Raw genomic sequence first — 113,257 nt, forward strand, 5'->3', positions numbered from 1 at the left:
GCGTCGGGCCGGGAACGTTCCGCGGGCGGCGCGGCGATCTCCGGCGCGTACAGGGTCGCCAGCGGTTCCGGGCCGGCGTACCGCCGGCACGGACACCGCCGGTCCTCGGCCTCGTCCTTGTCGCCGGCCTCGTCCTTGCGGCCGGACGGTGCCGGGACGGAGGCGTAGCACAGGCCCTCGCGCGCGTCGTGGTAGGCGAGGTGGTGCCCGCAACCGCACACCGGCTGCGGTCCGTTCAGCTCCTGCTGCCGGGCCTCGCGCCGCTCGGTCGCGGCTTTCCTCAGCCGGTCGTAGGCACCTCCGGTGACATAACCGCCCGCGAGGATGACCAGCGCGATCTCGAACCCCGTCACGGCTCCCCCTGCCCCTCACCCGGCGGTCCGTACAGGGCGATGTTCGCACGCCCGTCAAGCACGCGTCCGCGGCCGCGCGCTCGACGGCCGGCGGAGGCTCAGCGCCCCGTGCCGTCCACCTCGTCGGTCCTGCGGGTCACGTCCCCGGGGGCCGCCCGGATGACGCGCGGGGCGGGTCCGTCGGCGGACGGGTCGTCGTCCGCTTTCATGGCCGCGGCCTCGCTCTTGAGGATGCGGGTGGCCTTCCCGGCGGAGCGCACGAGGCCGGGGAGCTTCCTGATGCCGATCAGGACGATGACCACGATGAGCAGCAGGGCGAGCTCGCTGAGGCCGAACATCGTGCCGGTTCCCTCCGATGGGACGGGGCGCGGGACGCCCGTGGTGACGACCCTGTGGAAACTACAGGACTGTGGGGACGAGCGGGGGCGCGAGCCTTCCCGCGGGGCGCCTTCAGCCGGGAGCGCCGGCCACGGCGCCGCGCAGCTCCCGGGCCGGGTTGCCGCCCCAGTGGGCCCGCTCCGGGACCTCCTCGCCCTTCATCAGGAAGGAGTCGGGCGCGAGGACGGCCCCGTCGCCCATCGTGACGCCGTAGTGGACGAGGGCGCCCACGCCGACGGTGCAACGGCTGCCCAGCGTGGTGCGGTCCGACTTGAAGGTGCCGTCCTCCTGCGAGTGGCACTGGATCCGGGTGCCCTCGTTGAGGACGCACTCGTCGCCGATGGCCACGAGGGACCGTTCCGGCACGTAGCAGCCGTCGTCGAAGACCCGGCTGCCGATCCGGACGCCGAGCAGCCGCCAGACGACGGTCTTGAAGGGCGTGCCGTTGAGGACCGCGATCGCCTCGGTCGGGTTGGTGATCTTCCAGTAGCGTTCGTGCCGCCAGAAGGGACGTTCGTAGATCGAGCAGTACAGCGGCCGCAGACCGCCCGGGCCCGCGGTGGCGCGCTCGGTCAGCATCATGTCGGCGACGGCGAACAGCACCGTGAGGACGTTGGCGAGCGCGATCACCGCCGGGCCGAGCGTGCCGTAGAGGTCCGCGGCGACCGACACCACCAGCGCGACCGAGAAGAAGAACAGCCACCGCGACATCAGGTGCAGGGCCATGGTGGCGGCGTTGTGCTTGTTCTTCGCCGCCAGGCGGCGCCGGAAGGTCGCGCCGTCCTTGAGATGGTCGAACCTGCTGTCCCGCAGGACGGACCGGGGGATCTCGAAGCTCGGCGAGCCGAGCAGCCCCACGCCTTCGCGGACCTCCCCGTCGAGCGGGACCATCACCTTCGTGGCCAGGAGGCAGTTGTCACCGGTCCTGCCGCGGGCGGGGAAGGCGATGTGGTTGCCCAGGAAGTTGTGCGGGCCGATCGTCACCCGTGACGTCCGGAAGGACGTGCCGGTGTAGTCGGTGTTGATGACCGACAGCCCGTCGGCGACCATCGTCCCCCTGCCGACGCTGGTCAGACCGGGGGTGTCCTGCCGCACCGTGAGGCCGAAGTTGGAGCCGGTCTGCTCGGCGTCGCCCAGGTCGTAGCCGAGGCGGCTCAGGTAGGGGACGATCGCCGAGCTGTCGCCGAACAGCACCTTGTGGAAGCGCCGGTTGGTGAGGAAGCCGACGGCCCGGTGCACCCCGTAGCGGAAGCCGAACAGGGGGTAGTCCGTGTCCGGCCGGACGAGGAGGCCCAGCACGCGCGGGACGCTCACGGACAGCAGGGCCCCGACGACGACGGCGCCGAAGAAGAAGATCGCGGACGCGGCCAGGGCGTCGACGTAGAACGTCCAGCTCGTCAGCGCCGTCGGCCCGGGTCGCAGCAGCGCCTCGAACTGCGGGACCGCGGCGACCACCAGGACGGCGCCGCCGACGGCCAGGGGGACGTACACGATCAGGGCCGTCAGCACCTGGGTCGCCCCGTAGGCGGCCCTGCGGACGGCACCGCAGCGGACGGCGCCGGCGGCGCGGCGGTGGTCCACCCCGGCCGGCTGGGCCGGGGACCCGTGCCAGCGTTCGCCATCGGGCACGGACTGGCCGGTGTGCAGCGAGGAGGCGTGCCCGAGCTGGGTGCCGTCGCCCATGGCGGTCCCGATGTCGAGCACCGTCGCCTCGCCGATCAGCACGTCCCTGCCGAGGGTGACCGTCCCGGTGCGGATCACCCCGGACTGCGCCCGGTAGCAGTTGAGGAAGACGTCCTTGCGGATCACCGTGCCGTCGCCGACGGTGAGCAGGTCGGTGCAGACCGGTACGTGACGGGTGAGGATCGTGACGCGGCGTCCGATCCTCGCGCCGAGCGCCCGCAGGTACAGGGAGTAGACCGGGGACCCGGCGAACAGCGCCAGCGGGTTCGACCGGATGAGCGTCTTGGCGCACCAGAAGCGGACGTACGCCAGGCTCCACAGGCGGATCTCCCGCGGGCGCCACCGGCCGACGAGCACCCACTTGGCCACGATGGGCAGCACGCACACCCCGAGGAAGACGACGGCCCCGAACACGACCGCCCGCAGGTAGGTGCCGAGCAGCCCGGAACCGTCCGCGATCCACTTCACGCCGCCCGCGAAGACGAGGGCCGCGGCATAGGAGTAGGCGAGGAAGAACAGCAGTTGCAGCGTCGCGCACAGCACGTAACGCGACGTACCGGACGGGCTCCCCGGCGTGCCCGGGCCGTACGGCGCCGCCACCGGGGAGGCGGCGGCCGGCACGGCAGCCGGGGGCGGGGCCTGCGCGAGGGCCGCCGCCAGGCTCCTGACGGTCGGATGGCGGTAGACGTCCTTGATCGAGACGGACGGCACGTCCTGGCGCTTCCTGAGCCGCGCGCAGAAGCGGGCCATGACCATGGAGTCCGCGCCGAGGTCGGTGAAGAAGTTGCCGTCGAGCGGGACGTGCTCGGCCTGCACGACCGGCGCCAGCACCTCGGCGAGGATCCGTTCGCGGTCGGTGGCAGAGGACTCGTCGGGATCGGGGGTCAGGACGTCGACCGGGATGTCCGCCATGGCGGCTCCATGAGAGGTGCGGACCACGTCCGGTCGAGCTGAGCACCGAGGCGACACCGCCTCGGCATACGTCCGGGCGCGCGATCCGGAAGCGGTAGGTGTGCCCTGTGTCCGGCATCGGATGTGTGTGTCGTACTCGCAGTCTCGGCCCCGGGGGCCGCGGACGCCACTCGGCCGGGCCGTCACCTTCGGCAACTCCACGTCGCCGGAACGTGATACCCCCTGGTGGTTGGCGGTGCGGCGGCGGCGGTGGGCGGTGCGGTGGCCGGCCCGCGGCTGCGCCGAGGGCGGGCGGTCAGCGGGCGGCGGCGCCGAACCACCGCGGGAGGACGCGGAGCAGTTCCCGCTGGTCCTCGCCGGCCCAGGCGACGTGGCCGTCCGGGCGCAGCAGCACCGCGGGGACGTCCAGTTCCTCGGCGACGTCGACGACGTGGTCGACCCGGTCCTCCCAAGCGGCCACCGACAGTCCGCCCGTCCGGTCCAGCAGCAGGCCGCGGCCGCCGTGCGTCAGGCCGTACAGCCGCCCCCGCTTCAGCTCCACGTCCCGCAGCCGCCGGCCGAGCAGGGCGTGGCCCTCGCCGAAGTCGTACCGGATCCCGATCGCGGTGATCTTCTCGATCAGGTGCCGGTTCACCTCCTCGAAGTCCATCAGCTCGGCCAGCAGCCGGCGCACGGCCTGCGGACCCGGCTCGGTGGACAGCAGGTGCATCTGCGCGCGGGTGTTGTCCAGCACGGCGGCGGCCACCGGGTGCCGTTCGGCGTGGTAGCTGTCCAGCAGGGCCTCCGGCGCCCAGCCGTTGACCGCGGCGGCGAGCTTCCAGCCGAGGTTGAACGCGTCCTGGATGCCCAGGTTCAGCCCCTGCCCGCCGGTCGGCGGGTGGACGTGCGCCGCGTCGCCGGCGAGCAGCGCCCGGCCCACCCGGTAGCGCTCCGCCTGCCGGGTGGCGTCGCCGAAGCGGGAGAGCCAGCGCGGCGAGTGCACACCGAAGTCGGTGCCGGCGACCGCCCGCAGCCGCTCCTTGAACTCCTCGAAGGTCGGCGCCGCACGGTCCTCGGCCACCCCGTCGGCGGGCACGATGAGACAGTGCCGCCCGCTGCGCTCGGGGATGACGCCGAACCGCCCCTGCGTCCTGCGGACCTCGGCCACCACGGCAGCCACCGTCTCCGGGGGCGCGGCCACCTCCATCTCGCCCAGCAGCGTCTCGACCCGGGAGGGCTCGCCGGGGAAGCCGACGCCCAGCAGCTTGCGCACGGTGCTGCGCCCTCCGTCGCAGCCGACGAGGTAGCGCGAGCGCAACCTCGTCCCGTCGGCCAGCTCGGCGGTCACCCCGCCGTCGTCCTGGTTCAGCCCGGTCAGTTCGCAGCCGCGCCGGATCTCCACGCCGAGCTCGCCCGCGTGCTCGGCGAGCAGGCGCTCGGTGACCGGCTGCGGGATGGCGAGGACGTAAGAGTGGGCGGTGTCCAGCCCGTCGGGCCACCGCTTCCCGAGGCCGCCGAAGAACCCGCCGACCGTGAACTTCTCGCCCTGCGCCAGGAACCGCTCCAGCAGACCGCGCTGGTCCAACACCTCCACGCTGCGTACGTGCAGCCCGCGCGAGCGGGTCTGCACGCCCGGCTCGGCCTCCTTCTCCAGCACGAGCGCGTGCACACCTTGCAGCCGCAGCTCGGCGGCGAGCATCAGGCCGGTCGGCCCGCCGCCGACGACGATGACGTCGATCATCAACACACCCATCCCCGCAGGTTCCGAATCAGGGCGGTGATTCTGCGGCACGACGGGGGCCTTGCCGCAAGGCCCCCCGTGCGCTATAGGTTGACAGTGGCGAGGAGCGGTGCTCCTCGCTTTCGTCGTTGCGGCCCTTGGTCAGCGTGCCGTCGATCAGGCGCGCTCGCGCCACAGCCGCCGGTGCTCCCGCGTCGGCAGCGTTCCACCCCACGAGGACGAGACCCACTACGACGCTCAACACCAGCCCCAGCCGGCGCCTGGAATCAACCCCTAGTCCTCCACGGAGTCGTGCTTCTCGGTGTCGGCTTCGAAGTAGACGTCGAGGACGGCGTCGAGCTCATCGCTCCAGGCCCGCAGCCGGCGTCGGCTGGGCGCGTCGACCCACGTCTCGAACCAGCGGCGCGGGGACAGGTAGACCGTGACGCCGAACCGATGCCCCCACTTGGGGACGTCGACCTCGAGCGCGCCGATCTCTTTCCAACCGAACTCGGCCTCGGTGTCGTCCAACCGGAAGGTGAGGCCGTCCCGGTCCACCCGGATCGCCCCCCTGCGGTCCGCGGCCTCGAACACCGGGCCCCCACCGGAGCCTTCGGTGACTTCGGCGTCGTCAACGTCGTCGTCGGTGCCGGCGGTGGACTCTTCCGCGGCCACGGCGGGGGACGGCCCGGTATCGGTCGTCACGTCAGCCGCGGCGTCGGACGCGCGGTCGGTCTCGGAGGCCGCGGCCTCGGTTCTGTCGTCTCCATCCGGTTCCGGCCCCAGGATGCCGGGGACGTGTGCCGGATCGATGCCGGCGGCCTGTACGAGCGGGATGTTCGAACCTCTGCTCTGCTCCACGGCGGGCAGTATGGCTGATCCGCCTGTGCACGCGACATCCGCCCCGGCCTTCGGGTCCGGCCGCTGTACCGAGCGCGGTGCTCACCCGAGGAAGTGACCTGCGCCGTCGAGGTCGTCCTACCGGAGTCCGCTCACTGCGACCTTGGCTTGTGGCCTCGGACCCGGTCAGGGCCTGCGCCCCTTCCGGGACCCGGCGGCTGTCGAGGACGACGAGGATCGACGGCGGCGTACCCGGCCCGCCGGCCCACTCGTTGCATCCCGTGGAGGCCGGGCGCCCCACGCTCCGGGCCCGAGGCGGGGAACGCCGGGCCGGGCTCAGCACTGGCTTCACGACCTCGCGGAGCCTTCGACGGCAAGCACCTGAGCGGGGTGCCGGGCTTCCGGGTGATCTGGATCCTCGGCCGGGGCGGCGGCACGCAGCGCCGCCTCGACCCGGCGGTTGCTGGTCATGGTCGCGGTGATGGCGGTCATGGTGAGGAGGAGGCCGGCGGCCGTGTAGAGCGGGGTGCGTACGTCGTAGGTGGTGGCCAGCCAGCCGCCGAGGAAGGCGCCGAACGGGGCGGCGCACATGGCGAGCATGCGGGAGGTGGAGGCGACCCGGCCCATCAGGTGGGCGGGGACGATCGCCTGTCGGAGGGAGGGCGCGAGCACCATCGTGGCGCCCATGCCCGCTCCGCAGACGGTCAGCGCGAGGCCGGCGACGTACGGGTTCGGGGCCGCGGCGAGGCCCGCAATGGCGAGTCCCTCCACTGCGGCCGTGCAGGTCAGGGCGGCGCCGGTGCCGAGTCGCCGGCCGAGGAAGGAGGCGATGCCTGCGCCGAGCAGACCGCCGGTGGCCTCCGCCGTGAGGAGCAGGCCGAAGCCGTAGGTGTCGATGCCGAGGCGATCGTGCGCGAAGAGGGCGAGCACGGTCTCCACGGCGAGGAAGGCGATGTTCCCGACCGCCGGACGCAGCGCGAGCCCGAGCAGCAGCTGATCCCGGAATACGTACGAGGCGCCGGCCCGCGCCTGCCGCAGCAGCGACTCACGGGCCTGCGGTGCGGGCCGGGGTGCGGCGGGCAGTGACCGTACGAGCAGTGCGGAGAGCGCGAACGAGACCGCGTCGGCGAGCAGCGGGACCGCCCGCCCGAGCGCGAGCAGGGCACTGCCCGCGGGTGGCCCGGCGAAGCCGGACGCGGCGGTCTGGGTGCCGCGCAGGCGGGAGTTGGCGCGCTCCAGGGACGCGGGGTCGCGGCCGAGCAGATCCGGCAGATAGGCCGTGGCGGCCGTGTCGAAGAAGAGCCCGCCGAGGCCGAGGAGGAAGGCGACGGCCGAGAGCAGCGGAATGCTCAAGCGGTCGAGCGCGGCCGCTGCCGCCGGTATCGCGAGCAGCACCGCACGTGCCGCGTCCGTGATCCACATCGTGCGCCGACGGTCCCAGCGGTCCACCAGCGCGCCGCCGAGCACCCCGAAGAGCAGCCACGGTAACGTTCCGGCGGCCGTGACGACGGCGAGCGCCATCGGATCCCGCGTCAACGTCAACGCGAGCAGCGGCAGTGCGGCATGCGTGACCCCGTCACCGAGCGAGGACACCGTCTGTGCGGTCCACAGCCGTCCGAACCCGGTCGGCAACTTCCGGATGTCCGAGGTCACTTGGCGCCCCCTTCGGCCTGCTCGCGCGACGCCGGGTGGAACAGTGCGAAGACGAGTGACGCATCGGGCAGCGACGGATCGGACAGCTCCCGGTACTCGTCCGCCAGTGCCTGCAGCCGCGCCCCCAGCTCCGCGAACTGCTCCTCGGTGAGCCGCAGATGCGCCATCCGCACATGCCGCTCGGCATCCGCCGGCGCTGCCTCCAGGTCCGCCACCGCGTGCCGCATCAGCACGTCCGGCCCTCCCTCGCCCGGGTCCGGCAGTTCGATCGACCGTGCGGCCATCGCGTAGTACCGCTCGGTGACCCCCCGGACCTTCCGCGTCCGCACCACCTTCACCAGGCCGGCCCGCTCCAGCAGCCGTACGTGGTAGCTGGAACTCCCCTTCGCAAGACCCACGCGCTCGGCGATCTGCGTGATCGTCGCTGGCTCGAAGCGGAGCACGGCCATGATCCGGTGACGCGTGAGGCTGGAGACGGCGCGCAGTTGCTCGTCAGTGGTGACGTGGAACGTCTCGGGCAGATCGTCGGTAGGCATGCGAGCAATGGTCAACGATTCTTGACCATTGCGCAAGGGGATTCGCGCGGACTTCCGGATCCGCCGTCCGGCGCGCGGGATCTCCTGCCAACGCCTCCCACCCGCTGCCGATCCGGGGCCGGACCTCATGGGGCGGGACAACAGCCGCAGGTGGGAGGTCCTTGCCTTGCGACTGTTACCGATATATCGTTGAGGTATCGCGACCGTACGATGATGGAAGGAGCGTCACCATGCGTTCCCATGGACATGGACACTTTGGGCCCGGCCATCACGGCCGCGGCGACCACGAGGAGGAGGGGCGGCGCGCGGCGTTCGGCCCGTTCGGGCCGCCGTTCGGCGGTGGGCCCTGGGGGCCCGGCCCGTGGCACGGCGGGCGGGGCGGCAGGGGAGGCCCGCGAGGCCGGGCGCGGCGCGGCGACGTGCGCGCCTCGATCCTGGCGCTGCTGGCCGACCGGCCCATGCACGGCTACGAGATGATCCAGGAGATCGCCGAGCGCAGCGGCGGCGCGTGGAAGCCGAGCCCCGGCTCGGTCTACCCGACGTTGCAACTGCTGGAGGACGAGGGTCTGATCAGCAGTGCGTCGGAGGGCGGCAAGAAGCTCTTCACGCTCACCGAGGCCGGCCGCACCGAGGCCGAAGCGGGGCCCGACGCCCCCTGGGAGGAGGCCGGGCGCGGCATCGACTGGGAGGCCATGAACGAGATCCGCAAGGCGGGCGCCGGCCTGGTCGACGCCTTCCGGCAGGTCTGGGCGACCGGTACGCCCGAGCAGCGGGACAAGGCGCTGACCGTGGTCAACGAGGCCCGCAAGAAGCTCTATCTGATCCTCGCCGACGAGGACTGACCCTCTCGGCGCCGCCGGCCCGGGACGTACGCGTCCCGGGCCGGCGGCGCGTCCCGTCCGGTGCCGGCGGCGCGTCCCGTGCCGCGCCTGCGGGTCACGGGCAGGCCTCGCCGAACTTGACGGCCTTGAAGACCACCGGCTGCCCCGTGAGCCCGGTGCCGGCGGCGGGCGCCTGCGAGCACACCTTCCAGTTGGTCTCCATGAGGATGAAGCGGTCCTGCCCGGAGGCGTCCTCCGCCGTGATGCCGGTCGAGGGGGTGAGCGTCGTGCGGGCCACCTTCAGGGACGTGCCGGTGAGGTCGGGCATCGTGGGGCCCGCCGAGGCGGGCGGGGGAGCGTCCCGGGCGGGGCAGGACTCCTCGAGCTTCACGGCGCCGAACTCGACGGTGACGGTGGTGGTCCGGCTTCCCGGGGCCGGGCGCTGGAAGCACACCTTCCAGTCGCGGTCCCAGATCTGCTCGCGGCCGCGGCCCAGCGCGTCGTGCGAGTCCAGGCGGTAGAAGCCCAGCGTCTGGGCCTTGTCCTGGGCTGCCTGCAGGCCCATGCCGGCGAACGAGGGCAGGTTGGCCGGTCCGGACGTGGCCGGAGCGCTCGCTGGGGGCCGGCCGTCGCCTGTGGTGCCGCCGTCGGCGGGACCGCAGGCCGTCGCGGTGGCGGCGGCGAGGAAGGCGAGCGCGAGGGCGGCGGCGGTGCGGGCGGCGGCGGTGCGGGCGATCTGCATGGGCGGGACTCCCCTGTCGGTCCGTCGGCCCGGCCCGGCCCGGCCGGGGCAAGCGGTACCGTACCCGGGCACAACGGATCAATGCCGCACCGTTCACTTACGAGTGACGCCCGGTCAGGAGCCCGGGCCCGCGGCCGGGCCGGGCCGGGCGCCGCAGGTGCCGCGGACGACCAGCCGCGTCGGCAGTACGCGCGGCGGGAGCGGGCGGACGGCCTGCGGGTCGAGCAGCTCGCACAGGGCCGCGACGGCCGCGGTGCCGAGGGCGCGGTGGTCCTGGGCGACCGTGGTGAGCGCTGGGCGCACGAGGGTGGCCGCCTCGATGTCGTCGAAGCCGACGACCGCCAGGTCCCCGGGGACGGACAGCCCCGCGTCGGCGACGGCGTGCAGGGCGCCGATCGCCATCATGTCGCCCGCGGCGAACAGGGCCGTCGGCGGCTGGGGCAGGGCGAGCAGCCGCCGGACCGCCTGGCGCCCGCTGTCCAGGAAGAAGTCCCCCGGGACGACGTACTCCTCCGGCACCGCCAGCCCGAGGCGTGCGCAGGCGGTGCGGAAACCGGCCAGCCGCTCGGCGGCGGGGGTGAGTTCCGGCGGGCCGGTGACGGTGGCGATCCGGCGGTGCCCGAGGGAGTGCAGGTGGGCGACGGCCGCCTCCGCCCCGCCGGGGTTGTCGGAGGCGACGCCGACCGTGCGCGGGCCGTCCAGGGCGACGTCGAGACCGGCGCAAGGGATGCCCGAGGCCGCGAGGGCGCGCAGGGCGCGGTCGTCGGCGGGCCGGCCCATCGCGATCACGCCCTCCAGGCTGTGCCGCCGCACGGCCTGGACGTACGTCGTCTGCGGGTCCTCGGGCCCTGCCGTGGTGAGCAGCATGAGGTGGTAGCCCGCGTCGGACAGGGCGGTGCGCACCGAGCTCAGCAGGCCCTGCAGGAAGGGGTGGTGGAGGCCGCGCGACTCGTGCCCGGTGTCCCACAGCAGGCCGATGGTGTCGGAACGGCGCCGCACCAGGGTGCGGGCGGGCTCGTTGGGCGCGTAGCCCAGTTCGCCGGCCAGCCGCCGGATGCGCTCGCGGGTGGCCTGGCTGACCTCGGCCCGGCCGTTGAGCGCGCGCGAGACGGTCGCGGTGGACACCCCGCTGCGCCGGGCGAGCTCGCGGAGGGTGATCGCGGGGCCGGTTCCGGGCGGGGGCGCGGACGAGGGGTCCTCATGGGTTCGCAGCACGGTCACAGTCTTGACGATATGTCATGTCAGCGTCAGTCTGTCGGGTGCGACAGCAGCCGGAAACGTTTACGGCCAGTGCCCTGAAGGGCCCGGACAGGAACGGGATGCCTGCTATGCCAGCGAACGAACCGCGTGCACGCCTCGTCCGCGACCGGCGGAGAAACCGGAACCGGTGGCGGAACCTCCTCGTCCTCTCGACCGCGGCCGCCTGCGCCGCCGCGGTCGCCTCCGTCCCCGCCCGCGCCGACGGGCCCGTCTACGCCCGGGCCGGCGCGCCCGTCGAACTGCGCGTCAAGGACCTGCTGGGGCGCATGACCCTGCAGGAGAAGATCGGTCAGATGGACCAGGTCGCGGTCGCCCGCATCCAGGGCGACTGCGAGTGGAGCGGCGGTGAGCTCAACGAGAGCTGCATGAAGACCGTGCTCGCCGACTACCCCGTCGGCTCGGTGATCTCCGGCGGCGGCATGACCCCGGCCAGGAACACGCCCCAGGACTGGGCGAAGATGGTCAACGCCGTCCAGAAGTACGCGGTCACCAACACGCGCCTGCACATCCCCGTCCTGTACGGCGTGGACGCGGTCCACGGGCACAACAACGTGCTCGGCGCCACCGTCTTCCCGCACCAGATCGGCCTCGGCGCCACCTGGGACCCGGGCACGGTGGAGGACTCCGCCGCGGCCACCGCCCGCGCCGTCGCCGCCACCGGCATCGACTGGAACTTCGCCCCCGTCGCCGACCTCGCCCGCGACCAGCGGTGGGGCCGCTACTACGAGACCTACGGCGAGGACCCGCTGCTCGCCGGCACCCTGGCCGCCTCCGCCGTGACGGGCATCGAGCACGCCGGCGGGTCCAAGCGCGTCGCCGCCAGCGTCAAGCACTACGGCGGCTACTCCGAGCCCTCCAACGGCCACGACCGCGTCCCCGCCGACGTCTCCGTCCGCTACCTCCAGGACACCCTGCTGCCCTCCTACCGGCAGGCGGTCCAGGCCGGAGCCAAGACCGTGATGGTCAACTCCGGTGCCGTCAACGGCGTACCGGCCACCGCGTCGAAGTACCTGCTCACGAAGGTGCTCCGCCAGCAGTGGGGCTTCAAGGGCGTCACCGTCAGCGACTGGGAGGACGTGCGCGCCCTCCAGACCCGGTACAAGATCGCCGCGGACTACCCGGAGGCGATCGCCCTCGCCGTCAACGCGGGCCTCGACATGGCGATGGAGCCGTACTTCGCCAAGGAGTGGAGCACAGGCCTGAAGACGGCCGTCGACCGCGGACTGGTCCCGACGCGGCGCATCGACGAGGCCGTCGGGCGCATCCTGCGGCTGAAGTTCGAGCTCGGTCTCTTCGAGCACCCCTACGTCGACCCCGCCAAGGCCGACAAGGCGGTGCTCGGCGCGGACGCCGCCCTCGCGCGGCGGGCCGCGGCCGAGTCGCAGGTGCTGCTCCGCAACGAGGGCGGCGTGCTGCCGGTGCGCGCGGACGCGGGGCGCATCGTGGTGGCGGGCTCGTACGCGGACGACATCAACGACCAGGCCGGCGGATGGACGATCGGCTGGCAGGGCGTGCCCGAGGGCGTCGAACTGCCCGGGACGACCATCTTGGAGGGTATCCGCGCGGCGGCTCCCGCCGGCACCGAGGTCGTACGGGCCGCGACCGCGGACGACGCGGTGGCACAGGCGAAGGGCGCGGACCTGACCGTCGTCGTGGTCGGCGAGAAGGCCGCCGCCGAGGGTGCCGCGGACAGCCCGCGGCCCGAACTGTCGGCCGACCAGCAGGCGCTGGTCAAGGCGCTGAAGGCGAGCGGCAAGCCGGTCGTCACCGTGGTCGTCGCGGGCCGTCCGCTGGTCCTGGGCGACGCGGCCGGCACCGACGGCCTGGTGATGTCCTGGCTGCCCGGCACCGAGGGCGGCGGCGCCGTCGCCGACGTGCTGTTCGGCAAGGTCAACCCGGGCGGGCGGCTGCCGGTCTCGTGGCCGAAGGACATCGGCAACGAGCCCATGTACTACCAGCAGCTGCCGGGCACGAACGGCGGCCTTGAGTCGTCGTACGACGCGCTCTACCCCTTCGGGTCGGGCCTGTCGTACACGACGTACGCCTACGACGCCCTCACCGCCGACGCCAAGGGCGTCAAGGTGACCGTCTCCAACACCGGCGCCCGGGACGGCGACCTGGTGGTCCCGGTCTACGCGTCACGGGCGGTCAGCGAGGTGCTGTGGCCGGCGCGCAAGCTGGTCGCCTTCACCAAGGTGCACCTGAAGGCGGGCGAGAAGCGGACCGTGCGACTTGACTTCGCCCGCGGCGCGCTCGCCGTGACGCCGGGCGACATCGACGGCGCGGGGACACGGCGGGTCGAGCGCGGGACGTACACCTTCACGGTGGGGGACAAGAGCGCCGACGCGGTGCTGCGTTAGGCGGCGGGCGCCGGGGACCGCGGCGACCACGCCGCCCGCGGTCCCCGGCCTCCGGGGCGTCCCGGGCTACTCGACGAGACCGGCGAGCTTGCGCAGCGACTCGTTGAGCGCGGCGGTGGCGGTGTCCTTGAGCTTGCCCGCCATGAGGGCGACGGCCGCGCCGTTGAAGGCGCCGTCGATGCGGACGTCGGTCTGGTCGCCGTCCGGCGTGAGGCTGTAGCGGGTCAGCAGGTCCACGGCCATCGGGCCCTTGCCGGCGATCTCGAACCCCCGCCCGGGGTCCACGGACGTGACCTCCCAGTTCACCTCGGCCGGGAAGCCCATCAGCTTCATGTTCTCCCGGTAGGTCGCGCCCGTCTCCAACGGCTCCGGACCGCCGTCGGGGAAGCCGGTGTGCGTGGTGCTCCACTGCGTGTGCGAGCTGAAGTCGGTGAGGGTGCGCCAGACCTTCTCGGCCGGAGCTGCGATGCGGGCCTGTGCGGAGACCTCGGCCATACGACCACACTCCCTTGTGTCGGCGAGTGAGCGGAACGTAACCGCCTCGACCGGAAGTTTCAATACTGATGAACCGTCAGGACTGCTGTGGGGTGCCGGCCGTTCCTCAGGGCATCGGGCCGTCGTACGCCGCGCGCGCCTGTTCCACCTCGTCCAGGTGGGCGTCCGACCAGCGTGCGAGCGTCGCGAACAGGGGCGCCAGGCTGCGCCCCAGCTCGCTGATCTCGTACTCGACCCGTGGTGGGACCTCCGGGTGATAGGTGCGGACCACCAGTCCGTCGCGCTCCAGTTGGCGCAGGCGCTGCGTCAGCACCTTCGGGGTGATCCCGCCGATCCGGCGCTGCAGTTCGACGAACCGCTGCCGGCCGTGGGCGTGCAGGCTCCACAGCACCGGTGTCGTCCAGCGGCTGAAGACGAGGTCCACGACCGGGCCGATGGGGCAGGCGAGTGCCGGGTCGGCGGTGCGGGAGGGGCCTTCGCGAGGGGTCGGAACGGGGGCGGCGTCGCGGTGCGCGGTCTCGGCGTTCATGGCGGCTCCCTGGGGCTTCCTGGGGGCTTGGGGGATAGTCACTATCCTGTAGGTACCTACTATATCCACGGTGTTAGCTTCGCCGGGTCGTTGACCAACGGACCGGAACGGAGCCGGAGATGATCGCAGTGACAGGGGCCACCGGGAACGTCGGACGCCCTCTCGTACGGGCACTGGCGGCGGCGGGCGAGCCCGTGACGGCCCTCTCGCGCCGGGCCCCCGCGGGCGACCGGCTGCCCGCCGGCGTACCTCACGTAACCGTCGACCTCGCGTCGCCGGAGGGGCTGCGGCCCGCCCTCGCCGGCGCGAAGGCGCTGTTCCTGCTGGTGGCGGGGGAGCTGCTGGGGCCGCGGGCGCGGCCGCACGACCTGGTGGCGGCCGCCCGGGACAGCGGGGTGCGACGCATCGTCCTGCTCTCCTCTCAGGCGGCGGGGACCCGGCCGGACGCGGTCTCCCACGAGCCGCTGCGGGCCTTCGAGGCCGCGGTCCGCGGCTCCGGCGTGGACTGGACGGTCCTGCGCTCGGGCGGCCTCGCCTCCAACGCCCTGGCGTGGGCGGACTCGGTGCGCACCGCGCGCACGGTGGCCGCGCCCTTCGCGGACGTGGCGCTGCCGGTCGTCGATCCCGCCGACGTCGCCGACGCCGCCGCGGTCGTCCTCCGTGAGGGGTCCCACGCGGGCCGGACCTACGTGCTGACCGGGCCCGAAGCGGTCTCCCCGCGCCGGCAGGCGGAGGTGCTCGGCGGGGAACTCGCAGTCCCGCTGCGCTTCGTCGAACTCAGCCGCGAGCAGGCCCGTGAGGGGATGCTGCGCTTCATGCCGGAGCCCGTGGCGGACGGCACGCTGGACATCCTGGGTGAGCCGCTGCCCGCCGAACAGAGGGTCGGCCCCGACGCCGAGGCGTTGCTCGGGCGTCCGGCGCGGCCCTTCGCCGCCTGGGCCGCCCGCCACGCGGCGGCCTTCCGCTGACGCGGAGGTGCCGCCCCGGCCCTCGTGGGGGCGGGGCGGCACCGTGATCCCGTCGCCCGGGTCAGGGACGGACGACGAGCTGGAAGGACTGCGCGGCGGAGCCGTCGCAGGGGCGCTGGACCAGCTGGGTGCCGCTCGGGTCGCCGGTGGGGGCGGTGAGGCACTTGCCGCTGTGCCGGGCGGTGAAGTGGTAGCGGCCGCCGGACTCGGCGACGGGCTTCCACTGCTGGTTGGCGCCGCCGCCGTACGTCCACAGCTGGAGCGCGGCGTTGTCGGCGGTGGAGACGTCCGTGACGTCCACGGCCTTCGTGGTGTCGTTGCGGGCGGCCAGGCGCGTGTAGCCGCTGTCGGTGGACAGCACGCGGAAGTCCTGCGCGGTGGTGGAGTTGCAGGTGTACTGCTGGATCGCGGTGCCGTTGGCCGTGGCGGCGGCGCGTGCGTCCACGCAGCGGCCGCTGCCGGCGTTGACCAGGGAGTACCAGGAGGTCTCGGAGATCGGGTCGGTGGGGGCGGGGTCGCCCGTGGAGCCGGTGCCCAGCCACTTGAGGCCGTCGAGGAGGAAGGTGTTCTGGGTGGCGCTGGCGAAGGTCGACGACAGGGGGGTGTTGGTGTCGTAGTTCATCGCGTTGTGCCCGAAGTTGGCGTACAGCATGCGGTACTTGGTGTTGGTCCACAGGATCGGGTAGTAGCCGCTGTACCACGACTGGTTCGGGTCGGTGCCCAAGGGGAAGCTGACCGGGTCGACGGACGCCAGGACGTCGATGTCCGGGTTGTTGCGCAGGTCGTTGCTCCAGCTGTACCACTCGCTCACCGACGAGGTGAACGTCGCGGGCAGGTGCGTGGTGGAGGGGTGGGTGCGGTCCTCGACGCGCAGCACGGCGGTGGTGGGGCCCCAGGTATTGGAGCGGAAGTTCCCGCTGCCGAGGAACTGGTTGTAGTACCAGGGCCAGCTCTGTGCGTTGTCGGTCCAGGCCGAGACGTGGAAGCCCATCCAGGCGCCGCCGCCGCGCATGTAGGTCTCGAAGCCGGAGCGCTGAGCGGCGCTCTGCGGGGCGTCGTCGAGGAAGAGGACGACCTGGTACTGCTTCAGCGCGTTCGCGTCGGTCAGCAGGTTCCAGTTGGTCGTCGAGGTGTACGTGAAGCCGTTGGCGGCGCCCGCCTGCGGGAACCACTGGTTGGCTTCCTTGACGAAGTTGATGTGGGCGGCGTCCCAGGTGCCGTTGTAGAACGCCAGCACCTTGAAGGGGGCGGCGGCGGGGGCGGACGTGGCCGGTGCGGCGACGGCGCCCAGGAGGACGGCGAGCAGCAGTAACAGGCGGGCGGCGGCGCGCCTCGCGGCGCTCGTGGCACGGGTCATGGGGGGAGGTCCTTCCCGGTCGGCGGGCGCGTGTGGGGGGCGCCGGTGGGGGAGCGGGGTGGGGGGAGGCGGTGGGGAGGCCTTGTTCAACTCGTGATTTAAGGAGTGAAGGAAGGGTGCAGTCAAGACTTTGGTACAGACCAGTACGGTCCGCCCAGGTGGCGGTCGTTGATCAGCAGGTCCGGGCGGGGGGTCCGGCGGGGCGGTTCCCGAAGGGTGGCCCGGCCGGAGGGGCGCCTTCAAGTGTTGTCCGGCCGGGATGTGGCGGCGCCTGCCGGCCGCACCGCGCCGCACCGTGTCGCATCGGCTGCCAACTGCGCAAATGCCGTGTCCGGACATCGAGTTGAGGCACCACCGCGCATCCGGCGGCATTCGAAATCCGTAGCGCGACCTCTTGACGTGTCCGCTGCGGAAGCCTAACTTCACGCCGTGAAGAAAGGTCGATCCGACCTTTGAGCTGCTGTCGCATGGCCGGGCGCGTGCGCCCGGCCACCCCCCACCTCCGTCATGCCACGTCATGCCGTCGCCCGCTTCGGCATGCCCGCTCACCCCCCCACGGCGCCGCGCCCCGCGCGGCACAGGAGTCCTCCATGAGAACCCTCGGAGCGCCGTCCCGCGGCGTCCCCGGACGCGGCCGGGTCCGGCGCCGCGTCGCACCGCTCGCGCTCGGCGCGCTGTTCGCCTCGGGCCTGTCGGCCGTCGTGCTGACCGCCCCGCAGGCCCAGGCCGCCTCCCTCCCCACCGGCTGGGTGACCGTCGCCGCCAAGCACAGCGGCAAGTGCGTCGACGCCGCCGCCGCGGGCACCGCCGACGGCACCGCGGTCCAGCAGTACGCGTGCAACGGCACCACCGCGCAGCAGTGGCAGTTCCAGGCGACGAGCGACGGCTACGTCCGGGTCAACAACCGCAACGACGCGGCCAAGTCCTGGGACGTCACCGACGTCTCCACGGCGGACGGCGCACCGGTCCAGCTCTGGTCGTACTCGGGCGGGGCCAACCAGCAGTGGCTGCCGGTCGAGGAGACCGGCGGGACGTACCACTTCGTGAACCGCAACAGCGGCAAGTGCCTGGACGTGCCCGCCGCCTCCACCGCCGACAGCGCGCGCATCCAGCAGTACACCTGCAACGGCACCGCCGCGCAGTCCTTCAGCCTCGGCTCCACCGACACCCCGCAGAACCCGCCGGGCACCCCCGACCTCGGGCCCAACGTCTCGGTCTTCGACCCGTCGATGTCCTCGGCCGCCATCCAGAGCCAGCTCAGCCAGGTCTTCGGCCAGCAGGAGTCCAACCAGTTCGGCTCCCAGCGCTACGCCCTGCTCTTCAAGCCCGGCAGCTACAGCGTCGACGCCAACGTCGGCTTCTACACCCAGGTCGCGGGCCTGGGCCTGTCGCCGGACGACGTGACGATCAACGGCGCGGTCCACGCCGAGGCCGACTGGTTCCAGGGCAACGCCACCCAGAACTTCTGGCGCTCCGCGGAGAACCTCTCCGTCAACCCGACCGGCGGCACCGACCGCTGGGCGGTCTCGCAGGCGGCCCCGTACCGGCGCATGCACGTCCGCGGCAACCTGCAGCTGGACGACGGCGGCTGGTCCAGCGGCGGCCTGATCGCCGACTCCAAGATCGACGGCCAGGTGCGTTCCGGTTCCCAGCAGCAGTGGCTGTCGCGGAACAGCCAGTGGGGCAGCTGGACGGGCTCCAACTGGAACATGGTCTTCGTCGGTGACGTCAACGCCCCCGCGAACACCTTCCCGAGCCCGCCGTACACCACGGTCGCGCAGTCGCCGGTGACGCGTGAGAAGCCGTTCCTGTACGTGGACTCCGCCGGCGCGTACAAGGTCTTCGTCCCGGCGCTGCGCACCAACACCCAGGGCACGACCTGGGCGGGCGGCAGCCCGGCCGGCAGTTCGCTGCCGATCGACCAGTTCTTCGTCGTCAAGCCCGGCGCCACCGCCACCGACATCAACGGCGCGCTCGCCCAGGGCAAGAACCTGCTGTTCACGCCCGGCGTCTACCACCTCAACCAGACGCTCAACATCAACCGTGCCGACACCGTCGTCCTGGGCCTGGGCCTGGCCACCGTCATCCCGGACAACGGCATCACCGCGGTGAACGTCGCCGACGTCGACGGGGTCAAGATCGCCGGACTGCTCATCGACGCGGGCACGACCAACTCGCAGACGCTGATGCAGGTCGGCCCGGCCGGCTCGTCCGCGCGGCACACCGCCGACCCGACCTCGCTGCACGACGTCTTCTTCCGCATCGGCGGCGCGGGCGTCGGCAAGGCCACCCAGAGCCTGGTGGTCAACAGCTCGGACGTCATCGGCGACCACATGTGGCTGTGGCGCGCCGACCACGGCAGCGGGGTGGGCTGGACGAGCAACACCGCCGCCAACGGCCTGATCGTCAACGGCACGAACGTGACGATGTACGGCCTGTTCGTCGAGCACTACCAGCAGCACCAGGTGATCTGGAACGGCAACGGCGGCCGCACGTACTTCTTCCAGAACGAGATGCCGTACGACCCGCCCAACCAGGCCGCCTGGATGAACGGCTCCACCCGCGGCTACGACGCCTACAAGGTCAGCCCCTCGGTGACCAGCCACGAGGCCTGGGGCCTGGGCAGTTACTGCTACTTCAACGTCAACCCGTCCGTCGTCGCCGACCGGGCCTTCGAGGTCCCCGCGGTGTCCGGGGTCCGCTTCCACGACATGGTGACGGTCTCCCTCGGCGGGACGGGCACGATCAGCCACGTCATCAACAACAGCGGAGGCCCGTCCAACTCCGCGAACAACGTGGCCAACCTCGTCTCCGGCCCCTGACCCCGGCCGGACGACGACCGGCGGGGCCGCCGCCGTCCGCACGGCGGGCGGCGGCGACCCCGCCCCCCGGCACGCCCGCGAGCCCTCCCGCTGTCATCGCGGCGCCCAACGAACCGTTGGTGCGGGGCGCTTGACGCAGGGCTGGTCTAGTCCATACCGTCATCGGCCATCAGCTGTTCATGTAGTGAAGCGATGTTCACCTACATGAACAGCTGTCCAGATCCCCCCACCCCGCTGTCCCACCCCCCTCAACGGCTTGCCCCCCACGACGTGCACCCCGGGTGCGCACACGAAGGAGCCGTCCCGTGCTGAAATCCGCCGTCAGAGCCCTCGCCGCGGCCCCCGCCGTCCTCGCGATGGCTGCCACCGCCGTCGTCGCCACCGGCGGCTCCGCGAGCGCCGCCGCCAACCCCGGCCCCGGCTTCCCCGCCCACTATGCCGCGCCCTACGTCGAGACCTGGAACTCGCCCTCGGCGATGACGAACGCCCGTAACGCGACGGGCCTGAAGTACTTCACCCTCGCCTTCGTCATCGACGGCGGCGGCTGCAACGCCATGTTCAACGGCGACACGCCCGTCACCGACGCCGGCTGGACCTCCGCGGTCAACTCCCTGCGGGCCGCCGGCGGCGACGTCATCGTCTCCTTCGGCGGTGCCTCCGGCACCGAGGTCGGCCTCTCCTGTACGACCGTGTCCGCGCTCAAGGCCCAGTACAAGAAGGTCGTCGACGCCCTCAACCTCACCCGCGTCGACCTGGACGTCGAGGGCAGCGCGATCGCCAACACCGCGGCGAACGACCGCCGCAACAAGGCGCTCGCCCAGCTCCAGCAGGATTACGCGGCCGCCGGGCGCAAGCTCGACGTCCAGTACACCCTGCCGTCCATGCCGAACGGCCTGGACGACAACGGGACGAAGCTGCTCTCCAACGCCAAGAGCAACGGGCTGAACGTCAACCTCGTCAACATCATGACGATGGACTACTACGACGGGACCCGCGACATGGGCAAGGCGGCCACCGACGCCGCCACCGCCCTGCGCGGCCAGCTCGGCGCCATCTGGCCGGAGAAGTCCGACGCCCAGCTGTGGGCGATGGAGGGCAACACCCCGATGATCGGGGTCAACGACGACACCAGCGAGATCTTCACCACCGGCAACGCCGCCACGCTCGCCAACTTCGCCCAGTCCAAGGGCATCCAGGAGCTCGCCTTCTGGGCGCTCGGCCGCGACAAGGCCTGCGCCACCAACGGGCAGCTCTCCGACAGCTGCAGCGGGACCCCGCAGAGCGCCTGGCAGTTCTCCTCCGTCTTCAACACCGTGACCGGCGGCGGCACGACCCCGCCGCCCACCGGATCCACCGGCCAGATCACCGGCCTCGGCGGCAAGTGCGTCGACATCGCCGCCGCGAGCAGCGCCAACGGCACCGCCGTCCAGATGTACGACTGCAACGGCACCACCGCGCAGCAGTGGACGGTGGGCAGTGACGGCACGCTGCGCGCCCTCGGCAAGTGCATGGACCTCACCGCCGCCGGCACCGCCAACGGCACCAAGGTCCAGCTGTACGACTGCAACGGCACCGGCGCCCAGGTCTGGCAGCGCGGCAGCGGGGACACCCTGGTCAACCCCGCCTCCGGCAAGTGCCTGGACGTCACCGACAAGTCCACCGCCAACGGCGCCCGGCTGCAGATCTGGACCTGCGCGGGCGGCACCAACCAGCAGTTCCACCTCCCGGCCTGACGGCCCCACCGCCGCCGCCCGGCGCACCGCGCGACCGCGGTGCGCCGGGCGGCCGCATGCCAGGATCGGTGCGTGACCGACGACCAGGCACCCGTGACCGCCGACGCCCTCCGGGAGCGCATGCGCTCCGCGCCCGTCCTCGGCGGACCCCTCCCGTCCTTCGACCCCGCGACCGCCGGACCCGAACCCGGGCCGCTGTTCGCCCGCTGGCTGGCGTACGCCCTCGACGACGGCGTCCCGGAACCGCACGTCATGACCCTCAGCACGGCGGACGCCGCCGGCCGGCCCTCGGCACGGGTGCTCATGCTGCGCGGCGTCGACCTCGACCGTCCCGCTTTCGACTTCGCCTCGGACGCGGCCAGCCGCAAGGGCCGCGACCTGGCGGACCGCCCCCACGCCGCGCTCACCTGGTACTGGCCGCGGCACGGCCGGCAGATCCGGGTGACCGGGCCGGTCGAGACCCTGGACCGCGCCACCGCCCGCCGCGACTTCCTCGGCCGCCGCGAGGCCTCCCGGATCGCCGGCTTCACGGGCGTGATGAGCGCCCCGATGCAGGGGCGCGCCGCCTACGAGGAGGCCCGGCGCCGGGCCACCGGGCACGTCGCCGCCCACCCCGACGAAGTGCCCGAGGGCCACACCGTCTACCGGCTCGTCGCCGACGAGGCCGAGTTCTGGCAGGCCGCCCCCGCCCAGGGCCACGTCCGCCTCCGCTACACCCGCGACCCCGCCGCCCCCGGCGGCTGGACACGAGGACTGCTCTGGCCCTGAGGCCTCACGGCAGGTGCCGCACCCCCGGCGGGCCGGAAGCGGTGCGGACGCGGGCGGCGTCCCGGCCCGGCGGGGCGCCGAACAGTCGGCGGTACTCGCGGTTGAACTGGGTGGGGCTGGCGTAGCCGACGACATGGCCGACGCCCGCGACGTCCTCGGGCCGGGCCACGAGGAGCGAGCGGGCCTCCTGGAGGCGGATGCGTTTCTGGAACTGCAGGGGGCTCATGGTCGTCACGGCGCGGAAGTGCCGGTGGAAGGCGGAGGGGCTCATGCCGGCGAGACGGGCGAGGTCCTCGATCCGCAGGGGCTCGGCGTAGTGGTCACGGATCCAGTGGATGGACCGGCTGACCTGGGACAGGCCGCTGTCGGCCAGGCCGATCTGACGGACCATGGCGCCGTGGGGGCCGGTGAGCAGCCGCCAGAGGATCTCCCGTTCGATCATCGGGGCGAGCACGGGGGCGTCCGCGGGGTGGTCGAGCAGCCGCAGCAGCCGCACGACGGCGTCGAGGAGGTCGGGTCCGGCCTCACCGGTCGCGATCGCGGGCGGGGCGGACGCGGCTCGGGCCCGGCGCCCGGGCGGTGCCTCCAGCAGCAGCGGGGCGATGGCGGCCGCGCGCAGGACCAGCCCCATGCCCAGCGCGGGGTGCCGCGGGCTCATGTCCACGTAGTGGCCGGTGACCGGCAGGACCGCGGTGACCACGAGGTACTGCCCCGCCCGGTAGTCGTGCACCTCGTCGCCGAGCAGCAGGCGCTTGCCGCCCCGGGCCATGACGACCAGCAGCGGTTCGGTCAGCGAGTAGTCGGGCGGGGCGGTCGCCACCCGCGAGAGCAGCAGCCCGTCGATGGGCGTCCGCAGGTCGGGCCGGGCGTGGGTCGAGATGAGGCCGCGGACCTCGTCCAGGAGGTCGGAAGGGGTGCGCACACCTCACCGAACCATCCCCTCCAGAGGCCCGGCAAGCCCGATCGGGGCGAAGTCGGCAGGATCGGGCAAGAGCCCGCGAGGATCGGTCTACCCCGCCGGAGCCGTCTCCCGTTGCATGGAGTGGACAGATTCCGACGCACAAGGGAGCACGTCCATGCCGCTCGACCACTATGTCACCCTCGGCCGATCGGGGCTGCGGGTCAGCCCGTTCGCGCTCGGCGCGATGACCTTCGGCGAGGACCCCGGCGGCGCCGGGTGCAGCGTCGAGGAGTCGGAGAAGATCCTGGCGACCTACCTGGACCGCGGCGGGAACTTCATCGACACCGCGAACTTCTACACCAACGGCCACTCGGAGCGGATCCTCGGCGACTGGTTCGCCGCCCACCCCGGGCGGCGCGAGCACGTGGTGCTGGCGTCGAAGTTCTTCACCAACCTCTTCCCCGGCGACCCCAACGGCGGCGGCGCGGGCCGCGGTTCGATCGTCGCCCAGCTCGACGAGACCCTGCGCCGCCTGCGTACCGACCACCTGGACCTGTACTGGCTGCACAACTGGGACCGGCACACCCCGATCGAGGAGACGATGCGCACCCTCGACGACCTGGTGCGCGCGGGCAAGATCCGCTACATCGGCTTCTCCAACACCCCCGCCTGGCTGACCGCGCAGGCCCAGACCACCGCGCTGCTGAAGGGCTGGACCCCGCTGATCGCGCTGCAGGTCGAGTACTCGCTGCTGGCCCGCACCGTGGAGGGCGAACTCGCCCCGCTCGCCCTCGACCAGGGCATGGCGCTCGTGCCGTGGAGCCCGCTGAAGAACGGCTTCCTGTCCGGCAAGTACCGGCGCGGCGGCGCGGTCGCCGACTCCGCCCGCACCTCGTTCGTGGGCGGTCCCGGGGAGGACGAGTACCCCGTGATCGAGGAGGTCGCCGCCGTCGCCGACGAGCTGGGGACCACCTCGGCGGCGGTGTCCCTGGCGTGGCTGCGCGCCCGCGAGGGCACCGTCGTGCCGATCGTCGGCGCGCGGCGACTGGAGCACCTCGAGGACAACCTCGCGGGCCTCGAGACGGTCCTCGCCCCGGAGCACCTGCGGCGGCTGGACGAGGTGTCGGCCCCGGTGCTGGGCTATCCGGCGCCCCTGCACGGCGAGTTGCAGGCGATGCTGCAGTTCGCGGGCACCACGGTCGACGGCCGGGCGTCCTCGGTGTACCCGCCGCTGCTGCAGAGCGACGTCCGCTACTGAACCGCCCGCGGCGCCCGGCCCGGGGCCGGTCCTGGGGACGGCGTCATCCCTGAGGAGGACGCGGCGCACGGGGGTGCCCGTCCAGCGCAGGACGGCGGAATGGGACCGTGCGGCGATGCCGCCCGGGCGTGCCGTCTGATGGGGTGGACCGCGTGCACTGGAACGATTCGCGGCTCGGCGCCGAGCTGCGCACCGTGACCGCCGCCGCCCGGCGGCGCGCCACGAGGGACGGGGACCGGCAGGTCGACACCGCGCACCTCCTGCACTCCCTCCTCGAGGCCGACCCGCGGGCGCGGGAAGCCGTGGACGGTGCGGCGGGCGCGGCCGGTACGACGGGTGCCGCCGCCGGTGGCGGGCGGGTGGCGCGCGTCCTCGGCTACCTCGCGCAGCGCAGCATCGGCTACGGCATCGCCTGGCGGGACGCGGTCGAGGACCCGGGCGCCGGAAGCGTGCTCACCGCCGTGGACGCACCCGGCTGGAGCCCGGCCGCCGCCGCGGCCCTGCGCGCGGCCGCCGTCCGCGCCGGGGAGCGGGACGCGCCGCGGGCCGACGGCACCGACCTGCTCGCCGCGCTCGTCGCCGACCGGGGGAGCCGGGCGGCGCAGGTGCTGAGGTCGGCGGGGGTTGAACCGGAGGTCCTGGCCGGGCGCCCGCACCTGCCACGTACCGAGGGCGACAGTCGCCACAGGGATGACGGTCCTGTCGCGAGCTGACATCATGGCCCGATGCATGTGTCTCAGGGGAGGAACGCCGGGCTCTGGCTCGCGCTGGTGTCCGCGTTCGCGTTCGGCGGTTCGGGGGTGGCGGCCAAGCCGCTGATCGAGGCGGGGCTCGACCCGCTGCACGTGGTGTGGTTGCGCGTCACCGGCGCCACACTCGTCATGCTCCCCGTGGTGCTGCGGCACCGGGCGCTCCTGCTGCGCCGCCCCGGTCTGCTGCTCGGCTTCGGCCTGCTCGGCGTCGCCGGCGTCCAGACGCTCTACTTCGCGGCGATCTCCCGCATCCCGGTCGGCGTCGCGATCCTCGTGGAGTTCCTCGGTCCCGCGCTGCTGCTCGGCTGGGTGCGCTTCGTCCAGCGCAAGGCGGTCAGCAAGGCCGCGGCGATCGGTGTCGTGCTCGCCGTCGGCGGCATGGCCGCGGTGGTCGAGGTGTGGTCCGGGCTCGCCTTCGACCCGCTGGGCCTGGCGCTCGCCTTCGGCGCCGCCTGCTGCCAGGTCAGCTACTTCGTCCTGGCCGACCACGGCAGCGAAGGCGACGACGCGCCGGACCCGGTCGCCGTCATCGCCTACGGCCTGGCCATCGGCGCCGTCGTGCTCACAGCGGTCTCCCGCCCCTGGTCGATGGACTGGTCGGTGCTCACCCGGCAGGCGGCGCTCGGCGAGACCGACGTGCCCGCGGTCCTGCTCGTCGGCTGGGTCGTGCTGGTGGCCACCGTGCTGGCCTACCTGACCGGCGTGGTCGCCGTACGACGGCTGTCGCCGCAGGTGGCCGGAGTCGTGGCCTGCCTGGAGGCGGTGGTCGGCACCGTCTTCGCGTGGGTGCTGCTGGGCGAGCACCTCGCCCTGCCGCAGGTCATCGGCGGAACGCTCGTACTGGCGGGCGCCTTCGTCGCCCAGACCGCCAAGAAGCAGGGCACGACCACGGTCGTCGCCTCCGGCACCCCGGCCGACACGGAGGCCGCCGCGTCCGCGACGCAACCCGCGTAACGCTCCCGCCGGCTGCGGCGCCGCCCTGCGGGGGTCTCGGGTAGGTGGTCGTCGCGGCGACGCGCCGCTGCTGAGGACCAGCACGACCGTCCGGGACACCTGCGCGGCCTGTGTCGCCCCCGTCCGGGTCGCTAGGCGCGCCGGCCCCTTGGCCCGGCCACGTCCCGTGGGGTCCGGGGGTGTTCCAGCCGCCGGGCCGCCGGGGCCGTCACCAGTGTGGCGCTGGTCCGCGTGCCGCGGACAGCGTTGGCGCGGCGTGGTCCGCCGGAGTCACCGGTAGGTGGTTGTCGCTCGTCGTCGCGGCCACGCGCCGCGGGCGGCCGGGGCGTTCTGCCCGCGGGGGTCCGGCACCGGCGGTCGCGTTGGTCCGCGTGCCGCACGCTGGTGTCGGGGGCGCGGCCCCGCTGGCGCGGCGGCCGGGTCCGCCCCCGGCACAGCGTGATCGTCCCCGACCGGATCGTCAGGCGCGCTGCCCCACCGGGCCGGCACGCCAGGTCGGTCCGCCCGGTCCGGTAGCGGCGGTCGCGCTCGTCGGTTCGTCCCAGGCTGTGGCCCGCGGGCCGTGGAGAGCGTCCGACCCGCCAGGCCGGGAGGCCGCGGCGGTCGTGGTGCCCGCGGTGCCGTGCGCCGACGGCGCTCCTCCGTCCATGCTTCCGCAATCACCCCTACAACCATTCCTCCCCACGGCGTGTCAAAGACCGTGCCGGAGAAGGAAACGGGCTCTTTCCGGACACCCCCGCACCGCCCGGTCGTTCTTGAGCGAAGGAGCCGTTCATGCGCAAGAACCGCTCGGCTGCGGTCACCGCGGCGTCGTTTCTCCTCATCACGGGCGCGGCCATCGCCACCGCGCCCGCCTCCGTCGCCGGGACCCCCGGCGGCACCCATGCAAGTGACCGCAACCGGGACTTCAACGGCGACGGGTACGAGGACGTGCTGACCGGCGCGCCCGGCGCCACCGTGGGCGGGCGTTCCGGCGCCGGTGCCGTCACCGTGCAGTACGGCGGGCCCAAGGGGGTCACCACCAGCGCCAAGGTCTTCAGCCAGAACACCTCCGGCGTGCCCGGCGCCGCCGAGACCGGCGACGCCTTCGGCCAGGCCGTGGCCAGCGGGGACCTCGACGGGGACGGGTACGACGACGCCGTCGTCGGCATCCCCGGCGAGGACCTGGGCGGCGTCGGCGCCGACGCGGGCGGCGTCGTGGTCCTGTGGGGCTCGGCGAAGGGGCTGTCCGGCGCCGCGAGCGACTGGCTGCAGTCCGTCAGCGCCATGAAGGGTGACCGGTTCGGCAGCGCCCTGGCCGCCGGGCACTTCACCACCTACGTCCCGGGTGACCTGCTCGCCGTGATCGACAAGGTGGGGCTGTCGATCTTCCAGTACGAGTCCGTGCCGCAGGCCGCCGCCCGCAAGGGCGGGGACGCGGGGACCTTCACGCCCTTCAAGGACCGGCGGCGCACGCCGCTCGCCCGGCAGGCGGAAGGGCCCGGCATCGCACCCACCTCGCTGACGACCGGCGACTACGACGACAACGGCCTGGCCGACCTCGTGGTCTCCGGCCTCAGCCTGGGCGACGAGCCGGGCTACGGCTGGTCGTACGTCCTCCTCAGCGACGACATCGATCCGCTGCCCGTCACCGCCCTGCGCGGCGGCCCCGTCGTCGCCTCCGGCGACGTCAACGGCGACGGCTTCGACGACCTGGTGACCGGGGAGCCGCACAGCCCCGACGACGGCGGCGCGTCGATGACCGGCGGCATGGTCGGCGTCTACTACGGCAGCCCGGACGGGCCGGTCGGGCAGGAGGGTCCGGGGAGCCCGCCCGTGTGGTGGACCCAGGACGACGCCGGCGTGCCGGGTGTCTCGGAGCGCGGTGACGGCTTCGGCTCGGACCTCTCCGTCGGGGACGTCAACCGCGACGGGTACGCGGACGTCGCGATCGGCGCCTCAGGCGAGGACATCGGCAGCGTCGCCGACGCCGGAGCCGTGTGGGTGCTGCGCGGTTCGGCCGGGGGCCTGACCACCGCCGGTGTCCTGGACGTCAGCCAGAACACGGCGGGCGTCCCGGGCGCCGCCGAGAAGGCCGACAAGTTCGGTGCCCAGGTCTCCTTCACCGACCCCAACCGCGACGGCTACTTCGGTCTGCTCGTCGCGGCCCCGGGCGAGAACACCAACGACGGTGTGGTGTGGGTGTTCTCGGCGGGCGCCGGCGGCCTGAAGCTGCCGGGGAGCTGGACGTACGGCGGCGGCTCGCTCGGCGCCCCGTCCCAGAACGCCCGGTTCGGCGCGGCGATCGACGACTAGCCGCGCTGCCCGAGGCGGCGCAACTGCTGGGTCCGGGCGGCGTCGTCGCCCGGACCGTTGCGCTCGGCCAGCAGCCCGCTGACCCGCCACTGGGTCTCGCGCGGGCGGTTCCCGCCGAACTTGAACTTGGCGCGCACGTCGGTGACCTCCAGCCGCAGCCCGCGGATCCCGGGCAGCATCCGGCCGAACGGCGCCTGGCCGGGGACGACGGGGGCGTGGTCGCCGCGCGGCTGGAAGTGGGCGAGCTGCCGGTGGAGCAGGTCCGCCTTCTCCTGCGGGTCGTCCACGAGGTGGGCCACGCACAGCAGTTGCACGGCAGCGTAGTAGCTGGTGGGCGTCCCGTGCTCGGGCGGGGTGCCCTCGGGGGCGTGCCAGGGGCCGGGGATGAAGGTGTAGTCGTCGACGACGCTGAGCGTCACCTGGGGGTGGGCCTCGATCGCGGCCCACAGCGGGTTCGGCCGGGCGAGGTGGGTGACCGCCTCGCGCCGTACGGCGTCGTAGGCGAAGTGCAGCGGCTGGACGAACGGGGGCGCGCCGTCGAGTCCGTTGACCGCGAGCTGGCCGAAGTCGCGCGCGGCCAGCCAGTCCTGCCACTCGGCCTCGTCGAGGGCGGCGTCCCAGGGGTGGACGAGCATGCGCGGGGCTCCTTTCAGCGCGCGGTGAGGTAGCCGGGGACGGTGATCGACGGGTCGAGGTCGTCGGCGGGTTCGGGCGTCCCGTAGGAGCGGGTCACCGGCAGCACGCCCGTCCAGTGGGGGAGCGCCAGGTCCTCGGGGTCGTCGCCGGGGCCGCCGGTGCGCACCTTGGCCGAGACCTCGTGCAGGTCGAGGGCGATGACGGCGGTGGCGGCCAGTTCCCTGGCGTTGGCGGGGCGGGAGTCGGCGGCGCGGCCGGGCACGATGTGGTCGACGAGGGCGTCCAGGGCCGCGGAGCGCTCGGCGGGGTCGGTGACCTGGCGGGCCACGCCGTGCACCACCACGGAGCGGTAGTTGATCGAGTGGTGGAAGGCGGACCGGGCCAGCACGAGCCCGTCCAGGTGCGTCACGGTCAGGCAGACCGGGAGCCCGGTGTCCTCGCCGGCGCCGCGCAGCGGACGGGAGCCGGTGGAGCCGTGCACGTAGAGTCGCTCGCCGACGCGCGCGTAGAGGGTCGGCAGCACGACCGGTGCCCCGTCGCGGACGAAGCCGAGGTGGCAGAGGTAGTCCGCGTCGAGGATCGCGTGCACCAGGTCGCGGTCGTACGAGGCGCGCTCGCGGCTGCGGGTCGGGACCGTGAGGTCGGTGGGAGCGTACGCATCGGCAGCGGAGGGCGTGGCGGACATGGCGCGATCCTTTGCACTAGTGCATAATGCTTTTTGTGCTAGGAGAGTACACGTTCACCGGTCGGGGCGCAGCGGACATCGCGGCGAGCGTCGAACGGGCCATCGGGGAGGGCGCGCTCGCGCCCGGCGCCGCGCTGCCGCCGCTGCGGGAGCTCGCCGCCGGACTCGGCGTCAACCCCAACACCGTCGCGGCCGCCTACCGCCTGCTGCGCGACCGCGGCGTCATCGAGACGGCGGGCCGGCGCGGCAGCCGGGTGCGCCGGCGTCCGGCGACCACCGCGCGGGACGAGATCCGCCTGGAGGTGCCGCCCGGGGTGCGGGACCTGTCCACGGGCAACCCGGACTCCGCCCTGCTGCCCCCGCTCGGGGAGGCGCTGGCCGAGGCGGCCGCCCGCAACGCGCGGCAGCCCACGCTGTACGGGCGGTCCCCGGTCGAGGAGGAGCTCGCCGCGCTCGCGCGTGCCGCCTTCGACGCCGACGGGGTGCCGGCCGGCCCGGTCGGCCTCACCTCCGGTTCGCTCGACGCCATGGAGCGCGCGCTCACCGCCCACCTGCGGCCGGGGGACGCGGTGGCGGTGGAGGACCCCGGCTGGGGCAGCGTCTTCGACCTCGTCCCCGCCCTGGGGCTGCGCGCGGTCCCGGTCGGCGTGGACGACGACGGCCCGCTGCCGCACGACGTGGACGCCGCCCTGCGGCAGGGCGCGCGGGCGCTGATCGTCACCGACCGCGGCCAGAACCCGACCGGGGCCACGCTCTCCGCGGCGCGCGCCGGCGAACTGCGCGCCGTCCTGAGCGGCCACCCGCAGGTGCTCGTCATCGACGACGACCATGTGAACGGCCTGACCGAGCTGCCGCTGCACCCGCTCGCCGGGAGCACCCCGCACTGGATGCTGGTCCGCTCGACCGCCAAGGCCTACGGCCCCGACCTGCGCCTGGCCGTCCTCACCGGCGACCCGGTCACGCTCGACCGGGTCCGCGGCCGCTACCGGCTCGGGCCCGGCTGGGTCAGCCATCTGCTGCAGCACACCGTCGCCCACCTCTGGCGCACCGGAGCGGTCGACGTCCCGGCCGTCTCCGCCGCGTACGCCGCGCGCCGCGACGCGCTGGTGCGGGCGCTGGCCGACCGCGGCGTCCCCGCGCACGGCCGCAGCGGCATGAACGTCTGGGTCCCGGTGCCCGACGAGACCGGGGCGGTCGCCCGGCTCCTGCAGGCGGGCTGGGCGGTCGCGCCCGGCGCCCGCTTCCGCCTGGACTCCCCGCCGGGCATCCGCATCACCGTCTCCCCGGTCGCGGCGGACGAGGTCCCGGCCCTGGCCGACGCCGTCGCCGCCGCCGTCCGGCCGCACCGCGCCGGGCGCTTCGGCTGACGGGGGCGCGGGCCGGAGGGGGTCAGGCCGCCGGACGGCGCTGGGTCAGCGCCGCGCCGGCGAGCACGACGAGGGCGCCGACCGGCTCGTTCCACGTCAGGTGCTCGTCCAGCAGGGCGACACCGGCCGCGGTCGCGATGACCGGGATCAGGTAGGTGACCATCGTGGCGATGGTCGGGCCCTTCTCCGCGACGATCCCGTACTGCAGGAGGAAGGCGATCCCGGTGCCCAGCGCGCCCAGCGCCACGACCGACAGTGTCGGCCAGAGCGGGAACGAGCCCGGCGTGGAGGTGAACAGCGGGGCCAGCACGGCCAGTTGGACGGTGCCGAGCAGCAGCTGTGCGGAGGACATCGACAGCGCCGAGTTGCCGCTGCCGCTCAGGGTGCGGCGCACGTAGATCCACCCCACCGCGTAGCTCGCGGAGGCGCCCAGCGCCATCGCGGTGCCCGCCGGATCCGTCCCGGAGAAGCCCTGCCAGGCGCCGAGGACGGTCAGCACGCCGACGAAGCCGATGCCGACCCCCGCGACCCGCTGCCGGGTCGGCTTGTCGTCCGAGAGCGCCACCACCGACAGCACCATGCTCCACAGCGGGGTCGTGGCGTTGCAGATCCCCGCGAGCGTGGAGGGGATGGTGAGCTCCGCGTACGCGAAGAGTGTGAACGGCAGCGTGTTCAGCAGCAGCGCGGCGACCGCCATGTGCCCCCAGGTGCGGGCGCCGCGCGGCATCCGTTCCCGCTTCACGGCGAAGGCGGCGGCCAGCACGGCGGTGCCGAAGACCATGCGGCCGAGCGCGACCTGCAGCGGGGCGTACGCCTCGGTGCCCACCTTGATGAACAGGAAGCTGAAGCCCCAGATGAGCGCGAGCACGGCCCAGCTGACGCGCCAGTCCACGACGGGGCGGCGGCGCGCGGTGACCGATGGGGCGGCGGGGGCGGGTGAGGTGCCGGCGGGGGAGGGGGCGGCCACGGCGGCAGGGTGGCGGGTGCTGGGTGCGCTCATGGCCATCACCATGACGGATTGAACCTCTTAGGACAAGCGAGAAAACCTGCCGGTGATCACGTAGTGTTGCTTACATGTTGAACCTCGAGCGCCTGCGCATCCTGCATGCGATCTCCACCTACGGCTCGGTGAGCGCCGCGGCGGACGTCCTGCACGTGACCACCTCGGCCGTCTCCCAGCAGATGGGCAAGCTCGAACGCGAGACCGGGCAGACGCTGCTGGCCAGGAACGGCCGCGGGGTCCGCCTCACCGACGCCGGCCGGCTGCTGTCCGGGCACGCCGACCGCATCCTCTCCCTCGTCGAGCTCGCCCACTCCGACCTGGAGGCGCACCGCGGCGCCGCGGTCGGCGAGCTGCGCATGGGGGCCTTCCCCACCGCGGTGCGCGGCCTGTTCCCGCAGGCGCTCGCGGCGACGCGGCACGACCACCCCAAGCTGCGCGCGATGGTCCACGAGATGGAGCCCCAGGACGCGCTGGCCCGGCTCGTGCGCGGCGACATCGACCTCGCGGTCGTCCTCGACTGGTACAACAAGCCGCTGTCGCTGCCCGGCGGCCTGGCCAAGGAGCCGCTGCTCGACGACCTCGCCGACGTGGTCGTCCCCGAGGGCCACCCCCTGGCGGGCTGCGACGAGGTCGACCTGGGCGACCTCGCCGACGATGACTGGATCGCCTGGCCGGACGGCGGCTTCTGCCACGAGTGGCTGCTGTTCACCCTGCGCGGCAAGGGCGTGGAACCGCGCATCGCCCACCACGCCGAGGAGCACCCCACCGTGCTCGCCCTGGTCGCCGCCGGCCTGGGCGTCGCCGTCGTCCCGCGCCTCGGCCGCGGCTCCCTCCCGGCCGGGGTCCGCGCGATCCGCGTGCGCCACACCATGAAGCGCCACATCTACGCCGTCTGGCGCTCCGACGCCGACCGCCGCCCCGCCATCCGCGCCGCCGTCGAGGCCCTGCGCCGGGCAGGGGAGGACGTGGCGGCAGCCGAGGGCTGATCGCCCTCGGGGATGCCGGTGCGCGCGTGGTCCAGGACGACATGGGCTAGCCGAGGCCGGGCATCTTGCGGAAGTCCCAGGAGACGACGGAGTCCGGGGTCAGGCGCAGCCACGCGTGGCGGCCGTCGTGGGGCATGGACTCCAGGCCGAAGTTCTTGGCCGCGAACAGCCGCTCGACGACCTCCAGGTCCGGGTGGGGCCCGCCGGTGCGGGGCGCCTCGCCGACGAACTCGACGGTGCCGGAGAGCTCGACGCCGCGCAGTTCGCCGTACTCCGTGCCGTCGTCGACGACGACCGCGACCCGCGGGTCACGCCGCAGGTCGGCCCAGCGGCGGCTGCGGACGATCGAGTACAGCCACAGGGACGTACCGTCCCAGACGAACCACAGCGCGCCCACGTGCGGGCGGCCGTCGGGCGAGACGGTCGCGACGCGGCAGGTGCGCTGCGCGCCGAGGAAGGTGTCGATCTCCTGCGGGGTCATCATGATCCGGCGTCCGCGCCGCTGTGCGACGGCCATGTGCGCCCCCACTTCCCTGCCTGACGGTTCGTCAGATACGGTCACCTGGGACGACGGTAGGGCAGCCGCGCGCGAGGGGGCAAGCATGACGGACGGCAACCGGGACCGCAGGCTCGACGCGCTCCTGACCCCCCGGTCCACCGCCGTGCTCACCGTCGAGTGCCAGCGCGGGGTGGTCGGCCCGGACGGCGCGCTGCCGGAACTCGCGGCCGCCGTACGGGCCTCGGGGGCGCTGGACGCCACCGCGCGGCTGGTCACCGCGGCCCACGCGGCGGGCGCCACCGTGGTGCACGCCGTCGCCGAACGCCGCGCCGACGGCCGCGGGTCCAGCCGCAACGCGCGGATCTTCCGCGCCGCCGAGCGGCTGCCCGTCCTGCAGGTCGCCGGCACACCGGCGGTCGAGGTCGCCGAGGAGATAGCGGTCGGTGCCGGCGACTTCGTCGTGCGACGGCTGCACGGGCTGTCGCCGGTCGCCGGCACCGGCCTCGACGCCGTGCTGCGCAACCTGGGCGTGCGCACGGTCGTCGTCACCGGGGTGTCGGCCAACGTGGCCGTTCCCAACGCCGTCTTCGACGCGGTCAACCTCGGCTACCAGGCGGTCGTGCCCGCGGACGCCATCGCCGGGGTGCCGCAGTCGTACACCGCGGACATGGTCCGGCACACCCTCGCGCTCGTCGCCACGGTCACCACCGCCGACGAGGTCATCGGCAGCTGGAAACGGTCCGGGCCGGGCCCGGGGGGCTCAGGCCAGGGCCACTGAGTCCCCCTCCACCTTGATGTTCGCCGCCGGCAGCGGCTGGGTCGCAGGGCCGTTGGCCACGCTGCCGTCCTTGATGCTGAACTTGCTGCCGTGACAGGGGCAGTTGATCGTGCCGCCTGCGATCTCGTTGACGGCGCAGCCCTGATGAGTGCAGATCGCCGAGAACGCCTTGAACGAGCCCGCCTCGGGCTGGCAGACGACGACCTTCTTGTCCGCGAAGATCTTGCCGCCGCCGACCGGGATGTCCGAGGTCTTGGCCAGCGCCGCCTCGGCCCCGCCGCCGGCGGGCGCCGACCCTCCGGTCCCCTGGTCGCCGCCCTGCGGGGGCGCGGCAGGGCTGTAGGCGCCTGCGGAGTCGTTGGAGTCACCGCACGCGGCCAGCGCGGCCGCGAGCCCCGCCGCACCCACCCCGGCGACCACGGCGCGGCGGGTCGGAGCTCCTGCGGTGCCAGTCGTCTCGGCCATGCGTCACACATCCTGTTGCCTCGTCCGTTCCGGACCGCCAGCCGGGGCCCGGGAGCGTCGTTCACGCCCTGCCCTGTCGTACGGACGAGATGGGTGAGCCGTTCAACCATCCCCCGGAAAATCACAGGGCACGGCCGCTCGCGCCGGCGACTGCCCGTGCCGGCGGCCACTGCCACCGTCCGGCCGGTTCAGCCGTCGAAGTCGACGTACCACTTGGGCGCGCACTCCAGGACGCCGTAGACCCGCAGGCAAGGCCGCACCGCGTGGTACCGCCCCTGGACCGTCGGGGAAGGCGTCCACCCCGTGGTGCCTGAGTGATACCGCTGACAGTAGTCGTAGCCTCCATTGGCCGTGACCTGTGCGTTGGTGCGGTAGCCGTGGCCGGCCTTCTCTTCGGCGGCCGTCGGTGAGAAGGCGTTGATGGAACGGTCGATCGAGACGTACGAGCCGTCGGGCACGTAGGCGCCGCCGTAGGCGCCCGCCGACTGGATGCCGGTGTAGAGACGTGTGATGATGCCGCGCAGCGTCACCGGATAGTTGGGGGCCCCGACTTCGGAGTACGCCACGTACTCGGTCGGTGGGGCCACGCACCGCTCGGCGGCTTGCGCCGGTGATGTCGTGCCCAGCACGGACAGCGGGGCGATCAGCAGCCATGCTGCCACCCAGGCGCGTACGCGCCCGCGTCCGAGTTCCAAGGTTGCCCCCCGGTGTGTATCCGCCCTTATCGGGCGTCATCGGAGTGCGCAGGCTAGCACCGGACTTCACCGTCCTGCCATGAACATGGCGAAGTTGCCTCCCGTGGCCGAACGCCGGCGTCGTGTGCTCCGCCTAGGATGCGCCCATGGAGGAAGTGACCGGGATCCGCTACGTCACGCCGTTGCGTGAGGGCGGATCGGTTCCCGGGGTCGTCGAGGCCGACGACCTGGGGACCTACGTGGTGAAGTTCGTGGGCGCCGCACAGGGGCGCAAAGCACTGGTCGCGGAGGTGATCGCGGGGGAGCTGGCCCGGCGGCTGGGCATGCGGGTGCCGGTGCTGGTGCGGTTCCAGTTCGACCCGGTGATCGGGCTCGGCGAGCCGGACCAGGAGATCCAGGACCTGCTGAAGGCCAGCGGCGGCCTCAACCTCGGCATGGACTTCCTCCCCGGTGCGCTCGGCTTCGACCCGCTGGTCTTCGAGGTGGAGCCCGGTGAGGCGGGCCGGATCGTGTGGTTCGACGCCCTCGTGGGCAACGTCGACCGCTCGTGGCGCAACCCGAACATGCTGGTCTGGCACCAGGACCTCTGGCTGATCGACCACGGCGCCTCGCTGATCTTCCACCACAACTGGAAGGGCGCCGACCAGGCCGCGGACAAGCCGTACGACGCCGCGGACCACGCCCTCGCCCGCTTCGCCCCGGACGTCGAGGCCGCCGCCCGCGACCTCGCCCCGCGGGTGGACGAGGCGCTGCTGCGCGAGGTCACCGCACAGGTCCCCGACGAGTGGCTGGTGGACGAGCCCGGTTTCGCGGGCCCGGACGAGGTGCGGCGCGCGTACGAGCGGGTGCTGCTGGCGCGCGCCGGCTCCGTGGGGGAGCGGATCACCCTCGCCCCGAAGCAGCAGGAGAAGCAGGCGCCGCCGGAGTGGCTGCGCACCTGGGTCGAGGGGAAGGCCGCCAAGTGAGCACGGCGAGCGGGCGCGATGTGTTCGAGTACGCCCTGGTGCGCGTGATGCCGCGGATCGAGCGCGGCGAGCTGATCAACGCGGGTGTGCTGGTCTACTGCCGTGCCAAGTCCTTCGTGGGCGCCCGGGTCCACCTGGACGAGACGCGGCTGCGCTGCCTCGACCCCGACGTGGACGTCGCCGGCGTGCGGGCGGCGCTGCGCGGCTACGAGGGCATCTGCGCGGGCGGTGAGCGGGCCGGGCAGGCGGCGGAGGACGATCCTGGGCGGCGCTTCCGGTGGCTGACGGCGCCGCGCAGCACCATCGTGCAGCCGGGCCCGATCCACACCGGGCTGACCGAGGACCCGCAGGCCGAGGTGGACCGTCTGCTGGATCTTCTGGTGCGCTGAGCCACATCGGCGCGGTGGGCGTTGACACAGGGTCACTGCGCTCCTACGGTTTCGGCTACGGGACGTACTAAGCGGTCGCTCACCTGCGCGACCGCTCCCACAGGGCTGAGGAGAGCAGATGTCGACCACCGAGCAGCGCGTAGCGATCGTGACAGGGGCGGCGCGCGGCATCGGCGCCGCCACCGCCGTGCGCCTGGCCGCGGAGGGCCGCGCCGTGGCCGTGCTGGACCTCGACGAGACCGCGTGCAAGGACACCGTCGAGCAGATCACCAAGGCGGGCGGCCGGGCCGTCGCCATCGGCGCCGACGTCTCCGACGAGGAGCAGGTCGCGGCCGCGGTCGCGCGCGTCGCCGCGGAGCTCGGGGCGCCGACGATCCTCGTCAACAACGCGGGAGTGCTCCGCGACAACCTGCTGTTCAAGATGAGCGCGTCCGACTGGGACACGGTCATGAACGTGCACCTGCGCGGCGCCTTCCTGATGACCCGCGCCGTCCAGAAGCACATGGTGGACGCCAACTTCGGCCGCGTGGTCAACCTGTCCTCGTCCTCCGCCCTCGGCAACCGCGGCCAGGCCAACTACTCCGCCGCCAAGGCGGGCCTGCAGGGCTTCACCAAGACCCTCGCGCACGAGCTCGGCAAGTTCGGCGTCACGGCCAACGCGGTCGCCCCCGGCTTCATCGCCACCGACATGACGGCCGCCACCGCCTCCCGCATCGGCATGGGCTTCGAGGAGTTCCAGGCCGCGGCCGCCACCCAGATCCCCGTCCAGCGCGTCGGCAACCCGGACGACGTCGCCAACGCCATCGCCTTCTTCACCGGCGACAACGCGGGCTTCGTCTCCGGCCAGGTGCTGTACGTGGCCGGCGGACCGCTCGACTGAACCGCGACAGGAGACCCGCATCATGAGCAACCAGCCCGACAGCGGACGCGTCGCGATCGTCACCGGCGCCAGCCGCGGCATCGGCTACGGCATCGCCGAGGCGCTCGTCGCCCGCGGCGACCGCGTCGTCATCACCGGCCGCAACGAGGAGGCGCTGAAGGAGGCCGTCGAACGGCTCGGCGCCGACCGGGCCCTCGGCGTGGCCGGCAAGGCCCACGACGAGGCGCACCAGGCCGAGGTCGTCGAGCGGACGATGGAGGCCTTCGGCCGCGTCGACTACCTCGCCAACAACGCCGGTACGAACCCGGTCTTCGGCCCGCTCGCCGAGCTCGACCTCGGCGTCGCCCGCAAGGTCTTCGAGACCAACGTCATCTCCGCGCTCGGCTTCGCCCAGCAGACGTACAAGGCGTGGATGAAGGAGAACGGCGGCGCGATCGTCAACATCGCCTCCGTGGCGGGCATCAGCGCCTCCCCCTTCATCGGCGCGTACGGCATGAGCAAGGCCGCGATGGTCAACCTCACGCTGCAGCTCGCCTCCGAGATGGCGCCCGGTGTCCGCGCCAACGCCATCGCCCCCGCGGTGGTCAAGACCAGGTTCGCCTCCGCCCTCTACGAGGGCCGCGAGGAGCAGGCCGCGTCCGCCTACCCGCTGGGGCGGCTCGGCGTGCCCGAGGACATCGGCGGCGCCGCCGCCTTCCTGCTCTCGGACGCGGCTGCCTGGATCACCGGCCAGACCCTGGTCGTGGACGGCGGCATCTTCCTCAACGCCAGCGTCGGCGCCTGAGGCTTGCGTTCGTCCGCACTCCAACGTGCACAGTCCCTGGTGCCGGCCGCCGTAGCGGCGGCCGGCACCAGGGACCCGCCCGTATCCGAGGAGTGCGCACCATGCGATACCGCACACTGTCCGGCGGCGCCGGACCGAAGGTCAGCACCCTGTGCCTGGGAGCCCTGCCCTTCGGCACCACGGTCGACGAGGAGACCTCCTTCGCGATCCTCGACCGCTTCACCGAGGCCGGCGGCACCTTCGTCGACACCGCGAACAACTACGCCTGCTGGGTGGACGGCGCCACCGGCGACGAGAGCGAACTGCTGCTCGGCCGCTGGCTGCGCAGCCGACGGGCGAGGGAGCACGTCGTGCTCGCCACCAAGGTCGGCGCCCGTCCCGACCTCACGCGCGGTACGCGGTGGATCGACGACGAGGGCGGGCTCGGCAACGCCGAGGGCCTGGCCGGGCACGTCGTCCGGGCGGGCCTGAGGGAGAGCCTGCGCAGGCTGGGCACCGACCGCGTCGACCTCCACTACGCCCACGTCGAGGACCCGCGCGTCCCGCTGGAGGAGACCGTGGGTGCCTTCGCCGGCCTCGTCGCGGACGGCACGGTCGGTACGCCCGGCGTCAGCAACCACGCGACGCGGCGCATCGCCGAGGCCCGCCGGATCGCCGCGGAACGGGGCCTGCCGGGGTACCAGGTCGTCCAGCAGCGGCACACCTACCTCCGGCCGCGGCCGCAGGCGCGCTTCGGCATCCAGCGGCACGCCGACGCCGAACTCCTCGACCACGTCCGCACCCAGCCCGACCTGACGCTGCTGGGGTACTCCACGCTCGTCCACGGCGCCTACACCCGGGACGACAAGGCGGTGCCCGGGCAGTACCGGCACGGGGGGACGGAGCGGCGGCTGCGCGTCCTGCGGGAGGTGGCGCGGCAGGCCGGGGCGACCCCCAACCAGGTCGTGCTGGCCTGGCTGCTGGGCGGGGACGTGCCCGTCCTGCCGGTGCTCGGGGTGAGCAGCGTCGCGCAGCTCGACGAACTCCTGGCGGCGGCCGACCTGGACCTCGAACCGGAGTTGCGGGCCCGGCTGGACGCGGCCTGACCCCCGGCCGGGCGGATTGTCGGTGCGGAACGGTACGTTCGTCCCCAGTAACGGATCGCGTACCGGAGGTTCCCGACGTGCCCATCACGCTGCCCGAGTCCTGGCAGGCCGTCCTCGGTGAGGAGCTGGAGAAGCCCTACTTCACCCAGCTCACCGAGTTCGTGGAGGAGGAGCGCGGGAAGCACAAGGTCTTCCCGCCGCGCGAGCAGGTCTTCGCGGCCCTGGAGGCCACGCCCTACGACAAGGTGAAGGTGCTGGTCCTCGGCCAGGACCCGTACCACGGCGAGGGCCAGGGGCACGGGCTGTGCTTCTCGGTGCAGCCGGGTGTCAAGACCCCGCCCTCCCTGCGGAACATCTTCAAGGAGATGAAGGAGGAGTACGGCTACCCGATCCCGGACAACGGCTACCTGATGCCGTGGGCGGAGCAGGGCGTGCTGCTGCTCAACGCGGTGCTGACGGTGCGCGAGGCCGAGGCCAACTCGCACAAGGGCAAGGGCTGGGAGAAGTTCACCGACGCGGTCATCAGGGCCGTTGCGTCCCGGCCCGACCCGGCGGTCTTCGTCCTGTGGGGCAACTACGCCAAGAAGAAGCTGCCGCTGATCGACACCGAGCGGCACGCGGTCGTCCAGGGCGCCCACCCGTCGCCGCTGTCGGCCAAGCTCTTCCTCGGCAGCCGTCCCTTCACCCAGATCGACGAGGCGCTCAAGGCACAGGGCCACGACCCGGTGGACTGGCGCATCCCGGACCTGGGCCGCTGAGTCCGTGCCCGGGCCGGGCGACGCACGGGGGTCGTCGCCGGGCCCGGGCCGAGGGGGGGAGATGCCGATGGAATGGACGGGATGGACGGGGCCGCGCACGGGCAGGGCGCGCCGCCGGGCCGAAGCGGCGGCATGGACGGCCGGACTCGTGCTCGGCGCGTTTGTCGACGTCCGGGTGATCCAGCACCTTCTGACGGCGGACGTGGCGCCGGCCTCCGTCGCGTCGCGCGGCGCGGTGCTCGGCACCTGGGCGACGGACGACGGGGACGGTTCCATCAGGTTCGACCCGGACGGCCACTTCTCCGCCTCCCGGATGCCCGCCCAGGTCTTCATCCCCGGCCGGTGGGTCGACGGGGTGAAGACCACGGGCGGTACCTGGACGTTCCACCACCGCTACGTGGAGCTCGACGGGTTCTCGGGGCTGGGCATCGTCGAGGACTGGCGCGACGACACCCGCCTGTGCGTGGAGTCCGGCGACCCGGGCGTGCTCTGCGACGAGTTGCTGCACCGGGTGCCGGACTGAGGCGTCAGTCGCCCGTCACCCCGTCGATGCGTTCGCGGATCAGGTCGGCGTGGCCGTTGTGGCGGGCGTACTCCTCGATCATGTGGACGTAGATCCAGCGCAGGGAGATTTCGTGCTTGCCGCGGCGCAGCCCGATGTCGTCGAGCGACCGGTGGCGGGTCAGCTCGCGGGCGTGCGCGATCTCGGCGCGCCAGGTGGCGAACGCCTCGGCGGTGTCGGCCTGGGCGAGGTCGTGGAACTCGCCGTCGGGGTCATCCTCGGTGAGGTAGAGCGGGGGCACGTCCTCTCCGGCGAGCACGGTGCGGAACCAGCCCCGTTCGACCCCGGCCATGTGCCGGACCAGGCCGAGCAGGGTGAGGTCGGAGGGGGGCGCGCTGGGGGTGCGCAGCTGTTCGTCGTCCAGGCCGGCGCACTTCATCGCGAGGGTGTCGCGGTGGAAGTCCAGCCAGCTCTCCAGCATGGTGCGCTCGTCGGCGATGTAGGGCGGGTCGGTGCGCTCCGGCGTCGTCGTCATGGCCGCCATGATGGCGGGGGCCTCTGACGGCGTCGACGCATTAACCGGCCGAGCCGCCGGAGCCGCCACCGAGCATCCCGCGCAACAGGTCGGCCGCGCCCGCCCGCAACTCGGCCTCGGGCGGGGGCGAGGTGGACCCGGCGCCCGCGACGGAATGGAAGAGGACGCCGTCGCACCACGCGATGAGCGACCGTGCGTGACGCTCCGGCTCGGCGGAGCCCACGGCGCGCAGCATCGCCTCCAGTTGCTCGCGGAAGGCGCGACCCGCGGTGTCGTAGACCGTGCGCAACTCGGGGCGCCGGGTGGCCTCCAGGGCGAGTTCCAGGCGGGCGCGCGTGAGGTCACGGGCCTCGGTGACGGAGCGGTGCAGGAAGTGTGCGAGCAGCGCGGCCAGCCCCTCGGGCCCGGGCGCGGACGCGGGGGCGTGGGCCGTCTGCGACTCGCGGAAGGCCAGCCTGCGGACCGCCGCCTCCAGGAGGGCCGCGCGGGTCCGGGCGTGGTTGGACGTCGAGCCCTGCGGCAGACCGGCCGCCTCGTCGACCGCACGGTGGGTCAGCCCGCGCATGCCCCGCTCGGCGAGCAGGGCGAGTGCGGTGTCTGCGATCAGCTCGGGGCGGGACGTCTGCGCGGTGCTCATGACGGCAACCTACCGGCCCCGGCTCCGGCCCCGCCCTGCTCGTGTACCGGCGAGCGGCATCGTCGTCACCTGGGTTCGGCGTGACGGAAGGCCCCGACGCCGGCCGGTTCACCCGGGCCGAGGCGGCGGGACGCCGCCCGGGCCCCCGCCCCGCCGTCCTTCCCTCACCCGGTGCCCGGGCAGCCCGTCGCCTGCCGGGCCTGACGAGCCAGGGTGGGGGTCTCGGGCGGCACCGTCACCGGGATCCGGCGTGGCCGGACCCCACCCCCGTCGGCCGGGGCGAAGGGCGCCTTTGCAGGACGGGGTTGGCCCGGGTGGGCCGTCACCCGGCTCGGTGTCACCGCGCGCCTTGACGAGGGCCTGGGCGACCGTCGTCCCCGCTTGTTCCCTCGCCGGTCGGTGGACCGCCGTAGGGGTTCCGGAACCGCGCCGAGGCCCTGGGCGGCACCGTCTCCGGGTCCGGTGCCGCCGGACGTCGCCGTCCCCAGGTTCGCGTGCGGCTCCGGCGCCCTCCCCGGGATACTACAGATGTAGTACGCTCCACTACACCTGTAGCCTGCGGAGGGGAGCCGAAGCCATGGGCCGCACATCGCGTCAGCCGTACGCCGTCGTCGTCGGAGCCGGCATCGGAGGGCTGGCCGCCGCCGTGGCCTTGCGCCGGCGCGGATGGCGGGTGACCGTCCTGGAGCGGGCCGCGGCGCTCGAACCCGTCGGAGCCGGGATCGGCATCGCGCCCAACGGCCTGCGTGCGCTGGACGCGCTCGGGGTCGGCGGGGCCGTGCGCGCCATGGCCGCCTTCCAGGGCGAGGGCGGGCTGCGCCGCCCCGACGGGCGCTGGCTCTCCCGGACCAGCGGCGAGGCCGCCGCCGAGCGGTTCGGCGGACCCGTGGTGATCGCCCACCGGGCGGAGTTGGTGGCCGTGCTGTCGGGCCTCCTGCCGGACGGCGCGCTGCGCACCGGGACCCGGGTCCTGTCCGCCTCCCCCGGGGGGAAGGTCACCACCGGGGACGGGACGATCGACGCCGATCTGGTGGTCGCCGCCGACGGGATCAACTCAGCCGTGCGCGCCGCGCTGTTCCCGGCGCACCCGGGGCCGGTCTACAGCGGGTTCACCAGCTGGCGCACGGTCGTGCCGGCACCCTCCGCGTACCTCCCGCACGAGACCTGGGGGCGCGGCCGGCTGTGGGGCACCGTCCCGCTCACCGGCGGCCGCGTCTACTGCTACGCGACCGCCGTGACCCCGCCGGGCGGCCGCGCCCCCGGCGGGGACGAACGCACCGAGCTGCGGCGGCTGTTCGGCGACTGGCACCAGCCGGTGCCCGAGCTGATCGACTGCGCCGCCCCCGGCGCAGTGCTCCGCAACGACGTCCACCACCTCGCGCGAGGGCTGCCCGCCTTCCACCAGGGGCGCATCGCCCTGCTCGGCGACGCGGCGCACGCCATGACGCCCAACCTCGGCCAGGGCGGCTGCCAGGCCCTGGAGGACGCCGTCGTCCTCGCCCACCTCGCCGCCCCCGACGCCGCGGACGAGGCCGTGGCGCGCGCCCTGGCCGCCTACACCGCGCAGCGGCTGCCCCGCACGACGGGCGTCGTACGCCGCTCCTGGAGCATCGGGAGGCTCACCACCTGGTCCTCGCCGCCCGCCGTCGCGCTGCGCGACGCCCTGTTCGCCACCGTCAACCGGGTCGGCCCGCGCCTGGCCCTGCGCAGCCTCGACGGGATCGCCGACTGGCGGCCGCCGGCCGGCCCGTATGCTGCCGACGGCACAGGTCAGGCACAGCAGGCGTAGGCGGGAGCGGCACATGGAACCCCTCAGGATCGGGGTCATCGGACTCGGCGACATCGCGCGCAAGGCGTACCTGCCGGTGCTGACCGCGCAGCCGGGGGTGGAACTCCACCTGCACACCCGCACCCGCGCCACCCTCGACGCCGTCGGCGACACCCACCGGGTCCCGGTCCCGCACCGCCACGAGACCCTCGACGCCCTGCTCGACCAGGGGCTCGACGGGGCGTTCGTGCACGCCCCCACCGAGACGCACGTGGAGATCACCGAACGCCTCATCGCCGCGGGCGTCCCCGTCTACGTCGACAAACCGCTCGCCTACGACCTGGCCGGGGCCGAGCACCTGGTGCGCCTCGCCGAGGAGCGCGGGGTCGGGCTGACGGTCGGCTTCAACCGCCGCCACGCGCCGGGCTACGTGCAGTGCGCCGACCACCCGCGCGACCTGATCCTCCTGCAGAAGAACCGCATCGGACACCCGGAGACCGCGCGCACCGTCGTCTTCGACGACTTCATCCACGTCGTCGACACCCTGCGCTTCCTCCTCCCCGGCCCCGTCGAGCACACCGACGTCCGGGCACGGGTCCGCGGCGGGCTGCTCCACCACGTCACGCTCCAGCTGTCCGGCGACGGCTTCACCGCGATCGGCGTGATGAACCGCATGAGCGGCTCCAACGAGGAGGTCCTGGAGGTCATGGGCCAGGACAGCAAGCGCCAGGTGTTCAACCTGGCCGAGGTCGTGGACCACAAGGGTCAGCCCACCGTCCGCCGCCGCGGCGACTGGGTCCCCGTCGCCCGCCAGCGCGGCATAGAGGGCATCGCCCTCGCGTTCCTCGACGCCGTACGGCACGGCAAGCCCCTCGACGCCCGCGACGCGCTGCAGACCCATGAACTGTGCGAGCGCGTCGTCACCGCCGTGACCGGGCAGACCTCCTGAGCGCCGCCTCGTACGCGCCCGCCCCGGCCAGCAGCAGCACCGCCAGCCGGGGCACCCAGTCGCCGAGCCGGTCGTACGGGCTGCGCCCGGAACCCAGCGGCACGTCGTAGACCTGCGCCGCGCTGCGCGACGTGCCCAGCGACGGGCCGATCCGCTCGCCGCGGGCGTCGTGGACCGCACTGATCCCGGTCAGCGTCGCGTGCACCATCGGCCGCCAGGACTCGGCCGAGCGCAGTGCCGCCAGCGAGGCGTGCTGCGCGGGCGCCCAGCTCCCCTGGAACGAGGACGTGGAGGACTGCGCCACCAGCAGCTGCGCCCCGTCGTCCGTGAGGTGCCGGCTCATGTCGGGGAACGCCGACTCGAAGCACACCAGGGGCCCCAGCCGCACCGTGCCCGCGTCCATGACCACCTGGTGGTCCCCCCGGATCCGGTCCTCACCCGCCGCCCTGCCCACCGACGTGGCCCAGCCCAGCACCGTACGGGCCGGGACGTACTCGCCGAACGGCACCAGCCGCATCTTGTCGTAGCTCGGGCCGACCGGCCCGTCGGGGCCCATCAGGACCGAGGTCTTGGATATCCCGAGGCCGTCCGCCCGCCGGGCGTCGACGTTGACCAGGATGTCGGCGCCGACGTCCCGGGACAGCGCGGCCAGCCGGTTCGCCAGGCCGGGGCGGGCGGACAGGTCGAAGCCGACGCTGCTCTCCCCCCACACCACCAGGTCCACGCCCTTGCCCGCGAGCGTACGGGTCAGCCGCTCCCCCTGGTCGAAGCGCGGTTGCGGCCCGCTGATGACCCCCGGCTGCACGACCGCCACCCGCACGGACTCCCCGCTGCGGCCCGGGACCGGCGCCCAGGCCCACACCGCCGTCGTGCCCACCGCCGCGGCGGCCAGCACGGACCCCGCGGCCGCCCGGCAGGAGGGCACCACGAGCAGCGCGGCCAGGGCCGTGTTGACCGCCACCACCAGGAAGCTGACCAGCCACACGCCCCCGATCGAGGCCAGCCGCAGCGCCGGCGTCACCTGCCACTGGCTCGCCCCCAGCAGCCCCCACGGCCCGCCCAGGTACTCCCACGACCGCACCAGCTCGACCAGCAGCCAGGCGGACGGCACCAGCACCGTCGCCGCCAGGACCGTACGGCGGCCCGGCGTGCCCCCGAGCAGCCGCCGCACCAGCCACCCCCACGGCGCCCACAGGGCCCCCAGCAGCAGGGCGATGAGCACGATGAAGACGTGCAGGCTCGGGATCAGCCAGTGGTGCACGGCCACCATGAAGCCGGCCCCGCCCAGCCAGCCGTCCACGGCGGCCCGCCGCCCCGTCGGTGCGGCGCGCGCCAGCAGCATCCACGGCACGAGGGCGACGTACGCCAGCCACCACAGCGACGGCGCGGGGAACGCCAGCGCCGGCAGCGCCCCCGCCGCCGCGGCCGCCGCACCGCGCGTCCAGGGTGAGGCGAGACGGGGGGAGACCGTCCGCGGCCCGTCGACCTTCACCGTCACCTGCGCCACTCCTCACACTCGCCTGGCCTTAGTCTCGTTCGTCCGGACGGCCTTGCCCAGAGGGCCACGGCGCGTGAACCGGCGGCCCCGTGCCGTGCGCGCCGCGCCCCCGCCGCGCACGCCGGTTGAGAGTGCCCCGGCGGGGGACCATGCTGAGGGGGAACGGCCGTGAGGACGAGGACGTACCCATGGGAAGGCGCACCGGCCACGGGGAGCACGGGGGAGGGAAGGAGCGCCACGGGCTGACGCCGCCCGCGGCCGCTGCCGTCGCTGCCGGTGACACGGGGGTGCTGACCGCCTGGGGCGAGGACGCCTGCCGGCTGCTCGGCTGGTCGTCCGCCGAGGTGCTCGGCCGGCCCGCCGGCACCCTGCTCGCCGCGCCGCTGCCCTTCGCCGCACTGCGCCGCATCGCCGCCGGACGCGCCTGGGCGGGCCCCGTCGTCCTGCGCCACCGCGACGGCGGGGACGTGCCGGTCCGGCTGGGGCTGCGCCTCCTCAGCGACGCGTCGGGCACCGCGCACTGGGCCGTCACCGCGGCCGCGACCGCCCCCGGGCGACCGGAACCGGACGCCGGGGTCCTCGCCCAGCTCCCGGTCGCCGTCGCCGTCTACGACCGCGAGGTACGGCTCAGCACCGCCAACGCGGCGATGGAGCGCCTGGTCGGCAGGAGCGTGGAGGAGGTCCGCGGGCAGCGGCTGCGCGAGTTCATGCCCGGCGCGGCCTTCGAGGAGTTCGACCGCGTCCAGGAGGAGGTGATGCAGACCGGCGCGACCGCGCGCCTGGAGAGCCTCGGCCGCCCGCCCGGCGACGACCGCGACCACGCGTACGCGATGCTGGTCTTCCCGCTCAAGGACGGGTCGGGACAGGTCACCGGGGTGTCCGCCGCGGTCTACGAGACGACCGAGCAGTTCCACGCCCGGCGCCGGCTGGACATCGTCAACGAGGCGAGCACCTGCATCGGCACCACCCTGGACATCACCCGCACCGCGCAGGAACTCGCCGACGTCTCCGTACGGCGGTTCGCCGACATGGTCAGCGTCGACCTGCTGGACTCCGTCGTCCGCGGTGAGGAACCCGGCCCGCTGCCGGCCGCGGGCGCCCTCGCCTTCCGCCGCGTCGCCCAGCAGTCCGTGCTGCCCGGCTGCCCCGAGGCCGCCGCCCAGGTCGGGGAGCTGGACATGGTGCCCGAGCACTCGCCGGCCGCCTGCGCCCTGGTCACCGGGCGGGGGTCGCTGCACCGCACCCATGAGCCGGAGATCCGGCGCTGGACGGAGTACGACCGCGCCCGCGGCAGGAGCGTCGTCGACTACGGCGTGCACTCGCTGATGGTCGTGCCGCTGCGCGCCCGGGGCGCGACCCTCGGACTGGCGATCTTCATCCGGCACCGCACCCTCGACCCCTTCCACGCCGACGACCTGCTGCTCGCCGAGGAGATCGCCGCCCGGGCCGCCGTCTGCGTGGACAACGCCCGCCGCTACTCCAGGGAACGGGCCACCGCCCTCACCCTGCAGCGCAGCATGCTCCCCCAGCACTCCCCGCGGCAGGCCGCCGTCGAGGTCGCCTCCCGCTACCTGCCGGCCGGCTCCCGGGCGGGCGTGGGCGGCGACTGGTTCGACGTGATCCCGCTCAGCGGCGCCCGGGTGGCGCTCGTGGTGGGCGACGTCGTCGGCCACGGGGTGCACGCCTCGGCGACGATGGGACGGCTGCGCACCGCCGTGCGGACCCTCGCCGACGTCGACCTGGCGCCCGACGAACTCCTCACCCAGCTCGACGACCTGGTGGTACGCCTCGACATGGAGCAGGGGCAGGGCATCGAGGGCGGCTCGGACCAGTTCTACGGGGAGGTCGGCGCCACCTGCCTGTACGCGGTCTACGACCCCGTCACCCGGCGCTGCACCATGGCACGCGCCGGCCACCCGCTGCCCGCCGTGGTCCTGCCCGGCGGCCGGGCCGACTTCCCCGACCTGCCGGCGGGGCCGCCGCTGGGGCTGGGCGGGCTGCCCTTCGAGTCGGCGGAGCTGGACCTGCCCGAGGGCAGCCTGCTGGCCCTGTACACGGACGGCCTGATCGAATCGGCCGGGCACGACGTCGACGCGGGGCTCGCGCTGCTCGCCCGGACGCTCACCCGGCCGGCCGGGAGCCTGGACGAACTCTGCGACAACGTGCTGTACGGGCTGCTGCCGGACCGGCCCTGCGACGACATCGCCCTGCTGGTCGCCCGGACCCGCGCCCTCGACGCCCACCAGGTCGCCACCTGGGAGCTGCCCGACGACCCGGCCGTCGTCGGGCAGGCGCGCAGGACGGCCGCGGAGCAACTCCGCGAGTGGGGGCTGGGGGAGGCCGTGTTCATCACCGAACTGGTCGTCAGCGAACTGGTCACCAACGCGATCCGCTACGCCGGCGGCGGCCCGATCCAGGTCCGGCTGATCCGCGACGCCACCTTGATCTGCGAGGTCTCCGACACCAGCAGCACCGCCCCGCACCTGCGCCGTGCCCGGATCTTCGACGAGGGCGGCCGCGGGCTGCTGCTCGTCGCCCAGTTCACCCAGCGCTGGGGATCCCGGCAGACGCCCACCGGCAAGACGATCTGGGCCGAGCAGGAATTGGTCTGACTCCCTGACGCAGCGTCATCCCCGTCGGCCGAACCGCCCCTGAAGCGACGTCAGCCGCCGCGGGACCAGTCGCCCTGCCGGCCGCCGTTCCACTGGCCGCCGTGCCAGTCGGTGCCGCCGCCGGTGCGGTGCCGGCCGCCGAGGTGACCCTGCTCGCCCGAGCGGTGCGCGGCGATGGTGCGGGCCACGGCCTCCTGCCAGTCCTCGCTGTCCCAGGTGCCGCTGACGCGGGCGTGGCGGCCCGGGGCCGGGGCGTCGCCCGGAGCGTCCGGCCGCGCGGTGTCGTGCGTACCGGTGCTCGCCGCGGTGCCCGTACCCGCACCCGTACCCGTGCCCGTCGACGCGGCCTTCGTGACCGCCGTGTCGGCCTTCGTGGTCTCGGCGGAGACGGCCGCGCCCGCGGCGGTCGGCACCATGGCGTCCTCGACGGACCCGTCCGGTACGGCCCTGGCCGGCCCCTGGGCGGCTTCCGCGACGTCGCCGGAGCCGCCGTGCGGCATGAGCATGGACAGTCCCGCGATGGCGCCGGTCGCCGTCAGCACGGCGGTGCCCAGCGAGCCGCGGCCGGGACCGCCGCGCTGCCCACGGTGGCGGCCCCCGACGACCTCTCCGCTGATGACCTTGACCTCCGCGGCCTCACCCGCCTCCACCGGCTGCGGCCGGGGTATCACCTCGGTGGGGTCCAGCGCACCCGGGTCGGGGTGGCTCGGTGCCTCGGCGGGCAGGGGGAGAGAATCGGCCATGGCTGCGATCATTCACATCCGGCGGCCCGATGTCCAGTTCTCCCGAAGATCCAACTGTCTGTTCATCGTGCGGTATTGGCGCCGAAACCGGGCGGAACCGCTCCGTCGCCGCTCGCACCCCGCCGCCCCGGGGCGCACACTGGTCGCATGCCGGAGCTGCCCGAAGTCGAAGCCCTGGCCGGTTTCCTCACCGGCCGCATGGCCGGCCACGCCATCGCCCGGGTGCTGCCGGTGGCGGTGAGCGTCCTGAAGACCTACGACCCCCCGCTGGACGCGCTGCACGGGCGCACCGTGACCTCCGTCGGGCGCCGCGGCAAGTTCCTGGTCTTCACCACCGACGAGGGCGCGGCCCCGTACCTCGCCGTCCACCTGGCCCGGGGCGGCTGGCTGCGCTGGAAGGACGACCTGCCCACGACCCCGCCCCGCCCCGGCAAGGGCCCGCTGGCACTGCGGCTGCTGATGGCGGAACCGGAGGGCGCCGGCTTCGACCTGACGGAGGCGGGGACGCAGAAGCGGCTCGCCGTCCACTGCGTCCGGGACCTCGCGGACGTCCCCGGCATCGCCCGCCTCGGCCCCGAACCGCTCGATGCCGCCTTCACCCTCGAGGTCTTCGCGGCCCTGCTCTCCGGTGAACGCCGCCGCATCAAGGGCGTCCTGCGCGACCAGGGCGTCATCGCCGGTGTCGGCAACGCCTATTCGGACGAGGTGCTGCACGCCGCCAGGATGTCGCCGTACGCGCTCGCCGCGAACCTCTCCGCGGAGGAGGTCAGCCGGTTGTACGAAGCGCTGCTCACCACCCTCCGGGACGCCGTCGAACGCTCCCGCGGCCTGGCAGCGGGAGACCTGAAGGGCGAGAAGAAGACCGGGCTGCGGGTGCACGGGCGCACCGGCGAACCGTGCCCCGTCTGCGGCGACACGATCCGCGAGGTCTCCTTCAGCGACTCCTCCCTGCAGTACTGCCCCACCTGCCAGACCGGCGGGAAGCCGCTCGCCGACCGGAGGATGTCGCGGCTGCTGAAGTAGCCGCCCGGCGGACGGTGACCCAGGATGACTGGTGACCGAAAGGGTGCGCCATGTCCGATTCCACCGGGTACCGCTATGACGACCTGGGTGCGCTGTTCCTCAACTGCACGCTGAAACGCTGCCCCGAGGTCAGCAACACCGGGGGGCTCATCGACCGAAGCCGCGCCCTGATGGAGGCGCAGGGGGTCCGCACCGAGGTCGTCCGCGCCGTCGACGAGGACATCGCCACCGGCGTCTGGCCCGACATGACCGAGCACGGCTGGCGGACCGACGCCTGGCCCGCCCTGTACGAGAAGGTGCTGGCCGCCGACATCCTCGTCCTGTGCGGCCCGATCTGGCTCGGCGACAACTCCTCCGTCACCAAGCGTGTCGTCGAACGGCTTTACGCCTGCTCCAGCCTGCTCAACGACCGCGGCCAGTACGCCTACTACGGCCGGGTCGGCGGCTGCCTCATCACGGGCAACGAGGACGGCGTCAAGCACTGCGCCATGAACCTGCTCTACAGCCTCCAGCACCTCGGCTACACCATCCCGCCGCAGGCCGACGCCGGCTGGATCGGCGAGGCCGGCCCCGGGCCCTCCTACCTCGACCCGGGCTCCGGCGGCCCGGAGAACGACTTCACCAACCGGAACCTCGCCTTCATGACCTGGAACCTGATGCACCTGGCCGCCCTGCTCAAGCGCTCCGGCGGCATCCCGGGCCACGGCAACCAGCGGAGCGCCTGGGACGCCGGCTGCCGCCCCGACTTCGCGAACCCGGAGCACCGCTGACATGCGCATCGCGATCTTCGGAGCCACCGGCCACGTGGGACGCGAACTCGTGGCGCAGGCGCTCGACGCGGGCCACCACGTGACCGCCCTGGCCCGCGACCCCGCCGGGCTCCCTCCGCACGAACGGCTGACGGTCGTACCCGGCGACGTCCGGGACCCCGAGGCCGTCGGCCGTGTGATCGCGGGCGCCGACGGGGTGCTCAGCGCCCTCGGCACCCGCTCCCCACGCGGCGAGACGGTCTGCGCCGACGGGATGCGGCGCATCCTCCCCGCCATGCGGGCGCTCGGCGTACGGCGGCTGGTGGCCGTCGGCGCGTACGGGTCGGGACCCGGCCGGCGCGGTGTGTACCGGGCCGCGACCTCGCTGGTCATCCCGGCCATCATGCGGGACAAGGACCGTCAGGAGGAGCTGATCCGCGCCGAGGGCGACCTGTGGACGATCGTGCGGCCCGCCGTCGTCACCGGCGGCCGCTACTCCGGCGTCTACCGCACCGGATCCGACCTGCGGCTCGGTCTCGCCTCCCGGGTCAGCCGGGCCGACGTCGCCGACTTCATGCTCCGCGCCCTGGGCTCCGAGGACTGCGTACGGCGGGCCGTGGCCATCAGCTCCTGACCGCCCGGACGGCCCACCGCGGGCGGCGCCCCCCGCGGCGGGCGCCGAGACTGGCCGTACGCGCCCGCACCGCCCCGGAAGGACCCCGCCATGCCCACCAACCGCCGCAAGGACCTCGGACTGCTCGCGCTGCGCCTCGGGACCGGCTCGGTGCTCTTCGCGCACGGCGCCCAGAAGCTCTTCGGCTGGTTCGGCGGCCACGGCCTGGAGGGCACGGGCGAGGCGATGGAGTCCATGGGCTTCCGGCCCGGCCGGCGCAGCGCGCTCGCCTCGGGCCTCGCCGAGGCCGGCGGCGGCGCCCTGCTGGCGCTCGGCCTGGCCACCCCGGCCGCGGGCGCGGCCGCCGCCGGGGGGATGGCCGGAGCCGTCTCCGTGCACCTGCCGGCCGGTTTCTTCTCCGCCTCGGGCGGCTTCGAGCACCCGGCCTTCCTCGGCTTCACGGCCGCCGCGATCGGGATCGCCGGGCCCGGCCGCTACTCCCTGGACCATCTGACCGGCGACGTGCTGGACTGCCCCTGGACGGTCGTGGCCTGCTTCGCGGCCAGTGCCGTCGCCGCGGCGGTGGTGATCTCCCGCCGCAACGCCGCCGTACGCGCCGACATGGCGGCCGAACTGCCGCAGCCCTGACCGGACGGTGGACGCGGCGGTCCGGTCCTGACACAGTCCTGCTCTCGGCACCGAGAGACGGGACAGGGATGGGCGACCGGGCGGACCACCAGTACGAGATCTACCTCAACGGGCTCGCGGGCGTGCTGCCCGCGCTCCCCACCGACCTGACGCGGCTGGAGGAACTGGCCGCCGAGCGCCTGGCGCCCGGCCCCTTCGGCTACGTCGCCGGCAGCGCGGGCAGCGGACGCACGGAACGTGCCAACCGGGAGGCCCTGGACCGGCTGCGGATCGTGCCGCGCATGCTGCGCGACGTGTCCGCGCGCGACCTGACGGTGGAGGTCCTCGGCCGCACGCTGAGCGCCCCGCTCGCGCTGGGCCCGGTCGGCGTGCTGTCGATCGTGCACCCCGACGCCGAGCGCGCGGCCGCCCGTGCCGCCGCCGTGCAAGGGGTGCCCTTCGTGCTCTCCTCGGCGTCCAGTACGCCCATGGAGGAGGTCGCCGAGGCGATGGGCGACGCGGAACGCTGGTTCCAGCTGTACTGGGCCAAGGACCGCGAGGTCACGCGGAGCTTCCTGGGCCGTGCCAGGGCCGCCGGCTACACCGCGCTGCTGGTCACCCTCGATACCCCGTTGCTCGCCTGGCGCCCCCGCGACCTGGACCAGGCGTACCTGCCCTTCCTCAAGGGCATCGGCACCGCCAACTACTTCACCGACCCGGCCTTCCTCGCGGGCCTCGCCAAGCCCGTCGAGGAGGACCTGAACGCGGCCGTCCTGCACTTCGTCGGCATGTTCGCCGACCCCGGCAAGACCTGGCCCGACCTCGCCTTCCTGCGCGAGAACTGGGACGGGCCCATCGTCCTCAAGGGCGTGCAGCACCCCGACGACGCCCGTCTGGCCGCCGACGCCGGCATGGACGGCGTCGTCGTCTCCAACCACGGCGGCCGCCAGGTGGGCGGCGCGATCGGCGCCGCCGAGACCCTGCCGGGCGTGGCCCGTGCCGTCGGCGACCGCCTCGCCGTCCTCTTCGACAGCGGCATCCGCACCGGCGACGACGTCCTCAAGGCGCTCGCCCTCGGTGCCGACGCCGTCCTCGTCGGCCGCCCCTACGCCTACGGCCTCGGCCTCGACGGCCAGGCGGGCGTCGAGCACGTCATCCGCTGCCTGCTCGCCGAGTTCGACCTCACCCTCGCCCTGTCGGGCCACTCCCGTCCGGGGGACCTGGGTCCGCAGGCGCTCTCCCCGGGGTCGTGACCGGGCGTCAGGCGGGGGCGCCGGCCGGCTTGCGGACGCGGAAGGCGAACTGCCCGCAGTAGGTGAGCTTGCGGAGGTTCGCCAGGGCGGCGCCGCGCTTCGTCCGCTGCGCCCAGGTGTCGATCTCGGCGTTCAGCGGCGACGCCTCGTCCCAGTACCGGCCGTACTCGGGCGGCCGGCCGTGGTACGAGCGCATGATGAGGGTGACCCCGTCCAGGGAGGGCCGGATCTCCTCCAGGGCGAGCCCGGCCTCCTCGACCAGCACCCGGAAACCGTAGGGCGTGTAGTTCCAGAGGCTGAAGGAGTGGTACGGCTCGAACTGCGAGGTGCTGCCGATGAAGACCGCGCCCGGTCGCAGCACGCGGCCGATCTCGGCCAGCAGCTCCCGCGGACGGGAGACGTGCTCGAACACCTGGTGCGAGTAGATCAGCGGGACGGCGCCGGTGCGGAAGGGCAGCCGGACGCCGTCGTAGTGGACGACCGGGTCCCCGCCGGCGGTGCGCTGCCGCGCCTCGGGGGAGTCGCCGATGTCGACGCCCACCCAGCGCACCTTCGGGTTGTGCCGGCGGAAGCGCGCGGCCGAGGTGCCGCGGCCGCAGCCGAGGTCCACCACCTGGTCCGGTGCCTGGGCGGAGGTCATGGCCTCGTCGAGGTAGAAGCGCGACGTGACCTGGCGGGCGTGGTCGTCGGGGATGCAGTCGCGCATGAGCTCCCACAGGGTTGCCATGGACCCGATGCTACGGACGGCCCGCGGGCCGGGACCAGCGGCGCGCGGCCGGGGCGGTGCCCGCACCGCCGTCCGGGCCCCGTCCCGCGCCATGCGGACCGGAACTGACCGCAAGGCAGGCGAGCATGACGGTATGACGACGACGTTCCGTGGCCTGGCCACCATCCGCTACCACGCACAGGACCTCGCGGCCGCCAAGGCGTGGTACACCGAACTGCTGGGCATCGAGCCCTACTTCGACACCCCGGACTACATCGAGTTCCGCCTCGGCGACCACAGCCAGGAGCTGGGCGTCTCCCGCACGCCCTCCGCGCCCGCCGGCGTCGTCGCCTACTGGCACGTCGACGACCTCGAGACGGTCTGGGAGCGCCTGATCGCCCTGGGCGCCCGCCCGCACGAGGCACCGCGCGACCACGGCCACGGCTTCGTCGCCGGCGCGGCCCTCGATCCCTTCGGCAACCTGCTCGGCGTGATGTACAACCCCCACTTCGTGGAGACGGCCGGGCCGACCGGAGGCGCCGGCCGCAGCGTCACCGGTGCACCAGCAGGAGGGTGAACCAGACCGTCTTGCCGTCGCTGGACGGCCGGGTGCCCCAGCCCGTGGCCAGGGCCTCCACCAGCAGCAGACCGCGCCCCGACTCGTCGCGGAGTTCGGCCGGACGGCGCTGCGGGATGTGCGTGCTGTGGTCGGTGACCTCGACGGTGATCTCCCGGTCGGTACGGTGCAGCCGCAGCCGCAACGGCCCCTGGGCGTGCCGCACGGCGTTGGTGAGGACTTCCGAGGCCAGCAGGCAGGCGGCGTCCGCGATCTCCTCGCAGCCCCACTGCGCCAGGGTCTCGCGGACGAAGCCGCGCCCCTCGGCGACCGCCGAGGGGACGGCCGTCACCTCCATGGTGGTCGCGGCGAGCGGAGCCTCGGGCAGCCGGGCGAGCAGCAGGGTGACGTCGTCGGCGTGGCCGTCGGCGTCGGGGCGGAGCGAGGCGAGCACCATGTCGGCGGCCTCCTCCAGCCCGGGGGAGCGGGCGAAGGCGGTGCGCAGTTCCGTGCCGAGCCGGCGCAGCTGTGCGTCGATGTCGGAGCGCGGCGTCTCGACCAGCCCGTCGGTGTACAGCACGAGCGTCGACCCGGCGGGGACGGGCAGGCACACCTGCTGGTGCGGCACGTCGCCGACGCCGAGCGGCACGCTGATCGGCGCGGGCAGCTCGCGCACGGCGGCCCCGGGGCCGGGATCCACCAGCAGCACCGGCAGATGGCCCGCCGAGCAGACCGTCACCTCGCCCGCGTCCGGGTCCACCACCAGGTAGCAGCAGGTGACGAGCTGGTCGGGCAGGTCGGTGACGAAGGCGTCGAGCGCCTGCATCAACTGCCGCGGGGGTATCCCGGTCTTGGCCAGCGCGCGGGCCGCCGAACGCAACTGCCCCATCACCGCGGCGGCCTCCAGGCCACGCCCCATCACATCGCCGATGAGCACGCCCACCTGACCGCCGCCCAGCGGGATGAGGTCGAACCAGTCACCGCCGACGCCCGCGCCCTGGGTGGCCGGGAAGTAGCGGCTGGCGGTGCGCATGCCGGGCGGCTCGGCCGGTGACCCCATGAGGCTGCGCTGCAGGGTCAGCGCGATGTGCCGCTGCTGCCGGTACAGCTCCGTCAGCTCCTCCTCGGCACGCTTGAGGTCGGCGATGTCGCGCACGATGGAGCAGGCGCCCACGATGGCCCCGTCGCGGTCGCGGATCGGCCAGAGGGTCACGTCCACGTCCAGCAGCCGCCCGGTGCTCGTCACCCGCAGCGTCTCGAAGTGCTCCACCCGCTCGCCCCGGCCGAGCCGCTGCAGCAGGGTCGCGATCTCCTCCTTCAGGTGCGCCGGGGCCAGCATGGACACGTGCCGGCCGATGGCCTCCTCCGCCGCGTAGCCGTACAGCCGCTGTGCCGCGGCGTTCCAGTAGGTGATGCGGCCGTCGAGGGTCTTGGCGAGGATCGCGTCCTGGGACGACTCGACGAGCACCGCCAGCTCGTTGATGCGCTCCTCGGCGGCCTTGCGCTCGCTGACGTCGCGCACCGCCGCGGAGATCAGCAGGCCGTCGGCGGTCTGCAGCGGACTCAGGCTGATCTCGACGGGGAACTCCCGGCCATCCTTGCGCAGCCCGTACAGCTCCAGCCCGGCGCCCATCGGCCGTACCTGCTGGTTGTCCGCGTAGCCGTGCCGGTAGGCGGGGTGGTGGCCGCGGAAGCGATCGGGGACCAGCACCTCGACGGGACGGCCCAGCAGTTCCTGCCGGGTGTGGCCGAACAGGGACTCGGTCTGGGCGTTGACCAGTCTGATGACACCGGTGCCGTCCACGATGACCATCGCGTCCGGGGCCGCCTCCAGCAGCGCGCGGAACATCTCCTCGGCGGCCGGGTCGCCGACCGCCGGGGCCGGCATGTCGGTCCTGGTCTCGTGCATCGTGGTCCCCCTGTCCATCCGGGCGTCCGTTCGGGGCCGATTCCGGGACCGTAGGGCCTGGCGGCGGGCCGTGCCGGGGATGCGCCGAAACCGGTCCGGTTCGCCCGAATCCGCTCAATCCGCGATCTTCCCTGCCCCCTCCTGCGGCACGCGCACTCCAGATCACGGCCCGTGTCGGACATCCCGTCGGCGTCCGGACCACCGCAAGAGGCCCCATCCGGCCCTAGCGGACCGTCATCGGGAGTGCCGAGTCTGGGAAGGAGAGGTCTCCCGTACCCGACGTTTCGGAGGAAGCCATGCACGACGAGGAGCTCCGTGCCCTCGACGCCCATTGGCGCGCCGCGAACTACCTGGCCGTCGGCCAGATCTACCTGATGGGCAATCCGTTCCTGGCCGAACCGCTCCGCCCCGAACACGTGAAACCACGGCTGCTCGGCCACTGGGGCACCTCGCCCGGCCTGAACCTCGTGTACACCCACCTCAACCGGGTGATCAAGGCCCGCGGGCAGCGGGAGCTCGCCGTCTGGGGCCCGGGGCACGGCGGCCCGGCCGTCCTGGCGAACGCGTGGCTGGAGGGTACCTACTCGCAGACCTACCCGGACGTCCCCCGTGACGCCGCGGGCATGGACCGGCTGTTCCGGCAGTTCTCCTTCCCCGGGGGCGTGCCGAGCCACGTCGCGCCGGAGACCCCCGGCTCGATCCACGAGGGCGGTGAGCTGGGCTACTCGCTCTCGCACGCCTACGGTGCCGCCTTCGACCACCCCGAACTCGTCGTCACCTGCGTCATCGGCGACGGCGAGGCCGAGACGGGGCCGCTCGCCGCGTCCTGGCACTCCAACAAGTTCCTCGACCCCGTCCACGACGGCGCCGTCCTGCCCGTGCTGCACCTGAACGGTTACAAGATCGCCAACCCGACCGTGCTGGCCCGCATCCCGGAGGGCGAGCTCGACGAACTGCTGCGCGGCTACGGACACGAGCCGCTGCACGTCACCGGGGACGACCCGATGGCCGTCCACGCCGCGATGGCCGAGGCGATGGACACCGCCCTGGACCGCATCGCGCAGATCCAGGCCGCCGCCCGCGAGGGCGGGGAGAGCGGGCGCCCGCGCTGGCCCGTGATCGTGCTGCGCACGCCCAAGGGGTGGACCGGCCCGGCCGAGGTCGACGGCCTGCCCGTGGAGGGCACGTGGCGCGCCCACCAGGTGCCGATGGCCGCGGTCCGCGACAACCCCCAGCACCTGCGCCAGCTCGAGCAGTGGATGCGCTCGTACCGCCCGCAGGAGCTGTTCGACGAGCACGGCGCGCCCACCTCCCAGGTGCTGGCCTGCGTCCCCGAGGGCGACCTGCGGCTCGGCGCCACCCCGTACGCCAACGGCGGGCTGCTGCTGCGCGACCTGCCCGTGCCGCCCCTGGAGCGGTTCGCTGTCGAGGTCGACAAGCCGGGCGTGACCCTGCACGAGCCCACGCGGGTCCTCGGCGACCTGCTGGAACGCGTCATGGCCGACACCACCGAGCGCCGCGACTTCCGGCTCGTCGGCCCCGACGAGACCGCCTCCAACCGGCTCCAGGCGGTCTACGAGGCCAGCGGCAAGGCCTGGCAGGCCGAGGTCCTCCCCGTCGACGAACACCTGGACCGGCACGGCCGCGTCATGGAGATCCTGTCCGAGCACACCTGCCAGGGCTGGCTGGAGGGCTACCTCCTCACCGGCAGGCACGGGCTGTTCTCCTGCTACGAGGCCTTCGTCCACATCGTCGACTCGATGGTGAACCAGCACGTCAAGTGGCTGCGCACCACGCGGGCGCTGCCCTGGCGCCGCCCCATCGCCTCCCTGAACTACCTGCTGACCTCGCACGTGTGGCGGCAGGACCACAACGGCTTCTCACACCAGGACCCCGGCTTCATCGACCACATCCTCAACAAGGCGCCCGAGGTCGTGCGGGTCTACCTGCCGCCGGACGCCAACACCCTGCTGTCGACCGCCGAGCACGTGCTGCACAGCCGCGACTACGTCAACGTGGTCGTCGCCGGCAAGCAGCCCTGCTTCGACTGGCTCGACCTCGACGCCGCCCGCGCCCACTGCGCCCGCGGCGCCGGGGTCTGGCAGTGGGCGGGCACCGAGGACGGCACCCGTGAACCGGACGTCGTCCTCGCCTGCGCGGGGGATGTCCCCACCCAGGAGGTGCTGGCCGCCGCCTCGCTGATCCGCCGTCATCTGCCCGAGCTGGCCGTACGGGTGGTCAACGTGGTCGACCTCGCGCGGCTGGTGCCCAAGGACGAGCATCCGCACGGCATGGCGGACCCGGAGTACGACGCGCTCTTCACCCGCGACAAGCCGGTGATCTTCGCCTACCACGGCTACCCGTGGCTCATCCACCGGCTCGCCTACCGCCGCACCGGCCACGCCCACCTGCACGTGCGCGGCTACAAGGAGATCGGCACCACGACCACGCCCTTCGACATGGTCGTCCGCAACGACCTCGACCGCTTCCGGCTGGTCATGGACGTCATCGACCGCGTGCCGGGGCTCGCGGTGCGGGCCGCGCCGGTACGCCAGCTGATGGAGGACGCCCGGCTGCGGCACCACGCGTGGATCCGCGAGCACGGCGTGGACCTGCCCGAGGTCACCGACTGGACCTGGCCGGGGCGGTGAGCGGCTGACCGGCAGGCGACCGTCAGCCGTCCTTCACGGCGCGCCGCCCGCGGCCGACGCGGGCGGCGCCTCCTGCTCCGCCTCCCCGAACCGTGCCAGGGCCAGTGCCCCCGCGATCGAGAGCACGAAGCCGAGCACGGCGAGCGGGGCCCGGTCGTGCCGCGTGGAGTCCCCCAGCCACACCACCCCGAACAGCGCGGGCCACAGGGACTCGGTGATGACCATCGCCGCCGTCGCGGCGGTCACCGAGCCCGCCTGGAGGGCGTCCACGAGGAAGACGAAGCCGGTGATCCCCGAGATGACGACGGCGTACGTCGCCGGGTCCGCGAGCAGTTCGCCCACTTCGAACCCGACCAGCATCCGCACCGCGACCGCCACGACGCCGAAGCCGAGCCCCGCCACGGCGCCGAGCACCGCCGCCCTGCTCCGCGTCGCACGGCGGTCCACGATCCGGCCGGCGACCGCCAGCACGACCGCCGTGACGAGGATCGCCAGCCGCAGCCGCAGGTCCCCCTCGCCCCCGCCGTCCCGGCCCGCGGAGACCGCCAGCACCGCGAGCCCGACGCACACCGCGCCGACCGCTGTCCACTCCGCCGCACGCAACCGCACCTTCAGCAGCACCGCCGCCACGACCGCGGTGACCGCGAGGGAGGACGCCAGCGCCGCCTCGACCACGAACAGCGCCAGGGACCGCAGCGCGACCAGCTCCGCCGCGAAGCCCAGTGCGTCCATCCCGACACCCGCGACGAACGGCCAGCACCGCAGTGCCGCCAGCAGCGTCCGCGCGCCCGAGCACGGCGCCCCGGGCGAGCCCGCGGCGGCCCGGCGCGCGCCCATGGCCTGTATCACCGTCGCCGTCCCCATCAGGACGGCGGCACACAGAGCGAAGGCGATACCCGGTCCCATGCACGGACCGTAACGGCCGGAGGCGGGCGGCCGGTGCGACCGCCACGCGTCATCCCCCGCCTGCCTGCGCGCCGAAGGCGACGAGCAGCACGGCGACGCCGACCGTCAGCCAGGCGACGGAGTCCCCGGGCAGCCCCGAGTGCAGCCGGCGCAGCGGCACCACGGCCGTCCGGGTCACCGCGCCGGCGGCGGTACGGGTACGCCGCGCGAGGGCGCCGGAGGCACCGGGGCCCCACACGGCGGCCGCGGCCAGGGCCGCGGCGGCGGCCGAGGAGAGCAGGCCCAGCAGCACGCCCTCCGGCGTCCACCCGGCCGCGGGCGGCACGTGCGCAGGACCGGCCGCCCGCGACGGGCCGAGCGTCGCGGCGGCGTACCCCGCGTGGTCGGTGAACACCGTGGCGGAACGGGCGAGGGAGGCGCCCACGGCGGGGACCGTGCCGACCGCCAGGCAGCCGAGCAGCAGCAGCGCCGGGACGGTGACCATCATCACCGGCAGCACACGGCGCGGCCCGCGGATCTCGGGCTCCTCGCCCTCCCCACTGGTCTCCGGCTCCCAGGGGTGGGACGCAGGACGGGGACCTGCGCCGTGGAAGACCCGCAGCGCGGCGCGCAGTACGGCGCCGCCGGTCACCGCGGAGGCCACGAGGTACGCGGCGGGCAGCCACCCCAGCCAGTGCGCAGCGGCGTCCTCCGCCAGCGCCTTGCCCAGCCCGGTGCCGAAGGGCGGCAGCCCCGCGAGCACCAGTCCGGCCAGCAGGAACAGCGCGCCGGGCAGCACCAGTTCCCGGGCCCTGCCGTGCAGCCCGTGCTCGTCGACCGAGCCGTACCGGTCCAGTAGCACCCCGGTCAGGCCGAACAGGGCGGCCTTGGCCCCGGCGTGCCCCGCGACGTACACGGCGGTGCCCGCGGTGCCCAGCGGCGTGAGCGTGGCCACGCCCACCAGGAACAGCCCCACGTGCGAGATGGTGGAGAAGGCCAGCAGACGTTTCAGGTGCCGCTGTTGCCAGCACATCACCGCCCCCACCAGAGCGGTCAGCACCCCGAACGCCGTCAGGGTGTCCCGCAGCGCCTGCGGGGGGATGCCGCCGGGACCGGAGAAGACCGCCCAGTAGACGCGCGTGACCCCGTAGACGCCCAGCTCGACCATCACCCCCGACAGCAGCATGCACACCGGCGTCGGGGCGACGGCGTGCGCGTCGGGCAACCACAGGTGGAAGGGGACCGTCGCGGCCTTCACCAGCAGCCCCGTCACGACCAGCACGAAGCCGCACACCACGACGGCGTCCGGCCCGCCGTGCCGCGCCAGTTCACGTCCGATCGCGGCGAAGCCCAGCTCGCCGGTGCGCGCGTACAGCAGGCCGATGCCCATCAGGGAGGCGTACGCGCCCAGCGAGTTGACCAGGCCGAAGGTCAGCGCGCCCTGCAGCGGGCGGGGATCCTCGATGCGGTACCCGGTGAGGGCGTACGCGACCACGCCCATCAGCTCGAAGAAGACGAAGGCGTCGAAGAGGTCGCCGGTCAGGGCGAAGCCGCACATGCCCGCCTCGAAGAGCAGCAGAAGGGCGGGGAAGTTCCCCGCGTGGTCGCCGCCCGGCTCGGCGTAGTAGCGCCACGAGTAGACCACCACCGCCAGCACCAGCACCGCGGCGAGCAGCGCCATCCCGCCGCCGACCCGGTCCGCGGCCAGGACGACGCCGACGCCGTGGCCGCTCGGGGCCTGCGGCCGCCAGCCGCCGAGCCACGCCACGGACAGCCCGTCGCCCGTGCCCGCCCACAGCGCCGCCACGACCACGACCTCCGCCGCCGCGCAGACCGTGGCCAGCACGTCGCAGCCCAGCCTCGGCAGCCATCTGCCGCACACGGCCAGCAGCACCGCGCCGAGCAGCGGAACGGCGACGGCCAGCGGCAGCAGGGCGTCCGGCCCCACGGTCGGCGCCCTCAGCCCTTCAGTCCGGTCAGCGACTCCGGGTCCAGGGTGCCGTGCCGCTTGCGCAGCTGGATGACCAGGCTGAGCAGCAGCGCGGTCACCACCGCCCCCACCACGACGTCGGTCAGGGTCATCGCCTGCACGACCGGGTCGACGACCGGGGTGCGCACGGAGGTGTCGGAGTAGACGGGGGCGGTGCCGCCGCGCCGGTAGCCGACGGCCAGCAGCAGCACGTACGTCCCCGACTGGGTGACGCTCAGGCAGCCCACGGCCTGGATCAGGTCACGGCTGGTCACCAGCCCGTACATCCCGGCCAGGAAGACCCAGCCGGCCACGAGGTAGGGCAGCACGCTCACTTGTCGGTCACCTCCACGGCCTGGTCGAGGAAGGCGGCGAGCAGGACGACGACGCCCGAGCCCACCTCCACCCCGACGGCGGCGTTGATCAGCGGTACGAGCCCGCCGGAGGCCAGGTCGCGGAAGGTCCCCAGCGGCAGCGTGTTGGCCAGGTAGGCGCCGGCCACCGCGAGCCCCACCAGGCCCAGCGCCGTGAACGCGGCCGCCGCGAGGGCGTCCGTCACCTCCAGGACGGCCAGCGGGCGCACCCGGCCCAGCACCCGGTAGTCGGCGGCCACGTACGCCAGGTGCAGGCCCGCGGCCAGCACCACGCCGCCCTGGAAGCCACCGCCCGGGCTCAGCTGGCCGTGCGCGACGACGTACCAGCCGGTCAGCAGCGTCACCGGCAGCAGCAGCGCGCCGAACAGCCGGGTGGCCGGCAGCACGGACAGCGGCGCCGGGCCGACCTTGTGCTCGTCACGGGCCGGCCGCAGCAGCACGGTGGCCCCCAGGACCGCCGCGAACAGCACGGACTCCTCGCCGAGGGTGTCGAAGGCCCGCTGGTCGAAGTTGACCGAGGAGACCACGTTCGCGGTGTGCCGGGTCAGCGCCGCGGCGACCGCCCGGTCGCCGTAGGGGTGGACGTCACCGCCGAACGGCGGCAGCCCGGCGCAGGCGAGCGCCCAGCCCGCGAACAGCACCGCCGCGGCGACGGCGAACAGCCGGATCCGCGCGCCGCGCCTCACCGGCCCTCCCGCCCGGTCCGCTTGGCCGCGGGCCGCCGGACCCGGCGGACGGTGAGGAGGATCAGCAGCGGCGTCAGCACCGAGCCGACGGCCAGCTGCGACAGCGCCACGTCCGGTGCCTGGAACACGGTGAACAGCAGCGCGAACGCCAGGCCCAGGAAGGCCAGCACGACCGACTGCCGGACCGGGTCGCGGGTCAGCACGGCCGCCGTGGCCGTCACCGCCACCAGCAGCAGCGCGATCACCACCAGCACATCGGTGCCCGTCACGTGGCGGGCTCCCTGCGCTCGTCCATGCGTACGGTCAGCCGCCCGAGCGCCATCGTGGTCACCGTGCCGCCGGCTGCCAGCAGCACGCCGATGAACAGCAGTTTCAGCGCGGCGCGCCCCGGCCCCGTCTCCACCGCCAGGGCCAGCGCCACCAGCGGGGCGCCCAGCGCGCCAGCGGGGGACAGGGCGTGCAGCCGGCGGTAGGGGCCGGGCAGCAGGACCAGCGCCGCCGCGGACAGCAGGAGCACGGCGCAGCCCGTGACCAGCAGCGCCAGGGCCAGCAGGTGACGGACCGTCATGTCGCCGCACCGCCGCCCTCGTGCGGTTCCCCGGCCAGGAACCGGGTGAACACCAGCGTCCCGACCGGCCCCAGTACGGCCAGTACCAGTGCGAGATCGCCGTACGAAGTGCGCCCGAAGCCCTCGGCCAGCAGCAGGAGCACCACCGCCACCAGCGTCGTCGCCAGGCTCACCCCGGCCAGCCGGGCGTGCGCCGCCCCGCGCAGCACCAGCCAGGCGCACGGGCCCAGCCCGGCGCTCATGAGCACCCCGGCCGCGATCAGCCACGCGTTCACCGCCGCACCTCCTCGGCGCCCAGCGCCCGCTCCATCGCCGACGCGCCGCCACCCAACCGGTGCACCGTGACGGCGCGTTCGCCGCTGTCGTCGACGTCCACCACGACGGTGCCCGGGGTGGCGGACAGCATCACCGTCGCCCATCCCGCCCCGACGCCCTCCGGCAGCCGCAGGGTGTGCAGGCCGCCGCGGTGCGCTCGCCCGCCGACGGCCGCCACGGCCAGTTGCCAGGTCTCCGAGAGCACCGCACCCGGCCAGGCGCGTACCGCACGTGCCCCGTACCGCGCACCGCCCGGCGCCGCGTCCGCGGCCTTCCGTACGGTGTGCGCGGCGATGCCGGCCAGCAACGCGCCGGCCGCGCCGACGATGACCTCCAGCACCGTGACGGGCCCGATCAGCACCACGTACAGGGCGAGCAGCACGAGCAGCCACCCCGTCACCTCGGCCGCCGTGCGCCCCATCCTGCCCTCCCGGATCCGTCCGCCCCGTCCGCCAGGTCTACCGGCCGCGGCGCACCCGGCCCGCCCCGCGCGCCGCCCGCACGGCCGCTGCCACCCGTTCGCCGCACCGCGGTCGAGGCGCGTGTACCCGCGTCCCGGCGGGCCATTCACCTCATCGGAGGATCGGGAATGCCGCCTTTGCAGGGATATGCTCCCGTGGGGCGATGGTTGGCGACGTGCAAGGAGAAGGCAGTGGTGAAGAGTTGGCGCGCGGTGGCGGTCGTCCTGGCCCTTGCGGCGGAGGGGTTCCTGGTGTCCTGCGACGCGGGCGGCGACGGGGCACCCGGTGCCGACGTCACCGGCCCCGCCGTGCCCTCGGGGGGAGGGTCACCCGGCGGCGCGACCGGCGGGTCCTCCCCGCACTCCTACGAGATCTCCGGCGCGAAGGCGCTCGACGTGCGCAATGAGAACGGCTCCGTGCGGATCACCGTGGGGAGCGGGCCGATGTCGGTGACCGAGACCCTGGAGTACGGCGCCGTGAAGCCGGCCACCCGTCATCAAGTCGAGGGCGGCACCTTGCGGCTGGTCGGCTCCGGGTGCGGGAACAGCCGGCCGTGCAAGGTCGACTACGTCGTCAGGGTGCCCCCCGCGACGCCCGTCACCGTCAGGGTGGACAACGGGGAGGTCGAGGCGGACGGCGTCACCGGCTCGGTCGACCTCGGCACGGGCAACGGCGGCGTCACCGGCAGCGCGCTCGGCGCCCGCCGGGCGTCCCTGACGAGCGGGAACGGCACGGTCGAGGCGACCTTCGCCGTCGCACCGCAGGAGGTCACCGCCACCGCCGGGAACGGCATGGTCACCGTCACCGTGCCGCCCGGAACCGCCTACGACGTGCGGGCCCGGACCGGCGTCGGCATGAGGCAGGTGAGCGTGCCGACCGATCCGTCGTCGTCCCGCAGGATCACCGCCACCACCGAGAACGGCATGGTCACGGTGCAGACGGGCTGACCGCCCGCCCGGGGCCGCCCCGGGGCGCCGGTCGGCGCGCCCCGGGACCGGTGACGGGTCAGCCGCGGACGGCCCCCTCGGTCGCGCCCGCGATGAAGCCCCGCGCGAAGAGCGCGAAGACCAGCACCAGGGGCGCGGAGGCGATGAGCACGGCGGCCATCACGACGCTGTAGTCCGTGGAGCGGCCGACGTTGAGCTGGGCCAGGGCGACCTGGAGCGTGATGTGCTCGGGGTTGACCAGGGCGATCAGCGGCCAGACGTAGTCGTTCCAGGCGTTGACGAAGGCGTAGATGCCGAGGAACGCCAGCGCCGGGCGGATCATCGGGAGCACCACGTGCCAGTACTGGCGCAGGAAGCCGCAGCCGTCCATGCGGGCGGCGTCGAGAAGTTCGTCGGGGACGCCCCCGCTGACGTACTGGCGCAGCCAGAAGATGCCGAAGGCGTTGGCCAGCGCGGGCGGGATGAGCGCCTTGAGCGTGCCGAGCCAGCCCAGGTGCATCATGATCAGGTACTGCGGGATGATCGCCAGCTGCAGCGGCAGCATCATGAAGACGAGCAGCACCCCGAAGAGCCACCTGCGCCCGGGGAAGTCGAACTTGGCGAAGGCGAAGGCCGCGATCGAGTCGACGAGGAGCACGAGCACGGTCGAGACGCAGGCGACCGCCAGCGTGTTGAGCATCGAGCCGAAGAAGTCGATGCTGTCGAGCACCGTGCGGACGTTGTCCAGCAGGTGCGGGCCGAAGGAGACCTTTGGCGGCGTGCGGTAGATGTCGCGGGTGGTGTTGGTCGCCATGACGATCGTCCAGTAGAACGGGAAGACCGAGACGAGGACCGCGACGATCAGCACGAGGTGCGCGGTGAGCCCCTTGGGGCGCAGCGACCGTGCGGTGCGCGTCATGACTTCCTCCCGCGCTGGACGAGGCGCCAGTTGACGACGACGAGCACGAGGATGAGCACGAAGAACGCCCAGACGATGGCGGCCCCGTAGCCGAAGTCGTTGTTGGAGAACGCCGATTGGTAGAAGTAGAGCAAGGTGGTCAGACCCGCCTGGCCGGGGCCGCCGAGATTGGCGTTGGCCGCGTTGCTCCCGAACAGGACCTGCGGCTCGGTGAAGCTCTGCAGGCCGTTGACGGTCGAGATGACGACCGTGAACAGGATGACCGGGCGCAGGATCGGGATCGTGATGCGCAGGAAGGTCCGCACCGGCCCGGCCCCGTCGATCCGCGCCGCCTCGTAGACCTCGCCGGGGATGGCCTGCATCCCCGCCAGGTAGATGATCATGTTGTACCCGGTCCACTGCCAGGTCATCAGCAGCGCGATGACCAGCTTGATGGTCCACGGATTGCTCATCCACTGGACCTCGGGCAGGCCGGCCATGTGCAGGATCGCGTTGACCAGGCCGAAGTTGTTGCTGAAGACCGCCCCGAAGAAGATCGCGATGGCGACGATCGAGGTGACGTTCGGCAGGAAGAGCGCGATCCGGTAGAAGGACTTGAAGCGCCGCACGGAGTTGAGCAGCGTGGCCAGCACCAGCGCCCCCAGGAGCGTCGGCACCGTCGACAGCACCCAGATGGCCAGGGTGTTGCGGATCGACAGCCAGAAGACCGGGTCGTCCATCAGGAAGCGGAACTGCTGCAACCCGACGAACTGCATCTCGCCGATGCCGTCCCAGCGGTGGAAGGCCAGGTAGAGCGAGTAGAACACCGGCCAGAGCATGAAGACGCCGAAGACCAGGTAGAACGGCGAGATCGCCAGGTACTGCGGCCAGAAGGACAGCACACCGCGCCGGGCGGCCCCCGCCGCCGGCTGCGGCAGGTGGTGCGCGGGCGCGGAGCGGCGCGGACGCAGGCGCGGCCGCCCCGGGCCGCCGCCGGTGGCGTCCACCGCGACGGAGCCGGGGCCGGTGGTCGGAGGCGCCGCCATGTCAGCGCACGCCCTGCCGCTGCGCGATCTGCTTGGCCTGGGCCACGGCGTCCTTCCAGGCGTCGTCCGCCTTCTTGCCCTTGGTCTCGACGTTGGTCAGCTCGGTCTTGTACGTCGCCATCAGGGCCGCGTCCGCCGGGGCCTCGTACGCCTCCGGGATCGCCTTGGCGGCCGGCCCGAAGACGTCGATGGTCTTCTGGCCGCCGAAGTACGGATCGCCGGCGGTCATCTGCGGCATCGCGTACGCCGCGGGGGCGGCCGGGAAGATCGCGGCGTCGGCGAAGCCGCGGGCGTCGTTGGCGGGGCTCAGCAGCCAGCTCACGACCTTGAAGGCCTGCTCGGGGTTGCGGCACTGGAGGGGCAGCGCCAGGAACGAGCCGCCGAGGTTGGACGGGCCGCCCGGCATCGGGGCCACGCGCCACTTGCCCTTGGAGTCGGGCGCGGCGGAGGAGATGTCCAGGGCGTGCCAGGCGGCGCCGAGTTCGGTCGCGAGCGTGCCCTTGGCGATGGCCGCGTTCCAGCTGTTGTCGTTGATCTTGGCGTCGAGCCCGAGCCCGTACGGCCGCACGGCCAGGTCCCAGGCGGCACGGATGTGGTCCTGGTCGCCGACGAAGTGGTTGCCGGTGTCGATGAAGCGCTGCGTGCCCTGGCCGACGGCGATGTCGAAGACCGCGCTCGCGCTGTTGATCAGCGACGCCGACGGCACCGCCTTGCGCAGTTCCCGGCCCGCGGCCAGCCAGTCGTCCCAGGTCTTGATCTGCGCCGCGACCTGCTCCGGCTCGGAGGGCAGCCCGGCCTGCTCGAAGAAGTCCGCGCGGTAGAACATCGCGGTGGGGCCGATGTCGATCGGGAAGCCGATCTGCCGGCCGTCCTCGCTGCGCGCCAGCTTGCTCTTCCACTCCAGGTACTGCGGGGCCACGTCCTTGAAGCCCAGGTCGTTGAGGTCCAGGAAGCGGTTGGCGTTGGGCAGGAAGGAGGCCATGTCCTCGCCCTTGATGCCGGTGATGTCGGGCACGGACTGGCCGCCGGTCAGCGTCGTGAGCAGCTTCTGCTTGAAGTCGCCGCCTATCTGCGCGGACTTCAGGGTCACTTCGGTGAAGTGCGCCTCGGCGTCCTTGACAACCTTGTCACTCAGCCCGCCGCCCCAGTACCAGAGCGTGAGGTTCTTGCCGTTCCTGGTGCCGCCCGTTCCGCCGCCACCGCACGCGGCGGTGAGGCCGGCGGCCGCGGCGGTGAGCACGGTTGCCTGCAGGAATCGTCTGCGGGAAAGGTCCACGGGGTTCTCCTACTGCTCGGGCTGATCGGCGTGGTGCGGGCCGGCGGCGGTCGTCGCGGCGGCCGGCACGGTGTGGTCGAGGAAGGCGTACGCGGAGCGCAGGTCGTCGTTGCCGGGGGAGTCGCGCACGGACCGCCACCAGCGGGCGACGGCGGCCACGTCCGGTGCGGCGGCGGCGCCACCGATCCGCCGCACGGACAGCGCGGCGACGAGGTTGGCGAAGCGGAGCCGGTCGGCGAGGGGGCGGCCCGCCAGGGTGGCGGCGACCAGCCCGGCCCCGAAGACGTCGCCGGCGCCGGTGGTGTCGACGGCGTCCACCGGCAGACCGGCCACCGACACGCTCTCGCCCGTCGTGGAGTCCACCGCCAGCGCGCCCCCGGCGCCGTCGGTGACCACGGCGAGCGGCACGAGGTCGGCCAGCCGGGACAACGCCGCCCGCGGGGTGCCGGTGCGGGTGTAGGCCATCGCCTCCTCGGCGTTGGGCATGAAGGCGTGGCACAGGGCGAGCTGTTCCAGCACCGCCGGGCTCCAGCGCTCCGAGGGGTCCCAGCCGACGTCGGCGAAGACCAGGGTGCCCGCCGCGTGCGCGCGCCCCACCCACTCCAGCGGCTCGGCGCCGATGTGGGCGATCGCGGCCCGGCTCGCCGGCGGTTCGCCGATCATCGCGTCCGGGCCGAGCGGCGGCTCCTGGCCGTGGGTGACCAGCGCCCGGTCGCCGTCGTACGCGAGCGAGACGGTCACCGGGGTCGGCCACCCGGCGAAGCGGCGCGAGCGGGAGAGGTCGACGCCCTCGGTCACGGACAGCTCGTGCCACAGGTGCGTGCCGAGCAGGTCCTCACCGAAGGCCGCGGACAGCGACGTGCGCAGCCCCAGCCTGCTCAGCGCGACCGCGAAGTTGGCGATCCCGCCGGGCGACGTGCCCATGCCCTTGGTCCACACCTCGGCGCCCGGGGTGGGAGCCGAGGGGAGCCCGGTGAAACCCAGGTCGAAGAAGAGCAGCCCTGACAGGAAGACATCGGCTGCCTCCTCCCGGGTGCTGCGGGCGTGCGTCGACCGCGGCATTGCGACCTACCTCTCCAGGGGCACCGGCGCGGGGCGCCCGGTGCTTCGTGTCCCCCCGGTCCAGGCCCGGACAGGGGGACGCCCCGGCCTGAAGTAGGCAAGAGCTTGCATGCTGTGCAGTGGTTTGACAAGGGTCAATCACAAACCTGCTCGACTTTGATTGACTTTGCAGAGAGCCCGGGTAGGGTTCGTGCCATGCTCCCCGACCGACGACATGAGCTGATCCTCCGTGCGCTGCGGGCGGACGGCCCCACCTCGGTGACCGTGCTGGCCGAGCGGATCGGCGCCAGCCAGGCCACGATCCGCCGCGACCTCATCCAGCTCGAGGACGAGGGCCTGCTGAAGCGTGTCTACGGCGGCGCGGTCCCGCTGACCGGCGAGGACGACCCGTTCCCGGACGTCGCCGCCGTCCGCGTCGAGGCCAAGGACGCCATCGCCGTCCGGTGCGCCGAGATCATCAAGGACGGCGAGACCGTGCTGCTGGACATCGGGACCACCGCACTGCGGGTCGCCCGGCACCTGCGCGGCCGCTCGCTCACGGTGATCACCAGCAACCTCGCGGTCTACGAGGAGCTGCAGGACGAGAAGGACGTCCAGCTGGTGCTGCTCGGCGGGGTCGTGCGCCGCGAGTACCGCTCCCTGGTCGGCTTCCTCACCGAGGACAACCTGCGCCAGGTCCGGGCCGACCGGCTGGTCCTGGGCACCAGCGGCATCCGCCCGGGCGGGCAGATACTGGACACGACCGCCGTGGAGGTGCCCGTCAAAAGGGCCATGATCGCGGCGAGCGACCAGGTGGTGCTCGCGGCGGACGCCGGGAAGTTCCCCGGCACCGGCATGGCCCGCGTGTGCGGGCCCGAGGACATCGACGTCGTGGTGACCAACGCCCCGGCGGACGCGACGACCCGGACCTCGCTGCGCGAGGCGGGGGTGGAGGTGGTCGAGGTATGAGGCTCACGATTCTCGGTGGTGGCGGCTTCCGCGTCCCGCTGGTCTACCGCGCCCTGCTGGAGGACCGTGCGGCGGGCCGCGTCACCCACGTGACCCTGCACGACCTGGACCCCGGACGCCTGGACGCCATCGTCCGGGTGCTGCGGCAGCAGGCGCAGGGACACCCCGACGCGCCCGGGGTCACCGTCACCACCGACCTCGACGAGGCCGTCACCGGCGCCGACTTCGTCTTCTCCGCGATCCGCGTCGGCGGTCTCGCCGGACGCGTCGTCGACGAGCGCGTCGCCCTCGACGAGGGCGTCCTCGGCCAGGAGACGGTCGGACCCGGCGGCATCGCGTACGGGCTGCGCACCATCCCCGTCGCCGTCGACATCGCCCGCCGCATCGCGCGGCTCGCGCCCGACGCCTGGGTCATCAACTTCACCAACCCCGCCGGCATGGTCACCGAGGCCATGTCCCACCACCTCGGCGACCGCGTCATCGGCATCTGCGACTCGCCCGTCGGCCTCGGCAGGAGGGTGGCGCGCGCCCTGGGCGTCGACGCCGGCCGCGCCTGGTTCGACTACGCGGGCCTGAACCACCTCGGCTGGCTGCGGGCGGTGCGCGTGGACGGCGTCGACCTGCTCCCGCGGCTGCTGGCCGACGAGGCGGCGCTCACCTCCTTCGAGGAGGGCAAGCTCTTCGGCGCCGACTGGCTGCGCACCCTCGGCTCGGTGCCCAACGAGTACCTGAACTACTACTACTCCAACCGCGAGACCGTCGCCGCCGCGCGCGACGCCGAGCACACCCGCGGCGCCTTCCTCCTGGAGCAGCAGCAGCGCTTCTACGAGACGATGCGCGCCCCGGGCACCGAGCCCTTCGCGGCCTGGGACGCCACCCGCCTGGAGCGCGAGACCACCTACGGCGCCGACGTACGGGAGGCCGCGGGAGCCGGCGAACGCGACTCGTGCGACCTGGAGTCCGGCGGCTACGAGAAGGTCGCCCTCGCCCTGATGCGGGCCATCGCCCTCGACGAGCGCACCACGCTCATCCTCAACGTCCGCAACCGCCGCGCCCTGGAGCCGCTCGACGCCGAGGCCGTCGTCGAGGTGCCCTGCCACGTGGACGCCAACGGCGCCCGCCCGATCGTCGGCGATCCGCTGCCGGGCCACGCCGTCGGCCTGGTCACCTCCGTCAAGGCCGTCGAGCGCGACGTCATCCGGGCCGCCACCACCGGCGAGCGCACCGCCGCCCTGCGCGCCTTCGCGCTCCACCCGCTCGTCGACTCCGTCGCCGTCGGCCGGCGTCTGCTCGACGGCTACCGCAAGCACGTACCCGACCTCGCCTACCTCCGGGACTGAGGGGACCAGCACCCATGCACGACGACCGCAAGCAGGTCGAGGCGCGCCTCGACCGCGTCCTCGAACAGCGCATCCGCCCCGCGGTGTACGCCGCGTCGGTGCCGCTGACGCTCACCGCGTGGCACGTGGACGGCGAACCGGTTCCGGTGGGCGAGGCGCTGGCCGCCGAGTACGTCCCCTTCGCGACCGGCGACCGCTGGGGCACCCCCTGGTCGACCAGCTGGATACGCGCCCGGGGCACCGTCCCCGCGGAATGGGCCGGCCGGCGCGTCGAGGCCGTCTTCGACCTCGGCTTCATCGGCGACTGGCCCGGCGGCCAGGCCGAGGCCCTGGTCCACGACGCGTCCGGCACCCCGGTCAAGGGCATCGAGCCGCGCAACCAGTACGTGCCCGTCGCGAACCCCGCGGCCGGCGGTGAACCGGTGGAGCTGCTGCTGGAGGCCGCCGCCAACCCCGACATCCTGGCCAAGGGGTTCCTGCCGACCCCGCTCGGCGACCGGCTCACCGCGCCCGCGGAACCGCTGTACACGATGGCCCGCGCGGACCTCGCCGTGCTCGACGAGGACGTGTGGCACCTGGTCCTGGACATCGAGGTCGCGGGCGAGCTGATGCGTGAGCTGTCCACGGCCGAGCCGCGCCGCCACGAACTGCTGCGCGCCCTGGAGCGGATGCTCGACGCCCTCGACATCGCGGACGTCGCCGGCACCGCCGCCGCGGCCCGCGCGGAACTCGCCGGGGCGCTGTCCCGGCCCGCCCACGCCAGCGCCCATACGCTGTCCGCGGTCGGCCACGCCCACATCGACAGCGCGTGGCTGTGGCCGCTGCGTGAGACCAAGCGCAAGACCGCCCGCACCTTCTCCAACGTCACCGCGCTCGCCGCCGACTACCCGGAGCTGGTCTTCGCCTGCTCCCAGGCCCAGCAGTACGCCTGGGTCAAGGAGCGCAACCCCGAGGTGTACCGGCGCATGCAGGAGGCGGCGAAGGCCGGCAACTGGGTGCCGGTCGGCGGCATGTGGGTGGAGGCCGACGGCAACCTGCCGGGCGGCGAGGCGATGGCCCGCCAGCTGATCCACGGCAAGCGCTTCTTCGCCGAGGAGTTCGGCGTCGAGTGCCGGGGGGTGTGGCTGCCCGACTCCTTCGGCTACACCGGCGCCTACCCGCAGATCGCCCGGCTGGCCGGGATGGAGTGGTTCCTCACGCAGAAGATCTCGTGGAACCAGACGAACAAGATGCCGCACCACACCTTCTGGTGGGAGGGCATCGACGGCACCCGGATCTTCACGCACTTCCCGCCCGTCGACACCTACAACGCGGTGTTCTCCGGCGAGGAGATGGCCCACGCCGTGCGCAACTACGCGGACAAGGGCGGCGGCACGCGTTCCCTGGTCCCCTTCGGGCACGGCGACGGCGGGGGCGGCCCGACCCGCGAGATGCTGGAGAAGGCCCGGCGCCTGCGCGACCTGGAGGGCTCGGCCAAGGTCGTCGTCCAGGACCCGGACACCTTCTTCCGCGAGGCCCGGGCGGAGTACGAGGACGCCCCGGTGTGGTCCGGCGAGCTCTACCTGGAGCTGCACCGTGCCACATACACCAGCCAGGCCCGCACCAAGTCCGGCAACCGGCGCGGCGAGCACCTGCTGCGCGAGGCCGAGCTGTGGGCCGCCACGGCCGCGCTGCGCGACCCTTCGTACGCGTACCCGTACGAGGACCTCGACCGGCTGTGGAAGACGGTCCTGCTCCACCAGTTCCACGACATCCTGCCCGGCTCCTCCATCGCCTGGGTGCACCGCGAGGCCGAGGCGACCTACGCCCGGCTGAAGGAGGAGCTGGAGGCGATCACCGCCACCGCCGCCGCGGTGGTGGCCGGCGACCCCGGCACCGGGCCGTCGGCGCCGTGGGTGTTCAACACCTCACCGCGGGCCCGGGCGGAGGTCGTCGCGGTGCCGGCGGCGCCGGACGGAACCGGAGGCCAGCCGCTCGCCGACGGCCGGGTAGCGGTCTTCGCCGAGCTGCCGGCCTCCGGGGCGGGGCCGGTCGTGGCGGGTGAGCCGGGCGGCAAGGTGACCGTCACCGGCCGTGTCCTGGACAACGGGCTGGTCCGCGTCGAACTCGACGACGACGGGCTGCTCACCTCGGTGTTCGACCTGACCGCGGGCCGCGAGGTGCTGGCCCCCGGCGCGCGCGGCAACCTGCTGCGGCTCCACACCGACCTGCCCAACCAGTGGGACGCCTGGGACATCGACCGGCACTACCGTCGCCAGTACACCGACCTGACGGCCGCCGACGCGATCACCGTCGTGGAGGAGGGCCCGCTTGTGGGCGCCATCCGCGTCGAGCGGTCCTTCGGGGGCTCCCGCCTCGCGCAGACCGTACGGCTGCGCGCGGGCAGCCCGCGGATCGACTTCGAGACGGAGATCGACTGGCACGAGAGCGAGAAGATCCTCAAGGCGGCCTTCCCGCTGGACGTGCACGCCGACCGGAGCGCCGCCGAGATCCAGTTCGGGCACGTCTTCCGGCCCACGCACACCAACACCAGTTGGGACGCGGCCCGTTTCGAGGTCTTCTGCCACCGCTGGGTGCACGTCGCCGAGCCCGGGTACGGCGTGGCCGTGCTCAACGACTCGACCTACGGCCACGATGTCGGCCGCACCTCCCGCGAGGACGGCGGCACCACCACGACGCTGCGGCTCAGCCTGGTCCGGGCGCCCCGCGTGCCCGACCCGCACGCCGACCAGGGCACGCACCGCATGACGTACGCGCTGCTGCCCGGCGCGGCCGTGGAGGACGCCGTGGCGGGCGGCTACGAGCTCAACCTGCCGCTGCGCGTCACCGCCGGTGCCCCGGGCGGCGGGCCGGTCGCGCCCCTGGTGACCCTCGACGGCACGCGGGCCGCGATCGAGGCGGTCAAGCTCGCCGACGACCGGTCCGGCGACGTGGTCGTCCGGCTGTACGAGTCGCTCGGCGGGCGCGCCGCGACCACCCTGAGCGCCTCGTTCCCGGTGGAGCGGGTGCAGGTGACCGACCTGCTGGAACGCCCGCTGGAGGGGGAGAGCGCGCAACTCGGGCCCGACGGAGGGATCCGGGTGTCCCTGCGGCCGTTCCAGATCCTCACCCTGCGACTCACGCCGCGCGCGTAGCCGCCCCACCACCCGGAACGGTCCGGCCACCGGCCACCGGCCCGACCGTTCCGGGTCGTCCGGGGCGCGCGCACCACGCCGCCCCGGAGACGTACCGCCCGGCCGTCACCCCGTGCCGTCGCAGCGGACCCCCGTCCCCCCCCGGCGCCGATCGCGCCGCACCGCGGGCCCCGGCCCGCGGCCGCCGGGCCACCTCCGGCGACGCCGCCCCGGTCCTCGTCCCCACGCGGCCCGCCGTCACCGCGCCCCACCGCGAACCGACCGCTCCCGGGAGGGAAGCCCCATGCAGGACCGCCGCCCCGCAAGCGCAGAGCCCGCCGTTCCGATCGACCCGTGGGACGCCCCCGAGCTGACCGGATGGCGCCGGCTCCCCATGCACGCCGTCGTCCGCCCCGACGCGCCCCGCGTAGCGCTGGACGGGCGCTGGCGCTTCCAGCTGCTGCCCACCCCGCGCACCCCCCTCGCCGGCCGCTGGGCGCAGACGGACGTGCCCGGCTGCTGGACCGTCCAGGACTTCGAGGACATCCACGGCGTGCGCGACCTGCCGCAGTACACCAACGTGACGATGCCCTTCCCCGACCTGCCACCCTCACCGCCGTCCGGACGCAACCCGACCGGGGTGTACGAGCGGGAGGCCGACGTGCCCGCCGACTGGGCGGGGCGGCGGGTGGTGCTCCACGTCGGGGCCGCCGAGAGCGTGCTGATCGCGCACGTCAACGGCACCGCCGTCGGGGTGGGCAAGGACTCCCACCTCGCCTCGGAGTTCGACGTCACGCACGCGGTGCGCCCCGGGGAGCGCAACACCGTGCGCCTGACGGTCGTCAAGTGGTCCGACGCGACCTTCCTGGAGGACCAGGACCAGTGGTGGCACGGCGGCATCACCCGCTCCATCCACCTCTACGCCACCGACCCGCTCCACCTGGCGGACGTGGGGATCACGGCCGTGCCCGGCGGCACCCTCGACGTCGCGGTCCGGGTCCGCAGCGGGGAGGGCGCCCTCCCGGCGGGCTGGAGCGTGTCAGGACTGCTGTGCACCCCGGACGGCATCCTGCGGCTCCCCGCCGACGAGGCCTTCGCGCGGGCCAACGTCGCGAGCGAGCGCGTCTCGGACTTCCTCGGCGAGGCCCGCATCCGGGCCACGGTGCCCGGTGTCCGGCCGTGGACCGCCGAGACGCCGCACCTGTACGACCTGACCGTGCGGCTGCACCGGGCGGACGGCAGCGTGGCCGACGAGTCGCGCCACCGCGTCGGGTTCCGTCGCGTGGAGATCTCCGGGGCCGACCTGCTGGTCAACGGCGTCCGGGTCTACTTCCGCGGGGTCAACCGGCACGACTTCCACCCCCTGACCGGGCGCGTGGTCGACGCCGAGGAGATGCGGGCCGACCTGTGCCTGCTGAAGCGGCACGGCTTCAACGCGGTGCGCACCGCGCACTACCCGCCCGACCCGGCCCTGCTCTCCCTCGCCGACGAACTCGGCCTGTACGTCGTGGACGAGGCCGACATCGAGACCCACGACCACGCCCACGAACTGGCCGACGACCCGCGCTACCTGGGGGCGTTCACCGACCGGGTGGCCCGGATGGTGCTGCGCGACCGCAACCACCCCAGTGTCGTGGTCTGGTCGCTGGGCAACGAGAGCGATCACGGCGCCCACCACGACGCCGCCGCGGCCTGGGTGCGGCGCACCGACCCGACCCGGCCCGTGCAGTACGAGGGCGCGATCAAGGACGCCTGGGAGGAGGCGCAGTCCGCGAGCGACATCATCTGCCCGATGTACGCCTCCATCGAGGAGATCACGGCCGGCCCGCACTCCAAGCCGCTCATCCTGTGCGAGTACTCGCACGCCATGGGCAACAGCAACGGCTCCCTGGCCGACTACTGGCGGGCCATCGAGTCCACCCCGGGCCTGCAGGGCGGCTTCGTCTGGGAGTTCCGGGACCACGGCATCCTCCAGCGGCTCACCGGGGAGGGGGCCGGCCGCCCGGCAGGGCCCGACGCCCCTGCCGACGCGTACGCCGACGGGGTGACCGCCCCCGGTTACCGCTGGGCCTACGGCGGCGACTTCGGGGACACGCCGCACGACGGGGCCTTCTGCGCCGACGGCCTGGTCCTGCCCGACCGGACGCCCAAGCCCGCGATGGCCGAGCACCGCGAGATCGCCGCCCCGCTGCGGCTGGAGCTCACCCCCGACCGCCGCGAGGCGCGGATCACCAACCGGCAGCACTTCGCGGACCTGGCGTGGCTGAGCGCGCGATGGCACATCGGCGACTCCGGCACCGCCCCTGCCCGGCTCCCGGACCTCGCGCCCGGGGAGAGCGCGGTGGTGCCGCTGCCCACCAGCCTGCTGCCGCACGGCGACTCGCACCTGACGCTGCGCGTCACGACGGCGCAGGACCTGCCGTGGGCGCCGCGCGGCACGCTCGTGTGCGCCCCGCAGGTGGTGCTCGCCGAGGACCACCGGGACCTGCTCACCCGGGCGGGCGCCGTGCTCGCCGGTGACGGGGCCGGGGCCGTGGAGCTCGACGACGCCGGACTGCTCCGGCATCCGCTGCTCACCGCGCCGCCCGTGCTGACGCTGTGGCGGGCCCCCACCGACAACGACGAGTGGGGCGGCATCGCCGCTCGCTGGCGCGCCTGGGGCCTGCACGCCCTGGAACGCACCCTGGTGTCGGTCGGCAGGGAGGGCGCGAGCGTGGTGGTGCGCTCGGCGTACGCGACGGACGGCGCGGGCACCGTCGGCCACGAGCAGGTCCTCACGCCGCTGCCGAACGGAGGGCTGCTCGTCGACGAGACCGCGGTGCTGCCGGATGCGCTGGCCGACCTGCCACGGGTCGGCACCGTCTTCGAGACGTTGGCGGGGCTCGACACCCTGGAATGGTTCGGGCGGGGCCCCGGTGAGACGTACCCCGACCGGTGCGCGGGTGCGACCGTGGGGGTCCACCGGTCGGACGTGGACGCGCTGTTCACGCCGTACCTGAGGCCGCAGGAGAGCGGCGGGCGGCACGACGTGCGGCGCTTCACCCTCACCGGGGCCGCGACCGCGCCGGGGATCGCCGTCCACCTGGACGTGCCGCGCCAGGTGAGCGTCACGCGCTACCGCGCCGCGGACCTCACGGCCGCCGCCCACCACGACGAACTCGTGCCGCGCGCCGCGTGCGTGGTCCATCTGGACGCCGCCCACCGCGGGGTCGGCACCGCCTCCTGCGGCCCCGACACCCTGCCGGTGTACCGGGTGGGCCCGGGTACCCACCGCTGGTCCTGGACGCTGCAGCCGCTCTGACGGGCGGTCAACACGCCGCGTGGAGCGGGGACTTCCGAATTGGTGCAGACCATTGACCCCATTGGTCTAGTCCTTCTAGGGTGTCCCCGCATCCACGCGCGCTCACGACCGCTTCCTCACCAGAGGTGACTCCATGCCCAGACAGCAGGGATCACGGTTCCGCAGAACGCTGGTCGGCCTCGTCGCCGCCGGCACGGCGCTGCTCACCGCGAGCCTGGTCACCGGCCCCGCCGCGGCCCAGCCCGCGCCCGCGGCGGCGTCCCACGGCCACGGCCACCACGCCCCGCACACCACGGGAGCCACGTCGAAAGTCGTCGGCTACTTCATCGACTGGGGCGTCTACGCCCGCGACTACCACGTCAAGAACATCGTCACCTCGGGCGCGGCCTCGCGGCTCACCCACATCAACTACGCCTTCGGCAACGTGAGCGACGGCAAGTGCGCCGTCGGCGACGAGTGGGCCGACTACCAGAAGCCCTACGACGCGGCCGGCAGCGTCGACGGCGTCGCCGACGGCACCGCGGACGGCGCGCTGCACGGGAACTTCAACCAACTGCGCAAGCTCAAGAAGCAGTACCCGGACATCAAGATCCTGTGGAGCTTCGGCGGCTGGACCTGGTCGCCCGGCTTCAGCCAGGCCGCGGCCGACCCGAAGGCCTTCGCCGACTCCTGCTACGACCTCGTCGAGGACCCGCGCTGGGCCGACGTCTTCGACGGCATCGACATCGACTGGGAGTACCCGAACGCCTGCGGCATGTCCTGCGACACCAGCGGCCCGACCGCGTACACGGACCTGATGGCCGCGGTACGCCACCGCTTCGGCAAGAAGAACCTGGTCACCGCCGCCATCACCGCCGACGCCTCGGACGGCGGCAAGATCGACGCCGCCGACTACGCGGGCGCCGCGAAGTACGTCGACTGGTACAACCCGATGACCTACGACTACTTCGGCACCTGGTCGGCCACCGGCCCGACCGCCCCCCACTCGCCGCTCACCTCCTACCGCGGCATCCCGGAGAAGACCTCCAACGCGGCGGCGACCATCCGCAAGCTGCGTGGCCTCGGCATCCCGGCCCGCAAGCTCCTGTTGGGCCTCGGCTTCTACGGCCGCGGCTGGACCGGTGTGACGCGGACGGCGCCCGGCGGCGACGCCACCGGCCCCGCCCCCGGCACCTGGGAGGCGGGCAGCGAGGACTACAAGGTGCTCAAGACCCGCTGCCCGGCCACGCGCGTGGTCGCCGGCACCGCGTACGCCCGCTGCGGCGACGAGTGGTGGAGCTACGACACGCCGCTCACCCTCCGCGGCAAGGCGGCCTGGGTGAAGTCGCAGGGCCTCGGCGGCGCCTTCTTCTGGGAACTGAGCGGGGACACCACCAACGGTGAGCTGATCAACGCGCTCGGCCGCGGTCTGCGCTGATCCCACCGCACGTACGCCGGGAGGCCCGGCCGCCACGGGGGCGGCCGGTCCTCCCGGCGTCCTGCTTCAGCGCGCGGCGCCGAAGTCCTGCGTCCAGTAGTTGCCGGGCTGCGCCAGCGCGATCCCTATCTCCTTGTACGAGCAGTCCAGTATGTTCCGCTTGTGGCCCGGGCTGGCCATCCATGCGCTCATCACGCTGGAGGCGGAGGAGTAGCCGTAGGCCACGTTCTCGCCGTAGCTGCTCCAGTCGTAGCCCGCCGAGGAGATGCGGTCGGCGGGGGACGAACCGTCGGAACCGGTGTGCGACATGTTCTGGTGCGAGGCCATGTCCTTGCTGTGGTCCTGCGCGGCCTGGTTCAGCTTGGCGTTGACCTTCAGGGCGGTGCAGCCGGCCTTCGCCCGCTCCTGGTTGACCATGTCGAGCACGGTGGCCGAGGCTCCCGTCAGCGTGGCTCCGGGACCCGCGGCCGGGGAGGCCGGTGCGGCGGACGGTGCCGACGACGGTGCCGACGAGGGCGCGGAGGCGGGGGCCGAGGGCGCGGAGGCGGGGGCCGAGGGTGCGGCGGAGGGTGCCCAGGACGGCTTCCCGCCCCACTGGCCGCCCTGCGTCCACGTGCCGTCGGCGGACCCGTCGGCGGACCCCTTCCAGGACCCGCCCCACGAGGCGTGGTTCCAGCGGCCCTGGCCCTGGGCCTGGCCACCCTGACCTTGGTCGCCCCGGCCCTGGGACCCGCCGTACTGCGGGCCCTGCTGGCCGCCGACGCAAGCCATGGCCACCGAGGGCACACCCACGGCGGCGACGGCGAGGGCGGCGACGGTGATCTTCCGGAAGGGCTTCATCCGGCGGTGCTTCGTCATTGCGTGACCTCACTCCAGGGTTCGGCGTGCGTGTTCACAACCCACCCGAGCTGCCGTGACGGCTGGCGGGCCCGGCCATTGTGTGGACCGTCCCGAACATCGGGCAATGAAAGATCGGTACTACGCGGACTCGTAGCCGCGGTGCCTCTTGCGCCCGGCGGGTGAGCGTGCCGCGCCGCCGGAGCCACGGTGCGGAAGAGACCTGATGGGCCCTCAGATCGCTGTCCCCACCCCGGGAGAGGCCCATGACGCCGTACGGATCGGATGCCGTCGCCCCCTGTGCGAATTATGTCCCATTCCGTTACGGATAGATGTTATATGCCGCGTGGACGCCCGCTACTAAGTCGCACCGTAACCACCCGATCCAGCGTGAGGGACATCACGGGACGCCCCGGGAACAGTTGCCGCGACGGCCGTCACGGGCACACCGCAGGGCACAATCACCGCATGCGACACATCCTCGTCATCGGCATCGGCGCGGGCGATCCCGAACACCTCACCCTTCAGGCGGTCAAGGCGATCGGCCGTACGGACGTCTTCCTCGTCCTCGGGAAACCCGAGGAACGCCAGGACCTGATCCGCCTGCGCCGGCGGATGCTGGACGAGCACGCGCGCCGCGGCCACCGCCTCGTCGAGGTCCCCGACGCCGAGCGCGACCGCACCGCCCCCGGCTACGCCGAGGCCGTCGAGGACTGGCGGCGCCGCCGCGCCGACCTGGTGGCCGGACTCCTCGACGCCCACCTCGGCCCCGGCGAGACCGGCGCCTTCCTGGTCTGGGGCGACCCCTCCCTCTACGACAGCGTGATCGCCGTCGTCGAGGAGGTCCTGGCCCGCCGGCCGGGTTCCTTCACCCATGAGGTCGTCCCCGGCATCAGCAGCGTCGCCGCCCTCGCGGCCCGCCACCGCCTCACCCTCACCCGGGTCGGGCGCCCCCTGCAGATCACCACCGGCCGCCGCCTCGCCGAGGGGTTCCCCGAGGACGCCGACGACGTGGTGGTCATGCTCGACGGCGGCGCCGCCTTCGCCGGCCTCGACCCCGAGGGCCTGGACATCCACTACGGCGCCTACCTCGGCACCGAGGACGAGATCCTCGTCTCCGGCCCGCTCGCCGAGACCTCCGAGCGCATCCTCCGGGCGCGCACCGAGGCCCGGGAACGCAAGGGCTGGATCATGGACACCTACCTGCTGCGCCGGCGCCGCGGCGGGCCGAGGTGAGCCACGCGCAGCGCGCGCGGCCGGTCCCGCAACCGGGACCGGACACCCCTTACTGTGACATCCGGTACTGAACCCCTGCGTACGGGATGAGGTCGAGGACGTGCCGTTCGCGGAGGCGGCCGCCGGTGAGGAGCCCGGGCCCGCCGGCGCGCCGGGCCCGGACGCCCGGCCGTGGTCACGGGCACCGCTGCTCGCGGTGTGCGCCGGCTACTTCATGGTCATCCTGGACGTGACCGTCATCAACGTCGCCGTGCCCGTGGTGGGCCGCGAACTGTCGGCCTCGCTCACCGGGATCCAGTGGATCACCGACGGCTACACGATGGTGTTCGCCGGGCTGCTGCTCACCGGCGGGGCCCTCGGCGACCGGCTGGGCAACCGCCGCGTCTTCTGCACCGGCGTGGCCGTGTTCACGGTGTCCTCGGCCGCCTGCGCGCTCGCGCCGGACGCCCCGTCCCTGGTCGCCGCGCGGCTGGCCGAGGGACTCGGCGCGGCGCTGATCGTGCCCGGCTCCCTCGCGCTGCTCCAGCAGGCCTACCCCGTCCCCGCCGCGCGATCGCGCGCCGTCGGGCTGTGGGGCTCGATGGCCGGCATCGCGGCCTCCGCGGGCCCGCTGCTGGGCGGGCTGCTCGTGTCCACGGTGGGCTGGCGGTGGGTCTTCCTGGTCAACCTGCCCGTCGGCGTCGCCTGTCTGGCGCTGACGCTGCGGCACGTCGCGCCCTCGCGCCGGCGCGCCGACCGGGCCCTGGACTTGCCCGCGCAGTGCGCCGTCGTGGCCGCGGTCGCCCTGCTGACCGCCGTCCTCAACGAAGCCGGGCGGCGCGGGTGGTCCGATCCGGCGGTTCTCGCCGGCGCCGGCCTGGCGCTCCTGGCTGTCGTGGCGTTCGCGGTGCGCGAGCGGCTGGCCCGCTCGCCCGCGGTCCCACCGCACATGCTGCGCTCCCGGGCGGTCGGCGGCGGCTCGCTGACCGGGCTGCTCTTCAACTTCGCCTTCTACGGCATGGTGTTCACCGCCAGCGTCTCCTTCCAGCACCAGCGCGGCTACAGCGCCCTCGGTACCGGCCTCGCCCTCTTCCCGGCCGTGGCGACGACGATGTTCGCCTCCGTCCTGTCCGGGCGGCTGGCCCGCAGGACCGGGGACCGTCCGCTGGTCGTCACCGGCATGCTGCTGGGCGCCCTCGGGCTCGCCGGCTGGGCCGCGGCGGGGCCCGACCCGGCGTACCCGCTGCTCGTCGCCCCCATGATGGCCGCGGGCTTCGGCACCTCCTTCGCCCTCACCGGCACCACCACCACCGTCATGGCGGCCGCGCCCCCCGGCTACTTCGGGACCGCCTCCGCCCTGTTCAACACCGCCCGCCAGATCGGCAGCACCGCCGGTGTGGCCCTCGGCGGCACCCTCCTCGCCACCGCCGCCGACCACGGCACGGGGCTGCGGCTCGCCATGGCCGCCGGCGCCCTCGCCTACCTGACCGCCGCGGCCCTGGCCCTGCGGTGCGTACCCCGGAAGGCCCGGCCCGCCCCAGCGCGCTGATCGCACGGGGACGGCGCCACGCGCCCTGCGTCCCACCACGCCGTCACCACCTGCCGGAACTGGCTATTCCGTGACCTGAGTGCCGCTCTGCCGTCAACTCGGCGCGTCGCTCCGGAAAGCCTTTGTTCGCCTTCAATTAAGAGTCGATCCATAGGTTCGACAAATGTTTGAGAATCCCCATGAGTGCGCAGTGCACGGTGCGGAGGACCGACGGTGACGACGCAGACCGCTGAATCCGCGACCGCCGTGATCCCGCAGCCGGCGCCGGAATCGGGCGGAACGGCACTGATCTCGTACATCCTCCCCGTGTACAACGAGCAGGACGGCATCCGCCATTTCCACGAGGAGCTGGCCAAGGCCCTCGCCGGGCGACCGGAATTCCGCTACGAGATCGTGTACGTCAACGACGGCTCCGCCGACGGCTCCCTGACCATCCTCAGGGACCTGGCGAAGAACGACCCCCGGGTGCGGGTGGTCGACTTCGCCCGGAACTACGGCCACCAGATCGCCATCACCGCCGGCCTGGACGAGGCCACCGGCGACGCCGTCATCATCATGGACACCGACCTCCAGGACCCGCCGAAGATCAGCCTGGAGCTGGTCGACGCCTGGCGCGCCGGTGCCGAGATCGTCCACGCGCGCCGCCGCACCCGCCGCGACACGATCTTCAAGCGCACCACCGCGCACGCGTTCTACCGCATCCTGCGCAGCTGGGCCGAGGTGGACATCCCGCTCGACACCGGCGACTTCCGGCTCCTGGACCGGCGGGCGGCCGACGAGCTGCGCCGCTTCCGTGAGCGCAGCCGCTTCGTGCGCGGCATGGTCGCCTCAATGGGGTTCCGGCAGACCGAGGTCCAGTTCGACCGCGACGAGCGCTTCGCCGGGGAGACCAAGTACCCGCTGCGGAAGATGGCCCGCCTCGCCATCGACGGCGTCACGAGCTTCTCCACCGTCCCGCTGCGGCTGATCAGCCGGCTGGGCTTCCTCGTGCTCGCCCTCTCCCTCGCCGGCATCGTGTACGCGCTGGGCATGAAGATCTTCCGGCCCGACATCACGGTGTCCGGCTGGACCATGCTCATGGTCGTCACCCTGTTCCTCGGCGGTACCCAGATGCTCGCCATCGGGGTGCTCGGCAGCTACATAGGACGCATATACAGCGAGGCGCAGAACCGGCCGCTGTACATCGTGCGCGAGGTCCTGCGGCATGACGGCGACTGAGGCGGCCGGGGACGCGGACACCGCGGCCCCGGCTCCGGCAGGTCCCGACCGGCGGGCGGACCTGCGGCAGCTGATCCGCTACGCGCTGGTCGGCGGCAGCGGCGTCGCCCTCGACCTCGTGGCCTTCGTGCTGCTCTTCAACGTGCTCGGCCTCGACGAGCAGGTCGCCAACATCATCAGCACGAGCCTCGGCATCACCAACAACTTCGTGCTCAACGCGATCTTCACGTTCGACAAGCGGGACCGGCTGTTCGTGCGCTTCCTGCGTTTCTACGCGGTCGGCGTCACCGGCATCGCCCTGACCTACGTGCTGTTCCAGGTCTTCACCAGCTGGCTGGGCGTCGACGCGAACATCGTCAAGGCGGGTTCGCTGCCGCTGGTGCTGGCCACCCAGTTCGTGCTCAACAGGAAGTGGAGTTTCGGATGAATCTCGGCATCATCGGTGCCGGCGCCACCGGCCTGACCGCCGCCTACGACGCGGTCAAGGCCGGACACCAGGTCACGGTGCTCGAAGCGGCCGACGAGCTGGGCGGACTCGCGGCGTCGATCCCCATCGGCGGCGTCCCGCTGGAGCGGTACTACCACCACATCTTCCGCAGCGACCGGGACATCATCGAGCTCATCGAGGAGCTCGGCCTCGGCGACGACCTGCGCTTCCACAAGCCCACCACCGGCGTCTACCGGGACGGCGAACTGCACCCCTTCAGCACCCCGCTGGAGATGCTGCGCTTCCCCTCCTTCTCGCTGGTCGACGGCGTGCGCTTCGGTGCCTCCTCCGCGCTGCTCAAGGCCGTCCGCAGCGGTGAGCGCTACAACGACCTCACCGCCCTGGACTGGCTGCGCCGCCGGGCCGGCCGCAAGGCCACCGAAACCATCTGGGAGCCGCTGCTGCGCGGCAAGTTCGGCGACCGGGCCGACGAGGTCTCCATGGCGTGGCTGTGGGCCCGCGTGCACTGCCGCACCTTCGAACTCGGCTACGTGCACGGCGGCTTCGAGCGCGTGTACGCGGCACTGCGCGACGCCGTCGCCGCCCGCGGCGGCAAGGTCGAGTTCGGCAAGAAGGTGGAGACCATCCGCCAGCCCGAGGGTGCCGAGCAGGTCACGGTGACCACCGGCGACGGTGCGTCCTACGCCTTCGACCAGCTCATCGTCACGGTCCCGCAGCCGGTCTTCGCCAAGGCCGCGGACGTCCCCTCCGACGACGCCGTGTGGCGCAACCAGTACCTCGGCGCCACCTGCTTCGTGCTCGAGGTCGACCGCAGCGTGATCCCGTACTACTGGCTCAACATCAACGACCCGGACTTCCCGTTCCTGGCCGTCGTGGAGCACACGCAGATGGTCGACCGCGAGGAGTACGGCGGCCGCCACCTCCTCTACGTCGGCAACTACGTGCCGCGGGACGACTGGCGGTTCACCACCGACCCCGCGGAGGTGCTGGACCGGTACATCCCGTACCTGCAGCGGCTCAACCCGGACTTCGACCGCTCGTGGATCCAGGAGTGGCACTTCTCGCGTGCCCCCTTCGCCCAGCCGGTCGTGACCCCCGAGTACCGCTCGCTCATCCCGGGGCACCGCACCCACATGAGCCGGGTCACGCTCGCCACGATGGCGCAGATCTATCCGCAGGACCGCGGGCAGAGCTACTCCATCGCGCTGGCGCACCGCGTCACGAAGCTCATCGGCGCGAGCTGAGACGCCGGCGGCCGGGGCCCGGCCGGGCGACGCCCGGGCCCCAGCCGCGACCAGCTCCGTTCGTCGCCCCACACCGAGAGCGGATCCACGTAGGGGCGCAGCAGTCCGGTCAGCACCGGGTCGCCGCGTCCCGCCAGCTCGTCCGAGGCCAGCTTCCGCGCGACACCCGCGAGGAAGTCGGCGAGCTGGATCCGCGGGTCGTGGCGCGACTCGGCCAGCCGCAGCCCCGCCGGCCGCAGGTCCGGCGCCAGGCGGGCCCCGAGCCGCGCGATCCGTTCCTCGGTGAGCGAGTTCTGCCGGTCGTGCACGACGTGCACCCGGACCCCGTCCGCGCTCCAGCGCGCCACCGTCCGCTCCAGCGCGGGGAAGAGCGGGTCCAGCGGTTCCACGGCCTCCGGTGCCTGTGCGAGCCGCGCGCGGAACGCCTCCGCCCGCGGCCTGGCCCGCCGCAGCACCTCGATGACCCCGGCCAGGGCGCCGTCACCGCCGTCGGCCGGACCCAGCGCCTCCAGGGCCCGGAAGAACGGGTCGACGGGCGCCGGCCCCGCCTCGTGGTTCCTGGTCCGCGCCAGTTCGTTGGAGGCCCGGAGGAAAGGGCGCCACCGTTCCGCGTCCACGGTGCGGCGCCCCTCGCGGTACAGCACGGCCGCCCGCGCCGCCGCGGGCGGCCCCGGGGCCAGCACGTCGACGACCGCCACGACCACGAACCACGCCTTGTCGACGAGGTGCACCGAGGCCTTGCCGCCCAGCGGCCCCGCCGGCCCCAGGAACCACTCCAGTACCGCCCGGTGCTTCTCGCGCAGCAGATGGTTCGCCTTGTACTCCTCGGCGGGCGAGCGGATCCGCTCGCGCACCTCCCGCAGCGCCCGGGCCGCCGCGTCGCCCGCGACGCACACGCCCGCGTGCGCGAAGACGTCCGTGTTCCCGCCGATCAGGTTCTCGCCGTCCGAGCCCGACTCGTCGCAGGCGACCTCCAGGAACGTCACCCGCCCATCATTCCGCCCCACCCCCCGCCCCCACCACGCATTTTGCGGCCCCGGTACCGCCGGACGGGGCGGCCCAGGACGGGACGGGGCGGCCGGGAGGAGGTCCCGGCCGCCCCGTCCCGGGGATGCGACGAAACGGCCTAGCGGAGCCGGCAGACGACCGGGGTGCGGGGGTTGCCGGTCAGGGGCGGGCAGTCGTAGGTGGACTCGACGGTGGCCGCCAGGGCCTTGTCGACGTTGGCGAGCTGGAACCAGGAGCGCTGCAGGACCGCGTAGGAGGCCGGGTCGTCGGTGATGCAGCGGAGGTTCTCCTTGTAGGACGGCAGCTTGTTGACGTCCGGCAGGTACTTGGTGCGCTGCAGGAACGTCGGGACGGGGTAGCGGCACGGCGTCGGGTGGCCCACGTAGTACGCCACGTCGCCGAAGGCGAGGTAGAGGACCGGCGCGCCGTCCGGGATCTGCCGGTTGACCTCGGCGGCCTCCACCGCGGTCTGGTCGGACCGCGCGGCGAAGGCACCGTTGCCGTAGACGACGTGGCCGGCGTTCATCAGCTGCGGCGAGCCGGGCCAGATCGCGGCGGCCAGGCAGAAGACCCCGACGACCGCCGAGAGCGCGACGGCGGCGGCGGCGAACCGGCCGGGGCGGGCCGGGCGTACGGCGGTCCTGCGGGCGAGCAGCAGGTCGGCCGTGGCGGCGAGCAGTGCGACGAGGGCGGCCGCCCAGCCGGCGGCGACGCCCTGCACGGCGTGCGGGGACTGCTCGGCGAACGGCACGAAGGCCGCGTAGACCGCCGTGACCGCGGTGAAGAACAGCGGCGGCCTGCCGTGCGCGCGGTACCAGGCGGCGACCGCGAGGCCCCACAGCGCGGCCGCGCCCACCGGGAGGGAGGCGGCGTGGTAGCCGAACCAGTTGCCCTGCACCGCGACCGCGGCCACGCACACGAGGATGATCAGGGCGGCCAGCGCGGCCAGTTCCGCGCGGCGGCGGCGGTCCTCCTGACGGGACAGCAACAGCAGCAGCGCCGCAGGCAGCAGCGCGACGACGGGGCTGAGGTAGGCCCGGTCCACCAGGAAGGACGCGGACTTGTCGAGCAGGAAGGAGGGGTCGAGCCCCTTGCGGGTGAGGGCGCCCTGGTTGATCTTCGGCATGTCCTTGGCCCACTGCAGCTCCCGGGAGCCGGCCAGGACGCTGATCCCGAAGAGCACCAGTGAGGAGACGCCCGTGACGAGGCCGAGCCGCACCGCGCGCATCCGGTCGACGGCGAAGAGCAGCAGCAGTGCCATCAGGGCGGTGGCCGCGGTGGAGTACTTCATCATGACCGCCAGGCCCAGCGGCAGTGCCGCCACGGCGGCCGCCGGCCACGGCCGTTCGATGCCGAGGGCGGCGGCGATCGCCAGGACCGACAGCAAGGTCGCGGTCCACTCGGGCTGCAGGAAGTCGATCTTGGGGGCGAAGGCCAGTGCCAGCGCCACCACTGCGGCGGTGAGCGTCGCGTCGCGCAGCGGGAGCCGCCGGGCCAGCGCCGTGCGCAGGGCCAGACCGGTCGCCGCGCAGAGCAGGACGGCCGCGATGCGGATGATCATCTCGCGGGTCGCGGTCGATCCGAAGGTGAGCGAGTCCAGACCGGCCACGAACCAGCGGTAGAAGAGCGGCCGGTGCACGAAGGTGTCCGATACCGAGAATCCCCCGCCCTTCGCGCTGCGCAGGCAGGCCAGCACGTACCGGAGGTCCCCGTTCATGCCCGAGGTGATCGCCGAGTAGCCGAGCAGGACGACGGCCGTGATAGCCCCGCCCCACAGCGCCGGCCGGAGGGTGCGGCGACGTGTCGGCAGGGGGAGCAGCCTATTGAGCGTGAGGAAGCCGGAATCGTTCACGGGCAGAACTTAGCACCCAGTTAATTGGCTTATATGTATCGGGAATGGGGATGCCACGCATTAACCGTTCGTTTTCCCGGAATTCATTCCTCCCCGGTGGTGCGCCTCGATTAATCGGTGGCCCACGGGCTCCCGCGCTCCTACAGTGAGCGCGCACCACATCGTCACGGGGGAATCCGGCACCATGCGCACGCACTATCCACGCACACCTCACCTGCCCTGGTCGCCCGGGGCCACGCCGGACGACATACGCGCCGGGGACGCCGGAGCGCTCCGGGGCCGCGAGGTCGTCGTCACCGAGAAACTCGACGGCGAGAACACCACGCTCTACCGGGACGGGATGCACGCCCGGTCGCTCGACTCGGCCCACCACCCCTCCCGGGCGTGGGTCAAGGCGCTCCAGGGGCGGATCGGCCCCTCCCTCCCGCCCGGCCTGCGGGTGTGCGGGGAGAACCTGCACGCCCGCCACTCCCTCGCCTACCAGGACCTGGACAGCTGGTTCTACGGCTTCTCCGTCTGGGACGGCGACCGGTGCCTGGACTGGGACCGCACGGCCGGATTCCTGCGGCGCCTCGGGATCCCGGTGCCCCCCGTGCTGTGGCGCGGCACGTACGATGAACGCGCGCTGCGCGCCCTGCGCCTGGACACCTCGCGCCAGGAGGGCTACGTCGTCCGCACCGTCGACGGCTTCCGGTACGAGGAGTTCGGCCGCCACGTCGCCAAGTGGGTACGCGCAGCCCATGTGACCACCGGCACCCACTGGATGCACGCCCCCGTCGTGGAGAACGGTCTGGGCCCGGCCGCCCCGCTGTGGGCGGTGCGCTCCGGCGCGGCCCCGGACGCCGGCGCGCTCGCCGCCGCCGTGGGCGTCGCCGTCACCGGCCCCTGCGCCGCCGACCGTGCCGCCGACGTCTCCGCCCGGCTGGACGTCCTCGGCCGCACCGGGGACGCCCGGCTGGCCGGGGTCCTCGCCGCCCTGCTGCACGACACCCCCCGCGCCCGCCTGGCGGCCCGCCTCGCCGGGCCGCTCACCATGCCCCAGGCCCGGCGCGTGGCCGACCTGGCCGGACTGCACGCGGCCCTGCACCGCCCGTACCCCGACGAGGCGCGCGCGGCCGGCCTGGCCCGCATGGCGCTCGCCGCCGACCTGGGCGTCCTGCACGCCGTGGCGGCCGCCGCGGCGCCCGACGACGCCGCCCGCGAGCAGACCGAATGGTCGGCGCTGCACGCCGAGGAGGCCGGCCTGCTCGGACCCGACCCGTTCGGCCCGCTGCGCCACGGACTGCGCGGAGCCCTCGCCGGGCTCGACCCCGCCGCCGCCGACCGCTGCTGGGCGGAGGCCCGCGCCGCGTACGCCGCCGGGCGGATCGGCGGCGCGGAGGAGGCCGTGGCCGCCACCTGGCGGTGGCGTTCCGCGGAGTTCCCCCGTCTGATCCATCTGACCGGACCGGCGGGCAGCGGCAAGAGCACCTTCGCCGGCACGCTGCCCGGCGCGGCCGTCCGCATCGCCCTGGACGACCTGCGCCTCGCCCGCGGCTCCCGCGCCGACCAGCGCGCCAACGCCGACGTCCTGCGCGAGGGGCTGCGCCGGCTCGACACCGCCCTGGCCGGGCGTGCGACGGTGGTGTGGGACGCCACGTCCCTCAATCCGCACCAGCGCTCCCTGGTGCACGCGGTGGCCCGCCGCCGCGACGCCCTGATCACGCACGCGGTGACCCTGGTCGACGAGGACGAGCTGACCCGGCGCAACGCCCGCCGCGCCCACCCGGTGCCCCCCGCCGTGCTGACCGCGCAGGCCCGCCGGTTCGCCCCGCCGTACCCCGGCGAGGCCCACCGCACCTGGTACGTCGGCGCGGGCGGCACCGTCGAGGACACCGACGGCTCGCTCGGCGGCGGCGCCGCGGCCGGACAGGAGGCGTGACATGCGCACCAGCGAGGAGATCTACCACCGCGTCCGCTGGGACGCCCGGTTCGACCCGGCGCGCTTCGTGATCGGCGTCCACCAGCGCGGCGCCGCGCCCAAGCGCATCCCGCTGCCCGCGTTCGTGCCCGGTGGCGAGATCCCCTGGCACCGCGTGCTGTTCGTCGAGGCGGACGGAGAGCTCGTCTGGGACCGGGCCACCGGCACCGACCGCATGGACGCCACCGACGCCGGACGCGTCCGCGATCCGCGCCTGCTGCGCCCGCCGTTCTTCACCGCCCGCGTCCCGCACGCCTGGGACGAGGACGGGCAGCGCTGGCGGCCATCCGGGCGGGCGACACCCGGCCGGGCGGGCACGGCGGGCGGCGGCCGGCTGCGGGTCCTGACCTGGAACACCCTGTGGGACCGGTACGACAGCCACCGCATCGACACCGACCGCCGCCGCCCCCTGCTGCTGAGCGCCCTGGAGGAGGCGGACGCCGACGTCATCGCCCTGCAGGAGGTCGAGCCCGCGCTGCTCGACATGCTGCTGCGGGCCCCCTGGGTGCGCTCCCGCTACACCCTGGGCACCGACCCGGACGGACGTGACACCGACGACAGCGGGGTGCTGCTGCTCAGCCGGCTGCCCGTACGGGAGGCCGCCCGGCACACCCTCGGCCCGCACAAGGCCGTCGCCGCGATCACCGTCGAGACGGCCGCCGGTCCGCTCGTGGCCGCCGTCACCCACCTCAGCAGCGACCACTCCGAGGACGGTCCGGCCCGCAGACAGGCCGAACTCGCCCGGCTCGCCGAGGGACTCGCCGGCGTCGAGGGCGACCTGCTGCTGCTCGGCGACTTCAACGACGGAAGCGACGGGCCGGCCCTCGCCCTCGGCCTGCGCGACGCGTGGACCGAGGCGCACGGGCCGGACGACCACACCCCCACTTTCGACCCGGCCGTCAACCCGCTGGCGGCGGTCTCTTCGCTCAGCGGCCGTGCCTCCCGGCTCGACCGCGTCCTGCTGCGCGAAGGCGGACCCCGTGTCACCGGCGCCGCACTGCGCGGCGACGCCCCGACGGCGGAGGGCCTGTTCGTCTCCGACCACTACGGCGTGGAGGTCACCCTCGCCCTCGCGGCGGGCGCGGAGGACGAAGCCGAGGACGTCCTCGGCCTGCCGCCCACCGCGCGCACCGCCGTGGCCTGGCTGCCACCGGACGGGTCGTGGCCCGCGGTCCAGGCCGTCCGCCGTGACCACGATCCGCAGATCCACCGCTGGCCGCCGCACGTCAACCTGCTCTTCGGCTTCGTGCCGGAGGCCGCGTTCGAGCGCGCGGCGCCGCTCCTGTCCGAGGCCGCGGCCGGCGTCCTTCCCTTCACCGCCCGCCTCGACGGGGTGCACACCTTCGGGCACCGCGAGGACGCCACCGTCTGGCTCGACCCGGCGGCCGACGGCGGCACCTCCTGGGCGGTCCTGCAGCACGCCCTCGCCCGCCGTTTCCCCCGCTGCAGGGGCCGCGCCGAGGGCTTCACCCCGCATCTGTCGCTCGGCCGCACCCGGGACCCGCTGCGGGTGGCCGCCGAGTGCGCGGCCCGGCTGCGGGGGACGACGGCACAGGTCGGCGAACTCGTCCTGCTCTCCCGGCGCGGGGACGAACCGATGCGGGTCCGGGCCACGCTCGGACTCGGCACGGGGGAGCTGCGCTGGGTACCCGACACCGCCGGCACCGGCGCACCCGACGTCACCGGGGCACCCGACGACGTCCCGCACGCCGAGGAGACCGCGCGGCGCGTCGCCGACGCCCTGGGCGACGGCGTGGTCCACCTCGCCGGCTCCCGCCGCATGGGGTGCGCGCTGCCCGGCGCCGACCTCGACCTCGTCGCGGCGCTGCCGGGCACGGTGGACATGGCGGAGGTCCGGGTCAAGGTGGCCGCCGGGCTGCCGGAGGCCACCCGCCTCCGGCAGGTGACCGGCGCCCGGGTGCCGGGACTGCGCTTCCGCGTCGGCGCGCTGGACGTCGACCTCGTCGTCGTCGCCACCGGTGGCCTCGACCCCGCCGAGGCCGTGGCCCGCCGCACCGAACTGGGCGAGGCCGCCGCCGTCGCGCTGAGCGCCGTCAGCGACGCCGACGCGGTCCTCGAACTCGCCGATGACCATGACCGCTTCGCGGGTCTCGCCCGCGAGGTCAAGGCCTGGGCCCGGGCACGCGGCCTGGACTCCGCCCCCTTCGGCGGCCTGCCCGGTCTGGCCTGGGCGCTGCTCGCCGCCCGCACCGTCCACGACGCCCCCGGCCTGACCGGCGCCGGACTGCTCCGGCACTTCTTCGCCACCTGGGCCGCCTGGGACTGGCGTCAACCGGTGGGCGCCGCCGGGCAGTCGGGCCCGGCGATCTCCATCGCCACCCCCACCGAGCCCGTCCGCCCGTGCACCGCGCACGTCGGCCCGGACGGCCGCGACCTGCTCGCCCGGGAGCTCTACCGCGCCTGGGAGCTGCTGGAGTCCGCGGACGGCACGGGCACCGGCCCCCTGCCCGCTCTCGCCGCCCCGCCCCCGCTCCACCGCCGCCACGCGGCCTGGGCGGTGCTGGCCGTGCACGGCGCGACGGAAGAGGACTTCGAGGACACCCTCGGCCGGGTCAGGGGCCGCGTCCGCGCGCTGCTCACCGCGCTGGAGGACGCCGGCACCGGCGGCGTCCACGCCTGGCCACGCCCCTTCCGCACCACCCCCCGTTCCGCCCACTACGCCATCGGCCTCGGCCCCACCCCGCCCGACGCGGCCGGCCTCGCCGGGATCACCCGCGCGTGGAGCCGGGGCCTGCCCGGTACCGAGGTGACGTGGGCGGAGGGCGGCGCCGTGCCGACGTTGCGGTGAGGGCGGGGGCGCGACGCGGTCAGGCGGCCCTGAACTCGACGATCCCGATGTCCCCCGCCGTGCGCACCGACGACACCCGCAGCCCCGCGTCCGCGCCGAGCGCGGTCAGCGCGGCGACCCCGCGCTCACGGCCGCCGAAGTACACGAGCATGCGCAGGTCCATCGCGGCCACCGTCGACTCGCGGTCGGCGCCCACCTTCTCCACGACGAGCACCCGGCCGTGCTCCCCTGCGGCCTCGGCGCAGCGGCGCAGGACGGACCGTGCCGCGTCGTCGTCCCAGTCGTGCAGGATCGCGCAGAGCAGGTAGCCGCCGGCCCCCTTGGGCAGTGCCTCGAAGAAGCTGCCCCCCAACGCGTCGCCGCGGTCGCCGAGTCCGGCCGCCGCCAGCGTCGCGCGGGCCGCACCGGCCGTGGCGGGCTGGTCCACCACGGTGCCGCGCAGCTCCGGGAAGGCGGTGAGCAGCGCCGCCAGCAGCGTCCCGTTGCCGCCGCCCACGTCGACCAGGTGCCCGAGTGCGCCCCAGTCGTACGCCGGGACCAGCGCGCTCGCCCACTCGGCGACGTCCACCCCCATCGCGCGGTCGTACGAGCGGGTCCGCTCCTCGTCCGCCGCCAGGTCCTCCCAGAACCCGCGGGCGTACTGGCGCGGGAAGGCGGCCGTGCCCGTGCGCACGCTGTGCGGCAGCTGCACGAAGGCCAGTTCGGCCCGGCCCAGGCCGCCCTCGGTGTCCAGCCACTCCCGCAGCCCGCCCGGGTGGTCCGACCTCAGCTCCTCGCCCCGGACCGTCAGCGCGTACCGCCCGCCCCCGTCGCGGGTCACCACCCCGACACCGGTCAGGTGCCGCAGCAGGCGGTCCAGCGCCCCCGACTCCGTCCCGGTCTCCTGCGCCAGCTCGGTGGCCGTACGGGGCCCTTCCGCCAGGTGGTCCGCCACCATGAGCGTGGCCGCCGTGCGCAGCGCCATCGGGGTCACCAGGTCCGCCAACCGCCACAGGGACACGTCCCGTTGCTCCTCGTCCGCCATCAGCAACTCCCTCTCCTCGCGACCGACCGGCCAGCCTCGCCCCGACCCGCGGGCCCCGCAAGCGATTTACCCCGGTCAGGTTGCGCTGCGGGTACGAATCGGTTGCGGCCGGGGCCAACCGCGGCGCCACGGACGGGGGTGGGGCAGCATGACCGGGCATGGAGCGAGACCGGTACGTCGACTTCCTGCGGGCCCTGGCGATCTGCATGGTCGTGCTCGGCCACTGGCTGATCACCGCCCTCGTCCCGGAACCGGGCGGGGGCATCGTGGCGCCCGAGCTCCTGGCGGAGATCCGCTGGACGCAGTGGCTGACCCTGGGCTTCCAGATCATGCCGCTGTTCTTCCTCGCCGGGGGCCACGCGGCGGGCGGCTCCTGGGCCCGCGCCCGGGCGGCGGGTGGCACGGCGGCCCCCTGGGTCGCGCGGCGGGCCCTGCGCCTGCTGCTGCCCGCGGCCGCCTACTGCGGGCTGGTGCTGCTCGCGGTCGCGATCTGCTCGGCGGCCGGCGTGGACCGGCGCACGCTCGAGCTCGCGGGATGGGCGATGGCCATGCAGTTCTGGTTCCTCCCGGTGTACCTGCTGCTCAGCGCCCTCACCCCGGTGCTGCACGCGGCACACCGGCGCTGGGGGCCGCGGGTCCCGGTGGCGATGGGTGCCCTCGCGGTGGCGGCGGGCGCGTCGGTGACGGCGGGCGCCCCGGTTCTCACCGGGCTGGTGGACTACGTCCTGGTCTGGGGCGTCGCGTACCAGCTCGGGTTCTGCTGGCGCGACGGGCAGTTGACGCGCCTGCCCGCCGCCGCGATGGCGGCCGGAGGCGCGCTGGCCTTCACGGCGCTGATCACCCTCGGGCCGTACCCGGTGAGCCTGATCCGGGTCACCGGGGAGACGGTCGGCAACACCGACCCCCCGTCCCCGGCGATGCTGGCCTGGGTGGTGGCCCAGGCCGGCGCGTGCCTGCTGGCCGCGCCGGCCGTCCGGCGGGCGCTGGAGGGCGCACGCATGGGACGGGCCGTCGGGTTCCTGGGCGGCGCGAGCATGACCCTGTACCTGTGGCACATGCTGCCCGTGCTGCTCGCCGCCGTGTTCTACCTGGTCGGTCTCGCCCCCGACGCCGCCTTCGGCAGCGCCGCCTGGTGGGCGCTGCGCGTGCCCTGGATGCTGGTGCTCGCGGTGTTCCTGGCGGGCGTGCTGGTCGCACTGCGGCCGCTGGAGCGTGCGCTCGCCCGCCTGTTCGGCGCCGTCGCCCCGCCGGCCGACGCCCGCTACGACCGCCCCGCCCTGCTGTGGACCGGACTGGCCTGCAGCACGGCCGCCCTCGCCTACTGGTCGGTGCACGGCCTGGCCCCAGCCGGCCGGTTCCCCGCCCTGCCCGCCCTCGCGTTCGCCTTCGGCGCGGCCCTTGTGGCGCTGCCCCACCGCCCGGCGGCACGCCCGACCCGTCAGGGGGAACCGGGGACGCCCGCGGAAGAGGCCGCCTGACGCCGACGTCGTCGCCGGGCGGCGGGTTCGCCGCGTGCGTCGTGGTGGCCTCCCTGCCCGGCGACGGGTCGCGGTCGGTTGGCATGACGCCGTGTCATCTTCGTGGCGGGCCGGGTGTCGTGGCCGCCCCGCCCCGCCCGTCCCGCCCGCATGGACACGGCGCTCGGCGCGTGCGGTGGTCAGGTCCTGCGTTCGGCGAGTTCGGCCAACGCGTCGAAGGTGCGGACGAGGACCGCGCGCCGCCCGGCGCGGTGCTCCGGCGAGGGGGCCAGGTCGTCGATCGCCCCGTCCCAGGCGGCGAGGAAGGCCGCCTTCCACTGCCGGACCGTCGCTGCCGCGGGGAGCACCACGCCCGCCCAGCCCTGGGTGGCGATCAGGTGCAGCAGCTCCACGTTGCAGGGCACGGCCACGCCCCAGTACTCGTCGGGCTCCAGCGCCCCGGGGGCGCCGGCGACGGCGTCCTCGACCTCGCGGACCAGCCGCCCGGTGAGAACGGACAGATGGTCCGCCGCCGTGTCCTCGTCGAAGTTGCCGCTGCCCCAACCGCCCACCGTTCCTCGTTCCTCCGCTCAGGGTTCGATCAGCCCGGCCCGGATCGCGTACCGGGTGAGCTCCAGGCGGTCGCGCAGGGCCAGCTTCTGCAGGATGTTGGCACGGTGGCGCTCGACCGTCTTGGCGCTGATGAAGAGGATGTCCCCGATCTCCTTGGAGGTGTGGCCCTCGGCGACCAGCTTCAGGATCTCCTCCTCCCGGTCGGTGACGGCCCGCGCGGGCAGCGGCTCGCCGTGCCGGGCGCGTTCCAGGAGGTTGCGCACCAGCGCCGTGACCGCGCCCGGGTAGATGAACGGCTCGTCGCGCACGGCGGCGCGGCAGGCCTCCACGAGGTCCGGGTCGGCGACGGACTTCGGGACGTAGCCGCTGGCCCCGGCGCGCAGCGCCTCGAAGAAGAACTGCTCGTTGTCGTGCATCGTCAGCATGAGGATGCGCAGTCCGGGCCGCAGCCGGGACAGTTCACGGGCCGCCTGGAGCCCGGTGAGGCGGGGCATGGCGATGTCGAGGACGGCCAGGTCGAGTTCGTGGGCGCGGGCCTGCTCGATGGCCTCGGCGCCGTCCCCGGCCTCCGCGACGACGGTCAGGTCCGGTTCGTCGTCGAGGATCATCCGCACGCCGCGGCGCACCAGCGCGTGGTCGTCGGCGAGCAGGATCCGGGTCTTCGCCGCGTCGGGCACGGTCAGCGGTCCTCCTCGCGGGCGGGAACGTCGAGCCGCACCTCGGTGCCGCCGTCGGGTCCCGGACGGAGCGTGAGGCGCGCCCCGATGAGCAGGGCGCGTTCGCGCATCCCCCGGATCCCGGCGCCCTCCGGGGCGGCGCCGAGGCCCTTGCCGTCGTCGCGGACGGTCAGGCGCGCACCGGTGGCGGTGCGTTCCAGCAGGAGGTCGACCCGGCCGGCGCCCGCGTGGCGCGCGGTGTTGGTCAGGCCCTCCTGGGCCACCCGGTAGAGGACCAGCTCGGTCTGCTCGTCCAGGGCGGGCAGGTGGGGGTCGATGCGGTGGCGCACGGCCAGTGCGGGGGAGGTGAACTCGGCGGTCAGCGCCCGCAGGGCGCTGGGCAGGCCGAGTTCCTCCAGGACCCCGGGCCGCAGCCGGCGCGCGATGCGGCGGATCTCCTCCAGGCCGGCGCGGGTGGTCTCGCGGACCTGGTGCAACTCCTCGCGCAGCGGCCGGGCGCGAGTTCGGTGACGTGCTTGAGCTGGAGCAGCACCGCGGTGAGCGTCTGCCCGACCTCGTCGTGGAGCTCCTGCGCGATGCGCTGCCGCTCGGCCTCCTGGCCGGAGAGCACGTGGGCGCTGCCGGCGGCCTGTTCGCTCTCCAGCCGGTCGAGCATGGTGTTGAAGGTCGTGATGAGTTCGGCGATCTCGCCGTGCCCGGCGGCGGACGGCCGGCGCCCGGGGCGCAGCAGGTCCGCCGCCGCCATGGCCCGGGTCACCCGGCGCAGCGGCGCCAGCCCGACCCGGAGCAGCACGGCGTTGGCGACCAGCATCGCGACCAGGCCCGCCACGACCACCGCCGCCTCGGCCGGCAGGACGGGGGAGGAGACCGTGACCGGCCCCAGCAGCAGCATCGTCGCCACCATCAGTACGACGGCGTTGAGCAGGAAGATCCGCCAGAACAGCGACACGGCCACGGGCCTCCTCTCAGGGGAAAGCGGGAACCGGGGGACAGCGAGCATGCGGGAAGCGGACGACGGGCGCGCGGGGTCAGTCCCCGGCGACGGGGGACGGGGTGCGCTCCGGCTCGGAGCCGCTCGTAAGGGCCGCCGGGGCGCGGCGCCCGGCCAGTGCCCGGGCCAGCGGCTCGGTGTAGCGGGCCGTCAGGGGGCCGAAGACGACCAGCAGCAGCACATACGCCGTGGCCAGCGGGCCCAGCGCGGGCTCGATGCCGGCCGTGACCCCCAGCCCCGCGATGACGATGGAGAACTCGCCCCGCGCCACGAGCGCGCCGCCCGCCCGCCACCTGCCGCGCACCGCGACCCCGGCGCGGCGCGCCGCCCAGTAACCGGTGGCGATCTTGGTGAGCGCGGTGACGACCGCGAGCGCCAGCGCCGGCAGCAGGACCGGCGGGATGCTGGCCGGGTCGGTGTGCAGACCGAAGAAGACGAAGAACACGGCCGCGAACAGGTCCCGCAGCGGGCTCAGCAACGAATGGGCGCCCTCGGCGACCTCCCCGGACAGCGCGATGCCGACCAGGAACGCGCCCACCGCCGCCGACACCTGCAACTGCTGGGCGATGCCCGCCACCAGCAGCGTCAGGCCCAGCACGACGAGCAGCAGCTTCTCCGGGTCGTCGCTGGAGACGAACCGGGAGATCACGCGCCCGAAGCGGACCGCGACCAGCAGCACCAGGCCCGCGGCACCCAGCGCCACGGCCAGCGTCACGCTGCCCGCCGCCCAGCCGACCCCGGCCAGCAGGGCGGTGAGGATCGGCAGGTACACCGCCATCGCCAGGTCCTCCAGGACCAGGATGCTCAGGATCACCGGCGTCTCGCGGTTGCCGAGCCGCCCGAGGTCGCCCAGCACCTTCGCGATGACCCCGGAGGAGGAGATCCAGGTGACGCCCGCCAGCACCACCGCGGCCACCGGGCCCCAGCCGAGCAGCAGCGCCGCGACCGCGCCGGGCAGGGCGTTGAGCGCGATGTCGACCAGGCCCGACGGGTACTGCGTCCGCAGGTTCCCGATCAGATCGCTCGCGGTGTACTCCAGGCCGAGCATCAACAGCAGCAGGATGACGCCGATCTCGGCGCCGATCGCCACGAACTCCTCGCTGGTGCCCAGCGGCAGGATCCCGCCCTCGCCGAAGGCGAGCCCGGCCAGCAGGTAGAGGGGGATGGGGGAGAAGCGCAACCGCCCGGCGACCCTGCCCAGCAGGCCGAGACCGAGGATGATGGCGCCGAATTCGATGAGGAAGACCGCGGAGTGCAAGGACTCACTCCCGCCCGAGTATCGCGGCGGCGGCCTCGACACCCTCACGGGTGCCGATGACGATCATCGTGTCGCCGCCGGCCAGGCGGAAGTCCGGTGCGGGGGAGGGGATCGCGTCCGCCCTGCGCAGCACGGCGACGATGGAGGCGCCGGTGTCCGTGCGCATCCGCGTCTCGCCGAGCAGGCGGCCGTTCCAGTACGAGGTGACGGGCAGTTCGATGCGCTCGGCGACCAGACCGAGGTCGGTCGTGTGCAGCAGGTTCGGGCTGTGGTGCGTCGGCATCAGCGCGTCGATCAGCGACGTCGCCTCGGGCCCGGTCAGCCGCAGCGACTGCGCGCACGCGTCCGGGTCGTCGGCCCGGTACACGTTCACCGTCCGCGATCCGTCGCGGTGGGCGACCACCGACAGATGACGCCGGTCCCGCGTGGTGAGGTCGTACCGGACACCGATGCCCGGCAATGGTGTCGTGCTCATCCGCGGAGCAGGCACAGCTCGGTTCCCTTCACGGACGGCGTGCCGCCGCCCGGTTACTCGTCCGTTTCGCCCCCCGTGGATCCTCATCCTTTCATCCGGGCGAACCGGGCCGATATGGGTGCTGACACCCATCGCGGGCCCGGTGTGACGGTTCCCACACCCGGAACGGAAAAGGCCGGGAGAACCGGTGCCTTACCTGAGCGCAGCCTTATGTGTTCTTGAAGATCCGCCCCCGACCGGCGAGTTCTCCGCCACGGGCGCCTAGGGTCGCAGTGCCCGGCACACCACGTTCGGACGTGCCCGGTGGAGTTCCCGTCGTCCGGAGGTACCCCGCGCATGAGTTCCCACAGGAAACGACACCGCGCCCGCCGCGCCCCCTCGGCGCGGTCCTGGCCGCTGGCCGCCGCGGTGGCGACGGTCGCCGCGGGCGCCCTGGTCGGGGTCGGTGCGCAGTACGGGAACAACGGCGGCAAGGACGAGGCGTCGCTGGCGGCCGGCGACCGGGAGGCCGACGACCCCCTCGCGTCCGACGCGCGCCCGGAGACCGCGAGCCCGAGCCCGACGACCGCGAGCCCCAGCGCCTCCGCCACCCCGGAGCGGCGCAAGCCGGCCTCGCGGCCCACCCGCACCCCGCGGCCCTCCGCCACCCCGACCCGTACGGTGGCCCCGTCACCGGCCTCGACGACGGTCGCGGCGCAGCCCTCGCGGTCCGACGCCGACGACTCGGTGGTCGAGGAGATCGTCCGGCTGGTCAACGAGGAGCGCGCCTCCTCCGGATGCCGCCCGGTGACGCTGGAGGACCGGCTCACCGAGGCCGCCCAGGACTACACGGACGTGATGGCCCGCTCGGGCGAGCTCTCCCACACCGGGCCCGACGGGTCCACCATGGCCGGGCGCGTCGAGGCGGCCGGGTACCAGTGGTCGGCCCTCGGCGAGAACATAGCCGTGGGCCAGCGGACCGCCGCCGCCGTGATGGACGCCTGGATGCACAGCGAGGGGCACCGGGCGAACATCCTCAACTGCACCTTCGAACAGATCGGAGTCGGCGTGAACACGTCGTCCAACGGTCCCTGGTGGACCCAGGACTTCGGCACGCCCCGCTGAACCGCCGACCGGCCGGTCAGCTGGGGCGGCCGGTCGGCCTCAGGCCGGGTGCGGGTGACGCCTCGCGCGTCGGGCCGCTTTCCTTCCCCCCACAGGCGGCCCGCCGGCGAGCCCGAGCGTCACCCGCACCCTCGTACCGCCCAGCGGGCCCCTGGTGATCTCCATGCCGCCGCCGCAGGCGGCCGCCGCCCGCTGCACGATGTCCAGGCCGAGGCCGGTGGAGCCGCCGACGCTCACCCCGCGGGCCCGGGCGGTGTCCGGGTCGCTGATCCCCGGCCCCGCGTCGTCCACCGTGAGCAGCACCGTCCGGGCGGCGGTCCGCTCCACCGTCACCGACAGCGCGGTGCCCTGCGGGGTGTGCCGGAACACGTTGCCGATCAACGCGTCGACGACCGCCGCGAGGTCGTCCTCGCCGAGCGGGACCGCGGTCGCCTCCGCGGTCGCCTCCAGCCGGCACTCGCGCTCCTGCTGCGCCGCCAGGACGGACCAGAACTCGACCCGGCCGCGCACCACGGCCGACGCGTCGCACTCCTGCGCGCGGCCCGGGCGCTCGGGCGAGGCCGACAGCGGCGTGCGGGCCGCGTCGATGATCGAGTCCAGCTCGCTCTCCAGGTGCGCGATCGCGGCCTCCAGGTCCTCGCCCCGGTAGCCGGGCACCTGCGCGGCGATCCGCTCGGCCTCCAACTGCAACCGGGTCAGCGGGGTCCGCAGGCGGTGCGAGAGGTCGGCGACCAGTTCCCGTTCCGTGGCGAGCAGTTCGACGACCCGGTCGGCCATCGTGTTGAAGGCCACCCCGGCCTCCTGCAGCTCCGGCGGCCCCTTGGGCTCCACCCGGATGCCCAGTTCCCCCGCGCCGAGCGAGCGCGAGGCGCGGGACAGACTCTGGGACGCGCGCACCACGCGCGCGCCCAGCCGGTCGGCGACCAGCACCGACCCCGCCACCAGGCCCAGCGCCAGCAACGCCATCATCGCCCAGGACGCCTTCACCCCCCGGTCCAGGTCGGCCCGGGGGACGAAGGCCTCCACCACCGCCACCCGGTCCCGGGCCAGGATCACCGGCTGGAGGTAGACCCAGCCGGCGGAGGTGTCCGTGGCCACGGTCCGCCGTCCGTCCGCCGCCCGGTCCAGGGCCTCCTGGGAGGCGTGCACCTTCCCGACGACCTGCCCGTCGGGCAGCCGCACGCTCAGGTGGTCCCCCGAGTCCAGCCCGGCCACCGCCTGCTGGACGTCCGCGGGCCGCGTGGTGAGGGCGAGCACCGGCGCCAGCGCCGCGGCCCGCTGCTCGGCGACCGTGGTCGCCCGCGAACGGGCCTCGGACTGCACCAGCAGCGCCAGCGGGATCAGGAAGGACAGCGCCACCATCGACGTCACCGCCAGCGCCACCCCGGCCAGGGCGCGTCTCATCGCGGCGTCACCAGCTTGATGCCGACGCCCCGCACGGTGTGCAGGTAGCGGGGTTGCGAGGCCCGCTCGCCCAGCTTGCGGCGCAGCGCCGACAGATGGACGTCGATCGTCTGGTCCTCCACGTAGGCCTGCTGCCACACGTCCGCCAGGATGCGGCTGCGCGGCACCACGCGGTCCACGTGCTCCGCCAGGTAGGCCAGCAGGTCGAACTCCCGGCGCGTCAGCCGCAGTTCCCGCCCGTCGTGGTACGCCACCCGGGCCGGTACGTCGATCAGCAGACCGCCCACCCGCAGCGCGCCGGCCGCGCCCTCCGGGGCCGGGCCCTGCGGCTGCGCCGGCGCCATCGCCGAACGGCGCAGCACCGCCGTCAGACGGGCCACCAACTGGCCCCCGGAGAACGGCTTCACCAGGTAGTCGTCGGCGCCCGCGTTCAGCAGCCGGATCACCTCGCTGTCGTCGTCGCGCGCGGTCGTGACGAGGACCGGGACCCGTGAGATGCCGCGCAGCATCCGCAGCACGTCCACCCCGTCCAGGTCCGGCAGCCCGAGGTCGAGCACCACGGCGTCCGGGGGGCGCTGCGCGGCCTGCCGCAACGCCTCGAAGCCGTAGGCCGAGCTGTGCACCATGTGGCCGTGCGCGGTCAGCACCTCGACCAGCCGCGCGCGTATCGCGGGGTCGTCCTCGACCAGGAGTACGGATGCCATGTGGAGGGACAGTAGCCGGTCGGGAAAGATGGCGGCGTGCCCCGGTACCTGCGCTACGTCGTCATATGGCTCTCGTGCACCGCGGTCAGCGTGACCGCGGTCATGCTCACGGTGGGCTTCGTGGTGGGCTCGACACGCCCGACGCCGCCCGTCGCGCGGGACATCCCCGAGAGCGCGCTCGCCGGCGGCAGCCCGTCCCCCGCGCGGCCCTCGCCGTCGCGGTCCGCGCCGGTGTCCCCCGCCGCGAAGCGCACCCCCAGCCCCACCGTGCGCCGGCCCACCCGGACCCCGGTGCGGCCGGCCACCACCGCGCCCCCCACCCGCACCGCCCGCCCGTCCGCCACGCCCGTCGACTGCGGGACCGGCGGCGCCGGGGTCCACACCCTCCAGTCCCAGGGCGGCCAGGCCTCGGTGCGCTTCGGCGAGGACGCCGTGTGCCTGGTGTCCGCCGTGCCCGCCAGCGGGTTCACCGTCTCCACCCGGCGTGACGGGGCGCAGCAGCTGACGGTGACCTTCTCCGGCGACCGGCACCGCTCCGAGATCGTCGCCACCACGACCCCGCAGAGCAAGGCGACCATCCGCGAGGTGTCCTGGTGACCGGGCGCGGACGGCGACGGGGTACCGGGCGCCATGCGTTTCGACTTCGATCCCGCCCCAGGCCGAGACGATCCGGGCAAACGCCGGGGCCCTGTTCGTCCGTCGGGAACGCCTCTGCGACCCGGACGTAACGCCGACGACATGTCATGAACCATGAACCTCTGCTGACGCGGATTGCTGGAGCGATAAGGTCATACGTATGCCATCCGAGTCGCAGCCCTCGAACCGTCTGTTCCCGCCACGCCTGCCCGCCGGCCGCTTGGGTGTTGCAGTCGTTGCCGAGCTCGTCGACCTCATCGTGACGGGCCAGTTGAAGGAAGGCGCGTTGCTGCCCCCGGAGGGTCCGCTGAGCGAACACTTCGGCGTGAGTCGCACGGTGCTGCGTGAGTCGGTGAAGCGGCTCGAGGAGAAGGGCCTGGTGATCGTTTCCCAGGGGCGTGGCACCCAGGTGCGGGCGCCGGGGTACTGGAACATGCTCGATCCGGTGGTGCTGTCCGCGTTGATCGACAACGACGCGACGCTCGGCGTCCTCGACGAGCTGACGATCGTGCGGGCGAGCCTCGAGTCGGCGATGGCGGGAGCGGTGGCCACTTCCCGCAGCGCAGATGGGTTGAGGAGGCTGGAGAACGCGTTGACCACGATGCGCGAAAGCGAGTCCGAGACGGACTCCTTCCGTCAGGCGGACGTGGTGTTCCACTACGCGCTCATGGAGATCTCCGGCAACCGCCTGGCGGAGAACATCGCCAAGCATCTGTACAAGCGCGCCACGGAGTCCAGCCGCTACCAGGGCATCGACCCCCCTGACGCGGTCGCACTGACCCTGAAGGAACACGCGGCGATCGTCGACGCCATCTCAAGGAAGGACGTCGCCGCGGCCCAGAAGGCGATGCACGACCACATCCACACCTCGTGGGAGCGTCGTCGGCTGCCCGACCACGCGCCACGGGCGCGCGGCCGGGCGCTCGATCAGAAGAGCGAGTAGACGTCGGCAGCGTTGCCGCCGAACACACGCGCGCGTTCCGCGGCGGAAAGCCCGTCGAGCAGGGCTTCCAGAGCGGACTTCCAGGGCGCCGCACCCCCGCCGAGCTCAGCCAGCGGCCAGTCGGAGCCGTAGAGCAGACGCTCGGGGCCGAAGGATCCCAGGGCGATCGCCACCGGGTCGGCGAGATCGGCCGCACGCCATGATCCGGGGGCGAGTCCCGACGTGAGTCCCGAGACCTTCGCGACGACGTTCGGTTGCCGCGCGAGCTCCCGCAGCCGCGACGCCCACGTGCTCCTGTCCTGCCCGGGCCCGGGCGGACCGCCCAGGTGGTCGAGCACGAAGCGGAGTCCGCCGTGGCGCGCGGCCAGGCGCGTTGCCTGAGGGAGCTGCCACTCACGCACGACGAGGTCGAAGCACAGGCCCTCACGCTCGAGTACCGCGAGGCCCGCGCCGACCTCCTCGCGCAGCATCCACTCCGGGTCCGGGTCGATGTGGGCCAGATGCCGCACCCCGACGACGGGGACGGCGGCGTCCTTGCGGATCCGGTCAAGCTGAGGTCCGACCTCCGCCGCGAGGTCGACCCACGCGACGAGGCCGGCGACGGCGGACGAGTCCAGCCCGGCGAGCCGGATGCTCTCCTCGAGGCTGTTGCTCGACTGCACGACCACGGCACCGTCGAGTCCGGTCGAGGCCAGCATCCCGCTCAGATCCCAGGCGCCGAAGTCGCGGGCGATCGGCGCCATGGTCTCCGCGTCGATCCAGTCCTGCGGGTCCACGGCCCGGTCCCACAGGTGCACATGGGCGTCGATGCCGGCCGTCATGCGAGGTGCCACACTTCCTCGACGGGCTGCCACAGCGCCCCGGGATCACGCTCCTCGGCGATTCTCACCTGGCACGGGTCGGTGTGCGTCCACCATTCCTGCGACACCGGGTCCTCGGCGATCCGACGCATGTCCGCCTCGTGGTCCTCGCCGACGTACTCGTAGTAGGCGAACAGGATGTCGCCGAAGATGAAGATGCTGTAGTTGCGCACGTTGCACTCGGTGAGCTTTCGCTCGACGCCCGGCCACACGGCACGGTGCAGCGCGAGGTACTCCTCGCGCTTCTCGGGCCGCACACCCACGACGAGGGCCCTGCGCTCGGGTCGACGGGTCACGAGGTTCGGCCTCCGCTGGACAACGGGTCGTCCATCACGTCCGGCTCGGCCACCATCCGCAGGGCGGCGCGTTCGGGCCGGATGTGCGGTCCGGTCGCCGCGGGCAGGAGCGGCGCGGCGCCGGCCGGTGACATCCGGGACTCGTCCACCACGATCCCGATGCCCGGGCGATCGCCCAGGACGATGCCTCCGTCGTCGAACTGCTGGTCGACGTCGAGACCGACGGGGAAGTGAAGGTCCTGGACTTCGAAGGTCAGCAGGTTCGGCACGGCGGCGGCGGCGTGCGCCACCGGGTTCGCGTTGTACGCGACGGGGCTCACCGGCAGGTCGTGGGCGTGCGCGAGCGTTGCGACGCGCAGGAAGTGGGTGATCCCCCACACGTTGCCGACCTGCACGATGTCGACCGCGTTGGCGTCCAGCAGGGGACGGTACTGCTCCAGTCCGGTGAGGTTCTCGCCGGTCGCGATCGCCGCGCGCACCTTCCCACGCAGCGTGGCCATGCCGGCCGCATCCCAGCGGCGGAGCGGTTCCTCCACCCAGGTGAGGTCCATGCGCTCCTCGATGGCCGCGACGTACCGGGCCGCCTGGGCGTGGTTCCACGCCTCGTTGGCGTCGAACATGAGCGCCGGCCGGCGGGAGTTGCGGCTGAGGACGTCGCGCATGATCTCCAGCCGGGGCAGGTCGCGGTCGAGGTCGCGGCCGCCCTTGAGCTTGCCGGCCTTGAACCCGCGGTCCGCGAACCGGCCGTAGAGGACGACGAGTTCCTCGTCGGTCAGGCCGTACTCGAGACCGGACGCATAGCCCGGGACGAAGCGCTCGCGGGCGCCGAGGGTCCGCCAGAGCGGCTCGTCGGCGGCCTTGGCCTTGATGTCCCAGAGGGCCATGTCGACCGCCCCGACGGTGCCGAAGGTGGATCCTGAGTGACCGGCCTTGAACACCCAGTCGAGCATGCGGTCGTAGAGCGCCGTGACCGAGCGCGGGTCGTCGCCCTCGATCGCGGGGAAGACACGGGCGATGTCGGCGTGGGCCCCGAGGCCCACTCCCTCGATTCCGCTGTCGGTCTCGATGATGAGGACGGGGACCGGCGTGGTGTGGCCGGACTGGACACCGTTGACGTCCCCGGTGATTCTGCCCCAGTCGTGAACGGTGTTCAGACTGCGGTACCCGGTGATCTTCATCGGCGGTGGTTCTCCTTGCAGGGGCGAGTGGTCATTCCTTGGTTCCTCCAGCTGTCATGCCTGCGACCAGGAATCGCTGGGAGAAGAGGAAGACGACCAGGACGGGCAGGATCGACACGATCGTCCCCAGCGCCAGGGTGGGCAGCTGGACGGAGTCGGATCCCGCGGAGCTGGGATTGAAAGCCGGGGTCGACGCCAGGAGCGAGGTGAGCCCGACCTGGATCGGATAGCCGTCGCTCGAGGGCAGCATCACGAACGGGAGGAAGAAGTTGTTCCAGTTCTGTACGAAGCTGAAGAACGCCACCAGGGCGACGATCGGGGCGGCCAGCGGAAGGGCGACCCGCGAGAAGACCTGGAACCCGTTGCAGCCGTCGATGCGCGCGGCGGCGAGGATGTCACGCGGGATGCTGGTCGAGAAGTAGATGTAGGTGAGATAGACGCCGAACGGGAAGAACGACATCGGAAGGATCACCGACAGCGGGCTCCCGATCAGGCCGACGCTGTTCAGTTCGAGGAAGATGGGCAGCACCAGTGCGGTGTTGGGGATCAGCATGACGACGAGCGTCAGCACCAGCAGCGCCTGCCGGAACCTGAACTCCGTGAGCGCGAGCGCGTAGCCGGCGGGGATGCTCACGAGGACCGTGATCACCAGAGCGCCGATCGCGTACAGCGCGGAGTTCCCGATCCAGGTCGTCACCGCACCGTCCTGGAAGTCGAACAGCTGGTGCCAGTTGGCGACGAGGTCCGACCACGACCCGATCGAGAACGGGTCCGCGACGACGAGCGTCTTCGAGGACTTCGTCACCGCGAGCAGCAGCCAGACGATCGGGACGGCGAAGAACAGGACGAAGACGGCGAGCAGGACGCCTGCGATGGACCGCCCGCTCCACCCGCTGAGGCTCGGCCGGCGGCGTGCGGCGGAGAGTGCTGCCATGGTCATTCCTTCTCGAACAGGCCGCCGCGGGTCACGAACACCCAGGACAGCAGGAGTGCGACGACCAGCAGGATCAGCGAGATCGCGGCCGCGCCGTTGAAGTCGTTCTGCTGGAAGGCGTACTGGTAGGCCAGCTGGTTGAGCGAGTAGTCGTTGGGGACCACCGCGTTGCTGGCCTGGCTGAGCAACTGCGGCTCGACGAACAGCTGGGTGCCGGCCGCGAGCGACATGACGCCCATGTAGGCGACCCACTTGCGCAGCATCGGAAGCTGGATCCGCAGCGCGATCTGGAAGGCGTTCGCACCGTCGATGCGGGCGGCCTCGATCACGTCGGTGCTGATGTTGTTGAGGGCGCCGTACATGATGAGGATCCATCCGCCGGCTCCGGTCCAGAACGCGATGATCGCGAAGATCGCCGGAACGTGGCCGGGCTGGATCACCTGCACGAAGCTCTCGAACCCCATCGCCTTGAGCAGACCGCTGACGGGGCTGGCGGTCGGATCGAGGACGAAGAGCCACAACAGGACGCTGGACGCGCCCGCGAGCGCGCCGGGCAGGTAGTAGACGAAGCGCAGGGTCGTGCTCACCCACCGCACGCCGATGGCGTGGACCACCAGCGCCAGGCCGACGACGAAGACGACCAGCCCAAGGAGCCAGATGACGAGGTAGGTGGTCACGTGGAACACGGCCGGCCAGAACCGGAAGTCGCCGACGACCGTGGTGAAGTTGTCGAAGCCCGCGAATCCGCCGTCGGCGTTCGTGAAGGCCAGGAACAGCGCGTAGAGCGACGGCACGATCCCGAAGACGACGGTGAGCAACGCGTAGGGCGAGACGAAGAGATAGCCGATCGGACTGCGAGCGAAGGCGCGGCCGGCCGCCCGGCCGCCGCCCCGGCCCGGCCGCCGACGCCCCGAGGCGTCGACGGCCGGCTGGCCACTCGGAGGAGCCAGGGTCATATCAGTTCACCTTGTATCCGTTGACCTTGGCCTGGTTCTCGATGGCCGTCTGCCAGTCCGGCAGCAGGTCCACGATCGACTTTCCGCCCGTGACCCCCGGGGTGATCGTCTTCGCCCAGATCGCCTCCTGGCTGAACATGGGGTAGCCCCAGCCGTCCCAGACCTGCGACGCCGCGGTCACCACCGGCTGCAGCGGGGTGGCGTAGTACTTGCTCGCCTCCTGCTTGGCGACCCACTTCTGTGCCGCCGGCGCGTAGGCCGGGTAACCCGGTGCGACATCGACCTGGTACTCGTCGGCGGTGGTGACGAACTGCAGGAACTTCTCGGCGGCCTTGAGGTTCTTCGAATGGCTGGAGACGAACCAGGTTCCGCCACCCACGTTGCCCGTCACCGCCCCGCTCTCGCCCTTCCACGGCAGCGGCGCGGCGACGCCGAGCTGCCCGGCCGGCACGTTGAGCGACTGGGGGTTGTTGAATATCGCGCCGGCATACCAGGCCGGACCCGGCATCATCAGCACCTTGCCCGAGTACTTCTTCAGGAACTCGGGGGTGAACACGCTGACCACCGGCACGGTCCCGTTGTCGCGGAGGGTGTCGAGCAGCGAGGCGGCCCGCTTGCACTCGGTCGAGTCGGTCTTCACCGTGAGGGACTTGGGGCCGGGCACGTCATTGGCCTGGCACTTGCTCCCCCACATGAACACCTCGGGCGTCCAGGCGTCGCCGGCCGTCCCGACGATGTAGCCGGGGTGCTCCTTGGCGACCTTCTCGCCGAGCGCCTGGTACTCCTCCCACGTGGTGGGGACGGCGTAGCCGAACTTGTCGAGCAGGGACTTGTTGTACCAGAGCACCGCCTGGGCGAGGTCGTTGCGCAGGCAGTACACGCGGCCTTCCACCGTGCAGGGGTTGAGCGAGCCTTCGGTGAAGTTGCCGAGCGTGTCCTTCGGGACCAGGCCCTTGTCCAGCACGGCCGCGAAGGCCTGCTTGCCGTTGCTCTTCTGGCTGGCCCATGCCGCGTCGTTGTTCTGGCTGGAGAAGACGACGTCGGGCCAGCCGCTGCCGGCGCGGTCGAAGAGCTGCATCTTCGTCCGGAAGGAGTTGGACCCGTTGGCCGCCCCGTCATAGGTGACGACCTTGATCTTGGTGTCTGGGTTCGCCGTCTGGAACGCCTTCACGGCAGCCTGTCGGTCCGCGTCCACCCAGACGGTGATCGTCGAGGAGGCCTCCTGCTTGGCTTCGGGAAACCCGTACGCCCCGTTCGCCGAGCTGCCTTCACCGCCGCAACCAGCGAGGGTCAGGAGCGCCGTTGCGGCGCACAACACGGCGACGGTCGACGCCTTACGGCGCGAACGCACCACAGAGTGGATTCCGACCATGGGATGTCCTTGTCTTGTCGACTTCGTTGACGACTCCGCGCCTGGACTGTAGGGCATACGTATGATGTTTGTCACGAGCTTGAGGTGCATCGTCTTGAGGGGTGGGCGTCGACGGTTGTCCCGTTCGGCAACTCGGCGGCACCGACGTGTGATTGCGTCGCCCACCGATTCGGGGACGCGGCCGATCACCAGGACCGTGTTCGGGGCGTCCCTCGGACATGACGGAGAGAAGTGGGCCGTGGTCCGGCCGCTGCTGCCCACCCCGACGGGTTGCACGGCCGGGGTGGGCAGCCGGAGGCGTACGGCCACCGGGCGATACCGGACGCGATCGGCCACCTCGTCGACAACGCCATCACGTGCGGGCGGGGCCCCGCGACCTCCGGCCGTGGGACCGGGTCAGTGCATTCTTCCCCCGCCGGCGCGACCTCGGTCCGCCGCAGGGGGTGGCGGTCACCGCCGCGGCCACCGGCGACCGCGCCGCCGCCCAGGTCCTGATCGACGGTCAGGCGGCCGCCGGCGCCTCCAGAGCGCCTCGATGCCGAGCCGGCCGGCCCTGTGGCAACGTTGCTGCCCGCACCGCTTCTCGCGGGAGCGTTGTCACCACCGACGGGCGTGCGAAAGCCTCATCGGCCGAGCCAGCCACCGTCGACCGGCAGGATGGTCCCGGAGACATAGCGCGCGGCGTCCGACGCCAGGAACACAGCGGCGCCCGCGATGTCCTCCGCCGTTCCCCACCGCCCCGCCGGGATCCGCTCCAGGATCGCGCGGGACCGGTCGGGGTCGTCCTGAAGCGCCTGGGTGTTGTCGGTCGCGATGTAGCCCGGGGCGATGCCGTTGACGGTCACACCGCGTCCTGCCCACTCGTTGGAGAGCGCCCGGATCAGGCCCGCCACGCCGGACTTGGCCGCCGCGTAGCCCGGCACGTTGATCCCGCCCTGGAACGAGAGCAGCGAGGCGGTGAAGACGATGCGTCCGTGCCGTGCCTCCAGCATCCGCCGCCCGAGAACCTGGCTGAGCACGAACGTGCTGGTGAGGTCGACTTCGAGCACTTCGTCGAACCATTCCACGGGGTGCTCGGCGGCGGGAGCGCGGCGGATGGTGCCGGCGTTGTTGACCAGGATGTCCACCGGGCGCTCGCCTGCGGCGAGTTCCTCCGCGAACCCGGTCACCTGCCGCCGGTCCGTGAAGTCGACGCGGTGTCCCGAGAACTCACGGCCGAGCCGGCGCACGCGGTCGCCGATCGCCGATGACGCCGGATCGAGGGAGTCGGAGACTCCGACGATGTCGGCACCGGCAGCCGCCAGGGCCTCGGCGACGGCGAACCCGATGCCACGCTTGGCCCCCGTCACGACAGCGAGGCGCCCGGTCAGGTCGAACGGGTTCATGACGCGCTCACCTCGACGAGCAGCTTCATCGCCTGCCCGGCCTCGAGGACACCGAAGGCCGCTTCGACCTCCCTCAGGGGCACGATGCCCGTGATGAGCTTCTCGGCCGGGATGGCGCCCTCGGCCAGGAGCTCGATGGCGCGCTCGAAGTCGTGGCGCTGGTAGACCCGCGCACCGAGCAACCTCAGCTCCCGCCAGAACACGCGGTGCAGGTCGACGGGCCGCGGTTGCGAGTGGATGGCCACCACCACGAGCGTGCCACGGACCTTCGCCAGGCCGGTGGCGCCGAGCACGGCCGCGGCCGAGCCGGAGACTTCGAACACGACGTCCGCTCCGGCGCCGTCCGTCCACTCCTCCACCCAGGCGACCTGGTCGACCGACGAGGGGTCCAGCGTCGTCAGCCCCATCTCCTCGGCGGCTGCCCGCCGGGTCGGGTCGATCTCGGCGATCACGACCTCGGCACCGAACGCGGCAGCGACGATCGCGATCAGGACGCCGATCGGGCCCGCACCGACAACGAACGCCTTGTCGCCCGGGCCGAGTTCCGAACGCCGTACGTCGTGTACCGCCACCGCCACGGGCTCGACGAGCGCGGCGTCCCGCAGCGAGATCCCCGCGGGCAGCCGCACGAGTGTCGACGCCGGTACGTTCCAGTACTCCTGGAGGGCTCCGGGGCTGTCGATGCCGATGAAGTCCAGGTTCTGGCATATGTGCTCGTTCCCCGCACGGCAGGCCGGACAAGTGCCGTCCCAGGCCAGCGGCATGACCGTCACCGCATCACCCACCGACCAGCCCTCCACGCCGGGGCCGAGGGCGACGACCGTGCCCGACATCTCGTGTCCGATCGTCGCCGACTCGCCGACCCGACCGTCCATGTCCCCGTGGAACACGTGGAGGTCCGTGCCGCAGATCCCGACGTAGGCCACGGCG

General features: G+C 73.5%; 102 protein-coding genes and 1 pseudogene (2 of these 103 running past the window's edge). 47 read left to right on the forward strand and 56 right to left on the reverse strand.

Translation table 11 applies throughout. The features are described from left to right. The 7 genes from ABZ312_RS06325 to ABZ312_RS06355 all read right to left on the reverse strand — a co-directional run. Window positions 1-353: the 5' portion of a hypothetical protein gene (locus ABZ312_RS06325; RefSeq protein WP_500325170.1), read on the reverse strand. It extends 10 nt beyond the left edge of the window; the window shows 353 of its 363 coding nt (coding positions 1-353); it begins with the start codon at window positions 351-353; the stop codon falls past the left edge of the window. A gap of 98 nt (window positions 354-451) precedes the next feature. Continuing rightward, on the reverse strand, window positions 452-691 hold the full coding sequence (locus ABZ312_RS06330; protein ID WP_499510525.1) for a Sec-independent protein translocase family protein: 240 nt from the start codon (window positions 689-691) through the stop codon (window positions 452-454). Window positions 692-803: 112 nt separating this feature from the next. Beyond that, complete coding sequence (locus ABZ312_RS06335; RefSeq protein ID WP_500357784.1) at window positions 804-3,326, reverse strand: Pls/PosA family non-ribosomal peptide synthetase; 2,523 nt, start codon at window positions 3,324-3,326, stop codon at window positions 804-806. Window positions 3,327-3,621: 295 nt separating this feature from the next. Beyond that, window positions 3,622-5,046, reverse strand: a complete 1,425-nt coding sequence (rox, locus tag ABZ312_RS06340; RefSeq protein WP_500436700.1) for a rifampin monooxygenase — start codon at window positions 5,044-5,046, stop codon at window positions 3,622-3,624. A gap of 273 nt (window positions 5,047-5,319) precedes the next feature. Continuing rightward, window positions 5,320-5,886 (reverse strand): hypothetical protein, encoded by a 567-nt coding sequence (locus ABZ312_RS06345; RefSeq protein WP_500325166.1) that lies wholly within the window; start codon window positions 5,884-5,886, stop codon window positions 5,320-5,322. Between the two features lie 327 nt (window positions 5,887-6,213). Next, window positions 6,214-7,518 carry an MFS transporter gene (locus tag ABZ312_RS06350; protein WP_500436624.1) on the reverse strand — a complete coding sequence of 435 codons (1,305 nt, stop codon included), beginning with the start codon at window positions 7,516-7,518 and terminating at the stop codon, window positions 6,214-6,216. Next, the gene (locus tag ABZ312_RS06355) at window positions 7,515-8,054 is read right to left on the reverse strand and encodes an ArsR/SmtB family transcription factor (protein WP_500325163.1); all 540 of its coding nucleotides are present in this window, start codon (window positions 8,052-8,054) and stop codon (window positions 7,515-7,517) included. The genes ABZ312_RS06350 and ABZ312_RS06355 overlap by 4 nt, the downstream gene beginning before the upstream one ends. Before the next feature lie 230 nt (window positions 8,055-8,284). Between ABZ312_RS06355 and ABZ312_RS06360 the strand changes: the two genes are divergently transcribed. Then, complete coding sequence (locus ABZ312_RS06360) at window positions 8,285-8,896, forward strand: PadR family transcriptional regulator (protein ID WP_499510520.1); 612 nt, start codon at window positions 8,285-8,287, stop codon at window positions 8,894-8,896. A 94-nt stretch (window positions 8,897-8,990) separates the two neighbouring features. Here ABZ312_RS06360 and ABZ312_RS06365 read toward each other — a convergent pair whose 3' ends face one another. Both ABZ312_RS06365 and ABZ312_RS06370 read right to left on the reverse strand, forming a co-directional pair. After that, the gene (locus ABZ312_RS06365) at window positions 8,991-9,617 is read right to left on the reverse strand and encodes a hypothetical protein (protein WP_500325161.1); all 627 of its coding nucleotides are present in this window, start codon (window positions 9,615-9,617) and stop codon (window positions 8,991-8,993) included. Between the two features lie 114 nt (window positions 9,618-9,731). Next, entirely contained in the window at window positions 9,732-10,838 is a 1,107-nt protein-coding gene (locus tag ABZ312_RS06370; RefSeq protein ID WP_500325159.1) for a LacI family DNA-binding transcriptional regulator, read from the reverse strand. A 107-nt stretch (window positions 10,839-10,945) separates the two neighbouring features. Between ABZ312_RS06370 and ABZ312_RS06375 the strand changes: the two genes are divergently transcribed. Next, entirely contained in the window at window positions 10,946-13,237 is a 2,292-nt protein-coding gene (locus ABZ312_RS06375) for a glycoside hydrolase family 3 N-terminal domain-containing protein (protein WP_500436625.1), read from the forward strand. 66 nt (window positions 13,238-13,303) lie between these two features. Here the strand turns inward: ABZ312_RS06375 and ABZ312_RS06380 are convergent, their stop codons facing one another. After that, complete coding sequence (locus tag ABZ312_RS06380; protein WP_499510516.1) at window positions 13,304-13,732, reverse strand: type II toxin-antitoxin system Rv0910 family toxin; 429 nt, start codon at window positions 13,730-13,732, stop codon at window positions 13,304-13,306. A gap of 106 nt (window positions 13,733-13,838) precedes the next feature. Continuing rightward, window positions 13,839-14,261: a winged helix-turn-helix transcriptional regulator gene (locus ABZ312_RS06385; protein WP_500325155.1), complete on the reverse strand. Its 423-nt coding sequence runs from the start codon at window positions 14,259-14,261 to the stop codon at window positions 13,839-13,841. A gap of 119 nt (window positions 14,262-14,380) precedes the next feature. On the opposite strand from ABZ312_RS06385, the gene ABZ312_RS06390 reads away from it, so the two are divergent. Then, window positions 14,381-15,229, forward strand: a complete 849-nt coding sequence (locus tag ABZ312_RS06390) for an SDR family oxidoreductase (protein WP_500325153.1) — start codon at window positions 14,381-14,383, stop codon at window positions 15,227-15,229. A gap of 61 nt (window positions 15,230-15,290) precedes the next feature. On the opposite strand, the gene ABZ312_RS06395 is transcribed toward ABZ312_RS06390, so the two are convergent. After that, window positions 15,291-16,586, reverse strand: coding sequence for a ThuA domain-containing protein (locus ABZ312_RS06395; RefSeq protein ID WP_500357791.1), 1,296 nt, complete (start codon window positions 16,584-16,586; stop codon window positions 15,291-15,293). A gap of 590 nt (window positions 16,587-17,176) precedes the next feature. Between ABZ312_RS06395 and ABZ312_RS06400 the strand changes: the two genes are divergently transcribed. From ABZ312_RS06400 to ABZ312_RS06410, 3 genes are all read left to right on the forward strand, one after another. Next, window positions 17,177-19,408 (forward strand): pectate lyase-like domain-containing protein, encoded by a 2,232-nt coding sequence (locus tag ABZ312_RS06400; protein WP_500436627.1) that lies wholly within the window; start codon window positions 17,177-17,179, stop codon window positions 19,406-19,408. 305 nt (window positions 19,409-19,713) lie between these two features. Then, window positions 19,714-21,141 carry an RICIN domain-containing protein gene (locus ABZ312_RS06405; RefSeq protein WP_500436629.1) on the forward strand — a complete coding sequence of 476 codons (1,428 nt, stop codon included), beginning with the start codon at window positions 19,714-19,716 and terminating at the stop codon, window positions 21,139-21,141. Window positions 21,142-21,213: 72 nt separating this feature from the next. Then, entirely contained in the window at window positions 21,214-21,909 is a 696-nt protein-coding gene (locus ABZ312_RS06410) for a pyridoxine/pyridoxamine 5'-phosphate oxidase (protein ID WP_500436631.1), read from the forward strand. 4 nt (window positions 21,910-21,913) lie between these two features. Here the strand turns inward: ABZ312_RS06410 and ABZ312_RS06415 are convergent, their stop codons facing one another. Further along, window positions 21,914-22,831 (reverse strand): AraC family transcriptional regulator, encoded by a 918-nt coding sequence (locus ABZ312_RS06415; RefSeq protein ID WP_500325143.1) that lies wholly within the window; start codon window positions 22,829-22,831, stop codon window positions 21,914-21,916. A 154-nt stretch (window positions 22,832-22,985) separates the two neighbouring features. On the opposite strand from ABZ312_RS06415, the gene ABZ312_RS06420 reads away from it, so the two are divergent. The 4 genes from ABZ312_RS06420 (at window position 22,986) to ABZ312_RS06435 (ending at window position 28,069) form a co-directional block, all read left to right on the forward strand. Next, entirely contained in the window at window positions 22,986-24,068 is a 1,083-nt protein-coding gene (locus tag ABZ312_RS06420) for an aldo/keto reductase (RefSeq protein ID WP_500325141.1), read from the forward strand. A gap of 152 nt (window positions 24,069-24,220) precedes the next feature. After that, window positions 24,221-24,781, forward strand: a complete 561-nt coding sequence (locus ABZ312_RS06425; protein ID WP_500436633.1) for a peptidase — start codon at window positions 24,221-24,223, stop codon at window positions 24,779-24,781. A gap of 12 nt (window positions 24,782-24,793) precedes the next feature. Then, window positions 24,794-25,774: an EamA family transporter gene (locus ABZ312_RS06430; RefSeq protein WP_500325137.1), complete on the forward strand. Its 981-nt coding sequence runs from the start codon at window positions 24,794-24,796 to the stop codon at window positions 25,772-25,774. A 774-nt stretch (window positions 25,775-26,548) separates the two neighbouring features. Next, on the forward strand, window positions 26,549-28,069 hold the full coding sequence (locus ABZ312_RS06435; RefSeq protein ID WP_500436635.1) for an FG-GAP repeat protein: 1,521 nt from the start codon (window positions 26,549-26,551) through the stop codon (window positions 28,067-28,069). Here ABZ312_RS06435 and ABZ312_RS06440 read toward each other — a convergent pair. Continuing rightward, entirely contained in the window at window positions 28,066-28,704 is a 639-nt protein-coding gene (locus ABZ312_RS06440) for an FMN-binding negative transcriptional regulator (RefSeq protein ID WP_500325133.1), read from the reverse strand. The genes ABZ312_RS06435 and ABZ312_RS06440 overlap by 4 nt on opposite strands. Window positions 28,705-28,718: 14 nt before the next feature. Then, window positions 28,719-29,390 carry a pyridoxamine 5'-phosphate oxidase family protein gene (locus ABZ312_RS06445; RefSeq protein ID WP_500325131.1) on the reverse strand — a complete coding sequence of 224 codons (672 nt, stop codon included), beginning with the start codon at window positions 29,388-29,390 and terminating at the stop codon, window positions 28,719-28,721. A 35-nt stretch (window positions 29,391-29,425) separates the two neighbouring features. Between ABZ312_RS06445 and ABZ312_RS06450 the strand changes: the two genes are divergently transcribed. Then, entirely contained in the window at window positions 29,426-30,757 is a 1,332-nt protein-coding gene (locus ABZ312_RS06450) for an aminotransferase class I/II-fold pyridoxal phosphate-dependent enzyme (protein WP_500325130.1), read from the forward strand. A 22-nt stretch (window positions 30,758-30,779) separates the two neighbouring features. On the opposite strand, the gene ABZ312_RS06455 is transcribed toward ABZ312_RS06450, so the two are convergent. Further along, window positions 30,780-31,763 (reverse strand): DMT family transporter, encoded by a 984-nt coding sequence (locus tag ABZ312_RS06455; RefSeq protein ID WP_500436702.1) that lies wholly within the window; start codon window positions 31,761-31,763, stop codon window positions 30,780-30,782. Between the two features lie 68 nt (window positions 31,764-31,831). On the opposite strand from ABZ312_RS06455, the gene ABZ312_RS06460 reads away from it, so the two are divergent. After that, window positions 31,832-32,746 carry a LysR family transcriptional regulator gene (locus ABZ312_RS06460; protein WP_500436638.1) on the forward strand — a complete coding sequence of 305 codons (915 nt, stop codon included), beginning with the start codon at window positions 31,832-31,834 and terminating at the stop codon, window positions 32,744-32,746. 46 nt (window positions 32,747-32,792) lie between these two features. Here the strand turns inward: ABZ312_RS06460 and ABZ312_RS06465 are convergent, their stop codons facing one another. Further along, complete coding sequence (locus tag ABZ312_RS06465; protein ID WP_500436639.1) at window positions 32,793-33,263, reverse strand: pyridoxamine 5'-phosphate oxidase family protein; 471 nt, start codon at window positions 33,261-33,263, stop codon at window positions 32,793-32,795. A gap of 85 nt (window positions 33,264-33,348) precedes the next feature. Between ABZ312_RS06465 and ABZ312_RS06470 the strand changes: the two genes are divergently transcribed. Beyond that, complete coding sequence (locus ABZ312_RS06470) at window positions 33,349-34,023, forward strand: isochorismatase family protein (RefSeq protein ID WP_500436641.1); 675 nt, start codon at window positions 33,349-33,351, stop codon at window positions 34,021-34,023. Here the strand turns inward: ABZ312_RS06470 and ABZ312_RS06475 are convergent. Then, window positions 34,006-34,488, reverse strand: a complete 483-nt coding sequence (locus tag ABZ312_RS06475; protein ID WP_499510498.1) for a Rieske (2Fe-2S) protein — start codon at window positions 34,486-34,488, stop codon at window positions 34,006-34,008. The genes ABZ312_RS06470 and ABZ312_RS06475 overlap by 18 nt on opposite strands. A 188-nt stretch (window positions 34,489-34,676) precedes the next feature. Beyond that, window positions 34,677-35,183, reverse strand: a complete 507-nt coding sequence (locus tag ABZ312_RS06480; RefSeq protein ID WP_500325125.1) for a hypothetical protein — start codon at window positions 35,181-35,183, stop codon at window positions 34,677-34,679. A 146-nt stretch (window positions 35,184-35,329) separates the two neighbouring features. Between ABZ312_RS06480 and ABZ312_RS06485 the strand changes: the two genes are divergently transcribed. The 7 genes from ABZ312_RS06485 to ABZ312_RS06515 all read left to right on the forward strand — a co-directional run bounded on the left by ABZ312_RS06485 (window position 35,330) and on the right by ABZ312_RS06515 (window position 40,567). Next, on the forward strand, window positions 35,330-36,148 hold the full coding sequence (locus tag ABZ312_RS06485) for a HipA family kinase (RefSeq protein ID WP_500325123.1): 819 nt from the start codon (window positions 35,330-35,332) through the stop codon (window positions 36,146-36,148). After that, window positions 36,145-36,537 (forward strand): DUF3037 domain-containing protein, encoded by a 393-nt coding sequence (locus ABZ312_RS06490; protein ID WP_500325122.1) that lies wholly within the window; start codon window positions 36,145-36,147, stop codon window positions 36,535-36,537. Before ABZ312_RS06485 ends, ABZ312_RS06490 begins: the two co-directional genes overlap by 4 nt. Window positions 36,538-36,655: 118 nt before the next feature. After that, window positions 36,656-37,417, forward strand: a complete 762-nt coding sequence (gene fabG, locus ABZ312_RS06495) for a 3-oxoacyl-ACP reductase FabG (protein WP_500436643.1) — start codon at window positions 36,656-36,658, stop codon at window positions 37,415-37,417. Between the two features lie 22 nt (window positions 37,418-37,439). Then, window positions 37,440-38,201, forward strand: a complete 762-nt coding sequence (locus ABZ312_RS06500) for an SDR family oxidoreductase (RefSeq protein ID WP_500325118.1) — start codon at window positions 37,440-37,442, stop codon at window positions 38,199-38,201. 101 nt (window positions 38,202-38,302) lie between these two features. Continuing rightward, window positions 38,303-39,286 (forward strand): aldo/keto reductase, encoded by a 984-nt coding sequence (locus ABZ312_RS06505; protein WP_500357913.1) that lies wholly within the window; start codon window positions 38,303-38,305, stop codon window positions 39,284-39,286. A gap of 77 nt (window positions 39,287-39,363) precedes the next feature. Further along, complete coding sequence (locus ABZ312_RS06510) at window positions 39,364-40,044, forward strand: uracil-DNA glycosylase (RefSeq protein ID WP_500325115.1); 681 nt, start codon at window positions 39,364-39,366, stop codon at window positions 40,042-40,044. A gap of 67 nt (window positions 40,045-40,111) precedes the next feature. Next, window positions 40,112-40,567, forward strand: a complete 456-nt coding sequence (locus ABZ312_RS06515; RefSeq protein ID WP_500325113.1) for a hypothetical protein — start codon at window positions 40,112-40,114, stop codon at window positions 40,565-40,567. A 4-nt stretch (window positions 40,568-40,571) separates the two neighbouring features. Here the strand turns inward: ABZ312_RS06515 and ABZ312_RS06520 are convergent, their stop codons facing one another. After that, a complete protein-coding gene (locus ABZ312_RS06520) occupies window positions 40,572-41,090 on the reverse strand; it encodes a DinB family protein (protein ID WP_500325111.1) in 519 nt (172 codons plus the stop codon). Between the two features lie 31 nt (window positions 41,091-41,121). Further along, window positions 41,122-41,718 carry a TetR/AcrR family transcriptional regulator gene (locus ABZ312_RS06525; RefSeq protein WP_500325110.1) on the reverse strand — a complete coding sequence of 199 codons (597 nt, stop codon included), beginning with the start codon at window positions 41,716-41,718 and terminating at the stop codon, window positions 41,122-41,124. Between the two features lie 577 nt (window positions 41,719-42,295). On the opposite strand from ABZ312_RS06525, the gene ABZ312_RS06530 reads away from it, so the two are divergent. Next, window positions 42,296-43,507: an FAD-dependent monooxygenase gene (locus ABZ312_RS06530; protein ID WP_500325108.1), complete on the forward strand. Its 1,212-nt coding sequence runs from the start codon at window positions 42,296-42,298 to the stop codon at window positions 43,505-43,507. 13 nt (window positions 43,508-43,520) lie between these two features. Next, entirely contained in the window at window positions 43,521-44,435 is a 915-nt protein-coding gene (locus tag ABZ312_RS06535) for a Gfo/Idh/MocA family protein (protein ID WP_500325106.1), read from the forward strand. Here ABZ312_RS06535 and lnt read toward each other — a convergent pair. After that, on the reverse strand, window positions 44,407-45,933 hold the full coding sequence (gene lnt / locus ABZ312_RS06540; RefSeq protein ID WP_500325104.1) for an apolipoprotein N-acyltransferase: 1,527 nt from the start codon (window positions 45,931-45,933) through the stop codon (window positions 44,407-44,409). The two genes, ABZ312_RS06535 and lnt, sit on opposite strands and share 29 nt — an antisense overlap. Window positions 45,934-46,121: 188 nt before the next feature. Here lnt and ABZ312_RS06545 point away from each other — a divergent pair, with 188 nt between their 5' ends. Beyond that, on the forward strand, window positions 46,122-48,545 hold the full coding sequence (locus tag ABZ312_RS06545) for a SpoIIE family protein phosphatase (RefSeq protein WP_500357914.1): 2,424 nt from the start codon (window positions 46,122-46,124) through the stop codon (window positions 48,543-48,545). 50 nt (window positions 48,546-48,595) lie between these two features. Here ABZ312_RS06545 and ABZ312_RS06550 read toward each other — a convergent pair whose 3' ends face one another. Continuing rightward, the gene (locus ABZ312_RS06550; RefSeq protein ID WP_500325100.1) at window positions 48,596-49,288 is read right to left on the reverse strand and encodes a hypothetical protein; all 693 of its coding nucleotides are present in this window, start codon (window positions 49,286-49,288) and stop codon (window positions 48,596-48,598) included. A gap of 147 nt (window positions 49,289-49,435) precedes the next feature. On the opposite strand from ABZ312_RS06550, the gene ABZ312_RS06555 reads away from it, so the two are divergent. The 5 genes from ABZ312_RS06555 (at window position 49,436) to ABZ312_RS06575 (ending at window position 53,553) form a co-directional block, all read left to right on the forward strand. Then, window positions 49,436-50,311, forward strand: a complete 876-nt coding sequence (locus ABZ312_RS06555) for an Fpg/Nei family DNA glycosylase (protein ID WP_500325098.1) — start codon at window positions 49,436-49,438, stop codon at window positions 50,309-50,311. A 50-nt stretch (window positions 50,312-50,361) separates the two neighbouring features. Further along, window positions 50,362-51,081 carry a flavodoxin family protein gene (locus ABZ312_RS06560; RefSeq protein WP_500325096.1) on the forward strand — a complete coding sequence of 240 codons (720 nt, stop codon included), beginning with the start codon at window positions 50,362-50,364 and terminating at the stop codon, window positions 51,079-51,081. A 1-nt stretch (window position 51,082) separates the two neighbouring features. After that, entirely contained in the window at window positions 51,083-51,694 is a 612-nt protein-coding gene (locus ABZ312_RS06565; protein WP_500325094.1) for an NAD(P)-dependent oxidoreductase, read from the forward strand. A 90-nt stretch (window positions 51,695-51,784) separates the two neighbouring features. Next, complete coding sequence (locus ABZ312_RS06570) at window positions 51,785-52,321, forward strand: DoxX family protein (protein ID WP_500325092.1); 537 nt, start codon at window positions 51,785-51,787, stop codon at window positions 52,319-52,321. Between the two features lie 68 nt (window positions 52,322-52,389). Next, window positions 52,390-53,553, forward strand: a complete 1,164-nt coding sequence (locus ABZ312_RS06575; protein WP_500325090.1) for a lactate 2-monooxygenase — start codon at window positions 52,390-52,392, stop codon at window positions 53,551-53,553. A 7-nt stretch (window positions 53,554-53,560) separates the two neighbouring features. On the opposite strand, the gene ABZ312_RS06580 is transcribed toward ABZ312_RS06575, so the two are convergent. Further along, entirely contained in the window at window positions 53,561-54,280 is a 720-nt protein-coding gene (locus tag ABZ312_RS06580; protein WP_499510480.1) for a class I SAM-dependent methyltransferase, read from the reverse strand. A 133-nt stretch (window positions 54,281-54,413) separates the two neighbouring features. Here ABZ312_RS06580 and ABZ312_RS06585 point away from each other — a divergent pair, with 133 nt between their 5' ends. Continuing rightward, window positions 54,414-54,836: a VOC family protein gene (locus ABZ312_RS06585; RefSeq protein WP_500325088.1), complete on the forward strand. Its 423-nt coding sequence runs from the start codon at window positions 54,414-54,416 to the stop codon at window positions 54,834-54,836. Here the strand turns inward: ABZ312_RS06585 and ABZ312_RS06590 are convergent. Further along, on the reverse strand, window positions 54,811-56,724 hold the full coding sequence (locus ABZ312_RS06590; RefSeq protein WP_500436645.1) for a PAS domain S-box protein: 1,914 nt from the start codon (window positions 56,722-56,724) through the stop codon (window positions 54,811-54,813). The two genes, ABZ312_RS06585 and ABZ312_RS06590, sit on opposite strands and share 26 nt — an antisense overlap. Window positions 56,725-56,960: 236 nt before the next feature. Here ABZ312_RS06590 and ABZ312_RS06595 point away from each other — a divergent pair, with 236 nt between their 5' ends. Beyond that, a complete protein-coding gene (locus ABZ312_RS06595) occupies window positions 56,961-59,375 on the forward strand; it encodes a phosphoketolase family protein (protein ID WP_500436703.1) in 2,415 nt (804 codons plus the stop codon). Window positions 59,376-59,408: 33 nt separating this feature from the next. On the opposite strand, the gene ABZ312_RS06600 is transcribed toward ABZ312_RS06595, so the two are convergent. Genes ABZ312_RS06600 through ABZ312_RS06635 form a run of 8 tightly spaced genes read right to left on the reverse strand, consistent with a single transcriptional unit; the run spans window position 59,409 to window position 64,593 of the window. Continuing rightward, window positions 59,409-60,281 (reverse strand): DMT family protein, encoded by an 873-nt coding sequence (locus tag ABZ312_RS06600; RefSeq protein ID WP_500325085.1) that lies wholly within the window; start codon window positions 60,279-60,281, stop codon window positions 59,409-59,411. Window positions 60,282-60,330: 49 nt separating this feature from the next. After that, a complete protein-coding gene (locus tag ABZ312_RS06605) occupies window positions 60,331-62,208 on the reverse strand; it encodes a complex I subunit 5 family protein (protein ID WP_500436649.1) in 1,878 nt (625 codons plus the stop codon). Between the two features lie 11 nt (window positions 62,209-62,219). Beyond that, on the reverse strand, window positions 62,220-62,564 hold the full coding sequence (locus ABZ312_RS06610; RefSeq protein ID WP_500325081.1) for a sodium:proton antiporter: 345 nt from the start codon (window positions 62,562-62,564) through the stop codon (window positions 62,220-62,222). Continuing rightward, window positions 62,561-63,289 (reverse strand): MnhB domain-containing protein, encoded by a 729-nt coding sequence (locus tag ABZ312_RS06615; protein WP_500325080.1) that lies wholly within the window; start codon window positions 63,287-63,289, stop codon window positions 62,561-62,563. The genes ABZ312_RS06610 and ABZ312_RS06615 overlap by 4 nt, the downstream gene beginning before the upstream one ends. Then, window positions 63,286-63,558, reverse strand: a complete 273-nt coding sequence (locus ABZ312_RS06620) for a Na(+)/H(+) antiporter subunit B (protein ID WP_500325078.1) — start codon at window positions 63,556-63,558, stop codon at window positions 63,286-63,288. The genes ABZ312_RS06615 and ABZ312_RS06620 overlap by 4 nt, the downstream gene beginning before the upstream one ends. Beyond that, window positions 63,555-63,857: a monovalent cation/H(+) antiporter subunit G gene (locus ABZ312_RS06625; protein WP_500325077.1), complete on the reverse strand. Its 303-nt coding sequence runs from the start codon at window positions 63,855-63,857 to the stop codon at window positions 63,555-63,557. The genes ABZ312_RS06620 and ABZ312_RS06625 overlap by 4 nt, the downstream gene beginning before the upstream one ends. Beyond that, window positions 63,854-64,132 carry an MrpF/PhaF family protein gene (locus ABZ312_RS06630; RefSeq protein ID WP_500325075.1) on the reverse strand — a complete coding sequence of 93 codons (279 nt, stop codon included), beginning with the start codon at window positions 64,130-64,132 and terminating at the stop codon, window positions 63,854-63,856. The genes ABZ312_RS06625 and ABZ312_RS06630 overlap by 4 nt, the downstream gene beginning before the upstream one ends. Further along, window positions 64,129-64,593, reverse strand: a complete 465-nt coding sequence (locus ABZ312_RS06635) for a Na+/H+ antiporter subunit E (protein ID WP_500325073.1) — start codon at window positions 64,591-64,593, stop codon at window positions 64,129-64,131. Before ABZ312_RS06635 ends, ABZ312_RS06630 begins: the two co-directional genes overlap by 4 nt. A 231-nt stretch (window positions 64,594-64,824) precedes the next feature. On the opposite strand from ABZ312_RS06635, the gene ABZ312_RS06640 reads away from it, so the two are divergent. Then, complete coding sequence (locus tag ABZ312_RS06640) at window positions 64,825-65,580, forward strand: DUF4097 family beta strand repeat-containing protein (RefSeq protein WP_500436651.1); 756 nt, start codon at window positions 64,825-64,827, stop codon at window positions 65,578-65,580. 58 nt (window positions 65,581-65,638) lie between these two features. On the opposite strand, the gene ABZ312_RS06645 is transcribed toward ABZ312_RS06640, so the two are convergent. From ABZ312_RS06645 to ABZ312_RS06660, 4 genes are all read right to left on the reverse strand, one after another. Further along, window positions 65,639-66,478, reverse strand: coding sequence for a carbohydrate ABC transporter permease (locus ABZ312_RS06645; RefSeq protein WP_500436653.1), 840 nt, complete (start codon window positions 66,476-66,478; stop codon window positions 65,639-65,641). Further along, the gene (locus ABZ312_RS06650) at window positions 66,475-67,359 is read right to left on the reverse strand and encodes a carbohydrate ABC transporter permease (protein ID WP_500325250.1); all 885 of its coding nucleotides are present in this window, start codon (window positions 67,357-67,359) and stop codon (window positions 66,475-66,477) included. Before ABZ312_RS06650 ends, ABZ312_RS06645 begins: the two co-directional genes overlap by 4 nt. A 145-nt stretch (window positions 67,360-67,504) precedes the next feature. Beyond that, window positions 67,505-68,779, reverse strand: a complete 1,275-nt coding sequence (locus ABZ312_RS06655; RefSeq protein WP_500436656.1) for an extracellular solute-binding protein — start codon at window positions 68,777-68,779, stop codon at window positions 67,505-67,507. A 9-nt stretch (window positions 68,780-68,788) separates the two neighbouring features. After that, window positions 68,789-69,841 (reverse strand): carbohydrate kinase family protein, encoded by a 1,053-nt coding sequence (locus ABZ312_RS06660; protein WP_500325066.1) that lies wholly within the window; start codon window positions 69,839-69,841, stop codon window positions 68,789-68,791. Window positions 69,842-70,036: 195 nt separating this feature from the next. Here ABZ312_RS06660 and ABZ312_RS06665 point away from each other — a divergent pair, with 195 nt between their 5' ends. The 5 genes from ABZ312_RS06665 (at window position 70,037) to ABZ312_RS06685 (ending at window position 79,960) form a co-directional block, all read left to right on the forward strand. Beyond that, window positions 70,037-70,789 (forward strand): DeoR/GlpR family DNA-binding transcription regulator, encoded by a 753-nt coding sequence (locus ABZ312_RS06665; RefSeq protein WP_500325064.1) that lies wholly within the window; start codon window positions 70,037-70,039, stop codon window positions 70,787-70,789. Further along, entirely contained in the window at window positions 70,786-72,129 is a 1,344-nt protein-coding gene (locus tag ABZ312_RS06670) for a 6-phospho-beta-glucosidase (protein ID WP_500325063.1), read from the forward strand. Before ABZ312_RS06665 ends, ABZ312_RS06670 begins: the two co-directional genes overlap by 4 nt. A gap of 14 nt (window positions 72,130-72,143) precedes the next feature. Next, window positions 72,144-75,263 (forward strand): alpha-mannosidase, encoded by a 3,120-nt coding sequence (locus ABZ312_RS06675; RefSeq protein WP_500357920.1) that lies wholly within the window; start codon window positions 72,144-72,146, stop codon window positions 75,261-75,263. 283 nt (window positions 75,264-75,546) lie between these two features. Next, complete coding sequence (locus tag ABZ312_RS06680) at window positions 75,547-78,543, forward strand: glycoside hydrolase family 2 TIM barrel-domain containing protein (RefSeq protein WP_500436658.1); 2,997 nt, start codon at window positions 75,547-75,549, stop codon at window positions 78,541-78,543. 133 nt (window positions 78,544-78,676) lie between these two features. Further along, entirely contained in the window at window positions 78,677-79,960 is a 1,284-nt protein-coding gene (locus ABZ312_RS06685; RefSeq protein WP_500325057.1) for a glycoside hydrolase family 18 protein, read from the forward strand. A 66-nt stretch (window positions 79,961-80,026) separates the two neighbouring features. Here ABZ312_RS06685 and ABZ312_RS06690 read toward each other — a convergent pair whose 3' ends face one another. Then, window positions 80,027-80,818, reverse strand: a complete 792-nt coding sequence (locus ABZ312_RS06690) for a CAP domain-containing protein (protein ID WP_500436660.1) — start codon at window positions 80,816-80,818, stop codon at window positions 80,027-80,029. 447 nt (window positions 80,819-81,265) lie between these two features. Between ABZ312_RS06690 and cobF the strand changes: the two genes are divergently transcribed. From cobF to ABZ312_RS06715, 5 genes are all read left to right on the forward strand, one after another. Then, window positions 81,266-82,033: a precorrin-6A synthase (deacetylating) gene (gene cobF / locus ABZ312_RS06695; RefSeq protein WP_500325051.1), complete on the forward strand. Its 768-nt coding sequence runs from the start codon at window positions 81,266-81,268 to the stop codon at window positions 82,031-82,033. Between the two features lie 100 nt (window positions 82,034-82,133). Beyond that, the gene (locus ABZ312_RS06700) at window positions 82,134-83,561 is read left to right on the forward strand and encodes an MFS transporter (RefSeq protein ID WP_500436662.1); all 1,428 of its coding nucleotides are present in this window, start codon (window positions 82,134-82,136) and stop codon (window positions 83,559-83,561) included. A gap of 213 nt (window positions 83,562-83,774) precedes the next feature. Then, entirely contained in the window at window positions 83,775-84,779 is a 1,005-nt protein-coding gene (locus tag ABZ312_RS06705) for a glycosyltransferase family 2 protein (protein ID WP_499510464.1), read from the forward strand. Beyond that, the gene (locus ABZ312_RS06710) at window positions 84,766-85,206 is read left to right on the forward strand and encodes a GtrA family protein (RefSeq protein ID WP_500436666.1); all 441 of its coding nucleotides are present in this window, start codon (window positions 84,766-84,768) and stop codon (window positions 85,204-85,206) included. Before ABZ312_RS06705 ends, ABZ312_RS06710 begins: the two co-directional genes overlap by 14 nt. Continuing rightward, the gene (locus tag ABZ312_RS06715) at window positions 85,203-86,471 is read left to right on the forward strand and encodes an NAD(P)/FAD-dependent oxidoreductase (protein WP_500325046.1); all 1,269 of its coding nucleotides are present in this window, start codon (window positions 85,203-85,205) and stop codon (window positions 86,469-86,471) included. The genes ABZ312_RS06710 and ABZ312_RS06715 overlap by 4 nt, the downstream gene beginning before the upstream one ends. On the opposite strand, the gene ABZ312_RS06720 is transcribed toward ABZ312_RS06715, so the two are convergent. Both ABZ312_RS06720 and ABZ312_RS06725 read right to left on the reverse strand, forming a co-directional pair. Continuing rightward, entirely contained in the window at window positions 86,420-87,457 is a 1,038-nt protein-coding gene (locus ABZ312_RS06720; protein WP_500325044.1) for a hypothetical protein, read from the reverse strand. The two genes, ABZ312_RS06715 and ABZ312_RS06720, sit on opposite strands and share 52 nt — an antisense overlap. 140 nt (window positions 87,458-87,597) lie before the next feature. Continuing rightward, window positions 87,598-89,331, reverse strand: coding sequence for a hypothetical protein (locus ABZ312_RS06725; RefSeq protein ID WP_500436668.1), 1,734 nt, complete (start codon window positions 89,329-89,331; stop codon window positions 87,598-87,600). A 184-nt stretch (window positions 89,332-89,515) separates the two neighbouring features. Between ABZ312_RS06725 and ABZ312_RS06730 the strand changes: the two genes are divergently transcribed. Then, window positions 89,516-91,252: an RNA ligase family protein gene (locus ABZ312_RS06730; RefSeq protein ID WP_500436670.1), complete on the forward strand. Its 1,737-nt coding sequence runs from the start codon at window positions 89,516-89,518 to the stop codon at window positions 91,250-91,252. A gap of 1 nt (window position 91,253) precedes the next feature. Continuing rightward, window positions 91,254-94,100: a poly(A) polymerase gene (locus ABZ312_RS06735; RefSeq protein WP_500325039.1), complete on the forward strand. Its 2,847-nt coding sequence runs from the start codon at window positions 91,254-91,256 to the stop codon at window positions 94,098-94,100. Between the two features lie 19 nt (window positions 94,101-94,119). Here ABZ312_RS06735 and ABZ312_RS06740 read toward each other — a convergent pair whose 3' ends face one another. Further along, complete coding sequence (locus tag ABZ312_RS06740; protein ID WP_500436672.1) at window positions 94,120-95,124, reverse strand: methyltransferase; 1,005 nt, start codon at window positions 95,122-95,124, stop codon at window positions 94,120-94,122. A gap of 158 nt (window positions 95,125-95,282) precedes the next feature. On the opposite strand from ABZ312_RS06740, the gene ABZ312_RS06745 reads away from it, so the two are divergent. Then, window positions 95,283-96,602 (forward strand): acyltransferase family protein, encoded by a 1,320-nt coding sequence (locus ABZ312_RS06745; protein ID WP_500325036.1) that lies wholly within the window; start codon window positions 95,283-95,285, stop codon window positions 96,600-96,602. Window positions 96,603-96,781: 179 nt separating this feature from the next. Here the strand turns inward: ABZ312_RS06745 and ABZ312_RS06750 are convergent, their stop codons facing one another. The 5 genes and pseudogenes from ABZ312_RS06750 to ABZ312_RS06770 all read right to left on the reverse strand — a co-directional run bounded on the left by ABZ312_RS06750 (window position 96,782) and on the right by ABZ312_RS06770 (window position 100,555). Next, window positions 96,782-97,153 carry a DUF4259 domain-containing protein gene (locus tag ABZ312_RS06750; RefSeq protein WP_500325034.1) on the reverse strand — a complete coding sequence of 124 codons (372 nt, stop codon included), beginning with the start codon at window positions 97,151-97,153 and terminating at the stop codon, window positions 96,782-96,784. Window positions 97,154-97,171: 18 nt separating this feature from the next. After that, window positions 97,172-97,831 carry a response regulator gene (locus ABZ312_RS06755; RefSeq protein WP_500436673.1) on the reverse strand — a complete coding sequence of 220 codons (660 nt, stop codon included), beginning with the start codon at window positions 97,829-97,831 and terminating at the stop codon, window positions 97,172-97,174. 2 nt (window positions 97,832-97,833) lie between these two features. Further along, window positions 97,834-98,780 (reverse strand): annotated as a pseudogene (locus ABZ312_RS06760) (HAMP domain-containing sensor histidine kinase). A gap of 79 nt (window positions 98,781-98,859) precedes the next feature. Further along, entirely contained in the window at window positions 98,860-100,080 is a 1,221-nt protein-coding gene (locus ABZ312_RS06765) for a cation:proton antiporter (protein WP_500325031.1), read from the reverse strand. Between the two features lie 4 nt (window positions 100,081-100,084). Then, window positions 100,085-100,555 carry a cation:proton antiporter regulatory subunit gene (locus ABZ312_RS06770; protein ID WP_500325029.1) on the reverse strand — a complete coding sequence of 157 codons (471 nt, stop codon included), beginning with the start codon at window positions 100,553-100,555 and terminating at the stop codon, window positions 100,085-100,087. Between the two features lie 336 nt (window positions 100,556-100,891). On the opposite strand from ABZ312_RS06770, the gene ABZ312_RS06775 reads away from it, so the two are divergent. Further along, on the forward strand, window positions 100,892-101,659 hold the full coding sequence (locus tag ABZ312_RS06775; protein ID WP_500325027.1) for a CAP domain-containing protein: 768 nt from the start codon (window positions 100,892-100,894) through the stop codon (window positions 101,657-101,659). Between the two features lie 39 nt (window positions 101,660-101,698). On the opposite strand, the gene ABZ312_RS06780 is transcribed toward ABZ312_RS06775, so the two are convergent. Together ABZ312_RS06780 and ABZ312_RS06785 are read right to left on the reverse strand one after the other, a co-directional pair. Continuing rightward, window positions 101,699-103,063: a sensor histidine kinase gene (locus ABZ312_RS06780; protein ID WP_500358792.1), complete on the reverse strand. Its 1,365-nt coding sequence runs from the start codon at window positions 103,061-103,063 to the stop codon at window positions 101,699-101,701. Continuing rightward, window positions 103,060-103,767 (reverse strand): response regulator transcription factor, encoded by a 708-nt coding sequence (locus ABZ312_RS06785; protein ID WP_500325023.1) that lies wholly within the window; start codon window positions 103,765-103,767, stop codon window positions 103,060-103,062. The genes ABZ312_RS06780 and ABZ312_RS06785 overlap by 4 nt, the downstream gene beginning before the upstream one ends. Window positions 103,768-103,803: 36 nt before the next feature. Between ABZ312_RS06785 and ABZ312_RS06790 the strand changes: the two genes are divergently transcribed. Then, window positions 103,804-104,364, forward strand: a complete 561-nt coding sequence (locus tag ABZ312_RS06790; RefSeq protein ID WP_500325021.1) for a hypothetical protein — start codon at window positions 103,804-103,806, stop codon at window positions 104,362-104,364. A 199-nt stretch (window positions 104,365-104,563) separates the two neighbouring features. After that, window positions 104,564-105,346, forward strand: coding sequence for a FadR/GntR family transcriptional regulator (locus ABZ312_RS06795; protein ID WP_500325020.1), 783 nt, complete (start codon window positions 104,564-104,566; stop codon window positions 105,344-105,346). Here the strand turns inward: ABZ312_RS06795 and ABZ312_RS06800 are convergent. From ABZ312_RS06800 to ABZ312_RS06835, 8 genes are all read right to left on the reverse strand, one after another. Next, window positions 105,331-106,167 carry an amidohydrolase family protein gene (locus ABZ312_RS06800; protein WP_500358797.1) on the reverse strand — a complete coding sequence of 279 codons (837 nt, stop codon included), beginning with the start codon at window positions 106,165-106,167 and terminating at the stop codon, window positions 105,331-105,333. The genes ABZ312_RS06795 and ABZ312_RS06800 overlap by 16 nt on opposite strands. Then, window positions 106,164-106,502: an L-rhamnose mutarotase gene (locus tag ABZ312_RS06805; RefSeq protein WP_391579169.1), complete on the reverse strand. Its 339-nt coding sequence runs from the start codon at window positions 106,500-106,502 to the stop codon at window positions 106,164-106,166. The genes ABZ312_RS06800 and ABZ312_RS06805 overlap by 4 nt, the downstream gene beginning before the upstream one ends. Next, the gene (locus tag ABZ312_RS06810; RefSeq protein ID WP_500436674.1) at window positions 106,499-107,680 is read right to left on the reverse strand and encodes a mandelate racemase/muconate lactonizing enzyme family protein; all 1,182 of its coding nucleotides are present in this window, start codon (window positions 107,678-107,680) and stop codon (window positions 106,499-106,501) included. The genes ABZ312_RS06805 and ABZ312_RS06810 overlap by 4 nt, the downstream gene beginning before the upstream one ends. A gap of 31 nt (window positions 107,681-107,711) precedes the next feature. Next, window positions 107,712-108,614, reverse strand: coding sequence for a carbohydrate ABC transporter permease (locus ABZ312_RS06815; RefSeq protein ID WP_500436675.1), 903 nt, complete (start codon window positions 108,612-108,614; stop codon window positions 107,712-107,714). Between the two features lie 2 nt (window positions 108,615-108,616). Further along, the gene (locus ABZ312_RS06820; protein ID WP_500436676.1) at window positions 108,617-109,570 is read right to left on the reverse strand and encodes a carbohydrate ABC transporter permease; all 954 of its coding nucleotides are present in this window, start codon (window positions 109,568-109,570) and stop codon (window positions 108,617-108,619) included. A 1-nt stretch (window position 109,571) separates the two neighbouring features. Next, window positions 109,572-110,942: an ABC transporter substrate-binding protein gene (locus ABZ312_RS06825; protein ID WP_500325010.1), complete on the reverse strand. Its 1,371-nt coding sequence runs from the start codon at window positions 110,940-110,942 to the stop codon at window positions 109,572-109,574. A gap of 623 nt (window positions 110,943-111,565) precedes the next feature. Further along, a complete protein-coding gene (locus ABZ312_RS06830) occupies window positions 111,566-112,327 on the reverse strand; it encodes an SDR family oxidoreductase (RefSeq protein WP_500436677.1) in 762 nt (253 codons plus the stop codon). Further along, a protein-coding gene (locus ABZ312_RS06835) for a zinc-dependent alcohol dehydrogenase (protein WP_500325006.1) crosses the window boundary here: on the reverse strand, window positions 112,324-113,257 show its 3' portion. Its footprint extends 86 nt past the window's final position; only the last 934 of its 1,020 coding nucleotides appear in the window; its start codon lies off the right edge, out of view; the stop codon is at window positions 112,324-112,326. The genes ABZ312_RS06830 and ABZ312_RS06835 overlap by 4 nt, the downstream gene beginning before the upstream one ends.

This window comes from Streptomyces sp. NPDC006207, assembly GCF_040613835.1.
In the GTDB taxonomy this organism is placed as follows: domain Bacteria; phylum Actinomycetota; class Actinomycetes; order Streptomycetales; family Streptomycetaceae; genus Actinacidiphila.

Bases quoted from the DNA above. Each gene is read 5' to 3' on its own strand.
- ABZ312_RS06330 (WP_499510525.1), bottom strand. From the start codon at position 691: ATGTTCGGCCTCAGCGAGCTCGCCCTGCTGCTCATCGTGGTCATCGTC.
- ABZ312_RS06335 (WP_500357784.1), bottom strand. From the start codon at position 3,326: ATGGCGGACATCCCGGTCGACGTCCTGACCCCCGATCCCGACGAGTCC.
- rox (WP_500436700.1), bottom strand. From the start codon at position 5,046: ATGATCGACGTCATCGTCGTCGGCGGCGGGCCGACCGGCCTGATGCTC.
- ABZ312_RS06355 (WP_500325163.1), bottom strand. From the start codon at position 8,054: ATGCCTACCGACGATCTGCCCGAGACGTTCCACGTCACCACTGACGAG.
- ABZ312_RS06360 (WP_499510520.1), top strand. From the start codon at position 8,285: ATGCGTTCCCATGGACATGGACACTTTGGGCCCGGCCATCACGGCCGC.
- ABZ312_RS06365 (WP_500325161.1), bottom strand. From the start codon at position 9,617: ATGCAGATCGCCCGCACCGCCGCCGCCCGCACCGCCGCCGCCCTCGCG.
- ABZ312_RS06375 (WP_500436625.1), top strand. From the start codon at position 10,946: ATGCCAGCGAACGAACCGCGTGCACGCCTCGTCCGCGACCGGCGGAGA.
- ABZ312_RS06380 (WP_499510516.1), bottom strand. From the start codon at position 13,732: ATGGCCGAGGTCTCCGCACAGGCCCGCATCGCAGCTCCGGCCGAGAAG.
- ABZ312_RS06385 (WP_500325155.1), bottom strand. From the start codon at position 14,261: ATGAACGCCGAGACCGCGCACCGCGACGCCGCCCCCGTTCCGACCCCT.
- ABZ312_RS06390 (WP_500325153.1), top strand. From the start codon at position 14,381: ATGATCGCAGTGACAGGGGCCACCGGGAACGTCGGACGCCCTCTCGTA.
- ABZ312_RS06395 (WP_500357791.1), bottom strand. From the start codon at position 16,586: ATGACCCGTGCCACGAGCGCCGCGAGGCGCGCCGCCGCCCGCCTGTTA.
- ABZ312_RS06400 (WP_500436627.1), top strand. From the start codon at position 17,177: ATGAGAACCCTCGGAGCGCCGTCCCGCGGCGTCCCCGGACGCGGCCGG.
- ABZ312_RS06420 (WP_500325141.1), top strand. From the start codon at position 22,986: ATGCCGCTCGACCACTATGTCACCCTCGGCCGATCGGGGCTGCGGGTC.
- ABZ312_RS06430 (WP_500325137.1), top strand. From the start codon at position 24,794: ATGCATGTGTCTCAGGGGAGGAACGCCGGGCTCTGGCTCGCGCTGGTG.
- ABZ312_RS06435 (WP_500436635.1), top strand. From the start codon at position 26,549: ATGCGCAAGAACCGCTCGGCTGCGGTCACCGCGGCGTCGTTTCTCCTC.
- ABZ312_RS06440 (WP_500325133.1), bottom strand. From the start codon at position 28,704: ATGCTCGTCCACCCCTGGGACGCCGCCCTCGACGAGGCCGAGTGGCAG.
- ABZ312_RS06445 (WP_500325131.1), bottom strand. From the start codon at position 29,390: ATGTCCGCCACGCCCTCCGCTGCCGATGCGTACGCTCCCACCGACCTC.
- ABZ312_RS06455 (WP_500436702.1), bottom strand. From the start codon at position 31,763: ATGGCCATGAGCGCACCCAGCACCCGCCACCCTGCCGCCGTGGCCGCC.
- ABZ312_RS06460 (WP_500436638.1), top strand. From the start codon at position 31,832: ATGTTGAACCTCGAGCGCCTGCGCATCCTGCATGCGATCTCCACCTAC.
- ABZ312_RS06465 (WP_500436639.1), bottom strand. From the start codon at position 33,263: ATGGCCGTCGCACAGCGGCGCGGACGCCGGATCATGATGACCCCGCAG.
- ABZ312_RS06470 (WP_500436641.1), top strand. From the start codon at position 33,349: ATGACGGACGGCAACCGGGACCGCAGGCTCGACGCGCTCCTGACCCCC.
- ABZ312_RS06475 (WP_499510498.1), bottom strand. From the start codon at position 34,488: ATGGCCGAGACGACTGGCACCGCAGGAGCTCCGACCCGCCGCGCCGTG.
- ABZ312_RS06485 (WP_500325123.1), top strand. From the start codon at position 35,330: ATGGAGGAAGTGACCGGGATCCGCTACGTCACGCCGTTGCGTGAGGGC.
- fabG (WP_500436643.1), top strand. From the start codon at position 36,656: ATGTCGACCACCGAGCAGCGCGTAGCGATCGTGACAGGGGCGGCGCGC.
- ABZ312_RS06500 (WP_500325118.1), top strand. From the start codon at position 37,440: ATGAGCAACCAGCCCGACAGCGGACGCGTCGCGATCGTCACCGGCGCC.
- ABZ312_RS06505 (WP_500357913.1), top strand. From the start codon at position 38,303: ATGCGATACCGCACACTGTCCGGCGGCGCCGGACCGAAGGTCAGCACC.
- ABZ312_RS06515 (WP_500325113.1), top strand. From the start codon at position 40,112: ATGGAATGGACGGGATGGACGGGGCCGCGCACGGGCAGGGCGCGCCGC.
- ABZ312_RS06520 (WP_500325111.1), bottom strand. From the start codon at position 41,090: ATGGCGGCCATGACGACGACGCCGGAGCGCACCGACCCGCCCTACATC.
- ABZ312_RS06525 (WP_500325110.1), bottom strand. From the start codon at position 41,718: ATGAGCACCGCGCAGACGTCCCGCCCCGAGCTGATCGCAGACACCGCA.
- ABZ312_RS06530 (WP_500325108.1), top strand. From the start codon at position 42,296: ATGGGCCGCACATCGCGTCAGCCGTACGCCGTCGTCGTCGGAGCCGGC.
- ABZ312_RS06535 (WP_500325106.1), top strand. From the start codon at position 43,521: ATGGAACCCCTCAGGATCGGGGTCATCGGACTCGGCGACATCGCGCGC.
- ABZ312_RS06545 (WP_500357914.1), top strand. From the start codon at position 46,122: ATGGGAAGGCGCACCGGCCACGGGGAGCACGGGGGAGGGAAGGAGCGC.
- ABZ312_RS06550 (WP_500325100.1), bottom strand. From the start codon at position 49,288: ATGGCCGATTCTCTCCCCCTGCCCGCCGAGGCACCGAGCCACCCCGAC.
- ABZ312_RS06555 (WP_500325098.1), top strand. From the start codon at position 49,436: ATGCCGGAGCTGCCCGAAGTCGAAGCCCTGGCCGGTTTCCTCACCGGC.
- ABZ312_RS06560 (WP_500325096.1), top strand. From the start codon at position 50,362: ATGTCCGATTCCACCGGGTACCGCTATGACGACCTGGGTGCGCTGTTC.
- ABZ312_RS06565 (WP_500325094.1), top strand. From the start codon at position 51,083: ATGCGCATCGCGATCTTCGGAGCCACCGGCCACGTGGGACGCGAACTC.
- ABZ312_RS06570 (WP_500325092.1), top strand. From the start codon at position 51,785: ATGCCCACCAACCGCCGCAAGGACCTCGGACTGCTCGCGCTGCGCCTC.
- ABZ312_RS06575 (WP_500325090.1), top strand. From the start codon at position 52,390: ATGGGCGACCGGGCGGACCACCAGTACGAGATCTACCTCAACGGGCTC.
- ABZ312_RS06580 (WP_499510480.1), bottom strand. From the start codon at position 54,280: ATGGCAACCCTGTGGGAGCTCATGCGCGACTGCATCCCCGACGACCAC.
- ABZ312_RS06585 (WP_500325088.1), top strand. From the start codon at position 54,414: ATGACGACGACGTTCCGTGGCCTGGCCACCATCCGCTACCACGCACAG.
- ABZ312_RS06590 (WP_500436645.1), bottom strand. From the start codon at position 56,724: ATGCACGAGACCAGGACCGACATGCCGGCCCCGGCGGTCGGCGACCCG.
- ABZ312_RS06600 (WP_500325085.1), bottom strand. From the start codon at position 60,281: ATGGGACCGGGTATCGCCTTCGCTCTGTGTGCCGCCGTCCTGATGGGG.
- ABZ312_RS06625 (WP_500325077.1), bottom strand. From the start codon at position 63,857: ATGACGGTCCGTCACCTGCTGGCCCTGGCGCTGCTGGTCACGGGCTGC.
- ABZ312_RS06635 (WP_500325073.1), bottom strand. From the start codon at position 64,593: ATGGGGCGCACGGCGGCCGAGGTGACGGGGTGGCTGCTCGTGCTGCTC.
- ABZ312_RS06645 (WP_500436653.1), bottom strand. From the start codon at position 66,478: ATGACGCGCACCGCACGGTCGCTGCGCCCCAAGGGGCTCACCGCGCAC.
- ABZ312_RS06660 (WP_500325066.1), bottom strand. From the start codon at position 69,841: ATGCCGCGGTCGACGCACGCCCGCAGCACCCGGGAGGAGGCAGCCGAT.
- ABZ312_RS06665 (WP_500325064.1), top strand. From the start codon at position 70,037: ATGCTCCCCGACCGACGACATGAGCTGATCCTCCGTGCGCTGCGGGCG.
- ABZ312_RS06670 (WP_500325063.1), top strand. From the start codon at position 70,786: ATGAGGCTCACGATTCTCGGTGGTGGCGGCTTCCGCGTCCCGCTGGTC.
- ABZ312_RS06675 (WP_500357920.1), top strand. From the start codon at position 72,144: ATGCACGACGACCGCAAGCAGGTCGAGGCGCGCCTCGACCGCGTCCTC.
- ABZ312_RS06680 (WP_500436658.1), top strand. From the start codon at position 75,547: ATGCAGGACCGCCGCCCCGCAAGCGCAGAGCCCGCCGTTCCGATCGAC.
- ABZ312_RS06685 (WP_500325057.1), top strand. From the start codon at position 78,677: ATGCCCAGACAGCAGGGATCACGGTTCCGCAGAACGCTGGTCGGCCTC.
- ABZ312_RS06690 (WP_500436660.1), bottom strand. From the start codon at position 80,818: ATGACGAAGCACCGCCGGATGAAGCCCTTCCGGAAGATCACCGTCGCC.
- cobF (WP_500325051.1), top strand. From the start codon at position 81,266: ATGCGACACATCCTCGTCATCGGCATCGGCGCGGGCGATCCCGAACAC.
- ABZ312_RS06710 (WP_500436666.1), top strand. From the start codon at position 84,766: ATGACGGCGACTGAGGCGGCCGGGGACGCGGACACCGCGGCCCCGGCT.
- ABZ312_RS06715 (WP_500325046.1), top strand. From the start codon at position 85,203: ATGAATCTCGGCATCATCGGTGCCGGCGCCACCGGCCTGACCGCCGCC.
- ABZ312_RS06730 (WP_500436670.1), top strand. From the start codon at position 89,516: ATGCGCACGCACTATCCACGCACACCTCACCTGCCCTGGTCGCCCGGG.
- ABZ312_RS06735 (WP_500325039.1), top strand. From the start codon at position 91,254: ATGCGCACCAGCGAGGAGATCTACCACCGCGTCCGCTGGGACGCCCGG.
- ABZ312_RS06740 (WP_500436672.1), bottom strand. From the start codon at position 95,124: ATGGCGGACGAGGAGCAACGGGACGTGTCCCTGTGGCGGTTGGCGGAC.
- ABZ312_RS06745 (WP_500325036.1), top strand. From the start codon at position 95,283: ATGGAGCGAGACCGGTACGTCGACTTCCTGCGGGCCCTGGCGATCTGC.
- ABZ312_RS06770 (WP_500325029.1), bottom strand. From the start codon at position 100,555: ATGAGCACGACACCATTGCCGGGCATCGGTGTCCGGTACGACCTCACC.
- ABZ312_RS06775 (WP_500325027.1), top strand. From the start codon at position 100,892: ATGAGTTCCCACAGGAAACGACACCGCGCCCGCCGCGCCCCCTCGGCG.
- ABZ312_RS06780 (WP_500358792.1), bottom strand. From the start codon at position 103,063: ATGAGACGCGCCCTGGCCGGGGTGGCGCTGGCGGTGACGTCGATGGTG.
- ABZ312_RS06785 (WP_500325023.1), bottom strand. From the start codon at position 103,767: ATGGCATCCGTACTCCTGGTCGAGGACGACCCCGCGATACGCGCGCGG.
- ABZ312_RS06795 (WP_500325020.1), top strand. From the start codon at position 104,564: ATGCCATCCGAGTCGCAGCCCTCGAACCGTCTGTTCCCGCCACGCCTG.
- ABZ312_RS06800 (WP_500358797.1), bottom strand. From the start codon at position 106,167: ATGACGGCCGGCATCGACGCCCATGTGCACCTGTGGGACCGGGCCGTG.
- ABZ312_RS06810 (WP_500436674.1), bottom strand. From the start codon at position 107,680: ATGAAGATCACCGGGTACCGCAGTCTGAACACCGTTCACGACTGGGGC.
- ABZ312_RS06815 (WP_500436675.1), bottom strand. From the start codon at position 108,614: ATGGCAGCACTCTCCGCCGCACGCCGCCGGCCGAGCCTCAGCGGGTGG.
- ABZ312_RS06820 (WP_500436676.1), bottom strand. From the start codon at position 109,570: ATGACCCTGGCTCCTCCGAGTGGCCAGCCGGCCGTCGACGCCTCGGGG.
- ABZ312_RS06825 (WP_500325010.1), bottom strand. From the start codon at position 110,942: ATGGTCGGAATCCACTCTGTGGTGCGTTCGCGCCGTAAGGCGTCGACC.
- ABZ312_RS06830 (WP_500436677.1), bottom strand. From the start codon at position 112,327: ATGAACCCGTTCGACCTGACCGGGCGCCTCGCTGTCGTGACGGGGGCC.